General features: G+C 45.9%; 109 protein-coding genes, 1 tRNA gene, 1 pseudogene and 2 riboswitches (2 of these 113 running past the window's edge). Of the genes and pseudogenes, 73 read left to right on the plus strand and 38 right to left on the minus strand.

Annotated elements, in window-relative coordinates; genetic code table 11:
• The 14 genes from Q0785_RS03675 to Q0785_RS03740 all read left to right on the plus strand — a co-directional run.
• Positions 1–175, plus strand: the final stretch of a protein-coding gene (locus tag Q0785_RS03675) for a LutB/LldF family L-lactate oxidation iron-sulfur protein (protein WP_298825610.1). Its footprint begins 1262 nt before the window's first position; 175 of the gene's 1437 nt are visible here — the last part of the coding sequence; its start codon lies beyond the left edge, outside the window; its stop codon occupies positions 173–175.
• Positions 168–869 carry a lactate utilization protein C gene (locus tag Q0785_RS03680; RefSeq protein WP_298825613.1) on the plus strand — a complete coding sequence of 234 codons (702 nt, stop codon included), beginning with the start codon at positions 168–170 and terminating at the stop codon, positions 867–869. The genes Q0785_RS03675 and Q0785_RS03680 overlap by 8 nt, the downstream gene beginning before the upstream one ends.
• Positions 870–1032: 163 nt before the next feature.
• Positions 1033–1446 (plus strand): hypothetical protein, encoded by a 414-nt coding sequence (locus tag Q0785_RS03685; protein WP_298825616.1) that lies wholly within the window; start codon positions 1033–1035, stop codon positions 1444–1446.
• A gap of 134 nt (positions 1447–1580) precedes the next feature.
• A complete protein-coding gene (locus Q0785_RS03690; protein ID WP_298825619.1) occupies positions 1581–2774 on the plus strand; it encodes a M20 family metallopeptidase in 1194 nt (397 codons plus the stop codon).
• A 69-nt stretch (positions 2775–2843) separates the two neighbouring features.
• The gene (locus Q0785_RS03695; RefSeq protein WP_298825622.1) at positions 2844–3161 is read left to right on the plus strand and encodes a DUF3870 domain-containing protein; all 318 of its coding nucleotides are present in this window, start codon (positions 2844–2846) and stop codon (positions 3159–3161) included.
• A gap of 539 nt (positions 3162–3700) precedes the next feature.
• Entirely contained in the window at positions 3701–4864 is a 1164-nt protein-coding gene (locus tag Q0785_RS03700) for a CoA transferase (protein ID WP_298825625.1), read from the plus strand.
• A gap of 14 nt (positions 4865–4878) precedes the next feature.
• A complete protein-coding gene (locus tag Q0785_RS03705; RefSeq protein ID WP_298825628.1) occupies positions 4879–6093 on the plus strand; it encodes an acyl-CoA dehydrogenase family protein in 1215 nt (404 codons plus the stop codon).
• Between the two features lie 297 nt (positions 6094–6390).
• Entirely contained in the window at positions 6391–7107 is a 717-nt protein-coding gene (locus tag Q0785_RS03710) for a PspA/IM30 family protein (RefSeq protein ID WP_298825631.1), read from the plus strand.
• A gap of 48 nt (positions 7108–7155) precedes the next feature.
• Positions 7156–8184 carry a TFIIB-type zinc ribbon-containing protein gene (locus Q0785_RS03715; RefSeq protein ID WP_298825633.1) on the plus strand — a complete coding sequence of 343 codons (1029 nt, stop codon included), beginning with the start codon at positions 7156–7158 and terminating at the stop codon, positions 8182–8184.
• Positions 8181–8957: a TPM domain-containing protein gene (locus Q0785_RS03720; protein WP_298825635.1), complete on the plus strand. Its 777-nt coding sequence runs from the start codon at positions 8181–8183 to the stop codon at positions 8955–8957. The genes Q0785_RS03715 and Q0785_RS03720 overlap by 4 nt, the downstream gene beginning before the upstream one ends.
• 32 nt (positions 8958–8989) lie before the next feature.
• Positions 8990–9988 carry an SPFH domain-containing protein gene (locus Q0785_RS03725; RefSeq protein ID WP_298825638.1) on the plus strand — a complete coding sequence of 333 codons (999 nt, stop codon included), beginning with the start codon at positions 8990–8992 and terminating at the stop codon, positions 9986–9988.
• A gap of 203 nt (positions 9989–10191) precedes the next feature.
• Positions 10192–11802, plus strand: coding sequence for a DcuS/MalK family sensor histidine kinase (dcuS, locus tag Q0785_RS03730; protein WP_298825641.1), 1611 nt, complete (start codon positions 10192–10194; stop codon positions 11800–11802).
• A gap of 1 nt (position 11803) precedes the next feature.
• On the plus strand, positions 11804–12511 hold the full coding sequence (locus Q0785_RS03735) for a response regulator (RefSeq protein ID WP_317851912.1): 708 nt from the start codon (positions 11804–11806) through the stop codon (positions 12509–12511).
• Positions 12512–12605: 94 nt separating this feature from the next.
• Positions 12606–13988: a 2-hydroxycarboxylate transporter family protein gene (locus Q0785_RS03740; protein WP_366522819.1), complete on the plus strand. Its 1383-nt coding sequence runs from the start codon at positions 12606–12608 to the stop codon at positions 13986–13988.
• 76 nt (positions 13989–14064) lie between these two features.
• Here Q0785_RS03740 and Q0785_RS03745 read toward each other — a convergent pair whose 3' ends face one another.
• From Q0785_RS03745 to Q0785_RS03755, 3 genes are read right to left on the minus strand one after another with little or no spacing between them, the layout of a single operon-like run.
• Positions 14065–14550 carry a DUF2975 domain-containing protein gene (locus tag Q0785_RS03745; RefSeq protein ID WP_298825646.1) on the minus strand — a complete coding sequence of 162 codons (486 nt, stop codon included), beginning with the start codon at positions 14548–14550 and terminating at the stop codon, positions 14065–14067.
• Between the two features lie 46 nt (positions 14551–14596).
• Positions 14597–14821: a helix-turn-helix transcriptional regulator gene (locus Q0785_RS03750; RefSeq protein ID WP_223635580.1), complete on the minus strand. Its 225-nt coding sequence runs from the start codon at positions 14819–14821 to the stop codon at positions 14597–14599.
• A gap of 10 nt (positions 14822–14831) precedes the next feature.
• Positions 14832–15311: a DUF2975 domain-containing protein gene (locus Q0785_RS03755; protein ID WP_223635583.1), complete on the minus strand. Its 480-nt coding sequence runs from the start codon at positions 15309–15311 to the stop codon at positions 14832–14834.
• 524 nt (positions 15312–15835) lie between these two features.
• Here Q0785_RS03755 and Q0785_RS03760 point away from each other — a divergent pair.
• The 5 genes from Q0785_RS03760 to metE all read left to right on the plus strand — a co-directional run bounded on the left by Q0785_RS03760 (position 15836) and on the right by metE (position 22423).
• Positions 15836–16969 carry a betaine/proline/choline family ABC transporter ATP-binding protein gene (locus Q0785_RS03760; protein WP_298825651.1) on the plus strand — a complete coding sequence of 378 codons (1134 nt, stop codon included), beginning with the start codon at positions 15836–15838 and terminating at the stop codon, positions 16967–16969.
• A complete protein-coding gene (locus tag Q0785_RS03765; RefSeq protein WP_298825654.1) occupies positions 16962–17615 on the plus strand; it encodes an ABC transporter permease in 654 nt (217 codons plus the stop codon). The genes Q0785_RS03760 and Q0785_RS03765 overlap by 8 nt, the downstream gene beginning before the upstream one ends.
• A 10-nt stretch (positions 17616–17625) precedes the next feature.
• Positions 17626–18513 carry a glycine betaine ABC transporter substrate-binding protein gene (locus Q0785_RS03770; protein ID WP_298825657.1) on the plus strand — a complete coding sequence of 296 codons (888 nt, stop codon included), beginning with the start codon at positions 17626–17628 and terminating at the stop codon, positions 18511–18513.
• Between the two features lie 204 nt (positions 18514–18717).
• On the plus strand, positions 18718–19218 hold the full coding sequence (locus Q0785_RS03775; RefSeq protein ID WP_298826137.1) for a site-2 protease family protein: 501 nt from the start codon (positions 18718–18720) through the stop codon (positions 19216–19218).
• A 573-nt stretch (positions 19219–19791) separates the two neighbouring features.
• Positions 19792–19972, plus strand: a riboswitch (cobalamin riboswitch).
• 159 nt (positions 19973–20131) lie between these two features.
• Positions 20132–22423 carry a 5-methyltetrahydropteroyltriglutamate--homocysteine S-methyltransferase gene (gene metE, locus Q0785_RS03780; RefSeq protein WP_298825660.1) on the plus strand — a complete coding sequence of 764 codons (2292 nt, stop codon included), beginning with the start codon at positions 20132–20134 and terminating at the stop codon, positions 22421–22423.
• A 142-nt stretch (positions 22424–22565) separates the two neighbouring features.
• Here metE and Q0785_RS03785 read toward each other — a convergent pair whose 3' ends face one another.
• Together Q0785_RS03785 and Q0785_RS03790 are read right to left on the minus strand one after the other, a co-directional pair.
• The gene (locus Q0785_RS03785) at positions 22566–23930 is read right to left on the minus strand and encodes a YjiH family protein (RefSeq protein ID WP_298825663.1); all 1365 of its coding nucleotides are present in this window, start codon (positions 23928–23930) and stop codon (positions 22566–22568) included.
• Complete coding sequence (locus Q0785_RS03790; protein ID WP_298825666.1) at positions 23927–25258, minus strand: sigma 54-interacting transcriptional regulator; 1332 nt, start codon at positions 25256–25258, stop codon at positions 23927–23929. The genes Q0785_RS03785 and Q0785_RS03790 overlap by 4 nt, the downstream gene beginning before the upstream one ends.
• A gap of 335 nt (positions 25259–25593) precedes the next feature.
• Between Q0785_RS03790 and Q0785_RS03795 the strand changes: the two genes are divergently transcribed.
• The gene (locus Q0785_RS03795) at positions 25594–26094 is read left to right on the plus strand and encodes a pyridoxamine 5'-phosphate oxidase family protein (protein ID WP_298825669.1); all 501 of its coding nucleotides are present in this window, start codon (positions 25594–25596) and stop codon (positions 26092–26094) included.
• Positions 26095–26152: 58 nt separating this feature from the next.
• Here the strand turns inward: Q0785_RS03795 and Q0785_RS03800 are convergent, their stop codons facing one another.
• Together Q0785_RS03800 and Q0785_RS03805 are read right to left on the minus strand one after the other, a co-directional pair.
• Positions 26153–26686, minus strand: coding sequence for a DUF2798 domain-containing protein (locus Q0785_RS03800; protein ID WP_298825672.1), 534 nt, complete (start codon positions 26684–26686; stop codon positions 26153–26155).
• Positions 26687–27065: 379 nt separating this feature from the next.
• Positions 27066–28145 (minus strand): S-layer homology domain-containing protein, encoded by a 1080-nt coding sequence (locus tag Q0785_RS03805; protein WP_298825674.1) that lies wholly within the window; start codon positions 28143–28145, stop codon positions 27066–27068.
• A 444-nt stretch (positions 28146–28589) separates the two neighbouring features.
• Here Q0785_RS03805 and gdhA point away from each other — a divergent pair, with 444 nt between their 5' ends.
• The 4 genes from gdhA to Q0785_RS03825 all read left to right on the plus strand — a co-directional run bounded on the left by gdhA (position 28590) and on the right by Q0785_RS03825 (position 32989).
• Positions 28590–29972, plus strand: a complete 1383-nt coding sequence (gdhA, locus tag Q0785_RS03810) for an NADP-specific glutamate dehydrogenase (protein WP_298825676.1) — start codon at positions 28590–28592, stop codon at positions 29970–29972.
• Between the two features lie 215 nt (positions 29973–30187).
• A complete protein-coding gene (locus tag Q0785_RS03815; RefSeq protein WP_298825679.1) occupies positions 30188–31315 on the plus strand; it encodes a 5-methyltetrahydropteroyltriglutamate--homocysteine S-methyltransferase in 1128 nt (375 codons plus the stop codon).
• Positions 31316–31459: 144 nt separating this feature from the next.
• The gene (locus Q0785_RS03820; protein WP_298825682.1) at positions 31460–32419 is read left to right on the plus strand and encodes an Abi family protein; all 960 of its coding nucleotides are present in this window, start codon (positions 31460–31462) and stop codon (positions 32417–32419) included.
• Between the two features lie 30 nt (positions 32420–32449).
• On the plus strand, positions 32450–32989 hold the full coding sequence (locus Q0785_RS03825) for a DUF1697 domain-containing protein (protein ID WP_298825685.1): 540 nt from the start codon (positions 32450–32452) through the stop codon (positions 32987–32989).
• A 41-nt stretch (positions 32990–33030) separates the two neighbouring features.
• Here Q0785_RS03825 and mug read toward each other — a convergent pair whose 3' ends face one another.
• The gene (gene mug / locus Q0785_RS03830; RefSeq protein WP_298825688.1) at positions 33031–33537 is read right to left on the minus strand and encodes a G/U mismatch-specific DNA glycosylase; all 507 of its coding nucleotides are present in this window, start codon (positions 33535–33537) and stop codon (positions 33031–33033) included.
• Positions 33538–33579: 42 nt separating this feature from the next.
• The gene (locus Q0785_RS03835; RefSeq protein ID WP_223635617.1) at positions 33580–33786 is read right to left on the minus strand and encodes a TM2 domain-containing protein; all 207 of its coding nucleotides are present in this window, start codon (positions 33784–33786) and stop codon (positions 33580–33582) included.
• 584 nt (positions 33787–34370) lie between these two features.
• Between Q0785_RS03835 and Q0785_RS03840 the strand changes: the two genes are divergently transcribed.
• From Q0785_RS03840 to Q0785_RS03875, 8 genes are all read left to right on the plus strand, one after another.
• Positions 34371–35984, plus strand: coding sequence for an alpha-glucosidase (locus Q0785_RS03840; protein ID WP_298825694.1), 1614 nt, complete (start codon positions 34371–34373; stop codon positions 35982–35984).
• A gap of 595 nt (positions 35985–36579) precedes the next feature.
• Positions 36580–37257 (plus strand): serine/threonine protein kinase, encoded by a 678-nt coding sequence (locus tag Q0785_RS03845; RefSeq protein WP_298825697.1) that lies wholly within the window; start codon positions 36580–36582, stop codon positions 37255–37257.
• Between the two features lie 131 nt (positions 37258–37388).
• A complete protein-coding gene (locus tag Q0785_RS03850; protein ID WP_298825700.1) occupies positions 37389–38261 on the plus strand; it encodes an AraC family transcriptional regulator in 873 nt (290 codons plus the stop codon).
• A 283-nt stretch (positions 38262–38544) separates the two neighbouring features.
• A complete protein-coding gene (locus Q0785_RS03855) occupies positions 38545–38991 on the plus strand; it encodes an SRPBCC family protein (RefSeq protein WP_298825702.1) in 447 nt (148 codons plus the stop codon).
• 148 nt (positions 38992–39139) lie between these two features.
• Complete coding sequence (locus Q0785_RS03860) at positions 39140–40495, plus strand: VWA domain-containing protein (RefSeq protein WP_298825705.1); 1356 nt, start codon at positions 39140–39142, stop codon at positions 40493–40495.
• A 113-nt stretch (positions 40496–40608) separates the two neighbouring features.
• Positions 40609–40711: riboswitch (purine riboswitch) on the plus strand.
• Positions 40712–40879: 168 nt separating this feature from the next.
• Positions 40880–41782 (plus strand): 5'-methylthioadenosine/S-adenosylhomocysteine nucleosidase, encoded by a 903-nt coding sequence (locus Q0785_RS03865; protein WP_298825709.1) that lies wholly within the window; start codon positions 40880–40882, stop codon positions 41780–41782.
• Positions 41783–42047: 265 nt separating this feature from the next.
• Entirely contained in the window at positions 42048–44783 is a 2736-nt protein-coding gene (locus Q0785_RS03870; protein WP_298825712.1) for a M14 family zinc carboxypeptidase, read from the plus strand.
• A gap of 204 nt (positions 44784–44987) precedes the next feature.
• Positions 44988–45470: a DUF2975 domain-containing protein gene (locus Q0785_RS03875; RefSeq protein ID WP_298825715.1), complete on the plus strand. Its 483-nt coding sequence runs from the start codon at positions 44988–44990 to the stop codon at positions 45468–45470.
• 194 nt (positions 45471–45664) lie between these two features.
• Here Q0785_RS03875 and Q0785_RS03880 read toward each other — a convergent pair whose 3' ends face one another.
• A complete protein-coding gene (locus Q0785_RS03880; RefSeq protein ID WP_298825718.1) occupies positions 45665–46159 on the minus strand; it encodes a BsuPI-related putative proteinase inhibitor in 495 nt (164 codons plus the stop codon).
• A gap of 209 nt (positions 46160–46368) precedes the next feature.
• Here Q0785_RS03880 and Q0785_RS03885 point away from each other — a divergent pair, with 209 nt between their 5' ends.
• Together Q0785_RS03885 and Q0785_RS03890 are read left to right on the plus strand one after the other, a co-directional pair.
• Positions 46369–47589 (plus strand): PLP-dependent aminotransferase family protein, encoded by a 1221-nt coding sequence (locus tag Q0785_RS03885; protein ID WP_298825721.1) that lies wholly within the window; start codon positions 46369–46371, stop codon positions 47587–47589.
• A 300-nt stretch (positions 47590–47889) separates the two neighbouring features.
• On the plus strand, positions 47890–49446 hold the full coding sequence (locus tag Q0785_RS03890; protein ID WP_298825724.1) for a long-chain-fatty-acid--CoA ligase: 1557 nt from the start codon (positions 47890–47892) through the stop codon (positions 49444–49446).
• Between the two features lie 53 nt (positions 49447–49499).
• Here the strand turns inward: Q0785_RS03890 and Q0785_RS03895 are convergent, their stop codons facing one another.
• Complete coding sequence (locus Q0785_RS03895; protein ID WP_298825727.1) at positions 49500–50387, minus strand: fructose bisphosphate aldolase; 888 nt, start codon at positions 50385–50387, stop codon at positions 49500–49502.
• A gap of 155 nt (positions 50388–50542) precedes the next feature.
• Positions 50543–52015: a protein adenylyltransferase SelO gene (locus Q0785_RS03900; protein WP_298825729.1), complete on the minus strand. Its 1473-nt coding sequence runs from the start codon at positions 52013–52015 to the stop codon at positions 50543–50545.
• A gap of 144 nt (positions 52016–52159) precedes the next feature.
• Between Q0785_RS03900 and Q0785_RS03905 the strand changes: the two genes are divergently transcribed.
• The 6 genes from Q0785_RS03905 to Q0785_RS03930 all read left to right on the plus strand — a co-directional run bounded on the left by Q0785_RS03905 (position 52160) and on the right by Q0785_RS03930 (position 59280).
• Positions 52160–52771 carry a type 1 glutamine amidotransferase family protein gene (locus Q0785_RS03905; protein ID WP_298825732.1) on the plus strand — a complete coding sequence of 204 codons (612 nt, stop codon included), beginning with the start codon at positions 52160–52162 and terminating at the stop codon, positions 52769–52771.
• A gap of 607 nt (positions 52772–53378) precedes the next feature.
• Positions 53379–54068, plus strand: a complete 690-nt coding sequence (locus Q0785_RS03910) for a response regulator transcription factor (protein ID WP_298825736.1) — start codon at positions 53379–53381, stop codon at positions 54066–54068.
• Positions 54061–55077: a sensor histidine kinase gene (locus Q0785_RS03915; protein ID WP_298825739.1), complete on the plus strand. Its 1017-nt coding sequence runs from the start codon at positions 54061–54063 to the stop codon at positions 55075–55077. The genes Q0785_RS03910 and Q0785_RS03915 overlap by 8 nt, the downstream gene beginning before the upstream one ends.
• Positions 55078–55220: 143 nt before the next feature.
• Positions 55221–55988, plus strand: coding sequence for an ABC transporter ATP-binding protein (locus Q0785_RS03920; protein WP_298825742.1), 768 nt, complete (start codon positions 55221–55223; stop codon positions 55986–55988).
• Complete coding sequence (locus tag Q0785_RS03925) at positions 55981–57960, plus strand: ABC transporter permease (RefSeq protein WP_298825744.1); 1980 nt, start codon at positions 55981–55983, stop codon at positions 57958–57960. The genes Q0785_RS03920 and Q0785_RS03925 overlap by 8 nt, the downstream gene beginning before the upstream one ends.
• A 198-nt stretch (positions 57961–58158) precedes the next feature.
• Positions 58159–59280: an NADH-dependent flavin oxidoreductase gene (locus Q0785_RS03930; protein WP_298825747.1), complete on the plus strand. Its 1122-nt coding sequence runs from the start codon at positions 58159–58161 to the stop codon at positions 59278–59280.
• 73 nt (positions 59281–59353) lie between these two features.
• Here the strand turns inward: Q0785_RS03930 and Q0785_RS03935 are convergent, their stop codons facing one another.
• The 4 genes from Q0785_RS03935 to Q0785_RS03950 all read right to left on the minus strand — a co-directional run bounded on the left by Q0785_RS03935 (position 59354) and on the right by Q0785_RS03950 (position 63237).
• Positions 59354–60265, minus strand: coding sequence for a DMT family transporter (locus Q0785_RS03935; protein WP_298825750.1), 912 nt, complete (start codon positions 60263–60265; stop codon positions 59354–59356).
• 140 nt (positions 60266–60405) lie between these two features.
• Positions 60406–61419, minus strand: a complete 1014-nt coding sequence (locus Q0785_RS03940; protein ID WP_298825753.1) for an STAS domain-containing protein — start codon at positions 61417–61419, stop codon at positions 60406–60408.
• 154 nt (positions 61420–61573) lie between these two features.
• Positions 61574–62482: an oxidoreductase gene (locus Q0785_RS03945; RefSeq protein WP_298825756.1), complete on the minus strand. Its 909-nt coding sequence runs from the start codon at positions 62480–62482 to the stop codon at positions 61574–61576.
• A gap of 143 nt (positions 62483–62625) precedes the next feature.
• A complete protein-coding gene (locus tag Q0785_RS03950) occupies positions 62626–63237 on the minus strand; it encodes a hypothetical protein (RefSeq protein WP_298825759.1) in 612 nt (203 codons plus the stop codon).
• 289 nt (positions 63238–63526) lie between these two features.
• Here Q0785_RS03950 and Q0785_RS03955 point away from each other — a divergent pair, with 289 nt between their 5' ends.
• From Q0785_RS03955 to Q0785_RS03965, 3 genes are read left to right on the plus strand one after another with little or no spacing between them, the layout of a single operon-like run.
• Positions 63527–64255, plus strand: a complete 729-nt coding sequence (locus tag Q0785_RS03955) for an ABC transporter ATP-binding protein (protein WP_298825762.1) — start codon at positions 63527–63529, stop codon at positions 64253–64255.
• Positions 64252–64977, plus strand: coding sequence for an ABC transporter permease (locus Q0785_RS03960; RefSeq protein WP_298825765.1), 726 nt, complete (start codon positions 64252–64254; stop codon positions 64975–64977). The genes Q0785_RS03955 and Q0785_RS03960 overlap by 4 nt, the downstream gene beginning before the upstream one ends.
• A gap of 46 nt (positions 64978–65023) precedes the next feature.
• Positions 65024–65497, plus strand: a complete 474-nt coding sequence (locus Q0785_RS03965) for an NUDIX hydrolase (RefSeq protein ID WP_298825767.1) — start codon at positions 65024–65026, stop codon at positions 65495–65497.
• 57 nt (positions 65498–65554) lie between these two features.
• On the opposite strand, the gene Q0785_RS03970 is transcribed toward Q0785_RS03965, so the two are convergent.
• Positions 65555–66460 carry an oxidoreductase gene (locus Q0785_RS03970; RefSeq protein ID WP_298825770.1) on the minus strand — a complete coding sequence of 302 codons (906 nt, stop codon included), beginning with the start codon at positions 66458–66460 and terminating at the stop codon, positions 65555–65557.
• 156 nt (positions 66461–66616) lie between these two features.
• Here Q0785_RS03970 and Q0785_RS03975 point away from each other — a divergent pair, with 156 nt between their 5' ends.
• The 3 genes from Q0785_RS03975 (at position 66617) to cax (ending at position 69505) form a co-directional block, all read left to right on the plus strand.
• Entirely contained in the window at positions 66617–67366 is a 750-nt protein-coding gene (locus tag Q0785_RS03975; RefSeq protein WP_298825773.1) for a phosphatase PAP2 family protein, read from the plus strand.
• A 79-nt stretch (positions 67367–67445) separates the two neighbouring features.
• Positions 67446–68345: a 3-hydroxyacyl-CoA dehydrogenase gene (locus Q0785_RS03980; protein WP_298825776.1), complete on the plus strand. Its 900-nt coding sequence runs from the start codon at positions 67446–67448 to the stop codon at positions 68343–68345.
• A 104-nt stretch (positions 68346–68449) separates the two neighbouring features.
• On the plus strand, positions 68450–69505 hold the full coding sequence (gene cax / locus Q0785_RS03985; RefSeq protein ID WP_298825779.1) for a calcium/proton exchanger: 1056 nt from the start codon (positions 68450–68452) through the stop codon (positions 69503–69505).
• Positions 69506–69582: 77 nt separating this feature from the next.
• Here the strand turns inward: cax and Q0785_RS03990 are convergent, their stop codons facing one another.
• Together Q0785_RS03990 and Q0785_RS03995 are read right to left on the minus strand one after the other, a co-directional pair.
• Positions 69583–70113: a redoxin family protein gene (locus Q0785_RS03990; RefSeq protein ID WP_298825782.1), complete on the minus strand. Its 531-nt coding sequence runs from the start codon at positions 70111–70113 to the stop codon at positions 69583–69585.
• 137 nt (positions 70114–70250) lie between these two features.
• Complete coding sequence (locus tag Q0785_RS03995; protein WP_298825785.1) at positions 70251–72077, minus strand: LTA synthase family protein; 1827 nt, start codon at positions 72075–72077, stop codon at positions 70251–70253.
• 276 nt (positions 72078–72353) lie between these two features.
• Here Q0785_RS03995 and Q0785_RS04000 point away from each other — a divergent pair, with 276 nt between their 5' ends.
• A complete protein-coding gene (locus tag Q0785_RS04000) occupies positions 72354–72626 on the plus strand; it encodes a hypothetical protein (RefSeq protein ID WP_298825788.1) in 273 nt (90 codons plus the stop codon).
• A gap of 522 nt (positions 72627–73148) precedes the next feature.
• On the plus strand, positions 73149–74606 hold the full coding sequence (gene nhaC, locus Q0785_RS04005; RefSeq protein WP_298825791.1) for a Na+/H+ antiporter NhaC: 1458 nt from the start codon (positions 73149–73151) through the stop codon (positions 74604–74606).
• Positions 74607–74689: 83 nt separating this feature from the next.
• On the opposite strand, the gene Q0785_RS04010 is transcribed toward nhaC, so the two are convergent.
• Complete coding sequence (locus Q0785_RS04010; RefSeq protein WP_298825794.1) at positions 74690–75577, minus strand: GNAT family N-acetyltransferase; 888 nt, start codon at positions 75575–75577, stop codon at positions 74690–74692.
• Between the two features lie 185 nt (positions 75578–75762).
• On the opposite strand from Q0785_RS04010, the gene Q0785_RS04015 reads away from it, so the two are divergent.
• From Q0785_RS04015 to Q0785_RS04050, 8 genes are all read left to right on the plus strand, one after another.
• Complete coding sequence (locus tag Q0785_RS04015) at positions 75763–76563, plus strand: SDR family oxidoreductase (protein WP_298825797.1); 801 nt, start codon at positions 75763–75765, stop codon at positions 76561–76563.
• A gap of 132 nt (positions 76564–76695) precedes the next feature.
• Positions 76696–77262 carry an MEDS domain-containing protein gene (locus tag Q0785_RS04020; RefSeq protein ID WP_298825800.1) on the plus strand — a complete coding sequence of 189 codons (567 nt, stop codon included), beginning with the start codon at positions 76696–76698 and terminating at the stop codon, positions 77260–77262.
• A 240-nt stretch (positions 77263–77502) separates the two neighbouring features.
• The gene (locus tag Q0785_RS04025; RefSeq protein WP_298825802.1) at positions 77503–78951 is read left to right on the plus strand and encodes an aldehyde dehydrogenase family protein; all 1449 of its coding nucleotides are present in this window, start codon (positions 77503–77505) and stop codon (positions 78949–78951) included.
• A gap of 34 nt (positions 78952–78985) precedes the next feature.
• Positions 78986–80110: a zinc-dependent alcohol dehydrogenase family protein gene (locus tag Q0785_RS04030; RefSeq protein WP_298825805.1), complete on the plus strand. Its 1125-nt coding sequence runs from the start codon at positions 78986–78988 to the stop codon at positions 80108–80110.
• Positions 80111–80253: 143 nt separating this feature from the next.
• A complete protein-coding gene (locus Q0785_RS04035) occupies positions 80254–80754 on the plus strand; it encodes an SRPBCC domain-containing protein (RefSeq protein ID WP_298825808.1) in 501 nt (166 codons plus the stop codon).
• A 28-nt stretch (positions 80755–80782) separates the two neighbouring features.
• Entirely contained in the window at positions 80783–81217 is a 435-nt protein-coding gene (locus tag Q0785_RS04040; protein ID WP_298825811.1) for a VOC family protein, read from the plus strand.
• Positions 81218–81348: 131 nt separating this feature from the next.
• The gene (locus tag Q0785_RS04045; RefSeq protein WP_298825814.1) at positions 81349–82209 is read left to right on the plus strand and encodes a PPK2 family polyphosphate kinase; all 861 of its coding nucleotides are present in this window, start codon (positions 81349–81351) and stop codon (positions 82207–82209) included.
• 286 nt (positions 82210–82495) lie between these two features.
• Positions 82496–83338, plus strand: coding sequence for a YitT family protein (locus Q0785_RS04050; protein WP_298825817.1), 843 nt, complete (start codon positions 82496–82498; stop codon positions 83336–83338).
• Between the two features lie 40 nt (positions 83339–83378).
• Here Q0785_RS04050 and Q0785_RS04055 read toward each other — a convergent pair whose 3' ends face one another.
• The 5 genes from Q0785_RS04055 to Q0785_RS04075 all read right to left on the minus strand — a co-directional run bounded on the left by Q0785_RS04055 (position 83379) and on the right by Q0785_RS04075 (position 87434).
• Entirely contained in the window at positions 83379–84203 is an 825-nt protein-coding gene (locus Q0785_RS04055; protein ID WP_298825820.1) for an STAS domain-containing protein, read from the minus strand.
• 91 nt (positions 84204–84294) lie between these two features.
• Complete coding sequence (locus Q0785_RS04060) at positions 84295–85512, minus strand: EAL domain-containing protein (RefSeq protein WP_298825823.1); 1218 nt, start codon at positions 85510–85512, stop codon at positions 84295–84297.
• Positions 85513–85556: 44 nt separating this feature from the next.
• Entirely contained in the window at positions 85557–85934 is a 378-nt protein-coding gene (locus Q0785_RS04065) for a DUF202 domain-containing protein (protein ID WP_298825826.1), read from the minus strand.
• A gap of 396 nt (positions 85935–86330) precedes the next feature.
• Complete coding sequence (locus Q0785_RS04070) at positions 86331–87176, minus strand: DUF4097 family beta strand repeat-containing protein (protein WP_298825829.1); 846 nt, start codon at positions 87174–87176, stop codon at positions 86331–86333.
• A gap of 48 nt (positions 87177–87224) precedes the next feature.
• Positions 87225–87434: a DNA-binding protein gene (locus Q0785_RS04075; RefSeq protein WP_298825832.1), complete on the minus strand. Its 210-nt coding sequence runs from the start codon at positions 87432–87434 to the stop codon at positions 87225–87227.
• Positions 87435–87607: 173 nt separating this feature from the next.
• Here Q0785_RS04075 and Q0785_RS04080 point away from each other — a divergent pair, with 173 nt between their 5' ends.
• Positions 87608–88159 carry an alpha/beta fold hydrolase gene (locus Q0785_RS04080; RefSeq protein ID WP_298825836.1) on the plus strand — a complete coding sequence of 184 codons (552 nt, stop codon included), beginning with the start codon at positions 87608–87610 and terminating at the stop codon, positions 88157–88159.
• A gap of 319 nt (positions 88160–88478) precedes the next feature.
• Here Q0785_RS04080 and Q0785_RS04085 read toward each other — a convergent pair whose 3' ends face one another.
• The 4 genes from Q0785_RS04085 to Q0785_RS04100 form a co-directional block, all read right to left on the minus strand.
• Positions 88479–88934, minus strand: coding sequence for a GtrA family protein (locus Q0785_RS04085; protein ID WP_298825839.1), 456 nt, complete (start codon positions 88932–88934; stop codon positions 88479–88481).
• A 35-nt stretch (positions 88935–88969) separates the two neighbouring features.
• On the minus strand, positions 88970–90109 hold the full coding sequence (locus Q0785_RS04090; RefSeq protein ID WP_298825842.1) for a glycosyltransferase family 1 protein: 1140 nt from the start codon (positions 90107–90109) through the stop codon (positions 88970–88972).
• Between the two features lie 43 nt (positions 90110–90152).
• The gene (locus Q0785_RS04095) at positions 90153–91301 is read right to left on the minus strand and encodes an NAD-dependent epimerase/dehydratase family protein (RefSeq protein WP_298825844.1); all 1149 of its coding nucleotides are present in this window, start codon (positions 91299–91301) and stop codon (positions 90153–90155) included.
• Positions 91302–91485: 184 nt separating this feature from the next.
• Positions 91486–92223, minus strand: a complete 738-nt coding sequence (locus Q0785_RS04100) for a hypothetical protein (RefSeq protein WP_298825847.1) — start codon at positions 92221–92223, stop codon at positions 91486–91488.
• Positions 92224–92435: 212 nt separating this feature from the next.
• On the opposite strand from Q0785_RS04100, the gene Q0785_RS04105 reads away from it, so the two are divergent.
• The 11 genes and pseudogenes from Q0785_RS04105 (at position 92436) to rpiA (ending at position 101754) form a co-directional block, all read left to right on the plus strand.
• Entirely contained in the window at positions 92436–94469 is a 2034-nt protein-coding gene (locus Q0785_RS04105; RefSeq protein ID WP_298825851.1) for a Na+/H+ antiporter, read from the plus strand.
• A gap of 120 nt (positions 94470–94589) precedes the next feature.
• Positions 94590–95069: a DinB family protein gene (locus tag Q0785_RS04110; RefSeq protein WP_298825854.1), complete on the plus strand. Its 480-nt coding sequence runs from the start codon at positions 94590–94592 to the stop codon at positions 95067–95069.
• Between the two features lie 261 nt (positions 95070–95330).
• Entirely contained in the window at positions 95331–96332 is a 1002-nt protein-coding gene (locus Q0785_RS04115; protein WP_298825857.1) for a substrate-binding domain-containing protein, read from the plus strand.
• 32 nt (positions 96333–96364) lie between these two features.
• Positions 96365–97015 (plus strand): 3-hexulose-6-phosphate synthase, encoded by a 651-nt coding sequence (gene hxlA, locus Q0785_RS04120; RefSeq protein WP_298825860.1) that lies wholly within the window; start codon positions 96365–96367, stop codon positions 97013–97015.
• Positions 96987–97544: a 6-phospho-3-hexuloisomerase gene (gene hxlB, locus Q0785_RS04125; RefSeq protein ID WP_298825863.1), complete on the plus strand. Its 558-nt coding sequence runs from the start codon at positions 96987–96989 to the stop codon at positions 97542–97544. The genes hxlA and hxlB overlap by 29 nt, the downstream gene beginning before the upstream one ends.
• 67 nt (positions 97545–97611) lie before the next feature.
• Positions 97612–98643 carry a TRAP transporter substrate-binding protein gene (locus Q0785_RS04130; RefSeq protein WP_298825866.1) on the plus strand — a complete coding sequence of 344 codons (1032 nt, stop codon included), beginning with the start codon at positions 97612–97614 and terminating at the stop codon, positions 98641–98643.
• A 71-nt stretch (positions 98644–98714) separates the two neighbouring features.
• Positions 98715–99197 carry a TRAP transporter small permease gene (locus tag Q0785_RS04135; protein ID WP_298825869.1) on the plus strand — a complete coding sequence of 161 codons (483 nt, stop codon included), beginning with the start codon at positions 98715–98717 and terminating at the stop codon, positions 99195–99197.
• Positions 99194–100486 (plus strand): TRAP transporter large permease, encoded by a 1293-nt coding sequence (locus Q0785_RS04140; RefSeq protein WP_298825871.1) that lies wholly within the window; start codon positions 99194–99196, stop codon positions 100484–100486. The genes Q0785_RS04135 and Q0785_RS04140 overlap by 4 nt, the downstream gene beginning before the upstream one ends.
• Positions 100487–100515: 29 nt before the next feature.
• A complete protein-coding gene (locus tag Q0785_RS04145; protein WP_298825873.1) occupies positions 100516–100803 on the plus strand; it encodes a cupin domain-containing protein in 288 nt (95 codons plus the stop codon).
• 50 nt (positions 100804–100853) lie between these two features.
• Positions 100854–101015: pseudogene (locus Q0785_RS04150) on the plus strand (NADP-dependent phosphogluconate dehydrogenase); the annotation flags it as partial.
• A gap of 43 nt (positions 101016–101058) precedes the next feature.
• Positions 101059–101754: a ribose-5-phosphate isomerase RpiA gene (gene rpiA / locus Q0785_RS04155; RefSeq protein WP_298825875.1), complete on the plus strand. Its 696-nt coding sequence runs from the start codon at positions 101059–101061 to the stop codon at positions 101752–101754.
• A gap of 242 nt (positions 101755–101996) precedes the next feature.
• On the opposite strand, the gene Q0785_RS04160 is transcribed toward rpiA, so the two are convergent.
• The 7 genes from Q0785_RS04160 to Q0785_RS04190 all read right to left on the minus strand — a co-directional run bounded on the left by Q0785_RS04160 (position 101997) and on the right by Q0785_RS04190 (position 107990).
• On the minus strand, positions 101997–102602 hold the full coding sequence (locus Q0785_RS04160) for a polysaccharide deacetylase family protein (RefSeq protein ID WP_298825877.1): 606 nt from the start codon (positions 102600–102602) through the stop codon (positions 101997–101999).
• 60 nt (positions 102603–102662) lie between these two features.
• On the minus strand, positions 102663–103433 hold the full coding sequence (phnC, locus tag Q0785_RS04165; RefSeq protein ID WP_223635781.1) for a phosphonate ABC transporter ATP-binding protein: 771 nt from the start codon (positions 103431–103433) through the stop codon (positions 102663–102665).
• Between the two features lie 12 nt (positions 103434–103445).
• Complete coding sequence (gene phnE / locus Q0785_RS04170; protein ID WP_223635783.1) at positions 103446–104201, minus strand: phosphonate ABC transporter, permease protein PhnE; 756 nt, start codon at positions 104199–104201, stop codon at positions 103446–103448.
• A gap of 11 nt (positions 104202–104212) precedes the next feature.
• The gene (gene phnD, locus Q0785_RS04175; protein ID WP_298825888.1) at positions 104213–105115 is read right to left on the minus strand and encodes a phosphate/phosphite/phosphonate ABC transporter substrate-binding protein; all 903 of its coding nucleotides are present in this window, start codon (positions 105113–105115) and stop codon (positions 104213–104215) included.
• A gap of 122 nt (positions 105116–105237) precedes the next feature.
• Positions 105238–106287 (minus strand): selenide, water dikinase SelD, encoded by a 1050-nt coding sequence (gene selD, locus Q0785_RS04180; RefSeq protein ID WP_298825891.1) that lies wholly within the window; start codon positions 106285–106287, stop codon positions 105238–105240.
• Between the two features lie 50 nt (positions 106288–106337).
• The gene (locus Q0785_RS04185; RefSeq protein ID WP_298825894.1) at positions 106338–107333 is read right to left on the minus strand and encodes a glycosyltransferase; all 996 of its coding nucleotides are present in this window, start codon (positions 107331–107333) and stop codon (positions 106338–106340) included.
• 560 nt (positions 107334–107893) lie between these two features.
• Positions 107894–107990 (minus strand) — tRNA-Sec (locus Q0785_RS04190).
• A gap of 160 nt (positions 107991–108150) precedes the next feature.
• Between Q0785_RS04190 and selB the strand changes: the two genes are divergently transcribed.
• From selB to Q0785_RS04205, 3 genes are all read left to right on the plus strand, one after another.
• Positions 108151–110055, plus strand: a complete 1905-nt coding sequence (gene selB, locus Q0785_RS04195) for a selenocysteine-specific translation elongation factor (protein WP_298825897.1) — start codon at positions 108151–108153, stop codon at positions 110053–110055.
• The gene (gene selA / locus Q0785_RS04200) at positions 110052–111452 is read left to right on the plus strand and encodes an L-seryl-tRNA(Sec) selenium transferase (RefSeq protein WP_298825900.1); all 1401 of its coding nucleotides are present in this window, start codon (positions 110052–110054) and stop codon (positions 111450–111452) included. The genes selB and selA overlap by 4 nt, the downstream gene beginning before the upstream one ends.
• Positions 111453–111591: 139 nt before the next feature.
• Positions 111592–112734, plus strand: a complete 1143-nt coding sequence (locus tag Q0785_RS04205) for a glycerate kinase (protein WP_298825903.1) — start codon at positions 111592–111594, stop codon at positions 112732–112734.
• A gap of 52 nt (positions 112735–112786) precedes the next feature.
• Here the strand turns inward: Q0785_RS04205 and Q0785_RS04210 are convergent, their stop codons facing one another.
• Positions 112787–113320 (minus strand): hypothetical protein, encoded by a 534-nt coding sequence (locus Q0785_RS04210; RefSeq protein ID WP_298825906.1) that lies wholly within the window; start codon positions 113318–113320, stop codon positions 112787–112789.
• A gap of 353 nt (positions 113321–113673) precedes the next feature.
• Between Q0785_RS04210 and Q0785_RS04215 the strand changes: the two genes are divergently transcribed.
• Positions 113674–114969, plus strand: a complete 1296-nt coding sequence (locus Q0785_RS04215) for an MFS transporter (protein WP_298825908.1) — start codon at positions 113674–113676, stop codon at positions 114967–114969.
• 63 nt (positions 114970–115032) lie between these two features.
• Entirely contained in the window at positions 115033–115164 is a 132-nt protein-coding gene (locus tag Q0785_RS04220; protein WP_298825910.1) for a hypothetical protein, read from the plus strand.
• A gap of 64 nt (positions 115165–115228) precedes the next feature.
• Here Q0785_RS04220 and Q0785_RS04225 read toward each other — a convergent pair whose 3' ends face one another.
• Positions 115229–115343, minus strand: the final stretch of a protein-coding gene (locus Q0785_RS04225; protein ID WP_298825912.1) for a 3-ketoacyl-ACP reductase. 602 nt of this gene lie beyond the right edge of the window; only the last 115 of its 717 coding nucleotides appear in the window; its start codon lies beyond the right edge, outside the window; its stop codon occupies positions 115229–115231.

The raw sequence follows: 115343 nt of genomic DNA on the forward strand, positions 1-115343 counted from the left end.
GACAGTAAAAGGGATGCCGGCCATGATGAAGCCTTTTGTCAAAGACGACAGCATCTCGGGTGGTCCGGGGCCAATGAAGCTTTGGACAGCTGTACGGGATTTCCCGGCACCCGGAAACAGCAACTTCCGGAAATGGTTCGATAATCATAAAAAAGGGGGAGGAACAGATGGCTGAAGGGATGATCTACAATAAATCGGATTTTTTAGCCAATATTTCTACAAGGCTTGGACGAGAGCAAAGTAAACAGGTGACTAGACCCGATTGGAAGCATCGTCCTCAGCTGGAAATTTTGAAAGAGGCATCTCCTGAAGAATTGGCCGCTGTGTTCACTAAGAACAGCATGGAAAAAACAACCACCGTGATTCAAACAAATAGCGCGCGGCTTGGTGAAGTTCTGTTGGATACTTTCGCTAAGTATGAAGGTGGGCGGATTGTGGCTACAAAAGATGAACGTTTCAGTGGCTATGGACTGGATGTCGTATTGGCTGACAGCGGCGCCCATGTCTGGAATTCGGAATTGGGAGAAGAGAATATCGAAATAGCCAAACAAGCTGCCATCGGAGTGTTTTTCAGTGATGTCAGTTTAGCCGAGTCGGGTACGGTTGTGCAATTCAATGATAAGGATATTGCCCGTTCGGTCAGCTTGCTGCCCTTGGCTTATGTTGCCATCGTCCCGAAATCGACGATTGTGCCCCGCATGACGCAAGCTTCCCAGACAATCCATAAATCGATTGGTGAAGGCAAAGAACTTTCGACATGCATCAATTTCATTTCAGGGCCAAGCAATAGTGCGGATATTGAGATGAATATCGTCATTGGTGTGCATGGGCCGATAGAAGCGGTGCATATCGTAGTGGCCGATCGATGATTATTGTTTGCGTGTCTTCCGCCGCTGCGAGCCACCTAAACAACTTAAAGGATTGTTCGCCGGTGCTGCAGAATAATTAACAGGTATTCGAAATCGCAGCAGGCTAAATGCTTGAGGAAAAGTTAGAGAGAAAGGTGGAGGCATTATTGCAGTAACCGCATTCATGCTGCTGGCGATCAGCTCCATTTTTCTTTTGGATGAGGTTTCAGTTCGGATCTACAGTTTTTTGTTAGGGCTTTTACTGATCCCATTTTGCAAGAGGCATCGGGACGCAGCGTTAACGCCGCTGGCTTTTGTAGTGGAGCAATTGGTGGTCTATACAGAAATGGGAAATGACGCTATAGTTTGGGTGCTGTTTACCATGAACGGCCTCTTGGCGCTCGCCGGTGCATATTTTGGATTGAAATGGCTGAGACGTTGCTTTACTGTCCTGTTTGCCATGTCTGCTTTGCTATTGGTGTTCATAAACAGTTTCAATGAAGGCAAGCTGCTTCTTATTCTAGTTCTTGCAGCTATTGTTTTGGTTGTTTGTGGGATCTATAAATTTTCAAGGTCCGCAGTAGAACTAAAACAGTGAGGGGGGAAGTCAAACAAGCCGGACTTTCCATGGTATAGGTAAAGACGGTTTTTTATTATGAAATTATACAGCATGAAAGATGAAAAGCATTGTTTTTCCAAGAAAGTGTAGAATCTAGGAAGGGAGTGATTGCCATGCTTACTGCAGAATTGATGAAACGATTAGATGCCAAAGAACAGCGCATCATTGAGATAAGGCGGCATCTTCACGAGCATCCGGAGCTGTCGTTTGAAGAAGAACAGACTGCCGCATATATCGAGGATTTCTATAAAGACGTGCCGGTGGATACTGTGGAAACCGATGTCGGTGGCCATCGGGGCATCGTTGTAACGATTAAGGGAGAAAAGCCCGGAAAGACCATTGCGATCCGCGCAGATTTTGATGCCTTGCCGATCCAGGAGGAAACGGGACTGCCGTTCGCCTCCAAAACGGAAGGCATCATGCATGCCTGTGGGCATGATGGACATACAGCTTATATGCTGGTGCTTGCTGAAACCTTGGCCGAGCTGAAAGGTCAATTGACAGGGACGATCAAAGTCATTCACCAGCCGGCCGAGGAAATGCCGCCGGGAGGCGCAATCGGGATGGTCAAAGCTGGAGTTCTCGATGGCGTGGAGGCGGTCTTCGGAATCCATGTCATGTCGACGATGGAAACAGGCAAAATTTTTTACCGAAGCGGCAATACGCAAACCGGGAGAGCCCGCTTCAAGCTGCATATCCAAGGGAAAGGCGGCCATGGCTCTTCACCGCATATGGCAAATGACGCGATTGTGGCAGCCAGTTCCTTTGTGATGAACTGCCAGACCATCATCAGCCGGCGGATGGATCCATTCGATACCGCTGTGGTGACGATCGGTTCCTTCGACGGCAAGGGCCAGTTCAATGTCATTAAGGATTCTGTCGCGCTCGAAGGCGATGTAAGGACCATGTCGCATGAATCCCGGGAGTTGGTGGAAAAACAGGTTCGCCAATTTGCGGAAGGGTTGGAAACTTCTTTTGGTGTAGAGACCACTTTAGAATACGCCAATGATTACCCCGTTCTCTATAATGATCCGGGAGTCACCGAACAGGTTCGCCAAGCACTCGAAGAGGCAGCTATCCCCGAAGTGTCGGCTGTCACAGAAGTTGCACCGCAGCCGCCCTCGGAGGATTTCGCTTATTATCTGCAGGAAAAGCCGGGCTGCTTTTTCTATGTCGGTGCAAAGCCTGAAGGAAAAGAATCGTATCCGCATCATCATCCGAAATTCGAAATCGATGAAAAGAGCCTGTTGATCAGTGCGAAAGCCATGGCTGCAGTGGTAGGGGCTTATTGTGGAAGGGGAGAGTGACGATTGCTTCCAGCAAATCTTAAGTTTTGACGAACAAAGATTCAGAGAAATGCCGAGGAGGAAAAAATCATGAATACTGTTTTTATTGCGGGCCACGCTAGGCTGCCGGCTGGCATGGCGGCGCAGAATATGTATGAGACCTTGACCATCACCGCAGAAATCGACAAGAAATACAGTGTGATTGTAGCGGCCAGCTGCACCTTGGCGACTGTTCACGGACAGGAGTTTGTCCATCAATTATTGAGGGGGCACAGCTTGCAGGATGGCATCGAAAAACCGTTGGCCGCCATCAAAACCCATTACCTTGGAAAAGCGGGAAATGCATTGGCATCTGCTTTGAAGGATTTACATAAGCATTACGAAGCCCATAAAGAAACAACTATATAAGTTGAACTAATAATTTTTAATAACCGATATTCCGCAAAACAGCTTGCTTGCCTGGGGGCTCGCGCTGAGCTAACTCGGGCTCGTCGCCCGAGTGGATCTCAGCACTTCGCTTGGCCCCCTGGGCGTCTGCGCTGTTTTGCTCCATATCTCTAGAGCATTCTCTCAGCTCCGGTCGGTATACACGGATGGCGCACCTGTGCGTTGTCCATAGCGCCGAAGCGGTATAGAAATGATAATTCTTTAGTTCAACTTATAAAGTTTACGGAATATTAAAAATAAAAGACTTTTTGATATTTACAAACTCTGGTTTCTGTATTACAGTGACAATAAGAATCGTGCCAGAACGCGACAGCGCTCTTTCCGTACGATCAAGCTGAGCATGTAAAAGAAGAAATACCCATACTGCCTAGTCTGCCGAAATTTCTTTCCGGAAATTTCATACGTAGATAAAAGCCAGTTCATTCAGACAAGCAGTTTTGCTGTTGTCTTTTTGGATTGGCTTTTTTGTATGGGAACAGCATTGAAAGGAGCCGTGGAAAATGACCGGGGCATTGGAAGGCATAAAAATACTCGATTTATCGCGGGTTCTTGCAGGTCCATATTGCACGATGATTCTTGGGGATCTGGGAGCGGAAGTCATAAAAGTGGAGTCTCCCGGCGGCAGTGATGAAACACGAAAATGGGGACCACCTTTTCGAAATGATGTAAGCGCTTATTATTTAAGTGCCAACCGCAATAAAAAAGCAATTACGGTCGATTTGAAAACGGAGGAAGGCGTGGCGATCATCAAACAGCTTGCTGCAGAAAGTGATGTGATCGTCAGCAATTTTAAGACTGGCACCATGGAACGCTTCGGATTGGGCTACGATACCTTGTCGCATATCAATCCTCGTATCGTCTTCTGTTCCATCACCGGTTTCGGCGAAACAGGGCCGGATCGTGATGTGCCGGGCTATGATTTTATTATCCAAGCGATGAGCGGCTTGATGAGCATCACGGGAACCAAGGAATCAGGACCTCAGAAGTCAGGGGTTGCGATTGTGGATGTGTTGACGGGATTATATGCCTGCATCGGCATTCAGGCGGCACTGCTGGAACGCGTAAGTTCGGGCAAAGGGCAAAAGCTGGATATTTCCTTATACGATACAGCAGTCAGTGCGTTGATCAATATAGGCAGCAATTATTTGATGAATGAAAAAGTGCCGACGGCTTTAGGCAACGCACATGCCAATATTGTACCTTACCAAACATTTCAGACTGCTGATGGGGAAATGGTGCTCGCTGTTGGCAATGACCATCAATTCAAAGCATTATGTGCGGTGTTGGGAACACCGGAATACGCAGAGGATGAGCGCTACCGGACCAATCCAAAACGGGTGGAGAACCGGGAAAGGCTGGTGCCTTTGCTGCAGCAGGTTTTATTGACAGAAAAAACGGCCCATTGGCAGGCCTTGTGCAGGGAACACAAGATTCCGGCAGGCCCGATTCAGACCATGCAGGACGTGGTCAAGGATCCGCAGCTGCAGTCGCGCAATATGTTCATCGAGCATGATCATCCGACAGCTGGAAAAATCAAGATGATCGGCAGTCCGCTGAAATTGTCGCGAACACCCGTCAAAGTGAAACGGCATCCACCGAATCCGGGAGAACATAACGATGAGATTTTAGGACGATATACTACACGACAAACCACTAATTTATAAAGGGGAGATTTATCATGAATTTTTCATTCACAGAAGAACAGGAAATGCTGCGTCGCACGACACGAGGGTTCGTCGACAAGGAAATCATGCCATACATCGAGGAATGGGACCGTGAAGGCAAATCGGATCCGGAAATTTACGGCAAGCTGGCTGACCTCGGGCTGATGGGTGTCTGCATACCAGAAGCATACGGCGGCAGCGGCATGGATTATAATTCGCTGGCAATTGTTTGTGAGGAGTTGGAACGGGGCGATACGGCTTTCCGCACCGCCGTTTCTGTCCATACGGGCCTCAACAGCCTGACGATTCTCCAATGGGGGACGGAAGAACAGAAGCAGCAATATTTAGTGCCACAAGCCAAAGGCGAGAAGATCGGTGCATTCGGATTGACGGAACCGAGTGCCGGATCGGATGTAGCAGCGATGAAGACGACCGCCGTGAAACAAGGCGACCATTATGTATTGAATGGGCAAAAGACCTGGATTTCTCTAAGCGATGTGGCAGACCATTTCCTGGTTTTCGCCTATACGGGTGAGCAGTCGAAAAAGCATGGAGCGATCTCCGCTTTTATTGTGGAACGTACATGGCCAGGGTTTTCTTCCAAAGCTATCAAAGGCAAGCATGGCATACGGGCAGGCAACACGGGCGAATTGTTTTTTGAAGACGTCAAAGTCCCACAAGAGAATTTGCTGGGCGAAGAAGGTGAGGGCTTTAAGATTGCCATGGCGGCACTGGATAACGGCCGTTTCACAGTGGCAGCGGGAGCAGTCGGCCAGATCATGGCGTGTCTGGAAGCGAGCGTCAACTATTGCCATGAACGTCAGACATTCGGCAAGGAAATTGGCCGGCATCAATTGGTCCAGCAGATGATTGCGAAAATGGAAGCGGGTTTTCAGATGAGCCGCCTGCTTGTCTATCGCGCTGGCGAATTGAAGAACCAAGGGAAACGCAACACCCGGGAAACGTCATTGGCTAAATGGCAGGCTTGTGATTTTGCCAATCAGGCAGCAGACGATGCTTTCCAAATCCACGGCGCCTATGGCTACTCGGATGAATATCCGGTCAGCCGCTATCTGCGAAATTCAAAAGCGCCGGTCATCTACGAAGGAACACGTGAAATCCACACAATTATGCAGGCGGAATACGTGCTTGGTTATAAGGAAGACAAAGCCTTGTCGAAAACATTGCCGGCATGGGAACAGCAAAACGACCCAACAGCCATCCATTAAGAAATAGAATGCAGAGGAAACAAAAGCCGAAAGCACCCCGATGAACTGAAGCTAGGTTCAGGGGTGTTTAACGGCTTTTTTTTTTGATTTCATTTAATCGACTATTCTCTTTCCAGAGATTACCTGGAGGCGGCAATGCGATATACTGATAAGAAGAAATCTTTTCATCACGTACATGCATCAGCAGGCAGCCCGGACTGTTTGCAGGCTTAATCTTTACAGGTAAAGGGTAATCTTTCAGTAAGAAAGAGACTGCTCGGCAGTCCCGAAAAAAACCAGACAAAGAGGAGAATGATGATGGAAATTCTAAAACGGTTCAAAGACATTATGACAAGCAATATCAACGCTCTATTGGATAAGGCAGAGGATCCGGAAAAGATGATCGATCAGTATCTGCGTGATTTGAACAGCGACCTCGGGAAAGTGAAATCGGAGACGGCAGCAATCATGGCGGCTGAAAAGCGCGAGCGGCGTGAACTTGAAGAGCTGGAAAAAGAAATCGGCGACATGCAGCGCTATGCCGTAAAAGCATTGGAAGCCGGCAACGAAGACGACGCGCGGAAATTCCTGCAGCGCAAGGCGGAGCTTTCCGAAAAGGTGACAGACAAACAGACGGCTGTTGAGCTTGCAGCCGCCAATACGCAGCAGATGCGCCAAATGCATGACAAACTGGAATCGGATATCGGCGAACTGGAGTCCCGCCGCTCAGAACTGAAAGGAAAGGCATCGGTCGCGAAGACGCAAAAACGCATGAACGATTTTGCTTCTTCCGTGGACGGAGCAGGCGAACGGATTTCCGCCTTCGACAAGATGGAACAGAAAATCAACCAGGAGCTTGATGAAGCCATCGCCATGTCGGAATTGAACAAAGGTTCGGAGACAGACATCAAGGATCTTGCTTCGAAATACGACAGTGATACTTCTGTTGATGACGAACTGGAATCATTGAAAGCCGGCATCAATGTAGACGATGAACTGGAAGAGTTGAAGAGCCAGTTGGGCAAAAATGAATGATGGCTGCAGTACGGACAGTTTCCTTTAAGCTGAAAGGAGGCCGGCAGAATGGTCATTCAGTATAAATGTCCGAACTGCGGCTCGGATATGGCGTTCGACAGCGAGTCGGGCCACCTGTCCTGCCCGAGCTGCGGAAGGCAGGATAACATCGAAACATTCCCGGAAAACAACATCCTAAGGAAATTCGATCCGGAGGAAGCGAAGGAATACCATTGCGAAAACTGCGGAGCGGTCATCCTGACCGAAGCGGAAACCACCGCGACCCATTGCAGCTTTTGCGGGGCACCGGTGCTGTTGGCGGACCGATTGACGGGTGACTTGGCTCCTGCCAAAGTGATTCCTTTCACCATCAGCAAAGACGAGGCCGTCGCCGCTTTCCGGAAATGGACGAAGAATGGGCGATTGACGCCGCCGGGCTTTGCGAGCGGCGATCGGATCAAAAAGATGACGGGCATGTATGTGCCGTTTTGGCTGTACGATATCGATGGCAAAGCGGACGTGGTGGCACTGGCGACCAGAGTCCGCAATTATACGCGGGGCGATACCATCTATACGGAGACGGATTTCTATGATATCCGACGGGAAATGGACCTCAGCTACCTGAAAGTGCCTGCGGATGCGTCGGAGAAAATGGACGATGAATTGATGGACAAACTGGAGCCGTATGATTACGGGGAACTTAAGGATTTCAGAATGCCCTACCTGGCAGGCTATCTGGCCGAGAAGTACGATTACGATGATGAAGCGCTGTTTTCACGGGTCGAATCGAAGATCGTTCCTTATATCGACTCGTACATAAGCAGCACCATTGCCGGCTATTCCACCGTCAGTTACACCAATAAACAAATTCAGGCGCATAAAAAGAATGTCTACTATACGCTGTTTCCGGTATGGATGGTTTATTATGATTTTGAAAACAAGGAACATACTTTTGCGATGAACGGCCAGACCGGTAAAGTGGTCGGCAAGCCGCCCATCAGTGCGTTCAAAGTCGCAGCCTGGTTCACCGGCATTGCAGCTTCTGCTTTCGCCGTGTTGAAAGTGATCTCATTCGCTGTGGGAGGTGTTCTTTGGTGAGGAATTTTCAAGCCAAATGGCTGGTGACCCTGTGTTTCTTGTTGATTTTTATGGCTATCGGCGGAGTGTCGGCGTTTGCTGCAGTGGATCAGCGTGTTTACGATAACGCCAATCTGCTGAGTGAATCGGAGATAGCGGAATTGGAAGCTGTCGCAGCGGAACATAGCAGCAAGCACGGAACGGATTTTCTGTTCCTGACCTCTGAAGACCCGGAAGCGTTTGATGTCGTGGATTATATGGGCGATTTCTATGATGAATGGGCCGTAGAGAATGGCCAGGAAAATGCTGTACTGCTGACGATGAACATCGCCACACGCGATGTGTATCTGGCTGGTTTTGGAACAGCTGAAACGACGCTGGACAACCAGCGCGTCAATCTGGTGCTGGACCGGATCATTCCGGAAATGCAAAGAGGAGACTATGCAGGTGCGTTCCGTGAAACGGTGACGACTGCGAGCCGTTATATGGAATTCCGCCCCGGCGTCAATCCTGAAAATATCTTCTTTAAAAACTGGTTCCAGCTGGCGGTTGCGCTGTTGCTTGGCGGCGGCATCGTTGGTTTCATGGTCTACAATTCAGGTGGACGTGTGACAACCACGGCAAGCACCTATTTTGATGGGGACAATTCACGTGTGACCGGCAAGCTCGACCAGTTCCGCAACAAGACAATCTCACGCCGCAAAGTTCCGAAGAAAAGTGGCGGGGGCGGCGGTTTTGGCGGCGGAAGTACGGGCGGCGGGCGCTCTTTCAGTGGAGGCGGGCGTAAGTTCTAAAGCGGATCGAACGAGAGGAGGAGATGAATAGAATGGGTTTTTTCAGCAATCAATTTTCAGATGTAGTGGAATGGGAAGAATTCAGAGATGATATGATTTTTTGGAAATGGAATAATAACGAAGTCAAAAAAGGCAGCCGGCTCATTATTCGGCCCGGGCAGGATGCTATTTTCCTCAATAACGGCAAAATCGAGGGAATCTTCGAGGACGAAGGCGAGTACGACATCGAATCGGAGATCGTGCCGTTTCTATCGACTTTGAAAGGCTTCCGTTTCGGATTCAACAGCGGCATGCGTGTCGAAGTGCTGTTTGTGAATACCAAGGAGTTTACGGTCAGATGGGGGACGCAAAATCCGATCAATATTCCGGCGCCGCAGCTGCCAGGCGGCATGCCGATCCGGGCGAACGGTACCTTTCAGTTCAAGGTCAGCGATTATGTGGGCTTGATCGATAAGATCGCGGGTGTCCGGAACAGCTACCTGGTGGACGATGTGAAAATCCGCATCACGGCAATCCTGGATCAGCTTTTGATGAGATGGATCACAAAAGAAGGCAAGGACATGTTCAACCTGCAGGCCAATGCGCATGAAATCGGGCAGGGCATCCAGGACGACTTGAACATGCAGTTGATGGACGATGGCATGAAAGTCACCGGCTTCCAGGTCATGAGCTTCAATTATCCAAAGGAAATCCAGGACATGATCAACAAAAGCGCGTCGCACGGCATGGTCGGCGACGTCGGGAAATACCAGCAGATTTCAGTGGCCGATGCCATGGGCAAATCATCCGGATCCAATACGGCTTCCGATATGGCCGGCATGATGATGGGTATGAACATCGCCAAAGAAATGATGGACGGCCAAAAAGAGTCCGATTCCGGCAAGCAGCAGAACACAGCCGACGCAGGGTCGGACGATTCAGCCGCACAGCCGGAAACAAGCGGGCAAGCAGCTCCTAAATTCTGCCCGAACTGCGGCCAGAAAAATGAAGGCTCCAAATTCTGTCCGAATTGCGGGCAGAAGCTGGGGTAATGGATGAAAGCAAAAAACCGCTGCCAGGATGAAAATCCGGCAGCGGTTTTTTGCTTTCAAGATAGGTTCTTTGTTAAATATATATTCAAGGGATGCGGTTCCTAGTAGAATAACAGAAGAGTTCAGCTCAGCTTTATGTTCGGAGAAGGTTTACCATCCGGATAAACTGCGGGCAAGCAATAATAGGAACGGAGCGGCAATCCATGAATTCACCACGTTTTAAACTGAGTACCATCATCATCTTCTTTATTTGTCTTGTGGTACTGATTTCACTGTCGATTACGATCCTTCTCATCACCGACACGACAAGTGAAAATATAGAAAATCAACTGGAAGAAAAAGCTGTCAATATTTCGCGGACGGTCTCAGAATCGCAGGTCGTGCATGAGGGCCTGCAATCCGTTGAACTGGAAGCCGGGATTCAGGAATATACAGTCACCATACAGGAGGCGACGGATGTTCTGTTTATCGTCGTCATGGATATGGAAGGATTGCGGAAATCACATCCGGTGCCTGAACTGATCGGAAAACCATTTATCGGTGGGGATGAAGAGCGAGTGCTGATAGGAGAAGAATATACATCCCGTTCAGAAGGAACACTCGGGAAATCCCTGCGTTCATTTACGCCAATCATGGACAACGAGGAAAATCAAATCGGTGCGGTGGCTGTCGGAATTTCACTGGATAAAGTCGAGTCAGCCATTCAACAGAGCCAATTCAAAATTTTGACGGGTTCCGCTATCGGGCTATTGGTCGGCATCATCGGTGCCTTTTGGCTGGCCTGGTATATCAAAAAAAGCTTGTTTGGTTTGGAACCTTACGCAATCGCGCGTATTCATGAAGAGCGGAATCAAATGCTCCAATCTGTCCATGAAGGAATTATTGCGGTTGATGCGGATTCAAAGATTGTTTTGGTCAATAAATCGGCAAGGCAAATTTTTCACAAAGCCGGCTTAACGGATGAGGAACCGGTCGGCATGGACATCAATGAGTTTCTGCCAGGCGCAATGCTGCAACGGATGCTGGATGATCGCAAGCCTGATTTGGATGAAGAGCAGAATTTCAATGGGATTTCTGTGATTTCAAACCGGGCGCCTCTCATGGTCAATGATCAAGTGATTGGAGCAATCGCGACGTTTCGGGACAAAACAGAAGTGAATCTATTGGCTGAACAGCTGACAGGCGTCCAGCTCTATGCAGATTCGCTTCGGGCACAATCCCATGAATTCATGAATCAGCTGCATGTACTGCTTGGCATGATCAAGCTTGAAGAATATGGACAAGTAAAAGAGTTCATTGCCAAACTGGCGGATCACCAGGTTCACGAAGTCGGTGCTGTCACACAGCATATCAAAGACCCTGTTCTTTCAGGATTTCTGATCGGGAAAATCAGTTATGCGAGAGAAGCACATGTCGAACTCCTGATACGGTGCGAAACAGAAATTCCACAGCCAAAGGACGCGGCCATCACCCATGAGCTCATCACCATTCTTGGCAATGTCATTGATAATGCGATTGACAGTGTTCTGGACAGTGAACAGCAACTCATAACCGTGGAGTTCTCTTACGTCGACGATTTGCTGGAGATGACTATAACAGATTCAGGTCTTGGCATTCCTTCAGATATGCAGGAGACTATTTTTACGAAAGGCATCTCTTCTAAAGAAGGGAAGAATCGCGGATTTGGCCTTTATCTGACGAAAAATAGTGTGGAAAAACTGGAAGGTTCGATAGAGCTTCTGCCAGAGCAGGACCTTACTGTATTTTCTATCATTGTTCCATACGAAGCAGCAGGAGGTGAAAGCATTGATTAAAGTGATGATCATAGAAGACGATCCCATGGTAGCCGTTTTGAACCGCCAATACGTTGAACGGGTGGAGGGATTTACGGTGATCGGCCATGCGGCGGATACAGCTGAAGCGCACGCGCTTCTGGCTAAGGAAGAAGTGGATTTACTGTTGCTTGATATCCACATGCCTGGGATGAACGGCCTGGACTTTTTGCGGCAGCTTCGTGAAGAAAAAAAAGATCTGGACGTCATCCTGATTACAGCGGCATCTAAAATCAGTCAGATTCAGCAGGCATTGAGGCTGGGTGCCGTGGATTACTTAATCAAACCCTTTGAGTTCAGCCGATTCCAGGAAGCTTTGCTGCAATACCAAAACCATTATTATGGGATCGGTGACCGGAATAAGGTGGATCAGCAGGAGCTTGACCGGATGTTCCGGAAGAAGAGGGAAACGGTCCAAGAGACTTCGAGCTTTGGAACAGTGCCGAAAGGTCTGACGAAAACGACATTGAAAAAAATTATAGAAGTAATTATGCAGATAAAGGCAGATTCTTTTTCCACGGAGGACATTGCAGAAATCAGCCGGATTTCAAGAGTATCGGTAAGAAAGTATTTGAAGTTCCTAACGGAAATCGGTTACCTCGAAGAAAATCTCGTTTATGGTATCGGCCGGCCGATCTACCGTTACCTGATAAAAAATTCAAATCAACATCTCATTAAACCTTATGTGTAAAAGCAGCCAATCCGGCTGCTTTTTTTAATTACAATAAATCCAATACTTTCATAAGGTGTTCGTTTTCTGACAATTTAACTATGATGAGTATTAATTGATTGAAAGCGCTTTCCTTCATTTGGCTATCAATCATCATGAAATAGAAAACGGGATGGAGCTGACGAAAGTGGAAGAAACAAAACGAAAAGTGCCGGCAGAAGTGCCGATGAGAAAAAATTTAGGGACACTCTCTATTTTCAATATCCCGATTCTATGGTTTGGCTTCTTTGCGGCAATCGCCATTTATGCAATGTATACAGATAATCTGCCGGCAGGTATGATCGGGGCGCTGTTGATCATTATGGTCCTGGGCGAATTGCTTGGATGGATAGGGGACCATACCCCGATTATCCGCACATTCCTAGGTGGTGGTGCAATTGTGGCCATCTTTGGTTCTGCCTATATGGTCTACAGTGGCTTGATGCCTGAAACGACCTCCACCCTCATCTCGGAATTCATGAGAGATGGGGACTTCCTGAACTTCTATATTGCGGCGTTAATCACTGGTAGTATCTTAGGGATGGAGTCAAAAGTGTTGGTGAAAGCTGGTGTCCGTTATGCCTTGCCATTGCTTGCAGCAGTTACAGGAGCGGTGTTGCTGGCCGCTTTGGTCGGCATGGTGATTGGATTCAGCATTCAAGATGCGGTCCTGGTCATTGCAATGCCGATCATGGGTGGAGGCATGGGAGCAGGTGCAGTACCCATGTCCCAGGTCTATTCCGAAATGCTCGGTAATGAGCCCGGTTATTATTTATCGATTCTAGTGCCTGCACTGGCGCTGGGCAATGTGTTTGCCATTATTCTTGCCAGTGTATTGAACATTGTCGGTAAGAAGTATCCGAGTTTGACTGGCAACGGCCAATTGATCAAAGGTTTTCATTATGAGAAAAAAGAAGCGCCGGAATACAGCCTCGCTAAAATGGGCATTGGCGTTCTGGCTGCCGTATCGTTTTATCTATTAGGAAATCTATTAGGAGATTTGATACCGCTTCATCCTTATGCAATCATGATCATTTTGGTGGCAGGCTTCAAAGTGGCGAATGTCTTGCCGGAAATTATTGTCGAAGGCGCAAGCCAGTGGTATGAATTTGTCGCAAGAAACTGGACCAATGCGCTCTTGATCGGAATCGGTGTCGCTTACACAGATTTGGCTGCTGTATTGAATGCATTAAGTATTGAATATGTGCTGATTGTTCTTGCGGTGGTTCTGGGAGCGGTCATCGGTTCAGGCATCGTCGGGAAGTTCATGGGCTTCTATCCGATCGAAGCGGCCATTACAGCCGGACTTTGCATGGCGAACATGGGTGGAACAGGCGACGTAGCTGTATTATCTGCAGCACGGAGAATGGAATTGATGCCATTTGCGCAGATTTCCTCTCGTCTCGGCGGTGCGCTGATTTTGTTGCTGGCCAGTATATTCATTCCGTTTTTCATCTAGTAAGCAAAAAAATCCACTCGCAAAATCTTATGCGAGTGGATTTTTTTATTTCATTAGTCTACGGCGGCCAGCTATTTCAAACCGTCAAATCATTTTCTTCTTTCAACCGGATGGCTTGAACGGTTAGTTTTTCAAGAAGTGCTGCAAACGCGCAGACAGCCGCTGAAGCCACGATACAAATCATGCACAGCGTGAACAGTCCGGCGATATCGCCGCCGATAACGAAAATGAGGAATGCTAATCCGGCAATGAAGCAGAAGGCGATTGCGAGAGCGCAATACTTGATCGTCTTTAATGCATGAATCGATTCCTTGGAAAATGGTTGGTTCCGCCCGATAAAAGCCAGCAGTTTGAACGTTTTGTACAAGGCAATGAAAAACAGGCTGAATAACAGATAGGCAGATAACAGGAAAGGGTATTGCAGATAAGCTGTTTCCGGATGGGCCGCTGCGTCTCTGCTGGCCATTCCAGGAATGGCAAACAGGCAGAAGGCAAGCGCCAAAAGGGCGAGCAGTACGAGTACTGCCTTCAGAAAAAGCAGTGCAGCCGAATTTGTTTTCATCATGCACACCTCACTTGTCGGTCATTAGCTGAAGCGAAAAAACCAGTTAGGATGAGGGTTCCTCTTCTTCAGGGCGGTATTCCAGGACATCTCCCGGCTGACAATCCAATGCTTTGCAGATTGCCTCCAAGGTTGATAAGCGGACAGCTTTCGCCTTGCCGTTCTTCAGGATGGACAGGTTAGCCATCGTGATGCCGACCTTCTCCGAAAGCTCGGTTACACTCATTTTCCGTTTGGCCAGCATCACGTCAATATTGATTATAATTGCCATATTATTCACCTCAGACCGTCAGATCATTTTCTGATTTTATTTCAATTGCATTTTCCAGGAGTTTTTGAAGAACTGCTGCAAAGACAGCTATTACAATGGAACCGAATGTAATGACCATACCGAGACCACCAAGTCCCGGTGCATCATCGACCTGCGCCACGTACAGGATGATCGGCAAGCACAATAGATACAGAATGGTGATGGTGAAGGCACAGTATTTGATGTTCTTCAGTGCCTTAACGGATCTTTCAGAGAAAGCGATGTTCCGGTCAATATAACCCAACAGTTTCATCGCTTGATACAAGGCCACAAAATACGCAATGGCGGTACCGTACAGGGCAATCAGGAAGAAGTATTGCAAAAATGGCCATTCCGGTATGAGTTCCCCGACAAAACTTGAAAGTGGAGGTACGACAAAGATGCACACGGCCACGACCGGCAGGGCCATCAGGAAAAGAACGATTTTCAGGAACAGTGTTTCCCGTTTCATATTAAAGCACCTCGTTTGGTTAAGATTAAGTTTAGTATAAATTATTATTTATTGAATTACAATATATAAATATTGATTTACGAATTATTTTTTAATTTTCATTGGGGCGTTAGAAGCATCAATTTCAATAGTCAGGTTGTTAGAGTCTCGAAATAATGTTATGGTTAGTCAGTTGAATCAATTTAATAATTGGTTTTATTTTAAAAATTCAATCACTTCCGCTGGGTTTCATGAAGCTTTTTTATCGGTTGGGTAGAGTGGATTTGTCTAATGATTTACGCATATGAAATTGTTGTAAACTGAAAAAATCAGAGCAAATTGCTAAACAGTCTAACGACGAATGGGAAGATTTTTAATAAAATCGCTCTCTTTACATTAGCTGTATGTCTATACGAAGGCATAGAGGCGTCTCGCGCATCCATTTAAATGGAGACAGCGGGAAGTCCTTTTTTTTATGGAGAGAAAAGTAGAACGATCCGACAGAAAGTTGGAAATCGGTTCAACAACTACAGAAGGAGGTACTCATGCTCAAATTTGAAAATGTAAGCAAAGTGTTTAATGGCGGTTTTAAAGCGGTGGATTCAGTCAGTTTTGACATCCCAGAAGGGGAGTTCGTCGTGCTCATCGGTCCAAGTGGCTCAGGAAAATCAACGACGATGAAAATGATCAATCAGATGGTTTCCCATACAAGTGGAACGATTTCAATCAACGGAAAAGATATTATGAAGTTGAACGCTTCGGAACTCCGCCGGAATATCGGCTATGTGATTCAGCAGATCGGTCTCTTCCCCCACTATACGATTGAAAAAAACATCGCAATCGTTCCTGAACTAAAAGGTTGGTCAAAAGAAGATATCAAAGTCCGTGTCAAAGAATTGATGATTTTGGTTGGTCTGGACCCTGAGATTTTCAGTACGCGTTATCCGAAAGAACTGTCTGGCGGACAACAGCAGCGCGTAGGTGTTGCTAGAGCGCTTGCGTCAAATCCTGAAGTTATTTTAATGGATGAACCATTTGGTGCGCTGGATCCAATCACACGTGAACAGTTGCAGCTTGAGTTGATTTCACTGCAGCGGAAATTGAAGAAAACAATTGTTTTCGTAACGCATGATATGGACGAAGCATTAAAATTGGGCGATCGTATTGCAATTATGAAAGATGGAAAGTTACTTCAACTCGACACCCCGGAAAAATTACTGCACGAACCTTCCCATGGTTTTGTAGAAGAGTTTATCGGCAAGCACCGGATTACCCAAAATCCTGAACTGATGCCGGTATCCGCTGTTATGACTCAGAAAGTGATCACTGCACAAGTCGATTTTTCACCATCAAAAGCACTTTTGATGACACGCCGGCACCAAATCACCAGCTTGATCATCGTGGATGACCAAGGGGCTTTCATCGGACTGGTTTCTGCCTATAAATTAATTAAAAATATGGACAGCATCCAGACGATTGAAGAAATTATGGAAGCTCCAGAAACTATTCTACCTGTATCAGCTACCGCAAAAGATGCAATTGTCATGATGTCGAATGCGCACCACGGGATTATTCCTGTCTTGGATGAAGCGCAAAATGTAAAAGGACTCGTCACGCGCGGCACATTACTTTCTGCATTGTCCAGCCAATGGACAGAAATGGAGGAAGTAAATGAATAACTTAAATATTTTCGAGCAACTTATCGAACAAGCGCAAATGCGCTGGGAAGATGTGTTCCAAGCGACATCTGTCCATATTCAACTGGTATTCTTTTCGATGCTTATCGCCGTTGTCCTGGGTGTAACTCTTGGCATATTGATTACACGCGTTCCTTCACTTGCAACGATCGTATTGGGTGGCGCAGGCGTCATGCAGACCATTCCGAGTTTAGCTTTGCTGGGATTCATGATTCCGATTTTTGGGATTGGGGTCAATACGGCAATTGCAGCATTATTCTTATACTCGCTGCTGCCGATCATCCGCAATACGTATACTGGCATTAAAGATGTCAATAAAGCAACAGTCGAAGCGGCTAAAGGAATGGGCATGACCAGCTGGCAAATCCTGATTAAAGTTGAATTGCCTTTATCGGTTCCGATGATCATGGCCGGCATTCGAACAGCTGCTGTCATCAACGTCGGTACAGCAACACTCGCCGCCTTCATCGGAGCAGGCGGACTGGGCGATTTCATTTTCCTTGGGATTACACGGGGAATTGATGGATTGATCCTGCTTGGTGCGATTCCAGCTGCCTTACTGGCAATTGTTCTGGAGATTTTCTTCGGATCGATGGAACGCTGGTCGACACCAAAAGGCCTGAAATGAGGGAGTTACTATGACAAAACGAATAGTTTTGAAATTTTTATTGCTTTTAATGGTTACAGCACCGCTTACGGGCTGTATTTTTATAGAGGAAGACTCATTGATCGTTGGATCCAGAAATAATACGGAAAGTATTATCCTATCAAATATCATGGGTCAGTTAATTGAAGCGGAAGCGGATATTGAAGTGATTTATAAAGAAAACCTTGGTGGTTCAAATGTTGTTTGGACAGCTATGTTGAATGATAAGATTGATGTAATTCCGGATTATACCGGCACAATCGTCATCAATTACTATCAGGAAACTGCAGGAGATGCTGATGAAACATTAGCTTCCACAAAAGAGCTGGTAGCTGCAGATGGCATCATTGCACTGGAATCTTTCGGCTTCAACAATACGTATACGCTGGCTTTGGATGAAGACGAAGCGGAAAAATTGGATTTGGTAACCTTCAGTGACTTTGCTGCAGTATCCGAAGGTTTTATTCTGGGAGCGGTTTTTGAGTTCATCGATCGTCCTGATGGGCTGCCAGGTTTCCAAGACGAATACGCTTTGGAATTCCAGGATGTAAAAGGAATGGATCATGGCATGATGTACCGCTCGATCAATGCTGAAGAAGTGGATGTCATCAATTCCTATACGACAGACGGCCAATTGCAGATGTATAATCTGCGCGTCCTGGAAGATGATCAAAACTACTTCCCCCCTTACCATGCACTGCCGCTTGTGCGGACTGAGATTTTGAAGGAATACCCGGAACTTGAGGATGTTCTTCTTCAGTTAGCGGAGAAAATCGATGAACCAACCATGCAGGCAATGAATGCCAAAGTGGACAATGAAGGCCAGATGGTTGAAGTTGTAGCTGAAGAATTTTTACAGCAAGCTGGATTGATCGAGTGACCGATAAAATTGAAGAGAGAGAAGAAGCTGTTTACAGCATATCTTCTCTCTTTTTTTCTGTAAAAATGTACTTTTATGAAGGAGATTAAAGTGCTTATAGATTTTCCGAAAAACATTTTCAAGTTTTCTAATTATTGGTAATATGATAGCATACATAAAATTAATGTAGGTTACATTTACAGAAACGGAGGTAGCGTTTTGTTGATGCTCTTTGAAGTGCTTACAGTTTTACTTATGATCACAACGGCTCTTTTCATACATGAAATGGGCCATGCAATTGCAACAATTTCACAGAACAAAAAAGCCAAGGCAGAGATCTTTTTGGGTTCATCAAGTAAAGAGAAAAAACTGAAGTTGAATCTTGGTAGAATTACCTGTTATCTAACCATAGCGCTTTCAGGCTTCTGCCAGCCTTCGAATCGGGAAGAATTGCCGCCGAATACATTTAAACAAAGACTAATTTTCCTTGTTGGCGGACCGATTGCTTCATTGTTTGGGTTTGCGGCACTATACTTTGCTTCCCATTTTCTTTCCGGAGCAACTGGTACTATCATCATCAATCTTGCAGGCGCAAACTTTTTTATATGTGCAACTTCATTGATTCCCTTCACCTATCCACCATTTTTAGGCGGTGGTCCAAGTGATGGATTACAGATTTTAAACTTGATAAAAGAAAATAGAAAACAAAGTAAAGCAGTTTCATAAGAACATATATCATTAGTTTATCGATAGCTGATATAAAGAAAACAACCAGAATACGAAACCTTGCAAGCTTTTCATACAAGGGGCTAGGGCATACTTTAAATCCTACAAAAATATTGTAAGTTATTAGTTGGAATGAAAGTCAGTGAGAATAATTGCCACTGGCGGAAGACTAAAATTACTTATTCTCCTCAAATGAATTTTAGAATCAGCGATTTTACTGGAATGCAAACTCTGCAGGTTTTAAATAACTGAATAATCAATCTTTTTATTTTAAATTTTTGATGAAGCGGAGTATGATAAGGGTAAAAGGAGGAGGAGTTTAAATGGAACCTACTTTTGGTCTTGTGCCCATGCTCATCCTTTCGGTCATTGTCATCGTGCTCATCGCGTTCTATTTCTTCTTCCATCACTGGGCAAAATGAGCGCACCACAGGAAGCCGCATACTGATATGCGGCTTCCTGTGTAATTGTCTTTGGTTATCGCTTTTGTGAAGTCTCTTGAAAACCAAACCAATCTCTTTTATCGGAAAACTCTATATTTTCTGTGGTTGATATGCTATAGTTGTCAGAATTACATAACGTGTAAGAGTTGGTGCCAAGCTGCGGCTTGGCTTAAAAGGGAAGAACGGTGAAAATCCGTCGCTGTCCCGCAACTGTAAATCGGAGCGATTCACAAAAACCACTGTCTCAGACGGGAAGGTGTGATGAGCGTTGAAGATGAGCCAGGAGACCTGCCAATTTCTAGTGCGCGCCAAATACCTACGTGGAAATAGGTGGTGACATTCATTTTGCGACAACAAGTTTTTGCATGCTTTTTAAGCGTCTATTGAACTTGAATGTTAAGCCATTTCCCATAAGCGGAGATGGCTTTTTTGTATTTGGCATCTTGTAAATCCTAAAGGAGGAATAGCGGATGAAAACAGTGAGTACAGTCGTAGGCTACCCGTATATCGGAGAAAATCGGGAATGGAAGCGCAGTTTGGAATCGTTTTGGAAAGGTGGATTATCACAGGAGCAGTTCCTCGCAGAAATGAAAGAGATTCGCCTGAACAATCTGAAACGGCAGCAATCGCTTGGATTGGAGTTGTTGACTGTCGGGGATTTCACTCTTTATGACCGTATGCTTGATCACGCGGTCATGTTCGGCTTAGTGCCGGCCCGCTACAAATGGTCAGAGGACAAGGTCGATCTGGGCACTTATTTTGCGATGGCCCGTGGAGCGGATGAAGTAGTGGCTTGTGAAATGACTAAATGGTTCAATACAAATTACCATTACATTGTTCCTGAATACGAAGGACAGCTTTTGCAGTTGACGTATAATCATCTGGTTTCCTATTTCAATGAGGCGAAAGAAGAGTTAGGAATCATAACAAAACCTACGCTGATTGGACCCTTTACATTTCTCCAGCTGGTGAAAGGGTATGATGCTAAGTCGAAAGCTATGTTCTTGCTGCAGCTTTTGCCGCTTTATGCGAAAGTGCTTCAGCAGCTCGTCGATGCGGGAGCGGAATGGATTCAAGTGGAAGAGCCTGCATTAACGCTGTCCTTGGACGAAGAAGACGTCAAACTGGTCAAGGAAATCTACACGCAATTAGCAGACGATGTACCGGCTGCGAAAATTATGCTGCAAACTTATTTTGAAGCCCTTTCGGCATATGAAGAACTGTCGCAATTGCCCGTCTCGGGAATCGGCCTTGATTTTGTTCAGGGAGCAGAAGAAAATATGGCTGCAATCCGCAAATGCGGTTTTCCAAAAGACCGGGTATTGGGAATCGGGACTGTGAACGGACGGGATATTTGGCGTGCTAACCTAGCGGAAAAAGCAGTGAATCTTCAAGCCGTCTTAGCTGTATGTGATGTGGCAGAAGCATGGATTCAATCTTCCTGCAGCCTGCAGCATGTGCCGGTGACCACAAAAAAAGAGAAAGCCCTGCCGCATGTCCTGTTGGATGTCCTATCGTTTGCGGATGAAAAAATTGGAGAACTGACACAGCTGACTGCCTATGTGCGGGAAGGGTCATGGTCCGGCAATCGAAACGTATCCGAAAGCATTCGCGCGATTGAAGCGTTGACACAGCATGAAGTTAGAGAAAACATTCAGGTGAAAGAGCTTGTCTCGCAAGTGAAGCCGGAACATTTTACGCGTCCGCTGGTTTTCAAAGAACGCCAGAAACAGCAGCAGCAAGCTCTCGGGCTGCCGATTTTTCCGACTACGACCATTGGCAGTTTTCCACAATCCGGTGAAGTAAAGCGTACACGGAGTGCTTGGCGCAAAAAGGAGATCACGGATTCGGCGTATGCGGAATTTGTGAAGAATGAAACCGCACGCTGGATTGAGCTTCAAGATGAAATTGGATTGGATGTGTTGGTCCATGGGGAATTTGAGCGGACAGACATGGTGGAGTATTTCGGCGAGAAATTGACGGGCTTTGCCTTTACCCAAAAAGCTTGGGTGGTATCTTACGGTTCCCGCTGTGTGAAACCACCGATCATTTATGGGGACGTTGAATGGACTGCACCGATGACAGTCAAGGAAGTCGTGGAGGCGCAGCAATTGACTTCGAAATACGTGAAAGGAATGCTGACAGGGCCGGTGACGATCTTGAACTGGTCATTTGTCCGGGACGACATTTCGCATGAACAAACAGCCAACCAGCTTGCACTGGCATTGAGGAAAGAGATAGACGCCCTTGAAAAAGCCGGCATCCAAATTATTCAAGTTGATGAGCCGGCATTGCGTGAAGGTTTGCCGCTTCGCAAAGAAAATTGGCATGAATATTTGGATTGGGCGGTGAATGCCTTTAAACTGGCGACATCGGGTGTGGCGAATGAAACGCAGATCCATACCCATATGTGCTATTGCGAATTCAATGATTTCATTGAGCCAATACGCGCCCTTGATGCAGACGTCATTTCAATTGAGACGTCAAGAAGCCATGGAGAACTGATTGAGTCACTTAAAAAGAATCCATATGAACTGGGTGTTGGACTGGGCGTCTATGACATTCATAGCCCGCGTGTCCCAAGCGTAGAGGAAATGGAGGCGATTTTAACAGACAGTTTAGCGGTGATTTCCAAAGAGCAATTTTGGATCAATCCGGATTGCGGCTTGAAAACCAGGCAGGAAGCAGAAACCGTCGCTTCGCTGAAAAACATGGTGACAGCGGCACAAAAATTACGGAAGCTCCAGCACCAGCCTAGTTAACACAGTTTTATGCACATCCAGGAATTCACTTCTCCTGGACGTGCATTTTCTATTGGGACACCAATTTTGTTTAATAGGAGCGTATCTCAAGGACATTAAATGAAAAAAATCCACTTCCTCATCGGAAGTGGATTTTACGCTTCTATACGAATAGATGGCCGAACAACACAAGAATCGGCAAAGTGATGATGGTACGCAATACAAAGATTACAGCCAGTTCCCAGAATTTCACCGGGATATTCGAGCGCAGGATCAGGATGCCGATTTCAGACATATATATGATTTGCGTCAACGATACACCAGCAAGAACAAAACGGGTCAATTCGCTTTCGATGCCGCTTCCAAGTACAGCCGGCAGGAACATATCCGCGAATCCGACAAGGAAAGTAGGGGCTGCTTCAGCCGCTTCCGGTAATCCCATCAAGGTCAGTACAGGAATAAGCGGGTAGGAAATGATTCTGAAGAGCGGTGTGTATTCCGCTACGATCAGAGCGACTGTTCCAAGAGCCATAACCAATGGGATCAACGCCAGCCAGATATCAAGCACGGTCTCGATGCCGATTTGTGCCAGTTTTTTCGGGCTTGCGGCACCGCCTGCTTTGCGGCGGGCTTCATCATATCCCCATTTGACCAATGAGGTGCCTTCGGGAATGGCGTCATCGATCTGCTTGCCGACCGGCGCGTAATAGTCATCCTTTTTACGGGACAGTGGCGGAATGCGCGGCATGATGACAGCGGCTACCAGACAGGCAACCGATACAGCCAGGTAGAACGGTAAGAACAAGTGGCCGATGCCAACGACATTCGCGACAACCAAACTGAAAGCGACGGAAGCGATGGAAAAGGTCGTCGCAATGACGGAAGCTTCACGCTCCGTGTAATTGCCTTCATCGTATTGCTTCATGGTCACCAGGACACCAACCGGCGCGGCGCCCATCCAAGATGCCATTGCATCAATCGATGAACGGCCAGGCAAGGTAAAGACAGGTCGCATGAATTTATTGAGTAAAGTACCGACAAATTCCATCAAGCCGAATTCCACCAATAACGGCAGCAGGATTCCGGCGAACAGGAACCAGGTCAACAGGACCGGCGCCAGGTCGTAGAGAACAACGCCGCCCGTATTCCGTGAAGCGATCGCTTCAGGCCCGATTTCATAATAGGCCATGATGCCGAATGCAAAAGCCAGCACACGGACGATGAGGCCGAATGGTCCGTTTATGAAGGTGGCGCGTAAAAAAGGTGAGTTTTGGACGAATGCGGGTTTTAGCGCAGTCGCCGCTAAACTGGCGATTGCTGAGAAGCCGAGCAGGATGACGATGAATGGCGGAATCACTTCACCGAATGTCGTCAGCAGGAAAGAGGCCAGAATGCCGACACCGATGGTCACTTCGCCGTTATAAGATATCGGACATAGGAATAAGAGTGCGCCGATGATGGAAGGAATCAGGAATTTCCAGGTATCAGCCGGTTCGATCGTCTTTTTTTCGCTTTGAAGCATGGTCATGTCATTTTCCCCCCAGGTGGTGTACTTGTGTATTTTTTTAGTTTGCGGACAACGGATGGTTGGCTGATGCCCAGGATATTGGCCATCTCGGTAGTTGTCCGATAGCGCTTCTGTGCGTTCAGCAGGACTTTCTTTTCGACGGATTCCAGAATGTGCGGAAGCGTTTTGCCATCGAGCTCAAGTCCGATGCGTTCATCCGAGTCTGGCTGATAAGTGATGGGCAAATCATCGAGTCTGATCAGAGGCGACTCACTTTCGATAAAACTGCGTTCTAAGACATTGCGCAACTCACGGAAATTGCCTTTCCAGGACAGCTGCAGCAGATGGAAGTACAGGTCATCTGAAATTGCTTTTTGCTGGTTGTACGTATGATTCAGTTCCTCCAGAAAACGGCTGATGCCCTGGTCCAGGTCATCCGGCCGCTCTCTCAGCGGTTTCAGTTCAATTGAAGCCAGGTGCAGTGAATAGAACAGGTCTTCACGGAAATGCCCGCCAGTGACAGCTTCCTCGATGGAAGTGTGACTGATGGCGATGATACGGGCAGTGTGGGGCTGCTGCAAGAGTTTGAACAGCGCTGCCTGAGAAGAAAGGGAAAGCTGATCAATTTCATTGAGCACCAAGGTGCCTCCGGCTGCCAGTCCGATATAGCCTTCTCGATCCAACCCTGTAAAACTGATATCAAACACCGATTCCGGGATTGCGCTGCAATTGACTTCGATAAATGCAGCATTACGCCGGCTACTTTGTGAATGAATGAACTTCGCGAGAGCGGTTTTCCCGGTGCCCGGCTCACCATGGATAACGACCGGAACTTCCAGTTGCGCAATTTTGATGGCTGTCTGGAGTGCCCGGCTGGAAGTAGGACTTTCCATAACGCAGCCTTCGATATGAAGCTGCTGGCTGCGCAGATGGGCAAGCTCGCCCTTTACCTTGGACATCTCTGATTCCAGGTTCTCCAAGTACTCCTTCATGACCATCAGCTGTGACATGTCATAGGAATAGCTGACCACAAACTCAACGTCACCACGATCGTTGAATAAAGGAATACCGGTGATCAGAACTTTTCTTCCGGAAGGTGTATCCTGCCGCAGCACCACTTTCTTCTTTTTCCGCAGCACCAGCGGGGTGATGGCGGGAGAGAAGATTCCTGCTGCTTCCAAATCATAGACAGATTTTCCAAGCAGTTCTTCGGGCGCTACGCCATAGGTTTCGCCGCTTAGCGTGGAGGCTTTGATGATGCGTCCTTCTTTAGTGGTGACAATAATATCTTCATCATATGTATCGATAATTTCTTCATCAGTATTGGGAAGCAGAAATAAAGTATTCATTTATGGCCTCCGTTATTCATTCTTGTATAGACTATACATGATTGAATAATTACTTTACAAGGTAAATTTAAATTATTTTCAAATAACATTAATGAAATACTGATTTTATTAGGATTAAATAGACCGGAATTTATAATATGGTAAAACTGATTGTGTAATTCTTATAAGGTATTGGGTATTTTTATGAATTTTTGGATGGCGGTTGAAGAGGGGGAAGGAGAAAGGAAGGTAATCAGATTGTAAGATGAAAAGGACGTTTAAAGAGATGGGATCAGGGAATTCTAAAAACCATAGGCGTCTTACTTAAACCAACTTATATAGGAGGAAAAAATATTATGGTAAACAATACAACAAATAACCAGGAAGCAATCAAAACGGTCAATGACCTGATCAAGGACATCAAAGTAGCGATGTTCACAACCATCTCCACAGACAATAAAATCATTTCACGTCCAATGCAGACACAGGAAGTGGAATTTGATGGAGAGCTATGGTTCCTGACGATGAAAGATACGGAAAAGTACCAGGAAATCGCCAGCAACCCGAACGTCAATCTGGCATATGCAGGGAAATCCTACGTATCAATCAGCGGAAAGGCTGAATTCATTGAAGATACAGCGAAGAAAAAGGAATACTGGAATCCGGTTTTCGATAAAATGCTGGATACCAGCTATGATGACCCGAATGTGGTGCTGATTAAAGTCGATGTGGATTCAGCAGAATACTGGGATTCAGGGGATACCTTGAAATCAGTCAAGACCTTCGTCAAAAAGCTGACGAACAACGAAACGGAAAAAGATAAAAAAGAAATAAACGATACTGTGGAGTTCAATTAATAAACTTCCTGATATAAAGAAGCTCACAGACATGTTTGTCTGTGAGCTTTTTCGACTTTTAAAGAACTTCAGCTTTTAATGAAGGTTCGGTTTCAGGAACAATTCCTGCTTTTCGGTCTTGTGCTTCATGAAGCTTGACCATAACAAAACGGGCGATCGGCTGGATGACCAGGCTTTCAGCGATCAAGACAATGACGAAGTTGCGTGGCCAATTCGCGATCCAATTGCTGAACAGTTCGGAGTGGAGACCGTTGCCGACGACATCGCCGATCAAGGTCATGGCCGCGGACATACCGAGTACGGTGAACAGGATGCGGAAAAGGATCTTCGAATTGAAGCTGTCCGATGGGTGGGTGAGCCGGGCGGTTAAGGCTTCAGCGATCCGTCCGAAAATAACGGGTTCGATGATCATCACGATGATCCACATGATTGGCAGCATTTTGACGATGCTCCAAGCAATGTCTGCATTAAATTCTCCAGCAAAGTAAATGACGCTGAACGACGTCATAAAGAGGACAGTCAGCGTAGAAATGAGTCCGCCATAAAGAAGACCTTCTTTTCCGTTGTGTGGTAATCTTTTTTCTTGGTGCATGTTCTTCTTCCTTTCAACTTGCTGTTATTCGACTTTTTATACGTGAAGTACTTAAGTAGGCAGACGGGGATTGGCATGATAAAAGACAAGATCACGGGATGCCTGAACAATTGAACCATTTTAGGTTTCCGCATGTAAACGGCCTTGTAATCATGTCCATCCCTTTATTGCATACACGATGACGCGCCTTTGGTGGAGGTTATACTCATACGAAATACGGTACGTTTTCAGTCTGTTTGTAACTATAACAAGTCCGTCTTTTTAGATGTAAGTGTCGATTCTGTGTCTTTTTTAAAAGCGCTTTATCTCATTGCAGTTTTGGGGATTTCCATGAAAAATAGCCGGTAGCCCAGGCAACCGGCTTCTTCTATGACTTATTTCATTCCACATCAATCAATTCTTTTGTTACAGTCCCGTCGAGATTCACGGATTTCACTTCGCCGAATCCTTCGACCATGTAGTAGACATGGCCATCCTCCATAAATTCTGAATTGGTAGCTACGGTCACTTCCACAGCATTCGTGAAAGTCTGATGCGCCGTTTCGACAGTCACGCCGGTACCGGTGATTTCACGCGGAGCGGCATACAGTGTATCGGTGTACCAGGCTTGGCCCACTTCCACCGGATATTCCAATTCGGTATAGGATTCCGAGTAGGGAAGCCCGAAGGTATACTGTTCATGTGTTTCAAACTCGACTGAATCGGTCAATAGGGATCCGTCTTCTCTGTAGATGCTCCAGATAAAGCCCATCTCCAACCCGTTTCGCGAAGGTACATAATTATAGGTGTGGCGTTCGATGCCGAATTCCGTATCATAGACATAGGTTTTCGTTTTGTCTCTTAAAAAGGAATCTGCAATGGTAGCATCATTTTTAAATTCTGGTTCAAGGCCGCGTGCTAAAAATGCGGAAAACTGGCCACGGGTCACCGTTGCATTCGGACGGAAGGTTTTATCGGGATAGCCATTGGTGATGTTCGCTGCCAGTATTTTCTGTACCGGTTCATAGACCCGCATCTTTGGTGAAACGTCCGTAAAGCTGACATCTGCCCGGAATGGAACGATAAACAGCCTCGACAAAATAAACGCCATCTCGGCTCGTGTTATCGTATTTTCCGGGCGATAGGTACCATCTGGATACCCTTCAATCAACTGTGCTTCTGCTGCTGCTGCAATAAAGCCGCTCGCTTTATGGGAGGCAGGAACATCTGGAAAGCCGGTATCGCGCGGTGTATCATCAAACTCTTTCAGCCGGCCGACCATAATCGCCGCTTCTGCGCGTGTCACCCCTGCATCCGGACGCATGGTGCCATCAGGATAACCCTGCAACACATCACGATCCATCAAATAGGTGATTTCCTCATAAAATCCATGAGACTCAGGTAAATCGGAAGCTCCTTCAACAGGAAATGCTAAGCCGAGCATCAATACCATTATGGCCAGCAATGATAATTTCTTCAAAGCACTCACTCCTTATCCTGGATTTCACCGCCTATGCAACCTCAAGCTACCCTCCTGACTAATGCGTTTATTTCCCCATACCCCCTATAAGTGAATAATAACGATAAATGGGGAATTCTACGTTGCACTATTTTATAGAAGGAATATCATACAAATAGAATAAATAAGAAGAATAGCCGCAGAAAAGAAGAGCATCCTTCGCAAAACACATTATTATTTTTTAAAGAAATTAATTTGTCACAAAAAAATGAAAACACTGAATAGAAGGCAATGATAGCGTTTTCTTTTTTATGGAAAACAGGTTTTAGAAGATTTGAAGGGTGCTAAGTGGCAAATATTAGTTTGCACCGTGTTGCGCCAGTTTGTATAATGAGAGTTAAATATTAAAAGATGTGAATAATTATTCAAATATAATGCATGTTTACAAGAGGGGATTGAACGCAATTGACATCTGTACACCAGGAAAATCCGATTAAGAAGCAATCGTCTTATGAATATATACAATCCATCCATAAAAAGGTTAGAGACCGGAATCCTGGAGAAGCAGAGTTTTTGCAGGCGACCTGGGAAGTCTTCGATTCTTTGCAGCCAGTATTTGAACAGCATCCGGAATACGTGGAACAAGGCATTTTGGAACGCATTTCTGAGCCGGAACGATTTATCGCGTTTCGTGTGACTTGGGAAGACGATGCCGGCAACGTGCATGTCAATCGAGGTTACCGTGTGCAGTTCAACAGTACGCTTGGGCCGTTCAAAGGCGGTCTGCGTTTCCATCCGTCCCTGACAGCGAGTGTCGTGAAATTCCTCGGTTTCGAACAAATTTTCAAGAATGCCTTGACCGGGTTGCCGATCGGCGGCGGAAAAGGCGGATCTGACTTTGATCCGAAAGGGAAGTCGGACCGTGAAATCATGCGTTTCTGCCAAAGCTTCATGACAGAGCTGACCCGCCATATCGGTCCGGATATCGATGTTCCAGCAGGGGATATCGGCGTCGGCAAACGGGAAATCGGTTATATGTTCGGCCAATACAAACGTCTCCGGAATGCTTCTGAAGCAGGTGTCTTCACAGGTAAAAATCCGGATAATGGCGGCAGCCTGATCCGTAAGGAAGCAACAGGGTATGGAACTGTCTATTTTGTTGAAGAAATGCTGAAAGAACAAGGGCATTCATTCAAAGGCAGCAAAGTCATTGTTTCGGGTTCCGGAAACGTATCGATCTATGCAATGGAAAAAGCCATTGAATTCGGTGCAACCGTCGTTGCCTGCAGCGATTCGGAAGGCTATATCTACGATCCGGACGGCATTGATGTTGAAACCGTCAAACAGCTGAAAGAAGTCGATAGAAAACGGATTTACCATTACCTTGAAAGCCATCCGAATGCGCAATACGGCAAAGAAAAATCGGAAATCTGGAAAATTCCATGTGATATCGCCCTGCCTTGCGCGACGCAGAATGAAATCGACAGAGAAAGTGCACAAGCCATGGTCGAGAATTTGGTGAAGGCTGTAGGAGAAGGCGCAAATATGCCTTGCACGGAAGAAGCGGTCCGCGTACTGACACATAATAAGGTGCTATTCGCTCCGGCGAAAGCAGCGAATGCAGGCGGCGTTGCAGTTTCTGCGATGGAAATGTCCCAGAACAGCATGCGCTATTCCTGGACAGCAGAAGAAGTGGACGAAAAACTTCTGCAAGTCATGAAAACCATTTACAAGACCTGCACAGAAACTGCCGCACAATACGGTTCACCGGGCAACCTGATTATCGGTGCCAACATCGCCGGCTTCAAAAAAGTCGCCGACGCAATGGTCAGCCACGGCTTGAACTGATTGGGTCATCGGATATAGATTAAAAGCTGTCTGAAGAAATCACTCCAGACAGACGCTTTCAAAGAGATGGGCCAAAGGAATTTGGCCCATCTCTTTGCGACCAGGCCAGCAGAGCCGAGTTGAAAAATCTTTAATGTGGAAGAAACGAAGAATAAGGCTTTATTTTGCGAAGAGCAGTACTGATCACGACCTATACCTGCTATGGAAAGAGGGACATGACATTGACGAACTCGATAACGCAAACAAATCCGGCTTTAACTCCTTTCAGAGGGGACCATGTAGGCAGCTTCCTGCGTCCGGAGCGATTGAAAAAAGCACGTCTTCAACATGAAAACGGTGAGATTACGGACAAGGAGCTCCGTCTGATTGAAGATGAGGAAATCACCAAGCTTGTTGAACAGCAAAAGTCAGCAGGGTTGCAATCTGTAACAGACGGGGAATTGCGCCGGAAATGGTGGCATTTTGATTTTCTTGGCGGCTTTGATGGAGTGGAGTTCTACGAGACGGATAAAGGACTTCAATTCAAAGGCGTGGAAACGAGAGCACATGGCATCAAAGTGACCGGCAAGATCAAGTTCAATGGCCATTACATGGTTGAGCATTTCAAGTTTCTTCAAAGTGTTGCCGGTGATGCGGTAGCCAAGTTTACAATCCCAAGCCCGAATATGCTGCTTTTCCGTGCGTCATTTGAAGATGGCGTGTACGATACGGACGAAGAGTTGTTTACAGATCTGATTAAAGCCTATCAGGATATTATTACGGCCCTTTACGATGAAGGCTGCCGTTACCTGCAGATCGATGACACCTCTTGGGCGACGTTCTTTTCTGAAGAGGGACGGGAATCTCTTCGTGCCAAAGGCCAGGATCCGGATAAAATGGCTGTACAATGTGCACGCGCCATCAATGAAGCGATTGCCGGTAAACCAGCAGACTTGCTTGTCACCATGCACATCTGCCGCGGTAATTTCAAATCCACGTATACCTCAAGCGGAGGATACGAAGCTTTGTCTGAAACGATTTTTGGCGGACTGGATGTCGATGGTCTATTCTTGGAATTCGATGATGAACGTTCAGGCGGCTTTGAACCATTGCGCCATGTCAACCGAACGAATTTGACGGTTGTCCTTGGATTGATCACTTCGAAGTTCGGTGAGTTGGAAGATCCGGAGCAAGTCAAAAAACGCATTGGCGAAGCCGCTGCCTATGTGCCATTGGAACAGTTATGCCTGAGTCCTCAATGCGGATTTTCTTCGACGGAAGAAGGAAATCTGCTGACAGCGGAACAGCAATGGGAAAAAGTCCGCCATGTCGTGAAGATTGCGGATGATGTCTGGACTGCATAAAAGCACTCCTGCCAATTAAAGAGATTCAACCTGCCGTCCCCGGCAAGAGTATATGCCGGGGACGGCTTTTTTATTTTGGTGCGCAAGTAGTTTATTAATACAGCCGTTTCGCTTACAGTTGAAGATAAGAAGAATTTGTAAAGGATGAGACATGTGAAGGATTTTGCCTCCCACGCGGAACAACTGGAGATACTCGAGGATCGAGGGTTGAAAGTGCCTGACAAAGCGGCAGCAAAACGGATTTTGTCACGCGAGAATTATTATGCTTTAATCGATGGCTATAAGGAGCCATTCCTTCTGGATGATGAACGGCTCAATCCCTATGGCCTTGAACGCTATCAAGAGGGCACGGAGTTCGGTCATATCTATGCGTTGCACAGCTTTGACCGGAAGCTGCGGCTGCTTTTGTTGAATGAATTGCTGAAATTCGAAAAAAATATCAAGTCGAAAGTGGCATACCGCTTTTCCGAAAAGTTCAGGGAAGCGGGAAGCTTTTTGGGAGCTGGTAACTATAGTCCGGACAGCCGCCACCATCATGAGCGCGACCGCATCATTTCGACGCTTGGCAATCTGATCAAAAGCCATAAGAAAAGAGACAAAGTGAGGTACCCGGCTATCCGGGAATTTTACGATAAGCATAAGAACGTACCGCTTTGGGTGCTGGTCAATTTTCTGTCGCTTGGCCAAATCACGCATTTCTATACGGTCATCGACGAAGAGCTGAGGGAGCGCATTGCCCGGGACTTTGCAGAGGAGTATAGCGAAGAGTACGGGGAGATCCATTTGAAGCCGGTGGACTTGGATGCCATTTTGCGCATTGTATTCCCGTACCGCAATAAATCTGCGCACGAAGAAGTACTCTATCGCTTTCATCTCCCGCATCCGGTGGAGCTCGGTACGTTGGAGGGGATGCTGGATATGGGAAAAGGAAGTTTGAGCGGTGCGACCGTGTTTTCCGTGCTGAGCCTGCTGAAGCTGGTGCTGTCAAAAGATGATTACGACTGGTTTTCTATGGAACTGGAGAAGATGATCCGAGAGCTGGAGGAATCGATTCCGGCGCGTGCATTCGAAAAGATTGTGAAGGATGCTGGTTTTGTGAAATAAATCCATCAGTCAACGAAGGAGAGGATTTTCATGAAGTATGTGGCATTGCTGCGGGGAATCAATGTAGGCGGTAAGAACAAAGTGGACATGAAGAAATTGAAACTGGCATTCGAAGAAGCTGGAATGTCTTCAGTCACCACTTATATCAATTCGGGAAATATCATTTTTGCTGACGAGAGCAACCGAAAAGAACAATTGGCGCCGGTTTTGGAACGGGCGATCGATAGCCGCTTTAATCTGAAAATCAATGTACTGGTCTATGATGAAGGCGAATTTCAGAAAATCGTGGAGGCCATTCCGGAAAACTGGTCGAACGATCAGCAGATGAAAAGCGATGTATTGTTTCTATGGCAGGACGTCGATGAAGAAACAGTGCTGGACGGATTGGCCATCAAGCCGGACATCGACCAGGTCATCTACGTGCCAGGTGCGATTCTTTGGGCGGTCAGTAGAGACGTGGTCACCAAAAGCGGCATGGTGAAAATCGTTGAGTCTGCCTTTTATCAGCGCGTCACCATCCGCAATGTCAACACGGTCCGAAAAATTCAGGGATTGCTGCAGAAAATATGAAACAAAAATGCCAAGCTCTGAACAACAGAGCTTGGCATTTCCTATTTGTACTCATTCAATCCGCTGTAGATCTTCACAATGTCATCCAGCTTCATGCGCACCAATCCGCTCGAGGACGGAGCGACATATTCCGCAATGCCTGGGATGACCGGTTCTTTCTGGACGCCCCAGGAAACGGTTTTTCGTTTGCTGAATTGCTGGTAGACGCCTTTGCCGACAAAACAGACGGCTTTCGGATTCAGCTGTCTGATTTTCTGTTCCAGCAGCTTTGCGCCTTCGGCATATTCCTCTTTGGAAATTTCCGCGGCTTCTTTGGTCGGACGCGCAACGATATTCGTCAGTCCATATCCAAGCGCAAGCAAATCGCTGTTTTCCTCAGGCCGGTATTTTCGAGGCGTCAATCCAGCTTGGTGGAGAATTTTCCAGAACCGGTTGTTCGGATTGGCGTAATGAAAGCCGGTTTCCGAAGAACGGATGCTCGGATTGAACCCGACGAATAAAATCTTCAAGTCTTTCTGCAGGTGGTCGGAAATCGGTTCAAGCTGCAAAATTCATTGCCTCCTTATAAACTGTAGAAATAATCCAGTGGATCAGCCTCTGCCGTGTTTTCTCTGAAAGTCTTCTTCAGACTGCAACAAGTAGAGGATTCCTTCAATTATACCAATAACTGCAGGGATGCCTGTCCAAAAGAACAGCAGATACAGAATCCCCATGCCCGGTTTGCCTAAGTAAAATTTATGCGCACCGAAGTCACCAAGGAAAATCGCGAGCAGCGCGGCTGCCAATTTATTCTTCATTGTAGATCATCCTTTCCGTTTCTATAATCATGTATTCCCGAATTTCATAAAGTTAATGATGATATGAACCAGCAAAGAAATTATTCGTGGCAACTCAAAAGTACATGCCGTCCACCTCGGAATCTGTTCTTTTAAAACGGTGAGCAGCATGATTTTATTTTAGAGTTCCTCAGCCAACATTATTTAAATATCGCTCCTGATTTCCAGCGCGATTGATGTAAACGTGAAATAAGTCATAAATTAGACATGTGTCCACATGAAAACGGTATCATAAAAAATAATGTCAGAAAACTTCACAAATAAGGTTTTTTTCTTGGTATAGCGGTTATATAAAAAGATATTCACAAGGGGGAAGGTGATGTATCCAACTAACAATCCATAAAATAGTCGGTCTGGTGCCTTGGTAATTTTTTGTGAATTCTGCTACACTATCAACTTGTAATTAGTTTTTCTAAAAAAATGTTGCTGGATAATGGAAACGAATAAAAGTTGAAATAGGCGTTAGGACATCTTCGGAACAAATCAGGGGTTAAGGCCGATTGATTGATAGGGAGACGGGCCAAGGTCTTTGTGAGGGATCAGTTATGAACAAGAAATGGTGGAAAGAAGCAGTTGCATATCAGGTGTATCCGAGGAGTTTTAAGGATTCGAACAGTGACGGCGTTGGCGATATCAACGGCGTGACGAGTAAGTTGGATTATTTGAAAGACCTTGGGATTGATGTGATTTGGATTTGTCCAATGTATAAGTCACCCAATGATGACAATGGTTATGACATAAGCGACTATCAGGATATTATGGAAGAGTTCGGAACGATGGCGGATTTTGACCGCTTGCTCGAAGAAGTGCATGCGCGGGATATGAAGCTGATCATCGATTTGGTCATTAATCATACAAGCGATGAGCATCCGTGGTTCATGGAATCACGCGCTTCACTTGATAACGACAAACGTGATTGGTATATCTGGAGCGATGAGCCGACCAATTGGGAAAGTATTTTCGGCGGAACTGCCTGGGAATACGATCAGGAAACCAAACAATATTATCTGCATTTATTTTCTAAAAAACAGCCGGACTTGAACTGGGAGAACCCGGAAGTGCGGCAGTCTTTGTATGACATGGTCAATTGGTGGCTCGACAAAGGGATCGATGGATTCCGGGTAGATGCCATCAGCCATATCAAAAAAGAGTTGAGTGACATCGAGGACCCGGAACAGAATCTGTATGTGCCGGCATGGGAAAAGATGATGAATGTCAAAGGCATCCAACCGCTGCTTGCGGAACTGCGTGATCAGACATTTGCGAAACACGACATCATGACGGTCGGCGAAGCGAATGGCGTCCAGGCAGGTGACATCAAGGAATGGATTTCCGAGGATGACGGGAAATTCGATATGGTGTTCCAATTCGAAAGCATGGGCCTTTGGGATACCGATTCGACAACGGGAATCGACGTGCCGAAGCTGAAAGAAGTGCTGACCAAATGGCAGAAAGCTGTGGAAGGCCATGGTTGGAACGCATTGTTCGTGGAAAATCACGACAAGCCGCGCATTGTCTCTTCCTGGGGCGACGACCAGCAGTACTGGCGTGAAAGTGCCACGGCGATTGCCTGCATGTATTTCTTCATGCAGGGCACGCCGTTCATCTACCAGGGACAGGAAATCGGCATGACCAATGCGCCGTTTGAAGAACTGGCGCATTACAACGATATCCAAACGCATAACCTGTACCATTTCAACCGTTCGGAAGGCATGGAGCATGACGCCGTGATGACCATCATCAAAGCGCAGAGCCGTGACCATTCCCGCACGCCGATGCAATGGGATGCCAGCCCGAATGCCGGATTTTCAGACGGCGAGCCGTGGCTCCGCGTCAATCCGAATTACGAAGAGATCAATGTGGCAGCGCAGCTGCGGGATCCGCACTCCGTTCTCTGGTTTTACCGGAAAATGATCTGGCTGCGCAAGCAACAGGAGGTCCTCGTTTACGGAAATTACGAGCTACAGGATGTCGGCCACGAATCGATTTATGCCTATACCCGTACGAATGAAGAAAAGACCTTATTGGTCATCACCAATTTGACGGAATACGCCTGCTATTGGGACGAGCCAGAATCCGCACGCTGCTTGTTGAACAATTATCAGCAGCCGGATCCAAAACAATTGCAGCCTTTTGAAGCACGCGTTTACGAATTGTGAAGCTGAAAGCCCCTGCCCTCAAGCGAATTGCTTGAGGGCAGGGGCTTTTGTGTTGGGGACAGCGGCGGATGAGCGGAGAATTTGCTGTAGCGCAAACAAAGTCTACTATTCCGCAAACAAACCGGATATTGCGCAAACAAACATCGGTATTCCGCAAACAACGGTGTCGATTCCGCAAACAAATCCTCCACAGCGCATGTAATGCAAGAACTACGCCTGTTTTATTCCCCTTAATATGAATAAAATCTGTAAGTCAGATGAAATGATGGATTTTCGCCTATTATGTAGTTATAGTTGGGCTGCATACCAGACTTAAGGCAGGCATCCCAAACTTCATCCTTAAAAAGAAAAAAACACCTTGCCCGAGGGCAAGATGTTTTTCGATAGTTTGCGGCGTATCAAGCCACGCTCCACAACGTGTTTCCAAAAAGGAGTGCTTGTCCGTCTTACGCAAACGAGCTCATCGCGTAGTTAACAATAGAGCATGTGCATGAGTCTGTCAATGTTTTCGCCGAAATGGGATCTTAGCGTGGAGACATTCGTCAAATAATGACCAAGAATCGCTACGCAATTTTGGGGATAAGGGAGAGTTGTTATGGAGAAATCATGGCAAGAGATTGCGGAATTGCTGTCAGCAATCAAAATAGTAGCCAATCCGGATAATGAACCGGTTAGCATAGAAGGGATTGCAGAGGGATTCCGCTGCATCGGAGTCGGGACTGATGCAGCAGTGTTTCAATTTTTGGAGGCGCCAAAATATGCTTTCAAGATATATGCAGAAAACAAAAAGGACAAGCTGGAAGCCGAGGCGAAGGTTTATGCACAGATCGATTCGTCCTACTACTTCTCCAGCTGTTATGGTCTAACGGACCGATTGCTGGTGATCAAGTACGAAGAAGGCCTAACCCTGTTCGATTGTCTGCTGCAGGGAGTTCATGTTTCGAAACGAGTGATGGAGGATGTAGAAGAGGCCAGGAATTATATCCGGCAAATCGGGTTAAATCCACGGGATATCCATTTGAAGAATATTTTATTGCAGAACGGGCGGGCGAAGCTTCTGGATGTTTCCGAGTATATAAAACCCGGCAATGATTTTAGGTGGGAGCATTTGAAAAAAGCCTATGAGGAATATTATCCACTCATCGATGGCAAGCCGATGCCGTACTGGCTATTGGACACCATTAGGAAGTGGTACCATCATTGGAACCGATACTCGTCTTCTTTTGATGAGTTCATGAAGATCGTCTCGAAACAGATGAGTTACTGGAAATAGTAACGTCTTCAATGAGTTTCCGGCTGAGAAAACTATGCGGGAACAACAATGAAACGACCATTTCCGTACAGGAAAAATCGGATGCGCCGGTTTTATTCAGCTTAGAATTGAAAGGGAAAGGAGGGTTATGCATGGATATGCTGAAGGATATGAATGAAGCGCTGCGCTATATAGAGGGCCATCTGGATGAAGACATCGATTTCACTAAAGTAGCGGCAATTGCCGGCGTGTCGGAATTCCATTTCCGGAAAATGTTTTCGTATTTGTCGGGCATGGGATTGAGCAGCTACATCCGCAGCCGGAGATTGTCGGAAGCCGCGATCGATCTGCAGCGGGAACAAAGAGTGTTGGATGTAGCCGTCAAATACGGTTATGACTCGGCAGACGGCTTCAGCCGGGCGTTCCGTGAATGGTCTGGCATGAGTCCATCGGAAGTGAAGAACAGCGACCGCTTCAAAGCATTTCCACGCCTGACTTTCCAATTGACGATTCAAGGAGGGATGGATATGGAATACCGCATTGCAGAAAAAGATGCCTTTAAATTGGTGGGAATCAAAAAACGCGTGCCTATCGTTTTCGAAGGGCACAATCCGGAAATCATGAAGATGGCGCAGTCCATTACTGGCGAACAGCGCGAGCAATTGCAACAATGGCGCAACACGGATGTCCAGACTGTCGTTAACGCATCGCTTAACTTTGATGATGAGCGCTTGGAGGAAAAAGGCCAGCTGGATCATCTGGTGGGATCGATTACGACCTTAGAAGGCGATTTCGAAGGCTTTGATATCGTGGAAGTGCCTGCGGGAAGATGGGCGATTTTCAGTCTGGAAGGTCCGTTTCCGCAAAAGCTGCAGGACACCTGGGGAAAAATCTTTTCGGACTGGCTGCCATCTTCAAACTATGAATTGGTCCACGGACCGGAAATTTCCTTCAACGGGGATATGTCGGATCTGCAGAATGTCTATAGTGAAATCTGGATTCCGGTGAAGAAACGCCAGGAATGACAGTTGCTCTCCAGCGCATCAGCGGCTTCAGTGGCCGTTGATGCGCTGGAGAGTTTTTTGATGTGAATAAAAACGGGGTTCTTGTAAACACGAAAAAACTGATTTCCCACTATCATTTCTTGAAAGCAATGGTTTCGACCGGCACAAGTGCCTTTCTTTTACAATGTCCTAAAAGGATAATAAGATGAACCTACATAAAGAAAAGGGAAATTGTGTGCATTAACTGAAAAACAGTGGATATGGCCTAAATGGTGAAAATCAGTATACGGAGGAGGAAAAAAGCATGTGGGCGATTCGAAAAAGTATTGTGATCGATCGGTCGGTTGAGGAAGTTTTCAACTATGCGTCAAATCCTGTTTATTGGCACCAATGGTATACAGGTCTTTCGGAACTTGAGAATTTAAAAGGGGACGGTGAAGTAGGGACAACCATGGACATGAAATATACCTTGCTGGGGATGAACCTGCCCATATCACTTGAAGTGATGGAAAAATCACGTGCAGGCAATAGCCGTTTTTGGAACGGCCACATCAGTGGAGCCATCAATTCAAAGCAGTCTTGGACTTATCATACTGAAGGAACCGGAACAGAGGTCAAGTTTGAAATGGAATATGAATTGCCGGGCAGTGTCCTGGGGAAAGTCGCCAATAAGCTGATCGTGAAAAAGCTGATGGACAATTCGGCAGAACAGACCCTGAAAAATCTTAAAGATATTTGCGAAACAGACTGACGCCATGAGGCCGAAGAGCCATACCCCACCAGTGAACTGGATGGAAGGTATGGCTTTTTATTTATTGGAAATAACTCTGGAAAACGAAACTTCTTTATGGACAAAGCCGTAAACTGATTAAAGAAAGACGAATGGAGTGAAATGCTTTATGAAGAAGTTCAACGGATTGATGGTGGCTGGCTTTTTATCCACCGCAATACTTACGGGATGTTCCGGTAATGAAGGTGAGGCAACTAAGGTGCCGGCTGCTGGGCAAGAGAAAACAGCTGAAGAAGAAACGGTGGCAGAAACCGAAATTGCGGAAGCGGCTGTACATAATGTAGAAGAGATTGTGAAAGAGAAGGGCAAATACAATATCCAGCAAATGACGGATCAGCAAAAGGAGGAGCTGCAAGCAGAACTGGAAGCGGCACCTGAAGGAATGTCAGGAGAGGAGGCCTATTCCTTTGCAGTCTCACTGGTGGCAGTGGACATTGAGGAAGCCGCAGAGAAATTTGAAGCCATTGATCCCGTGATTACCATGGATTCCTCTACTACGGAAGACAGCATCACATTGCCTCAGGAAGAAACGGTGAATGTCGCAATTCTGCTCGATGCAAGTGGAAGCATGGCAGGACAGGTATCGGGTGGTGAAAAGATGAAACTGGCTAAAGAGGCAGTGCAGACATATGCAGCAGACTTGCCGGAAGGATCCAACGTCATGCTTCGGGTTTATGGACATGAAGGGACCGGCACCAATGCGGACAAGGATATGTCCTGTAACAGCAACGAAGTGGTCTATGATCTGGGTGTCTATGATGAGCAGGCATTCAGCAAATCCTTGGATCAGTTCGCTCCGACAGGTTGGACACCTTTAGCAGGGGCGATTGAAGCTGCGGAGGAAGATCTCAAAGAACAAAAAGGTGACAATGTCCGTAATGTGGTATATGTAGTCAGTGATGGAATTGAAACTTGTGGCGGTGATCCAGTGTCTGCTGCTGCTTCATTGACTGGATCCGCTATTCAGGCGGAAGTGAACATCATCGGCTTTGATGTTGACAATGAAGGCCAGGCACAGCTTGAAGCTGTAGCAAAAGCGGGAAATGGACAATATAAATCCGTCTATTCGGAGAGCGATTTAAATGAGTACCTCAAACAGGAACATAGTCGCCTTTACTGGGAATGGCTGGCGTGGGGAAATGACCGATATTTGGAAATCCTCCAGCAAAGCAACGATATTGCCGGAGACTTATTGATGTACAATAATGAAATCTACGGGAAATCCCTGGCTGAAAACAATAAAATGCATAGCCTGCAATATGAGCTGAAGGAGTTTGGGAAATTCAAAGACGAGGAAGCGGCCGACCAATACAATAAATTGGCAACTACGAGACATGAAACCCTTACTCAATACTTCAGGCAGGAAAAAGAGCGGAAAGATGCCATCCGCAAAGATATATATGAACAATTGGAAAAGAAGGTCAAAGAAAAAAGTGAGGAAAAAGAAGGGGATTACGCTTCTTAAAGAGTGAAAACCATCACTATATCCTGATTTAACGAACATTAAAATGTTACTTATGGTTTAATGTTCGTTATTTTGTTGACCAGCTATATTGTGTTTGCTATAGTTGCCAAGTGACAGACAAACAATATATCGCTCGTATAAACTCGGTAATACGGTCCGAGTGTTTCTACCAGGTTCCCCTTAAAGAACCGGACTACGAGCCGAAGTATCTGGTTAGCCGAGTTTTCGGCCAATCACTTTTTGAATGCGTGGCGTGTGGATCAGCTCTCCTTATTCAATTTAAACTTTGGCTCCCGAATGTCCAAAAGTTAGAGATTTGGACCGTTTTAGGGCCTTTTTCTTTGGCCGCATTGCTGTTGAGCAGACATCAAGGAGGAAATTCACATGAAAAAGAGTCAATCGAAGAAAAGGTTCAGCAAACATATTTTATTATCCATCATGGCCATGATCTTATTTACGATGCTGGCTGGGTGCAGTTCAGCGGATGAAGCTGAAGCAACAGAAGACAAAGAAGAAACCAAACGACCGATCCTGATTCAGGGACCCATGCCAATCGAAGCTGAAACCTTCGCGGAGCGCCTTGAAAACGTAAAGGTGGAAGAATCAGGTTCGACGTATGAATTTTATATCGGTACGGTTGATGGCTATCCAGTCATCGTATCGAAAACAGGCAAAGGCATGGAAAACGCGGCTGCCTCTACGGCAATCGCTATTGAAAAATACAATCCGGCAGCCATCATCAATCAGGGAACGTCAGGTGGGCACGATCCGGAACTGAATGTGTTTGATATCGTTCTTGGAGAACGTACGGTCAACATCGGCTCAATGAAGACCGGAGACCGTGCAGCAGGTGAAGGAATTGAACCGACTGAATGGAAGCCGATGGACGTCATGGCTTCTGAAGGAAGTGCAGGAGAAGATCCGAATGCGGAAAAGGCCCGCTATTATGAAGGGGATGCTGATCTATTGGCTGCAGCGAACGCAGTGAAGGACAGCTATACCAAAGGGAAAATCGTTGAAGGGACAATCGGTTCGGCTGACTTGTGGAACAACGAAGTGGACCGCATCAACTGGTTCCATGAAAACTATGGCACATCAGTTGAAGAAATGGAATCGGCATCTGTTGCGATGATTTCGAAAGCCTATGACGTACCTTTCCTCGCAATCCGAATTCTGTCGAACAATAAAACCAACGACGGCGCTTATAATGCAGACACGGCAGTAGCGAACCAGGAATATGTCTATGAGGTTGTTAAAGAGTATATTGCTTCTTTAGAAAGTGAATAAAGAAAAACTTCAATCATTGAGGCCCTGCACGAACTTTTGTTTCTTCTCAAAAGTTTGTGCTTTTTTTGTATAATGACTGAATGGTCCTATTTTCAGATTTTAACCAGGTGACTATCAAACTATAGTTGACAGAAGAAATGGATTGAAAAACTGGAAGAAAGTACTGACTTTGAAAAACAATTGATTTAGCTTTTCGGAATGCGAAATATTCTGTTATATTGGTGGGTGTAAGAACCAAATCAAATTGGAAGGGATGGGTGAATGGATGAAAAAAATGATTTCGAGTGTGGCAGCAGCCGTTTTGATGTTGTCGTTGTTTGTGCCGTCAATGGCCGCTGTTGAGACAGATCAGGCCACGGAATTGGAACTCAGCCAATCGGTATTTTCAATGACAGAAGTGCGTACTGTAGAACTCAGCGCTGATTTAGGAGAAGGTGTGGACCTGCAGAATCTGAAGTTTCAATTTGGAGGCAAACCATTGTCCGAATGGCAGACTTGGACCTCAGGAACTAATTACGACGGCGCTCCTTTCATTACCGTTATTGAAGGACCTGCCCTCGTGGAAGGTACCACTGAAATCGCAGCAACATTGGAGTTCGGTTTGCCTTACGGGACGGGAGATTTATCAAACCGTACAATCCGTACGCAATATCAGCAGTTCATCGGTGACTATGAATTGGCCATGATCGATTCAGAAAGCGGCGCTAAAGCGGCTGCAACTGTCGAGTGGAATGTCTATGACGAATTCAAAGTCTACGACGAATTGAAACCAGCGATCGATGAAATTTTCGAAGCTGCTGAAGAAGACGGTGATAATGACCGGTATCTTGAGTATCAAAAAGTAGGGGAAACCTCTCAAGGGCGCGACATTCATTTCGTCATTCTTGCGAGAGATGAAGAGGCAGTGGATACATATCTTCATGAAACACTGCCGACAGCTTTGGAAGATCCGGCAAGCCTGATCGAAAAGCTTGAAGATGGATCGATGGAAGATTACCAGGTTCCAATCTGGTTCAATAATATCCACCCGGATGAAGTGGAAGGTGTGGATGTTCAAGTTGAATTGCTGGAGAAGTTTGCACTCGAAGAAGAAATCATCTTCAATAATACAGAAGGTACAACGGAAATTAGCGAGACCCTGAATGTGGACGATGTTTTGGATGATGCGATTTTCCTGTACATGTTCACAAGTAACCCGGATGGCAGAGCGGCCAATACACGGGCAAATGGTGAGGGCTTTGACTTGAATCGGGATAATGCTTACCAAACGCAGTTAGAGACACAGCAGGTGAATGAAGTGGTGTCACAGTGGACCCCTTTATCTTTCATCGATTTTCATGGCTATGTCGATGGGTTCTTGATTGAACCGGCTACACCGCCGCATAACCCGAATTTCGAATATGACTTGTTGATCGGCAATATGATGGAACAAGCACATGCTTTAGGCAATGCGGGAATCGCCAATTCAGATCTGACCTCTTATTTTATTGCCAAAGAAGGCTACGAATCTGGTTGGGATGATATGACCCCGGCCTACACTGCGATGTATGGCATGCTCCATGGTGCGCTCAGCCACACAATCGAAGTGCCGACGCTCAGCCAGGATTCTTACAATGCCTTAGTGGGCAGTGGATTGGGTGCAGCAAAATATGTGCATGACAATAAAGATGATTTGTATAAAGAACAGTTGGAGATTTTCAAACGTGGAGTCAACGGAGAAGACAATCGTGCTGTCGATGAGCATCTGGTCAACGCAGCGGGTGAGTCCATCGGCCGGATCCGTGACGGCAATGAAAACTTCTTCCCGGATTATTATGTCATTCCGGCAGATTCCAAAACGCAAAAAAATGTATTGGAAGCTTATAAGATGGCGGAGTATTTGATCCGCAATGGTGTGGAAGTCGAGAAGACGACCAAGCCGACAGCCATTGACGGCATAACGTATCCGAAAGGAACATTCATCGTGCCGATGCATCAGGCGAAACGCGGATTGGCAAATGCCATGCTATATGAAGGAGACGATGTATCCGATTGGGATGCAATGTACGACCCGATCGTCGTCAACTTTTCCGATTTGAGAGGGTTCGACCTTGTGGAAGTTCGTGAGGAAGGACTGTTTGACGGCAAGACCAAGGAAGTATCTGAAGTAGTCATTCCAACAAGCGATATTCAAGGAAATCCGCCTAAACAAATTCTTGAAAACTCGACCAATGACGCAGTTCGTGTCGTTAATGCTTTGCTTGCTGAAGGCAAGACAGTGGAAGTGCTGACAGAGAGCATCGGACGAGCAGAAGCAGGCGATTATGTAGTAGCTACGAATGATTTGCGTCCGTATGCAGATGATTATTATTTTGAAGCGCAGTCTTTCGGCAACGATAAAAATGCCGCTGTTGAAGTTCTGGAGCAGCCAAGTGTTGCAGCAACCGGTTCTGCGCAATTGAACTTCTCCTTGCGCCAGCTCGGCTTCGAGTTGGTGGAGCCAGAGAATGCGGATGTCATCGTCAGTGATGCCAGCGCGTTTGATGCTCAACAAGTGAGCGGTAAAACCTATGTCGGCATCGGTACACCGGCATTGAAGGCAGTCAGTGATAGTGGATTGCTTCCAGGGTTTGCGTTCAGCAACACAGGCGCCAGACATGAAGGCCTCGTAAAAGCCACAGTTGCTGAAAATCTGTTGACTGCGGGTTATGAGCAGCAGGAAAACTTATATGTAACGACCGGTTCTTGGATTTCCAGTGTTCCGGAAAGTGCAGCAGTATTGGCCAGCTTCCAGGACAGCGATGATTTCTATATTGCCGGCTGGTGGCCGGAACACGAAAAAGCTCGCGGCCAAACGATGGCATTTACAGCAGATAGCGGCGAGACGACGTACACGCTGTTTGCCAATGATTTGGCTTTCCGTGCCCATACCGAACACTCTTACCGTTTGTTGGCCAACTCGATCTACGATGCAGTCCGCGTAGAGGTACCGGTTGAAACCAGCAAAGCTAAAAAACCATGAGCACTAGCAGTAAGTTTCTTTGATGAATAAAATAAGCAAAGAGCATTCCCGCCAATCTGACAAGAATGGTGGGAATTTTTTTGGTTTTTAAAAATTTGATGGCAACTAACAACAATTAAATAGTAGTAAACAACATTTATTTATTGTAATACGATAAATAATAAGTTATTATGAATGCAATAACAAATAAGCGAGGTGTTTTTCATGAGCCGAGGATCCACCCTTTTTCTCAAGACCGTCATTATTCTTATGGGATTGCCGGTGCTGGCTGTATGCATATATGGCTTGTCCAGGTTCGATCCTAATTCCCCCTATTGGGCACTGCCTGAGCTGGAAAAGTTGCAGTATCCATTATTGATCGGCATGTATTTGGCTATGATTCCCTTCTTTATCGCCTTGTATCAGACGTTAAAACTATTGAGTTATATTGACCGGAACGAGGCATTCTCGAAGCTGTCGGTCAAAGCTTTAAAAACCATCAAATATTGTGCGATCACCATCAGCGTCATCTATGTTTTGGAGCTGCCCTTTTTGTACCTGTTGACAAAAGCTGACGATGCGCCGGGCATCCTGATCGGCATCGTTGTTATTTTTGCTTCAATGGTGGTGGCCGTTTTTGCGGCTGTTCTTCAACGGCTGCTGCAGGACGCCATCGATATAAAAGCGGAAAACGATTTGATCGTCTGAGCTGAAGTGAAAGTAAAGGTGACCATCATTACTGTTGATGTGATGCTGGCTAAGTGAAAAGTAGGTGTCACCGAGCTTTCGGAAGTTGAAAAAAAAAAGACCATCCACTTGATGGTCTTTTTCATGTCTTCATCTTTAATCGTTCTGCTGGCAGTAGAGGAAGAAGGAAAGCTGCTTGGAATAGAGGTTCCGCCTTATTCCACAACGTGCTCGGTCGTCACTTCATAAGTCTCGCCTTGCCGAGGTGTCAGCCAGGCGGTCAGTTCATAGGTGCCCGGTTCCAGTTCAAGCGGCGGAATTTCAAACTCATAACTCAGTTCATCCCCCTGATCGACGGTTTCTTCACCCAATGCCTGCAAGTAGCTGCTGACGGATGAAAAAAGGAAAACTTCTTCACCGTTTTCATTAGCCAGTGAAAAGTCGTAGCGCTGGCTGCTGGTGAATTCAAATGTATGCGCTTCGTCTGTCTGGTTCACTAAACTGTAGCGATAGGTATCCTCTTGGAGTTGTTCGATAGTGGGTTCCATTTCACCTTCTGTACTGCCTCCAGTCGTTTCATCATTTGTATCGGGTTCTTCGGTCGTTGGGTTGTCAGAAGAATTTTCATTTCCCTGTCCGCTGCCGCAAGCTGCCAAAAGTAGTGCGGTTATCAGAATCAAAAAGGCTCCCAGCCAAAATTTATTTTTCATGGATATGCCTCCTCGTATGCTAAGAAATAAGTGAATCACTTTAGCATAAGAACGTTAAAGCGCCGAAAAAGTTACAGGGCTCGTATGAAAACAGGGGAATACGGCAGGTATTTTTATGACAGCCTACACATTGCAGGCCGCACCCTGTAGAATAAGAAATAAGAGATTTCACATTATTCCATCAGCCAGACGAAAGGGGAACGACCTACGTGAAAACAGACTTCCATTTTTCAAAAGATATTGAAATGGCTTTTAAAAATGACCCGCCCGGCCAGTGGCTCTCGGCATTGCCGCCGGGCTGCCTGCGCCTCAGTTCTGGGTATCCCGCACCCGCTTTAGTTCCTACTGAAGAAATCAAATTAGCGGTGGCCCGCTTGCTTGATGAGGAGCAAGACTTGCCGCTCCATTACCTGGGCAGTCCACGGGTTCCGCAGCTGAAGGAATTCCTTCGGGAACGCATGGGACAACGCGGCGTTGAAACAGCGGATGAAGAGCTTCTCGTGACTTCCGGTGCCTGCCAGGCCATTGATTTGATTGCGCGTGTTCTATTGGATGACGAAGCTGTCGTGGCAGTCGAATCGCCGACCTATATGGAAGCCCTGGAAATTTTCCAGAACTACACAGAGCATTACATGACGGTCCCAATTGATGAAAATGGGCTACAGACAGAGCAGCTTGCAGAAATGTTGGCAGACCGCAAAGAAAAAGGGCAGCCATTGCCAAGACTGCTGTATACGATACCGACTTACCAGAATCCGACAGGCACGACGCTGTCGCCGGAACGCAGACAGCATGTGCTGGAGCTTGCGGAACAATACGATTTCATCATTCTGGAAGATGACGCGTATGGAGAGCTGGGCTTTCATGAAGGCCCACAGCTGCTGAAGGCCATGGACACCAATAACCGTGTACTCTACGTGGGTTCATTATCAAAAGTGGTGGCTCCAGGCATGCGGATTGGCTGGGTTGTCGCGGATAGCCAAATCATCGATCCTTTGAACTGGTTCAAAAAAGACCTCAACCATCCATTCGATCAGGCGACGATGGCTTCGTTCCTGGAAGCCACCGATTTTGATGGACACCTGAAATTTTTGACGGATGCCTACGAGTCGAAGTGTGCTAGCATGCTGGCGGCTTTAGAAGAATTTTTGCCTCCTGCGGTTTCCTGGTTCGTTCCGAAAGGCGGATATTTTGTATGGATCAAAATTCCGGGTGTCGATACTTCGGAATTGCTTCCGGAAGCATTAGCTGCAGGGGTTTCCTTCGTCCCGGGCAAATACTTTTTCCTGAATCAGGAGGAAGGGCTCGAGTATCTTCGGTTGTCGTTCAGCTATGCCAATGAAGAAGAAATCGTTAAAGGCGTAGAATTGCTTGGACAGGTGGCTGGAGTGAATATTCCCCAGGCCAAAAATAGCCTCGATCAGCAGTAAAGTGAAACTTTACTCAGCAGCTGTTCCATCCCACAGCGGCTATTCCTTTCAATAAAATAGTTTTTTCGTTACGCGCTCATTGCCCTGGCAATAGAGCGCGTTTTTTGATCTTCCGGCTTTTCTTAGGAAGCGGTCATGGAAAGCTTGAATTGACTATATTTTCTGAATACGGTAAAGTTAAATATACTATTTAAGGAAATATGGAAATTTCTAACGGAATCCGAAACATCGGGAATTTCTAAGACGGGAGAAGTGGAGGACTGGCAGGTTAGACCCATTGATCAAGAAGGAGGAGATAAAATGAACATCACGGCATCACTCACACAAAACGCTAAACGTTTTCCGGATAAGATGGCCATCACCTGTGAAGGGCGAACGTATTCTTATCAGGAGCTGAACGAAGAAGTGAATCGTCTGGCGAATGGACTGATCGATACGGGGCTGCAAAAAGGAGATAAAGTTTCCTTGTTCATGAAAAACTCCGATTATTACGTTCTGGCTTTTTTGGCAGTATTGAAGGCTGGAGGCGTTGCTGTACCGGTCAACTATAGGCTGAGTCCCGATGAAAGCGGCTATATTTTCGGCCAATCCGAAAGCCGGTTCATCTTTTGCGATGCGGAGTTTGAGCACGTAATTACAGAAGGAAAGGAGCAGGCTGCTTCTCTTCAACAGGTCATTGTCCAGCCTGCGCCTGACAATGCCGACTATATCAGCTGGGAAAGCGTACTGAGTGATAATGCGTTGGAGCCTGCGATTGAGCTGTTGAGCACTGATGACGCTGAAATCCTTTACACTTCAGGTACTACAGGAAAACCGAAGGGTGCATTATTCGATCATCAGCGTCTGGCGAATGTCAGTGCTTCATTTGTTTTTGGGGTCGAACTTGGCGCCCGGGACCGTCTTCTTCATGCGGTGCCACTTTTCCACTCAGCTCAATTGAATTTATTTTTGGTGACGGGCATCCTGCTTGGAACATCCAATATCATCATGCATGACTTCCATCCTGAAAAAGCCATTGAGCTCATCAATGAATTCAAAATCACTGTTTTCTTTGGCTTGCCGGATATGTACAGCGGTTTGCTGCAAGTTCTGGATGCGGATGAAACGGGCTTGTCTTCCGTTGCCAAATGCATGTACGGTGCAGATCCGATCGACCCCGACCTCGTTAAGAAAGCGATGGACTTTTTCGGACATCAGCAATTCTATAATCTGTGCCTATTGACTGAAGGTGGACCGGGTGGTGTCTTCCTATTGCCCGAACAGCATGAAAACAAGGTGGGGTCAGGAGGCAAACCGATGTATTTCACCGAGGTGCGGGTAGTGGACGATGAATTTCTGGATGTCGAACCTGGCACAATCGGCGAGTTTGTTCTAAAAGGTGCAACAGTCATGAAGGAATATTACAATAAGCCAGAGGAAACTGAAGAAGCTTTTCAGAACGGATGGCTGCTGACGGGGGATTTGGCGACTATCGATGAAGACGGGTTTATCTCGCTGGTGGACCGAAAAGCGGACCGCATCATCTCGGCTGGAGAAAACATCTATTCGATCGAGGTGGAGCAGGTGATCAATAGCCACCCTCAAGTTGCGGAAGCTGCGACTGTCGGCTTGCCGGAAGAGGAATGGGGCGAAATTGTCGGTGTCATCATCGTACCGAAAGAAGGAGAAACCATCAACGAAGACCAATTGATGGATTACTTCCTTGAACAACTTCCGGGATATAAGGTTCCACGTAAATATATGATAGCCGAATCATTGCCGCGGAATGCCTCCGGAAAAATCATGAAATACCAATTGCGCGAGCTGCACATCAGTGAGTTCGAGTGGTTCCGGAAAATTCCGGAGAGCCGCTATTAAGTTCCTTTAAAAAAATATGCCCCGCCGCCAATTAAGGCAGCGGGGCATATTTTTTACGTGATGGAAGCTTCGTAAATGCCTTTGATGGAATTTTCCAGCATGGCGTTGAACTCCTCATCCGACTGGCCGGCGCTGACGCCTTCGGATAGTGCACGGGAGAAGCTGGCGATGAGCCCTTCATTGGCCGCCAATTTCTGGTTGGCGTCGTCTCGTTTGTATCCGCCGGAAAGTGCGACTACCCGAAGGACACGGGGATGGTCGATCAATTCTTTGTAGTAATTATCGACTGTTGGAATAGTGATTTTGATCATGACGTTCTGATCGTCACTCAACTGATCCAGGTGCTTCAGCATTTCTTCTTTGAGGATTTCTTCAGATTGTTCTTTGTCTTTGCTGTTGATATCAACTTCAGGCTCAAGAATTGGAACCAAGCCGGCTGCGAGAATCTGTTTGCCGATTTCAAATTGCTGCTCGACCACTTTCTTGATGCCTTCAGGATTGGCTTCCTTAATCACCGAACGCATTTTTGTTCCGAAGACATTTCGTTCATTGGCGCGCTTCAGCACGTCATCCAAATCTGAAATCAGCTTCATGACCTGAACGCCATTTTCTTCATCGGCAAGCCCTTTATCGACTTTCAGAAATGGCACGACGCCTTTTTGCTGCCATAAGTAATCAGGGGTATACTGGCCTTCCACTTTGCGGTCCATCGTCTGTTCGAAAAGAATTGCGCCGATTATCGAATCGGAATTGAAGGAAGGTGCCGTCATGACGCGTGTCCGCATTTCGTGGATCAAGTCATACATTTCCTCTTCAGTCGAATATTGGTCTTCCGATACGCCATAAAGCGCCAATGCTTTCGGTGTGCTTCCGCCACTTTGGTCAAGCGCAGCAATAAAGCCTTTTCCGTTTTTTACAAATTCCAATTGTTCCTGATTCATCGTCCCAGCTCCTTAGATAAATTTTTTGGTAAGTAATCACTTCGTTTTTTAAAAATTTAATGCAAAGAACCTCGTTCACTGAATATTGTAACAATATAAAGACGAAACTACAAAAAGAAATTTTTTACTGATTGAGATGCCTTTATATGGACAAATCATGTCCCGCAAAAAGTCTGGTAAGGGCCGCTTGTCGGCTCGGGTGGTTCAGCGTATGCCTCTTGTTCTGGAGAGTGGGCATAGGGGTCGGCGAGAACCGCAAGCAACCGGTGCAACACGCTGTAATCATCCTGGAATTCAGCCGCTGCCAAAGCTTCCTCTACCCGATGGTTGCGGGGGATGAGTGCCGGATTACTGCGGCGCATCAATTGATGGCTTTCTTCCGGCGATTCTTCCTGGCGATCCAGCCGTGCTTGCCAGGAGCGGTGCCATTCCTTAAATTCCTGTGCCTCGAACAGTTCGCCGCCCTGGAGCTTGTCGAATGTCAAAGCACGGAATGTGTTGGTGTAATCGGCATCGTGTGCATGCATCAAGTTGAGCAGCTCTTCCACTAGCGTAGAGTCTTCCGCTTCTTCATTGAAGAGTCCGAGTTTTCCGCGCATGCCCGCAAGCCAGTGGCTCTGGAATTGCTCAATATAATTGGTGAGTTCGTCTTGAGCGATGCTGACGGCTTCTTCCAGAGTCTCGTGCAATAAAGGCAACAAACTTTCTGCAAAACGGGCCAGATTCCATCCGGCAATCATCGGTTGATTGCCGTAAGCGTAGCGTCCCTGAGCATCAATTGAACTGAAGACCGTCTTCGGATCAAAATTGTCCATGAATGCACAAGGGCCGTAGTCAATCGTTTCTCCGCTTATGGCCATATTATCGGTATTCATGACGCCATGAATAAAACCGGCAAGCTGCCATTTGGCAAGCAGTGTGGCCTGCCGCTTAGTGACTTCCTGAAACAGTGCCAGATAAGGATTTGAATTGTTCTGGACATAGGGGAAATGGCGTTCCAATGCATAGTCAGCCAAGGCTTTCAACTCTTCTTTCGTTCCAAAGCGTGCAGCGTACTGGAACGTGCCGACGCGCAGGTGGCTGTCGGCGACGCGGGTCATGACAGCACCCGGAAGCGCAGTTTCGCGGCGGACCATCTCACCCGTTTCGACAACGGCAAGGCTGCGGGTAGTCGGGATGCCGAGACCGTGCATCGCTTCACTGATCAGGTATTCGCGGAGCATAGGCCGAAGCGCTGCACGGCCATCGCCGCCGCGGGAATAGGGCGTTCTGCCAGAACCCTTCAATTGGATATCAAACCGCTTGCCATTAGGCGTCAGTTGTTCGCCCAGCAATAAAGCGCGGCCGTCGCCCAACATTGTAAAATTGCCGAATTGATGTCCGGCATAAGCCTGGGCAAGCGGTAAGCTGCCTGTTGGAACCTGGTTGCCGGCAAGAATGGCAACGCCGTCTTCTTTCGTCAATTCGGCAGGGGCCAGTCCGAGTGTTTCCGCCAATGCTTCATTTAATACAACCAATTTAGGTGAACGCACCGGATTGACCGTGATGGTGCTGTGGAAAATATCTGGGAGGCGTGAATAGCTGTTATCCAACTGCCAACCGGTATGGGTTAATTCTTTTTTATGCATGATCGGATTCTCCTTTTTTCATTAGGATGTACTCTTATTATACCCTCTCTTTCGGGCAATCATGTCACAGCTGTTCGAGTGATTTGCTTGTGATATAATCCAGTTAACAGAAAAATGAGTATTCAAACGGGAGGAGAAAGGACGATGAGTAACCAAAAGGTTTTGTTCGTGCTTTTGGATGAGTTTGCGGATTGGGAAGCAGCTTCCTTGGCGGCTGCGCTGAACGAAGAACCGGAAGGGCAGGGGCAAAGGTTCGATGTCAAGACGGTGTCGTTGACGAAGGACCCGATCAAATCGATCGGCGGCTTTACGGTGCTGCCCGATTATGGCGTGGATGATGTACCTGATGAGTACGCTGGACTGATCCTGATTGGTGGAAATTCCTGGCGAAAAGAAGACGGCAAACGGATCATGGAGCTGGTCGGCAAAGCCATCGAAAAAGAAGCTGTAATCGGAGCGATTTGTGACGCGACGGTATTCCTAGGAAGAAATGGTCTGTTAAATGAAATACCGCATACCAGCAACCATCTTGAAGATTTGAAGGAAACAGCAGGTGATCAGTACAGCAACGAAGCCGGTTACCTCCACCAACAAGTCGTACGGAGTGGGCAAATCATCACAGCCAATGGTTCTGCATTTTTGGAGTTCGGAAAAAAAGTGTTGGAAGCGCTGAATGCCGCACCTCAGGAGGAAATTGACGAGTGGTATGGCTTCTTCAAAAAAGGCTTTCACGAATACATGAAAACCAAACAATAGCCCTACTGAGCAAACCACCTTCCGTTGTGAGACTGCATCCACAATCCAGGGTGGTTTGTTTTTGATGGTGGACTGGAAGAAACTTCGCTAAACTGAGAAGAGAGGTATAGACGGAGTAGTATAGAGAATTTCTAACTACATGAAACTAATCACCTATTAGTGATTGAACTCACCAATTTCTATTAGTTAAACTTAAGAATTTGCTTTTTTAATTTAATAAGAGTGAAGAAACGAAGAAAGCGCTCCAGGCAGACGCTTTCCGCGGACGAAGCGCTGAGCCTCCTCGTCGCAAGCTCCTGCGGGGTCTCATCACTCCGTTCTTCCGCAGGAGTCGCCGCCTTCCCCCCTTTCTTCTAATCGTCTTCGGAAAATTGATCAATAGGATATGGAGCAAACCAGCGGAGACTCCCGCGGGATAGCGACGTGCCGAAATCCACTCGGGCGTATAGCCCGAGTTAGTTCGGCGCAAGCCCGTAGGAAAGCGGAGCTGGTTTGTGGAATATCCATAGCAGAATCATTTCGTTATAAATTATTAGTTCAACTTATATCGGGTATAAAAAAGACGGAATCGATTATTCAATGCAGATTAAAAGATTGGAATGATAAGATGTTCAAAATTATGATTGTGGAAGATGACTTGACGATCGCCGGTATACTGAAAGAAGAGCTGGAAAAATGGAATTACGAAGCTGTTCTGGTCGATGATTTCAGCCGTGTGCTGGAAGAGTTCAAAGCCCGCGCTCCCCAGTTGGTGTTGCTGGATATCCAGCTGCCGTCTTTCAACGGCTATTACTGGTGCCAGGAAATCCGGAAAGTGTCACAGGTGCCGATCATTTTCATTTCTTCACGCAATGAAAATATGGACATCGTCATGGCCATCCAAATGGGGGCTGACGATTTTATTTCCAAGCCTTTCGATTTGACGGTAGCGGTCGCCAAAACGCAGGCGCTTCTCAGACGGACCTACGATTTCAAGGAATCGGATAATTTTCTGAGTTTTAACCAGACCCTCCTGAAGCCAGGTGAATCGAAGCTGTTTACCGGGGGACAGGAAGTGGACTTGACACGAACAGAGCTGAAGATCATGGAGCTCTTGTTCCTGCAAAAAGGAGACTATGTGACGAGGGAAGAAATCATGGTCAAACTGTGGGAAGACGAGTCATTCATCGATGACAATACATTGGCCGTCAATGTGGCGCGGTTGCGGAAAAAACTGGTGAAGGCAGGGCTTGTGGATTTTATCCTGACCAAGAAGAATATCGGCTATGCACTCAATAAGGAGGCAGCCCATGCGTAAAAGTGCAAGAGGCGCTTTGCTCAAGAGCTTTTTGGTGTCGGTCCGGCCGCAGCTGTTTCTATTCATAGGAATGAGTGTCATTTTTGGAGTGGTCTATGCCCTGGGCAGACTTCCGCTGAGTTTATTTTTCTATAGTCTGCAGGTGGCGGCATTTCTGCTGCTGCTGTATTTGATTGTCGATTATTTCAGGTATGCTAAACGCTATAAACTGATCAGTAACCTGGAGCTGGTGAATGCCTCAAGCCTCGAAGAGATTCAAGCGAGTTCCGATTCCTTAGACCGGCTCTACATAGAAAAGATGGAGTCTTTGCTTGGACAGCTGCGTGAATCCGAAAACCTGCATGCTGAACGGCAGACCGATCAGCTGGATTATTTCACATTGTGGCTTCATCAGATCAAGACGCCGATTTCCGCCATCAGCCTCCTGACGCAAAGTTCGCGGGCAAAAGAAGCAAAGCAGATTTCGCAGGAACTGGTGAGGCTCGAGGATTACACACATATGGCGCTCAATTACATCAAGCTGGAAGAACCCGGTGCGGCGATGGAATTATCCCTTGTCGATCTGGATGAGGTCGTCAAAAAAGCGATCAAGAAATATTCCATTCTGTTCATCTACAAAGGTATTCGGCTCGATTACCAGCCACTCGGAATGAACGTGCTGTCTGATAGCCAATGGCTGCAGAATTTGCTCGAGCAGATTTTGTCGAACAGCTTGAAGTACACACCGGAAGGCTCAATCTCCATTTACCGGGATCCGAACAGGGCAGAAACATTGATCATCGAAGACACTGGCATGGGCATCCATTCAGAAGACCTGCCGAAGATATTCAACAAAGGCTATTCCGGTATGAACGGCCGCCTTCACGAGAAATCCACAGGACTGGGTTTGTTTCTCAGCAAAAAGATCTGCCAGCGCCTCGGCCACCGATTGGCGATCGACTCAAAGCCCGGCGAAGGAACCCGCGTCGCCATCGACATGTCGCGTGAAGAGTTACAGGTCTTTGATTAAATAGGTTTTGAGCTGATCATCACGAAAAGCGACCTTTCCCAAGCAATCTTACGAAACCGTAAGATTGCCTTTCTGTTTGTAAGGATAGGTACAGGCAGCCCGCTCGATCCTGCCGTATGATTAAAAGCAAGGAGGGGTTGGCAATGACCTTATTAGAAATCAGGAACTTGAAGAAAGTATATACAGCAAAATTCTCAAATCAGCAGACAGAAGCACTGACAACCGTCAATTTTTCAATAGAGGCAGGCGAATTCGTTTCCATCATGGGGGAATCCGGGTCAGGCAAGACCACGCTGCTGAACATCATTTCCACTTTGGACGATGCGACATCGGGAGAAGTTTTCCTGGATGGCAAACCGCTATCGAAAATCAAGGATAAGGAGATTTCAGCATTCCGCAGAAACACCCTGGGTTTTGTTTTTCAGGATTTCAATCTTTTGGATAACTTTTCGATACGTGACAATATCCTGCTGCCGCTGGTGCTGTCGAAAACTCCGGTTGCAGAAATGGAAGCACGGCTGCTGCCAATTGTGAAGAATCTTGGGATTGAAGCCCACATCGATAAATTCCCTTATGAAGTATCAGGGGGACAGAAGCAGCGGGTTGCTGTAGCACGCGCCTTGATCACTCAGCCCAAAATCATTTTGGCTGATGAACCGACGGGCGCGCTGGATTCAAAAGCTTCACAGAACTTGATGGAAACCCTGACAGGCATCAACGAAACCGGACAGACCATTTTAATGGTGACCCATAGTGCCCGTGCGGCAAGTTTTTCAAACCGTATCCTGTTTATCCGCGATGGAGCGGTTTACCATGAAATCTACCGGGGCGATGCGCCCGCCGATCAGTTCATGGATCGCATTTCGAAGTCCCTGAAGGTCTTGTCCAGCCGGGGTGAGCAGGATGAATAACCGTTTTTTCTCTTCGCTGGCGCTGCGCAACATCAAATCGAACAGACAATTATACATTCCGTATCTATTGTCTTCGAGCACCATCATCATGATGTTTTACTTGATGGCCTCACTTTTGACCAATGAATTCGTACAGGAACGTTCAAGTTCCTTGTCCCCGCTGTTTATGATCGGTACGGTGGTGATCGGAATCTTTTCGATTATCTTCATTCTTTATACAAACAGTTTCCTGATTAAACGCAGAAAAAAGGAAATCGGCCTGTATGGCATTTTAGGGCTGGAGAAAAAGCATATAGCGAAGCTCCTGTTTTTTGAAACACTTTTTACAAGTTTTTTGAGCATTGCGGCAGGGCTGGTTGGAGGGCTGATTTTCGGAAGGCTGTTCTTTATGCTGCTGAATTATTTGGTCAGGTTGCCTGTGGAGATTGCGTATTCGACGTCAGGCTCTATCGTTTTGGCGACAACGGGGTTATTCCTGCTGATTTTCGGCATGACGTTTCTTTATAATGTCAGCCAATTCACTTTTGCCAATCCGATCAAATTGCTGAAAGGCAAGCAGGAAGGCGAAAAGGAACCGAAGGGTTCAATCATCCTGTTTATCTTGTCACTTGGTTTTCTGGCCTGGGGCTATGGGATATCCGTGACGATTCCGGATCCGCTTGAAGCCATGACGAAATTTTTTCTGGCAGTGCTGCTGGTCATCATCGGCACCTATCTATTATTCATCTCAGGATCGATTTTCATCCTGAAATCCTTAAAGCGGAACAAGCAAATCTACTACCGTCCAGGCGCTTTCATCTCCATCTCGGGAATGCTGTACCGCATGAAGCAGAATGCAGTGGGGCTTGCAAATATCTGCATCCTGGCGACCATGGTCATCATTTCAGTTTCAACGACGTTGACAATTTTTATCGGGGCAGAGGAAGCTTTGGAGAACCGCTACCCTTATGAAAATAATATGACCCTTTTTGGTAAAGTCGACGATATTGATGAAATGAATGAACGTTTTTTTGAGCTTCAGGATGAGATTAGGAAAAAAGAGAAATCAATGAATCTGGAAACGACGGAAATCAAGAGCTACCGTTATGAAGTTTTATTCGGTGCTTTAAACGGAAGCGAAATGATTCTTGATGAAAAGCTGTCCGAACCGGATGAAGTCATTCAACTGAATATACTGCCACTGGAGGATTTCAATCAGATGACCGGCAACTCCTATTCTTTGGCAGATGATCAGGCATTGTATTACCATTCAAAAGCTTATGAGGAAAGTGAGCTGACGATTGGTGAGAAGACGTACCGGCTCGCTGAAATCGAAAATGAATTTAGTGAGGACATGGATTTAATCGAATCGATGGCCATTGTAGTGCCAGACATCTCACACCTTGCGGATATCCATGCAAACTTTAACGAGCAGTTTCCGGAAAGGAATTACTTGACTATTGATGCAGTACTCGGTTGGAATACCAAAGGTACAGAGGATCAGAAAAAAGTGTTTGCAGAACAGTTAAATGAAGAATATGGCCTTGGGAGTGGCAGCCAAAACCTTTATGAATCCCGCATCCTCCAACGTGAAGAATGGTATAGCATGAACGGTGGGTTCCTGTTCCTTGGGATATTCCTGGGGCTCTTATTTACCATCGGCACCGTACTGATTACGTATTTCAAACAGGTATCTGAAGGATTTGACGATCGGGAGAAATTCCAGATCATGCAAAAGGTCGGATTGGACAAGGAAATGATCCAGGAATCCACACGTTCCCAGATTGTCTGGATGTTCTTCTTGCCGATTGGCATCGCCACAATCCATGTTATTTTCGCATATCCGATTGTCCGGAAGCTGCTGCTGATTTTCGGTGTGACAAACGAAACTACCTGGCTGTTGTCATTCGTCGGTGTGGTCATCGCATTTGCGGCCATTTACTGGCTGATCTATCGTCTCACCTCGCGCGTTTATTACAGCATCGTTAAATGAATGACATTCAAACAGCCGTCCGGCCAGACAGTCAGTCGCCGGACGGCTTTTACTTATCAGCCAAAAGGCTGAACTTTTATTGCTGCCAAGCAGATGCGTCTCCCTTTTGTTTATTTATCGGTTACGATGATAGTGATGGGAGCGTCAGGCTTGCCGGCGCCTTCTGATGGGTAAAGAGATAGTCAAGGAGGAATTTATATGACCCTTACAACACAAAATATATTTGAACCGTTCACATTCACATCTGGCCTGACTTTGAAAAATCGGGTTCTGATGGCCCCGATGACGACTTCGTCTTCAGACCCGAATGGCGATGTTACAGACGATGAATTGACTTATTACAAGCGCCGTGCCGAAAGCGGACTGGGTGCTGTCATTACAGCCTGTGCACATGTCGAACCGCTTGGTGTCGGATTTTCTGATCCTTTAGGTGCTGACAGCGATGAACGGATCGGCAGCCTGACCCGTTTGGCCTCATCCATTCAAGAAGGCGGCGCCAAAGCGATTCTGCAGCTCTACCATGCAGGCCGCATGTCGAATGAAGAGCTGCTGAAAGGCGGGCAGCCGGTTGCACCGAGTACTGTGCCGGCACCGCGCCCCAATGCAGCAACTCCACGTGAAATGACAGAAGAAGAAATCGAAGCAACGATTGCGGCATTCGGAGAAGCGACGAGACGTGCGATTCAGGCAGGTTTTGATGGCGTCGAAATCCACGGTGCCAATACTTATCTGGTCCAGCAATTCTTCTCGCCGCATTCCAATGTCCGCACTGATAAATGGGGAGGCGACGTCACAGCGCGCATGACGTTCCCGCTTGCGGTCATCCGATCCATACAGGAAGCGGTTGCTGAACATGCCGATAAACCATTTGTGGTCGGCTACCGCATCAGCCCGGAAGAACGTGAGGAACCCGGCATCACGATGGATGATACATTAGAGTTCCTGAGTGCCATCGCTGATCAGGGCATCGATTATATCCATGCATCTGTGGGCAGATTTTTCGGTGGATCGATCCGTGAAGAAGACAATCGGTCGCGCGTGGAAATGATTCAGCAGCATATCGGCGACCGTGTGCCGGTCATCGGAGTCGGCGGACTCCAGACGCTTAAGCAAGTGAAAGAGGCGTTGGAAATCACGCCGCTGGTATCACTCGGACATGCATTGATCATGGATCCGGATTGGCTGGCGAAAGTTAAACAGAGCCGGGACGAAGAAATCTTCCAGGCGATCCACTTGAGCAAAAAAGAACAGTTGGATATTCCAGAGAACCTGTGGAATATGGTGACCAATGCACCGGGCTGGTTCAAGGTAGAGGAATAATCAGGAAATTGCAGAACTTTTCTCTCAAAAAAAGCGTCACCTGAAGTAATTCCAGGTGACGCTTTTTTCATATTTATAAAGAAGATTCTGCAGCTTTTCCGGAAAGCACACGATGTTTTCTGCCCATTACATTGACGATCATCACTCCGGCGATGGCGATGACACCGCCGATGAGCGACAAGGGAGTCGGCAGTTCATGCAGCCACATCCAGGCAACGACAATTGCCACTGCCGGCTCCAGGTAAATCAAGCTCGAGACAGAGCTGGCATTGGCTAGCGACAAGGCGGTTGCCCATGTCACATAGGCAATTGCGGCCGGAAATACACCAACATACAGTGTCGCCAAATGAGCTTCCAAGGTCGCAGACTGCATCGCGCTGACCAGACCAGGAGAAAAGATGAGGAACGGCAAAGTACCGGCCCATGTAAAGTAGGCGGTCAGTTCGATTGCAGAGTAATGTGTCAACAGCGGCTTTTGGAAAACAAAGAAAAGAGCTGAAGCGAATGCAGCGACCAACACCAGCAAAGCACCGTTTGTCAGTGTCAACGAAGCACCTGCCGATCCGAAGGCGATAAAGAGAATGCCGATAAAACCGATGCCAAGACCCATCCAGCCAAGGCCGGTCATGCGTTCCTTCAAGAAAAATGCAGCGATCAGCGCTGTAAAGATCGGACCGGAACCGACGAGCATACCGGCTGTACCAGCAGAAATTGTCTCCATTCCAAAGGTGACGAAGATATGGTAGACACTGATGCCGATCCATCCCAGTATCAGGATCCGGGGAATGTCGCCTTTACGGGGCATGCGGAATTTCGTTCCCGGCCAAAGTGCATATATCAGGAACAAAGCCGAAGCTATCAGGAAGCGGACCAGTACGTTTTGCCCCGCATCATAGCCGCCCTGCAGCCCGACCCGAATGGCTGCGAAGGAAGACCCCCATATTAAAACAGAAAATAACGCGAGTGAAAAAGCTTTTGCGTTCAAGTGATCTCCTCCATTAACCATTGAGCGAAACAATGGCTATCCTATCCATGCTAATAAAACAGACAGGAATTAGTATATTCTTTTTTGGAGGAAATGTCTCTCAGAAGAAGCGCTATTTAGCTGGAACCCGAGCCGATGTTTCAGACAATCTTCCGCCCGCTTCGGCCGAGCGCATAATAGATTCCGTGCTGCAGGCTCTGCAAGGATTCAAAAGTCTTCAGACTATTTTGGGATTGCGCAATGATGATTGCTAGTTCAGGTGAAATGCCGACAAGGATGACTTCTGTTCCAAGAAGCCTGGCGGAAGCGCCCAGCTTATCGATCAAGGAAGCGGTATGTTCGGTAATGTGCTGGTTCAACCCGGTCAGATCAATCAGCAGGTAATTGGCTTTATGTTTTGGCAATTCGCTCAAGGTTTTAAAAATCAAATCCTCTGTCCGCTGTTCATCATAGCTTCCGATCATCGGTACCACGATAATGCCTTCGAGTACCGGGATGATTGGTGAGGAAAGTTCCTTTACTAAACTCTGCAGAGATTTTGTGTGTTCATCGACCAAAGCTTCCAACTTACGGATTTGGTCGCCTTCCTGCTTTCGGGACAGTTCATGGATATTTTGCTGGACCGTCACGTCGGAAGGGAAATACTCGACGATGCTGTAAGGAGTATCGTCTTTTTGATACTGGATGATTTTATACCAGAAATTGATGCCGAACAAACCCGTCAATACCCCTGCATAATGTGAAGGGACGAAGATGCCTTCTGTGTCCTTGTTTTTCAGCAGGTTCATTTTATATTCCCAGTCATTCTGTATATGCAGCGTAAAGGTGTTTTTTTCTGCATCCATTTTGATGATTTCAACTTTTCCCCATCCGGCAGGAGCGTATGTATTGGAGATCCACTCAACAACATTTGATGTATCAATCTGCTTCATGTCTTTGAAGCCTTCACCTACGATAACCCCTTGGCGAAATCCGGTGGTTTCCAACACAAGTTGCGTCGCTTCTATACCTGAAATATCTTTGATCGTGTCAAAGAAGGTTTCCATGGCGGTCGTCCAAAAAAGGACAACATCTCCACCTTCAAAAAGAGCTTCCCCTGTTTCCAAATCCCACTTGAGTTCTATTCCGCCAACATTAACGCTTTTTTTACTCATGCTAAAAATTCCTCCATTGATGAAAAGTGATGTAACGTGTGAAATTCATACTTGTCCCTTAAGTATTCCCTTAGGAATAAACAATATGTCTTGATGTGAATCTTTTTTGTTCAGCGGGATTCACAGGCAATTATCCGTAAACAAACCGTTGGTATTAGTTGGATCTTTGCTGTAAAGGAGATTCGAAGGGGTAAATGACAGCCGTCAAGCTTTCCGACACTTCCCAAAGCTGTCGGGAGATATTCTGGTCTATCGCATTGGCGTGTGGAGTGCCAAGTGCCGGAAAGCCTCTTCGCTGGAACTGGCCGAGAGGCCCGATATATTCGCCGCCTGTCAAATCCGGTTCGGTCGCAGCGTATAATGTCGACAACGCACCCATATCGGGCGGCTGAAGGAAAAGGTTGGCAATGCGTTTAAATGCGGCCGGAATTTCCCACTTGCCCAGTTTGAATATATTGGTGGCAGAAACGCCGGGATGACAGGCGATGCTGATAGTCTCAAGGCCATGCTCTTTCAACCGCTTGTCCAGTTCCAACGCAAAGAAGAGATTGGCAAGCTTGCTTTGATTATAGAATTTCTTCGCCTGATAACCCTTTGACCCATCGAGATTAGTGAAGTCGATGGAACCGCGGCTATGTGCCCGGCTGCTGATGGTCACGACCCGTGAATTCGGCGTATTTGCCAATACAGGCAGAAGCAGGCCGGTCAATGCAAAATGGCCAAGATGATTACTGCCGAACTGCAATTCAAAACCATCTTTCGTTTTAGAATAGGGCGGTGCCATGAGGCCGGCATTATTAATGAGGATGTCGAGCTTATCATAGGAATTTTTGAATCTTTCCGCGAAGGCTCTAATACTCTCAAGATCCGCCAAATCCAGTTGTATGATGCTAATCTGAGACGAGGGACAGAGGTTGAGCAATGCGGCACGTGCCGCTTCGCCTTTTTCCATATTGCGCACAGCCAGGATGATGTTTGTGTCCATCTGCAGCAAACCCTTTGCTGTTTCAAAGCCGATGCCGCTGTTGCCGCCCGTGATGATGGCTTTTTTTCCTGTAAGCAAAAAATCACTCCCTTCATTTCCATTATGCCAGTCTGTCTGGAATCTCTAAGGATTATTTTATCGTTTCTTTGGCTCGATTGGAATTTTGACAGATGAAAAGCGGACTTTTCATCAATTGCTTGATGGAAAGTCCGCTTTCTATTTTAATGGTGTTTTTTCCACTCGCCGTAAGTCACTTTGACGTCAATGACTTTTTTAGTTGTGGAAGTTTTGACATTTTCTTTGGAAACCTGTTTTTTAGTCGTCACTTTCACTTCCGGCTTGCCGTATTTTTTCTCAGTATGCACCTTGGTCTCATCACTGATCACTTTGCCATTGCTGCCGGGCGCTCCTCTGTGTTTGAGTGTATTGACAGTGGTTTTGATGATTTTGACAGGAGTGGTGATTGTTTTGATTTTTGTCGTTTTTGTCACTTCGTCCCATGTGGTGACTTTAATGACCTTATAAGTGGTTTCGGTTTTGACATCCCGATACAATTTATGATTTTTTGGATGTTTTTCTTTGGTCACTACCACATCGACTTTTTCAAAAACATCTTTCTTGGATTTCTTGACTGTTGAAGTATTGGTGGATTTTTTTACCTCTACCTCTTTATCATGGCTCACATCAACTGTTGTCGTTATGATGGTCGTGACGCCTTTTTCAAACGTAACCGTTTTCGTTACATGGCTGTCGTCTTTGCCGCCGGCCAATGAGCTGGAGGCAAAACCGAATACGAGTACAGCAGCAAATAAGATCATAAACAGCTTCTTCATCTTCTTTTTCTCCTTTTGATTGATAGATTTGTGTACGTCCCAGCAATTTCAAAAACAGCACAGACAAATCCAACAAAGCTATAAATGAACTTTTTTATGCGGCCGCATGAAATTTCAGCTCATTATTTATGATTAAATTATATTACTAATAACAAAAAAATACCACAAAATTTCGACAGTTTTTAAAATTTTTTATTCACTTTAAAATATGTCCGGGATGGCTTGTTGCTTTATTATCCATCAGCGGCAAATGGCGTTAGAATGGAGAAAAGGAGGCGTTGGAGGATTCATGGAAATAGCGATTAAAGAATTGACCAAAACATTCAAGGATCGGGTTGCCGTAGATCATCTATCGCTGACAATCGGACAAGGGGAGTTTTTTGCGCTCTTGGGTGAAAACGGAGCGGGAAAAACTACTACCATCAAATTACTTAGTTGTCTGATGGAGCCAACGAGTGGAGATGCCATCATGCTGGGCGACAGCATTGCCGAAAATCCTCAGGCGGTGAAAAAGAAGTTGAATATCTCGCCGCAGGAAACGGCAGTGGCGCGCAACCTTTCCGTTAAAGAAAACCTCGAGTTCATTGCCAGGATCTATGGCAGCGATAAAAAGGAAGCAGAACAGAAAGCGGAACAGCTGATGGATAAGTTTGGTCTGAAGGATCGGGCCAAAAGCAAAGGAAGGACGTTGTCAGGCGGATTGGAGCGCCGCTTAAGCATTGCGATGGCAATGATTTCAGAGCCGGAAATCATTTTTCTGGACGAGCCGACAGTCGGGCTGGATGTCCGTGCACGATTGGATTTGTGGCAGATTCTGCTGGATTTGAAAGGACAGATCACCATAATTCTGACGACGCATTATTTGGAGGAAGTGGAGGCGCTGGCAGACCGCATCGGCATTATGCATAAAGGTAGGTTGCGTGCTCTCGGTACGTTGGAAGAATTACGGAACCAGACCGGACAAGCCAAACTCCAGGATGTCTTTCTTCAGCTGACGGCAGAGGAGGGGACCGGATGAGGGCTCTGACATTCGCACAGCGCAACCGTAAAGAGATTTTACGGGATCCGATGACATTGTTATTCGGCATGATTCTGCCGCTGTTGATGCTGTGGCTGTTTTCGATGATGGCTGAGAATATGCCTTTTGATCTCTTTACGCTGCGGAAGCTTGCTCCTGCAATCATCGTGTTCAGTTTTTCGTTCATTACGCTGTTTACTGGCATGCTGATTGGCCGTGATAAAAGCAGTTCCTTTTTGATGAGGATTTTTTCTTCTCCGATGACTGCAATCGATTATCTGATCGGCTACGCGCTGCCGCTGCTGCCGGTGGCGTTCATCCAGATGGCTGCGTGTTATGGAATGGCATTGCTGCTCGGCCTGCCGATTACATATGATGCAATTCCGGCATTCGGCGTACTGGCGATCATCTCACTTCTCTATATCGCATTCGGCCTGTTCTTCGGAACCTTTTTCACGGACCGGCAAGTGGGGGCTATGTTTGCGATTTTCGTCAATATCACCACTTGGCTGAGCGGAACCTGGTTCGAACTCGATATGATTGGCGGCATTTTTGAGACAGTTGCTTATCTGCTGCCGTTTGCTCATGCTGTGGACGCTTCAAGAGCCGCTTTTGCGGGAGACTACAGCGCGGTTTTCACACCGATGGGATGGGTAATCGCCTATACAGCGGTTATCTTCGGGATTGCAGTATGGGGATTCCGGAAGAGGATGCGCGGTTAAAGCTTTACTTTACAATAAACGTTAAAAGATAAGGGGGGATGGAAAAATGGGTTATATAGAAGAGCTGAGGACAATTGTCGGCCATCGCCCGCTTATACTTGTCGGGGCGGTAGTGGTGATTGTCGGTGAAGATGGCCGCTTGCTGCTTGAAGAGCGGAAATTCCCAAAGGATTTGTGGGGACTTCCGGGCGGATTGATGGAGCTTGGGGAATCTACAGAAGATACAGCAAAACGCGAAGTCATGGAAGAGACAGGGTTGGCGATCGAGGAACTTAACCTGATCAATGTCTACTCTGGACCCAAACATTTTGTGGTGGCCGAAAACGGTGATGAATTTTATGTGGTGACGCTCGCTTATTATTCCACAGAATACAGCGGTGAACTGACCGTCGATAAAAAAGAATCGTTGAGCTTCAAGTTCTTTTCTCCAGACGATCTGCCGGAAAAGATGGTTGGAAGCCATCGTACAGTAGTTGAGGAGTTTCTCGACAAGCATTATTCAAGTGTGTTGCCGGAGTAACGGTACTGTGGTGAATAGGAAAAGCCGCTTTCATGGATGAACATGAAAGCGGCTTTCTTATTGGGCTGGGGCGTTGGTGAAATCAAATTTTACGCCGGTCAATTGTTCTGATACTTCCCAAAGCTTTCTGGATACTTCTTCATCACCCGCAGAAGCATGAGGCGTGTCTAGAGTCGGATAGCCTTTGCGCTGGCCTTTGCCGTCCGGGCCGATGTATTCGCCGCCTGTCAATTGCGGATCTGTTGCCGCATAGATGGTCGGCAAAGCACCCATATCAGGTGGCTGCAGGAAATTGTGCATCACTGTCTTAAGTAACCTGGGAGCATCCCGTTTACCGAACTTAAAGAGATTGGTCGCGGAAATCCCAGGGTGGCAGGCAAGGCTCAGTGACTGAAGTCCGTACTGCTTAAAACGCTTGTCCAATTCCTGGGCAAACAGCAGGTTGGCCAGTTTGCTTTGGCTATAGAACTTCATCGGCTTGTAGCCTTTTGTGCCATCCAGGTTATCAAAATCGATGGTTGCTCCTTTATGGGCCAGGCTGCTGAGGGACACGACACGTGAACCGCGTGTTTTTTTCAGCAGGGGCAGCAGATGGCCGGTCAATGCAAAATGGCCGAGGTGATTGCTGCCGAACTGCAGTTCAAATCCATCCTTGGTTTTTGAATAAGGCGGGGTCATGACACCGGCATTGTTGATCAGCAGGTCGAGTGAATCGTACTGGTTCTTATAGCTATCGGCGAATGCCTGAACGCTTGAAAGATCCGACAAATCCAGTTTCATCACATTTATCGAGGCATCATTATTAGTATTGAGTATTAACTCACGGGCTGCCTCGCCTTTTGCTGTATCGCGTACGGCCATGATGATCTGTGCACCGCGGTCGGCGAACACTTTAGCAGCTTCCAGGCCGATTCCACTGTTGGCTCCAGTAATGATGGCTATCTTTCCAGTTAGTTGGTCCAAAAAATCAGCTCCTGAGTTATTTACTTTTCTTCTAGTAAAAATACCACGATGCCGCGGGTCTAACAAATTATAGGATCCACATAATTGGTTTTTTTACATAATCTTTGAAAAGGAAGGGTAAAGAGATATTATCTGCAATAGGTGGGAGCGAGAGAGATGGAGAAAAATGAAAAAATGGCTGGTCTGGCATTTTTGCTATTGCTAGGCGGGCTGGGCATTGCGGCACTTTTTATTGTGTTGTTTGCAGAATTGGCAGAAGAAGTGATGGAAAAGGAATTCGGTCTGTTTGACCGCTTCATCATCAGCTTGCTTGAAGCAGGAGCTGGAGAGACGATGGATACGGTGATGTTCATATTCACCGAGATGGGTTCAGTCTGGTTTTTAACAGGCTTATCGATTATTGTTCTGGCAGTATTAGGAGTTAAAATGAAAGACAAATGGGGAATTCTTTTTTTCATTATTGCAGTGGGAGGAGGTTCGCTCTTAACGTTGCTGCTGAAGCATCTGTACTTAAGGGAACGTCCGAGCATCAATGCTGAAATTGATGCAATCGGCTACAGTTTTCCGAGCGGCCATTCGATGGGCTCATTGATTTTCTATGGTTTTGTGATTTATCTTGTTATCCGGACGCATCAGCGGGCATGGGTTCAAGGGCTGACTTTCACTGTTCTGAGCATCCTCATCTTTTTGATCGGCAGCAGCCGGATCTACTTGGGAGCCCATTTTCCAAGCGACGTTCTTGCCGGTTATATTGCAGGCTCCATCTGGCTGATTTTAAGCCTGATTGCATTGGAATGGATTCAATGGCATAGCAGAAGTCCCGTGCCGCCAGTCCGTGCACTCCGGAAGTTACTTGGGCCGTTGTATAGAACAGTGCGGACAAGAATACCTTTTTTCAATAAGTAAGGCGCACAGTTCCTTGACTGAGTTTTAGCGGAAGCTATTGTCAAAGCATGAAACTAATCGGATATAAAGGAGAATGATGATGGATTACAAGAAAATTACGGTTGCAGGCAGTGGGGTATTAGGAAGCCAGATTGCCTACCAGACAGCATATAAAGGATTTGATGTAACGATATATGATATCAACGATGAAGCGATTGAGAGCTCGAAAAAACGGTTGGCCAAATTGAAGAAAAACTACCACAATGACTTTGGCCTGAGCGAATCGGAAGTGGATGCTGCGTATAGCCGTCTGTCCTTCCATACCAATCTGGCCGAAGCAGTTGCCGATGCAGATTTGGTGATTGAAGCGATTCCTGAAGTAGCGGAACTTAAAACGGCTTTCTATACGGACTTGGGCAAAGCGGCTCCTGAAAAAACAGTCTTTGCGACTAATTCATCGACGCTGCTGCCAAGCCAGTTTGCAGAAGCGACAGGACGTCCGGAAAAATTCCTGGCCCTGCATTTTGCCAATACAATCCGTATCAACAATACCGCTGAAATTATGAAGCATCCAGGAACAGCTGACAATGTTTTTGAGGACATGATTAAATTTGCCGAAGCGATCGGTATGGTGCCATTGCCTCTACATAAGGAGCAGCCGGGCTATATCTTAAATTCACTGTTGGTGCCTTTCCTGGAAGCGGCTGAACTGCTGCTGGTTAAAGAGGTCGCGGACGTTGAGACAGTCGACAAGACCTGGATGATCGCAACAGGTGCACCGCTTGGCCCATTTGCTATTCTGGATGTGGTCGGCATCAATACAGCCCACAATATTGTCCAGGCGAAAGCGGCAGCCACCGGCAATTCACAGTTCGTGGAATTGGCCCATATGCTGAAATCGGAATACCTGGATAAAGGGAAGCGTGGGAGAGAAACCGGTGAAGGCTTCTACAGCTATCCGAACCCTTCTTTCATGAAAGAAGATTTTCTGAAAAATTGACCTGAAACACGCCCAGCCAACAAATGGTTGGGTGTTTTTTTGTCATGTTAAGAAATTCAAAAAACTGGGTATTCATTATTATCAAAATGAAAAGAAGGGGTTTTATGAATCGGGTATTTGGCATTTTAGTGGCAGTCGGTGTGCCTTTGACGGTAATCGGTTCTTTTATGGATTGGCCGAGCATTGCTATGTTCTTCATTTGTTCAGTAAGTGTAATCGCATTATCCAGTTTTATGGGGAGAGCGACAGAAAGTCTGGCAATTGTCAGCGGTCCGCGCATCGGTGGGCTGCTCAATGCCACCTTCGGGAACGCGGTGGAATTGATCATCTCCATCTTTGCTCTGCAGGCAGGGCTGATTGGGGTGGTATTGGCTTCCTTGACCGGTTCGGTATTGGGGAATTTGCTTCTGGTTGGAGGATTGTCGTTTTTCCTCGGCGGCATCAAATTCAAGCGGCAAATGTTCAATGTCCATGACGCCACCCATAATTCAGGCTTGTTGATTTTTGCGGTTGTCGTGGCGTTTGTGATTCCAGAAATCTTTTCGATGACCATGAATGAAACGGAGACCATCCAATTGAGTGTCGGCATCTCGATTATCCTGATTCTTTTGTATTTGGCAGGACTGTTCTTCAAGCTGGTTACACATCGGGGCGTCTATAGCCATGCAGACGCAGTGCAGGATACCGAACATGAGGAGCCGGAATGGCCGAAGAAGAAAGCGCTCATCATTCTGCTTCTTGCCACATTAATCGTGGCATATGTCTCTGAAAATCTGGTCCATACCTTTGAAGAAGTCGGGGAGCAGTTCGGCTGGTCAGAATTGTTCATCGGAGTCATTATCGTTGCAATCGTGGGGAATGCCGCTGAGCATGCTTCGGCACTTATCATGGCGATGAAAAACAAGATGGATGTAGCAGTTGAAATCGCCATCGGGTCGACTCTGCAGATCGCTATGTTCGTTGCGCCCATCCTGGTGCTGATTTCGCTTTTCATGCCGCAGCAGATGCCGCTGGTCTTCACGATTTCTGAACTGGTGGCGATGATTACGGCTGTGTTCCTGGCAATCAATGTTATGAATGACGGCGAGTCGAACTGGTTTGAGGGTCTGACCTTGCTCGCAGCCTACCTCATTATGGGAATAGGATTTTATTTATTGTAATGGGTTTGATTGCCTGAAATGAATCCTTATAAAAAAAGTGTTTTCTTGCGCCAAAAGGCGAAGGGAAACACGTTTTGTTATTTTATCGTTTCGAAACTTTCTTTGATTTCGGCATTGCTGAAATGGCCAGTCTGACTTTTTACGAGTGTTCCATCTGTCCCGATATAGACGGAAGTCGGATAGCCGATGATGCCGTATTCTTCGAAGAAAGTGCCGCCTTCATCCAATAGTACGGATATGTTTTCAGCATTCGGAAACCCTTCGAACCATTTTGTGAATGATTCGGTGTTTTTTTCAGCATTGGAACCGGGGGACACAATGGTCAAAACTGCAAAGTCCGTTTCTTCACCAGCTAATGTATTCAACTCTTCCATTCCTGACAAGCATATTGAACACCAGGAAGCCCAAAACTTCACATAGACTTTTTGGCCGGCATAATCCGCAAGATTCTGCTCATTGCCTTCCAGGTCCATCAACTCAAAGGCAGGAGCAGGTTCACCAGCGTTCAGCTGTCCGGCTGCAGCGCCGTTTTCCTGTGAATTGCCGGAACAGGCACTCAAAGCGACGAGAAGGACGAGGAGCAGTATATTTTTTGTCAGCGCTCTCATGGCCATCATCCTTTCCTTAAAAAGTGTGCTCAACTCTTAATAACTCCATCATATAGTGGGAATCTGAGAAAAGACATTGAAGCACCTCGGTTTTCCGCAAAAAACCATCTCCGTTTTTACGCGGAGATGGTTTTTTGTCACTTTTTGTTTTTATTGATTTGCTGCAGCGCATTTTTCTGGATGATCGCATCTGATATGCGGAGCTGATCGGCAGCCTTTTCAATACGTTCGCTGCATTGGTCGAGTTCAACTTCTGCGCCTGAAGCGGTATCATAACAAGTCCCGCTTCCACCGGGAGCAGTCAAATCAGGTTGGAAATAAAACTCCTCGTAACGGAAAGCCCCATTACGGAAAACGGTCAGGTTGCTGTCTTCATCGAGCAGGGATTGACCAAGCATATAGGGTGGGTTGATGTCCAACAGATCGAGAATGGTCGGAGCGATATCAATTTGGCCTCCCGGATTGTTGACGATGCTGCCTTCTTCCATCTTCGGTTCTTTAATGAAAAGTGGTACCTGCTGATCGAGTTCAACTAACTCGACTTCGGTTTCAGCACCCAATTCCTGTGCCATTTCGCTGTCAGGCTGTGTCAATCCGCTATCATGGTCGCCATAAAAGATGATAAGGGAATCATCCCACATATCCTTCTGTTTCAGCTCTTCAATCATTACGCCGACAGCCCCATCCACATAATGAATGTTTTCGTAATAGCCTTTCAACAGAGGATCTTCATAACCAGTCAAATCCAGCTGCTCCAGCTCTTCGGGGATTTCATAAGGCGTATGGCTTGAAAGTGCAACCAGAAAAGCGAAATAAGGCTCTTTCAGCTGCTCAGTGAGCTCAATGGAAGTGGTGAAGAAATCTTCATCATTCAAAGCCATGCCAATGTCCTGATTGTCCGGGAAATCTGTTTCACTGAAGAAATGATTAAAGCCTATATTTTTGTAGAAATCATCGCGATTCCAGAAATCCTTTTCGAAAGCATGCATGGCTGCCGTGTCGTAGCCAACGTTTTTCAGCAGTTCCGGCAAGGCTTCAAATTCATTTTCGGCATATTGTGTATATACTGAACCGGATTTCAAAGGATGCAGGGAAGTCAGTGTGATAAACTCGGCATCAGAGGTCCGGCCTTCATGTGTTTGATGATAGAACGACGGGAAAAAAATCGACTCTACTTTCAATGCATTTAAATGGGGGGTTAGCTCCTGCCCATTGACCTGCTGGCCAATGACAGAGGTTTGGAAAGACTCTAATTGAACGACAATGATATTGGGCTTTTCCGAGTCGGAAACAGCTGATGGCGTTTCAGGATTCAACTCCAGGATCCGTGATTCTTCTTCTGCTGTCAGGCTGTCGTTTTTAAAGAGAGCACCTACACCCTGGATAAAATCCAAGCCGTGATAGCCCCAAAATCCAAGCTGGTAGTATTCACGCATATTTGAAATCGGCTCATCGACCAGCCACTGTTCTTCATTTGCATAGCTGGTTGCGATGGGAATGATAACCAATGCCAGACCAAGGACAAAACCTGATCCGGCCATAATTCTTTTTTCCTTTTGGTTTATCGACTCGAGATTCTTACGAGTGGCAAAGAGGATGAGGGAAAAAATCAGCAGATCTGCGAAAAAGAAAAAGTCTTTCGCTTCGATCAAGGTCATGAATCCACCACCCACGTCACTCATCTGGGTAATGTCTGAAAGCAGAGCTATGGACAGTAAGTCATTAAAGTAGCGGTAATACCAAAGATCTGAAATAAGCAGGGTACTATGCAAAAACAGCAAGGACAATAAAATCCATCGGCGTTTCTTATAACTCAGCAATAAGGTCCAGCTCGACAAGACGACGATGGAAGCAAGGTTAAGGATAAAGAAACTGGCCTGAAATTCAGTGCCAGCATACATGCTGAACAGAAATATTTTGAAAATCGATAATAACAGGTAGACCCAATACTCCAGAAACTTCATGGCGCACCTCCAAACAAGTCATGGCGCTTTGCGGATCAATATAAATGAAGCACTTGTCAGTGAACCATTTTTTCTTGGTGCAAAACGTAGTTGTTCTTTTAAATACCACTTATTGGACAACAGGAAACCTGCGGTCATGTCTGTATTGTGTCAATTTGGGTTGTGAGATCAGGAGTTTGAATTTGTTCGGGGGTTGGGTATTTAAGGGAGAAAAGAGGCTGGCAGTAAAAGATCCGGAATTCCAAAGGGAGATAACCCTATAAAGGAGTGTTGAGTGTGGAAAAGTTCAATAAGACCCCAGGCAAAACGACATCAGCCAAAGTGGAATGCAAATACCCGGTATTGCCTGTGGGTCAAAATTTCCTTGTGGATTTTGGCAGTCAACAGGCACTTCATGGCAAATGGCAAGTCGTGGAAAACACGGAAGCTCCATTTTATCTATGCAGCCGAGTGTTTGATAATGGGGAATTGTCCAGAAGAAAATCAGCTGATCACCGCCGCAAGTTTTTCGAAGCTGAAATTTATCGCGCGTTGGATGAGAAGTCCTGAAGAAAGCCAATAAGATAGCAGAGCGGCTGCCCCTTTGTCAGAGGCGGCTATTTTTATTGTCTGCTGTTTTATTCTCAATAAGAGTGGAGAAACGAAGAAAGCGCTCCAGGCGGATGCTTTCCGCGGACGAAGCTAGCGCAGCGATGCAGGAGCATATCTCTGCCCTTCGCCGCCTTGCGCTCTTTCTTCTAATCATCTTCACTAACTGATCAACAGGATATGGAGCAAACCAGCGGAGACTCCCGCGGGCAAGCGAAGTGTCGAAATCCACTCGGGCGTTTAGCCCGAGTTAGTTCGGCGCAAGCCCGTAGGAAAGATACGGCCGAAAGGAATTCGGATCGTATCTTTGCGACGAAGCTAGCGCAGCGATGCAGGAGCACCGGGTTTTTAGGAGTTGGTTTGTGGAATATCCGTAATTGAAAAGTTTCCAATTATAGATCATTAGTTCAACTTATATAGATAGATTATTTTAAATTTTGCTGTAATATATAAGTAATACATAAAAGTAAGGGGTTACATAGGATGAAAACAAAACAACGAGAGATCGAAATACCTTTTTTATTGGCACTGATTCCACTGGTTACGATGATTGCCTCAATGGCGATCACGATTATCGTATTTGAAGGCAGCCCGCACGTACCACTGGCTTTAGGTGCTATAGTGGCTGGGTTTATCGCCTGGCGACTCGGCTATAAATGGGAAACAATCGAAGAAGGGGCCTATAAAGGAATCCGCTTGGCTCTTCCCGCTGTTCTGATCATCATTGTGGTCGGCATGATTATTGCTTCATGGATTGGCGGCGGCATTATAGCGACCATGATTTACTATGGCCTGCAGATCATTACGCCGTCACTATTTTTGATGACAATCTGCCTCATTTGCGGAATCGTTGCACTCGCAATCGGCAGTTCCTGGTCGACGATGGGAACAATCGGGGTAGCGGGCATGGGAATCGGCATGAGTATGGGAATCCCTGCTGCAATGGTAGCAGGTGCGGTGATATCTGGTTCTTATTTTGGTGATAAGATGTCTCCGTTATCCGATACTACCAACCTCGCGGCAGGTGTTACCGACACAAATCTATTTGAACACATCAGACATATGTTATATACAACTGTTCCAGGCCTGGTCATTGCTTTGATTGTCTACTTTTTCCTTGGCCGTCAATTTGGCGGATCGGCAATTGATGAAGGGAATATCCAAAGCATTTTAGCCGCATTAGATAGTAATTTTGTTATTTCGCCTTGGCTGTTGCTTGTACCTGCTGCCATCGTTGTATTGGTGGCAATGAAAGTGCCGGCTTTGCCCGCCCTGGTAATCGGGGTGTTCCTCGGCTTTATCTGCCAGATTTTTGTTCAAGGCGGCAATGTAGGGGATGCAGTCAATACGCTCCATGATGGTTTTGCAATTGTCTCCAATAATGAAATGGTCGATGAATTGTTTAACCGGGGTGGCATCGCTTCCATGATGTTCACGGTCTCGCTGACTATTTTTGCGATGGTGTTCGGAGGCGTACTGGAACATACCGGCATGCTGAAAGCCATCGTCAAACAAATTTTGAAAGTGGCGAAATCAGCCGGCAGCTTGATTGCCGCTACAATCGTCTCGGCGTTCTTCACAAACGCTACAGCTTCAGAGCAATACATATCCATCCTGCTTCCAGGAAGAATGTACGCCACGGCCTATCAGGAGAAAGGCTTGCATTCCAAAAACCTGTCACGTGCGCTTGAAGATGGAGGAACTCTGACTTCCCCTTTCATTCCATGGAATACCTGCGGTGTCTTCATACTGGCAACTTTAGCAGTCCATCCGTTTGCATACGCTCCTTATGCGGTGCTCAATTACGCAGTTCCGATCATCGGAATCATCATGGCATTGGTTGGCTACAAGATTCAATTTTTGACAGAAGATGAAATGGAGCAATTGAAAGTGAAGCAGCTGAGAATCGATCGTGAAAATGAATTGACGGAAGGCGTTTAAATTCTATACGCATTATGGATAAAATGAAAAGCGAGCCTCCTCTTGTGCATTTCAAAAGAGGGGCTCGCTTTTTGGTTTTGGAATTAACCAGAGAAGGCAGGGAGCTGCTTTCGATTATGGCGGTCAATACCATACAACAGCCAGGGAGAGGGCAGCTCAAAAGGGTGCCGGCCTGGTAATGTGTTGACTTGGTCAGGGCTTAAGTCGATCCAAAGCAGGGCTTGGTTATTTACTTTTTTGCTCAATTGATTTTGCGCCATTGAGATGGTTTCCCAGAAACCCGGCTGCTCCATGATGTCGTCCCATGGATAAATCGCATGCAGGTAATATTCCCGTTTATAGTCTTTTTTGGCGATCAGCACCCGGTCCTTACGTGGATTTTCAAAGAAAGACCACTGTGCGAGCTCGGCATCATCGAACAATGCCTCAGAAGCTGGGAATGTGTAATAACATTCGTAAGGAAAGACAGCTCCAGTTTGGATATACAAACGGTCGATCCATGCCTGCTTGTAAGGAATCTCCATGATTTCCTGCCAGACGGGGCTGCCAGCTCCAAGCGAAGAAATATCAGATGAAATAGCACTGTAAAGTTTGGATACTTCTGCAAGTCCCAGTTTATCCATAACGCGCCGAGCAGATAGATTCTTTTGCTGTGTATTTGCACCAATCCATTGAATGGTGGAAAGCTCAAAGGCTTGTTCCATAATATGGGCCATCAATTGCGTCGACAAATTTTTTCCGCGATAACGAAGATCGCTGCGCATTCTGCCGAGCATAATGTATTGCTTGGCAAAAATCGTATATCCTCCGATGCTTGCCAGTCGGCCATCCATGAAAAGGCCGTATAAACGGCTGGAGCCGGAGGAAATCCGCTTATATACCCGAAGAATGTAGTCATCCTCTATGCCGGTGTCCATTTCTTCCAAATGATGAAGGTCTTCCAGAGTTAGCTGACGAATAATTTTTTCCATAACTGGACACTCCTTGTTGATGATTAACTGACTACTTGTATTATATACAGGAAATGCATCGATTTGCATGCCTGCTCTATCCCGATCTTAAGCGCAGCTTATTGCTTAGGCAGTCAGATTCAGAAAATGTTTAGTGTGTAAAAGCAAGGGGGAAAGAGGAAGCATACTCTAAAGGAGGCTGCGGCATGACTATTTTTTCAACTGAAGCATTAGCTCATAAGCATGTATTGATTACTGGAGCCACTGGCGGCATCGGTATAGAGACAGCAAAGTTACTTGCTGGGATGGGTGCACGGATTACCATCACCGGACGCAATAAAGAAAAGTTGGAGAAATTGAAAGTAGATCTGCTTGAACAGATGCCAGAAGATAGACTCTGTATGCAGGAAGCCGATCTGACGAAATCCGAAGATCGAACGCGTCTTATTAAGCGGGCTGAAAATAAATTGGGCTTTATTAACGGGTTGGTGAATTCAGCCGGTATTTCAGGAGGGAAGCTGGTCGAGGAGCTAGATGAACCGTTCATCGAAGAGATGATGAACTTGAATTTTACGTCGGCCTTCCTGTTGACGCAGGAATTATACCGCAAAATGCTGGAGAAAAAAGAAGGAGACATCGTCAATCTGGCTTCTTTGTCAGGGTTGCGTGGAACCTACGGCAACACGGCTTACTCGGCCAGCAAGTTTGCTGTTGTCGGTTGGACCCAATCGATGGCGGTTGAGGCAATTGAACACGGCATACGTGTCAATGCTGTCTGCCCGGGCTATGTAGACACCGAAATGGCAAGAACCAGCTTGCGCAGAAAAGCGCAGAGAAACCAAACCAGTTTTGAAGAAGAGCTTGCAAATGCAGAAAAAGAAATTCCTTCAGGACGTTTGTCTACGGCTTCTGAAGTGGCGAATACCATTGCTTTTCTACTGACGGAAGCTGCCGGGAACATTGTTGGGGAATCGCTTAAGGTTTCAGGAGGCAGTGTTATGAGATAAAGCGCCATTTTGTCTGCTTGGCGGGGAAAGGGGCTTTGTATTATCCTTTAGCCTATTTGTTGTGTATAATAGATAGAGTGAAAAAGACGATTTGACTATTTTTAACTTGCCGGATAAAAGGGGAACGACCATTTGGAAAAAGAGATTACAGCTATTCAAGATATTTTACAGACTTCTGAAGGGGCCCATGTTTTTTATTATGTAGAGGAGCTCGAGCGTTATATCGGTAATGCAGTCTCTTATATTATTGAAGGCATCGAGAAAGGGGATCAAATCCTCTTCGTTGAGAGCGAGCGCCTTTATCCAAAGATCTTAAAGCGTGTAGAAGAACTTGTTACCCAAGAACAGCTGAAGAACATTCATTACATCAATAATTTCACGTTTTACTGGCGGAACGGAAATTTCCATCCGCCGACAATCCTGGCCTATTTCTCTGATTTGATCAGTCCATTCATGGAAGAGGAACAGAGCTTCCGCACATGGGGACATATTGAATGGCGGGACGAAGTGGAAATCATCAAAGACATCAAAGAATATGAATGCGGGATCGAACAGTTGATGCCTCATATCAAAGTACTTTCGGTATGTGCCTATGATGCAGCCCGTCTTTCAACTGAACTTAGGGAAGTGCTGATGAACTGCCACGGATTCCTGATGACAGACGAGGAAATTTCACCGATTTCCAAGCAGGATAATTAAATTGCAATACAACCAAAAGAATTTCTTCTCGGTATCCGTGAAGAAATTCTTTTTTTATGCGTTACTTGGAAGTTAGCTTAGAGAGCACGAAAAAAGTTAAGGATACCCCTATCTTTTATTGACAGAATATTGACAATTTTTGAAAAGGGCATACTATATTAAGTAACGAGTCCTTGAGGTAAAGCCGAAATTTCGAACAAGAACCGGGCTTTTGTAACTGAAGAAGGAGGAGAACCTGTAATGATTGAAATCGGGAAATACCATTTCGGTTCCATTATTGATGGCAAGGAATTGCCTAAAGATGGCCGGGATGAAATTGAAGTGATTAATCCTTATAACAATGAAGTAATCGGGAAGATTTCGTGTGCGACTGCTGAAGATGCGGCTGATGCAGTTGCCAGTGCCCATCGTGTTTATACCAAAACCATGAAAAGGATGCCGGCGCATAGACGTGCGGAGATTTTACGGAAAACGGCTGACCTGCTGGAAATCGATGCTGAAGAGTTTGCCCATCTACTGTCTTTGGAAGCAGGCAAACCCATCAAGGAAAGCCGTGTAGAAGTGGCGCGTGCGGTGCAGGTGCTGCGCTTTGCTTCAGAAGGCGCCAAATCGATTTATGGAGAAATGATTCCATTGGACAGTGCAATTGGCGGAGAAAATCAAATCGGCATGTCAAAGCGCGTTTCTTTGGGCGTAGTGGCAGCCATTACGCCTTTCAACTTCCCATTGAACCTGGTGCTCCATAAAATCGCCCCGGCGATTGCAGCCGGCAATACGGTGGTCTTAAAGCCTGCAGAGAAAACACCGCTGTCCCCGGTTCTTCTCTACCGGCTGTTTGAAAAAGCGGGATTGCCAAAAGGGATAATCAACATTGTCATGGGCCCGGGGCAGGAGCTGGCGGAAACCTTGGTGACCCACCCGAAAGTCAAACGGGTGACATTCACCGGCAGCAGTGCCGTCGGCTGGAAAATACACGAAATGGCCAAACGGAAAAAAGTTACCTTGGAGCTGGGTTCGAATGCTCCGAATATCGTCTTTGAAGATGCGGATCTGGACGTAGCCGTCAATGCCATTGTAATAGGCGGCTTCACATATGCCGGACAAGCCTGCGTTTCCGCCCAGCGGATTTATGTGCAGGAGTCCGTTTATCAGGCTTTTCTCGAGAAGCTAACGAAGAAAGTGAAAGCGCTTCAAACAGGCGATCCATTGGATGAATCAACCGATATGGGGCCAATGATTACGCAGGAAGCAGCTGAAAGGGCTGAATCATGGGTCACAGAAGCTGTCGAACAAGGCGCGACCTTATCGGCAGGCGGAAAACGCCAAGGGACGTTGATGGAGCCGACCATTGTCAGTGATGTCACACCTGATATGAAAGTGGTCTGTGCAGAAGTGTTTGCGCCGATTGTCAGTGTCATGTCGTTCAGTACGGAAGAAGAAGCAGTGCATCACGCTAATGATTCGGATTTCGGTCTGCAGGCGGCTGTTTTCACGGCTGATATCAACCGCGCGATGCGGATGGCGGATGCACTTGATACAGGAGGCGTCTGGATCAATGAGGTGTCGGTCCGCCGCTATGACCATATTCCATACGGTGGTGTGAAAAACAGCGGCACCGGAAAAGAAGGCGTCAAATATGCCATCGAAGAAATGACGGACGTGAAATTCATCGGCATCAAACTATACTGAGTCCTGAAAATTTGATTGAGGAGAGGGTGGGAATATGCAAGTGAGATCTGCGGTATTACGGGAAATTGGAGCTTCAACTCCCTACGAGGAAAGCCGGCCTATACAAATTGAAACATTGGAATTGGATTCGCCGGAAAAAGGGGAAGTACTGATCCAGATAAAAGCGGCGAGTTTATGCCATTCCGATTTATCGGTGATGAACGGCAGCCGTCCACGGCCGTTGCCGATGGCTTTAGGCCACGAGGCAGCGGGCGTAATCGTTGAAGTGGGGGAAGGTGTGACCGACTTGGAACCAGGGGATCACATCGCCTGTGTATTCGTTCCGAGCTGCGGCCAATGCGGTCCGTGCCGGGAAGGGCGCCCTGCTTTATGTGAACCTGGTGCGGCTTCCAATACGGCTGGCACCTTGCTGGGGGGAGGCAATCGTCTCAGCACGAAAACGGAAACCGTGCATCATCATGTTGGCGTATCGGCTTTTTCGGAATATGCCGTGGTCTCAAGAAATTCAGTCGTCAAAGTAAGCAAAGACATTCCATTTGAAAAAGCGGCACTGTTCGGCTGTGCGGTCATCACGGGAGTCGGCGCGGTAGTCAATACAGCCGGCATCAAACTCGGCAGCACAGTCGCTGTAGTGGGTCTCGGCGGAGTTGGTCTCAGCGCTTTGCTTGGCGCAATTGCAGCAGGCGCCAGCCGGATCGTTGCAGTGGACATCAATGAAACCAAGCTGAAACAGGCGAAGGAACTAGGGGCAACCGATGTATTTAATTCCAAAGATCCTGATGTCGTTGAACAAGTGCGGAAAGCGACAGGAGGCGGTTTGGACTATGCTTTTGAAACCGCTGGTGTCGTACCGGCGATGGAGGTCGCTTATGCCGTCACCAAGCGCGGAGGAACTACGGTCACGACAGGGCTGCCGCATCCGGAACATCAGTTTTCGTTTCCCTATTTATCGCTGACTGCTGAAGAACGGACCATTAAAGGATCTTATCTGGGCAGTTGTGTGCCAAGCCGTGACATACCGCGTTACATGAATCTATTCCAGGAAGACCGCTTGCCTGTCGATAAATTGATCACGGACTTCATCACATTGGATGAGGTCAATAAAGGATTCGATATTTTGGCGAAAGGCGAATCATCACGGATCATCATCAAATTTTAGCCGTAAAGATTAAATGGACATAGAGTACTTAAATTGATCATGTACTGTATGGGCTTATACAAAAAAGGAGGGAGGGGAAAACTGTATTTGTTTCTCAGGCAACTGGGCTGATTGTTTCAACTATAAGATAAGGAGGATTTAGCATGTCTGCAAACAAGGTTTCTTCAAAAGTCGAGGGATTGGAACTGATCTTGGAAAGGTCTTTTGAAGCATCGAGAGAGCGGATATTTTCCATGTTTACCGAACCGGATCATATTGCGCGCTGGTGGGGTCCAACTGGTTGGGACACGACTGTCTACAAAATGGAAGTGGAACCTGGAGGCATCTGGCATTACTGCATGCGCTCGCCGGAAGGCCAGGAAGCTTGGGGGAAAGCAGTTTATCGTGAAATTGAGCCGCCAAACCGCCTCGTTTACGTGGATACATTTTCCGATGAACAGGAAAATGAAGTCGAAGGGCTGCCGACCATGCTGATTACGACTGATTTTTTTGCGGAAGGCACTGGATGTAAAGTTGTTTCTGCTACGAAGTTCGATTCAGAAAAAGAGCTGGAGAGTGTAATCGAAATGGGTGCTGTTGAAGGTATGACCCAAACCTACGATCGCCTGGAGGAGTATTTGAAGGAACTGCAGCAAGAAAAATAAAACAAATTTTCGGAGAGAAGGGGCAATGATGATCACTAAATTGTTTCCTTATTTGAATTTTGATGGGGATGGTCAGGAAGCGGCACATTTTTATACAGACGTACTGGGTGGAGAATTGGTTGGCGTTATGACCTATGGAGAAGCGCCGGATGCGGAGGACATGCCTGAAAAAGTAAAGGATATGGTGATGAACGCACAAATCGATTTGAAAAACGGTGACACTTTGATGATTTCTGACGTTCCACCGGGAATGGGGATGCCAAATTTCCAAAAAGGCAATAATGTATCTGTAACTCTATTATTCGATGAGATCGAGGAGGCGCGAAGCATTTTCAACAAGCTGTCAGAAGGAGGCAAGGTCGGTATGGAGTTGCAGAAAACTTTCTGGAGCCCTTTGTACGGCAGTGTGACCGATCGCTTAGGAATCGAATGGCAGGTTTCAGTTGAAGGCGAAATGGAATAGCGAAGTTATAGAAAAACCGTGACCTGAAATGAGGATTACGGTTTTTTTGCGGTTAACTCTATTCCGTTAACGGGTATGGATGAAGTAGGCCAATCAATCCAACTTGTTGAAGGAGTTAAAGGAGGAGAATTATGAATATTGATGATTACTTAGTCAAAAAAGATGAAAAGATAAAACTCTCCAATTATCCTGCGAGTGTTAAAGATAAATACAATGAACAGGAACTGAAAGAAAAACTGATTCCAGAAAGTGTCAACAAGCTGAAGGAACTTCATATGAAACTGCATGCCCAAGAAGAAAAAGGAATCATCGTCGTATTACAGGCGATGGACGCAGCTGGAAAAGATGAAACGATTACATATATCTTTTCGAATTTAACGGCACAGGGACTCAAGGTGACATCATTTAAGAAGCCATCTGAAACGGAACTTGCCCATGACTACTTATGGCGATTCAGGGAAGGCATGCCTGCCAGAGGGCAAATTGGAATTTTGAATCGGTCCTATTATGAGGAAGTGATTGCTCCCAGAGTCCATGATCTCCTTGGAGGAACACCGCTTCCAGACGAATTGATCGATGAAAATATTTGGGACGTCCGTTATCGACAAATCAGTGATTATGAACGGTATCTGGTGGAAAACGGGTTTCCGGTCGTGAAGTTCTTTTTCAATATGTCTTTTGATGAACAGCGCCGCCGATTGCTTGAGCGCATGAAAAATCCCGAGAAAAACTGGGAGTTTTCATTTAATGATGTCAAAGAAAGACAGCATTGGGACGGGTATCAGGAAATTTTTGAAGACATATTAAACAATACTTCGACAGAATATGCCCCTTGGTATGCACTGCCTGCTGACGATGAATGGTATTCGCGTTACATCGTTTCGGAAGTCATGGTCAAAACGCTGCAGCGGCTGAATCCGCAATATCCGGAGATTAAAGGAGAAGAAAAAGAAGAGCTGGAAACAGCGATTCGGCGATTGGAAAAGGAATGAAAATAGAGGGATTCGGAATATGATTATTCCGGATCTCTTTTCTATTTGCGGACAGTACGTGAACAAAAGAAGAAACACTTGCTTTTCCTGCCCCTCAGCCACTATAATATGAAACATTGGTTAACTATAAAAAGAACAATTTATTCGCTTTCCCGTAGTTTTTATTGAAAAGTAAAAGATTACATTATGATAATTGCTCTTAAGGTGACGTGCAGCCGCACGGCCTTTTTTTGTGGTTCGAACAAAATAGAGTGACTAAGGTTTGTCTTAAGAATGGAGTTTGGTTATGAATAAATGGACGAGATTATTGATTATTTTTATTGCTTCAATTGTTCTTGGAGTTGCGTTTAATATGTTTTTATTGCCCCATGAAGTTTTGGCGGGCGGAGTTACCGGTATTGCGATGATGCTGGGATTGGTGACACCTTTGAATGCAGGGATCTGGATGATTGTCTTGAACATTCCAATCCTCATAATCGGCTGGATGAAGCTGGGTAAGACCTTCATTGTCAATAGCCTGTTTTCAGTTGTCGTGACATCCGTCTCAATGCTATACATTCCCGTCGTTAAACTGACAGAAGATGCGTTGCTTTCTTCGGTGTTCGGCGGAGTAATTTCCGGAGTGGCGATGGGGATCATCATCCGTTTCTACAGTTCGACCGGTGGCTTTGATGTTATTGGTCTCTTGATGTCGATGAAGCGGGATATTCCGCTTGGAGCCCTTGTTTTTGTACTTAACAGTGCGGTGGTCTTTGTAGCTGGATTTGTATTCTCTTGGGAACTGGCGATGTATACGATGGCTTCCATCTATATTACCGGTCTGGTGATTGACCGGGTCCATACGCGCCACATTAAGCTGAGCTTGATGGTGGTAACGAACCAAGGCGATGCAGTTAAAAATGAATTACTTGATAAACTATACCGAGGCATCACTGTCGTGGACGGTGAAGGTGCGTACTCTGCAGCAAAAGTGAAAGTTCTGTATAGCGTAATCAGCCGCCACGAACTGGCATTTGTACGGCCTTTGATCAAGAACATCGATCCGAATGCGTTCGTCAGCATCAGCGAAACAATGGAAGTCATGGGGAATTTCAGAAAAGATGATAACTTCATGAAAAATCCAGCTTAATAAAAACCTCTCCAGTTTGTCTGGAGAGGTTTTTTGCTGCTTAAACAATTAAGTATTCTTTTAAAGCTTGCTGCAGCGTGCCGAATGTTTTTGTTTTTTCGTCGAATTTCAAATGTGAGTGAATCATTTTGCGGACAACTTCTGCACGCAGGCCCGTAATGACCGTACTGCAGCCCATTAAGGCTGTGCCATCCATAATCTTCATCAGATGGTGGATGACTTCGGTTTCCATATGGGCGATTCCTGATAAGTCGATGATCAGCGTCTGAATATGCGCGGCACCGATTTCTACCAGTACTTTTTCTTCGATAATGGAAGCCCGCTTTGTATCGACGGCACCAATCAATGGCAAAATGCAGACGGAACTATTGATGGGAATGATCGGAACTGAAAGGTTTTCAACCAATTGACGGTGTGCCTTAAGCAAGGAATCCTTATATGTAGAATAGCTGAGGAAAAACGCGTTTAAAAACGAATCCACTCGTGTATTTACTTCTTTCTCCATACGGAAAAAGTCCATGGCTTTTTCTGGTGGAACGGCATGATTGAATTGTTCGATGAAATTCCAGAATGTACGGCGAATAGCTTGCACCCATTCCAGTTTGAATGAAAGTTCGATGGAATGGGTCGCCCAAGCGATTCCTTCCTGTTGGGCGAATAGCTCCAATTCCCTTTCCTGGCCATCGATAATGAAAATAACCAATTTATGGGCATTCGTCACAAGGTCAATATTGCCGACCGATAAAATTTCATCGATTTTGTCTTTAACGTTGACTGCCTCATTTAAAAGACTGTCTTCAAACTCAATGCTGTGTGTATCGAAAAAAATTTGCAGTTCCAAAGAGTTTTGCAGGGACTGTGCCATTTCTTTTCTCCTTCTTTCTTCAAATGTATTAACCGGTTAAGGCATTTTTCATATAGTCTTGACTCCAGCAGAGCAATATACGATTTATCGACTACTGAAACAGAAGATAATCTCTCTCAGAAATAAACTCATTACTGATATCGATAAACAGATAGCAGTCCTCTGATAAGGGATAGCTGAATGTACGAATCAGTTCACCGGTTTCAATATCTGAATAGATATCTGATAAAATCCCTTTATTCCATGTTTTCATAAGTATCGTATTTTCAAGGAAAAAAGGTCGGAATGCCCAATGTGAACCGATTTGATTCGGTTCTATTTCCCATTGGCTGCCATGTTTTCTAAAATTGGATGACACTTGTCGGCCATCGCTGTCGCAAATATATAAGCGGAAACTTTCTTCAGTGAAAGACTCAGCCACAGCTTCGATAAAATGGTCTGCTGTTTCCGGGCCATGCCATTTCGAAATTAATCTCTTCACTTTCTCTTCTCTTCTGGCCGTAAAAGCGTAACGTTCTTCTACCATCGATTTTTCCCGTTGGACAAAAGCCTTGATCTTTTCTCCCACATCACTCGGGATGCAGCCATTTACCGGCAGTCTGAAATCCGGTTCTGCCAAATAATATCCTTGGTAATAATGGCCGCCGTGCTTCCAAGCAAAATACAATTGGTAATTATCTTCGATATTTTCATAGGAAAGTTTGGCGCCGATACGGCGGGCCAGTCCGGACAAAGTTTGGATGACGTCCTGAAACACGTCAGGATTGGTATTCCGGACAAAACTGGTATCGATTTTTAAGATATGAGGTCTGAGTTGGCGGATTCGATCGATATTGGAGCTTTTTGCCCCCACATGATCGACGGCAATCTGAATGCCATAGGTCTTATAGTAAATCAGCAAATGTTCCAGCACATCGAAATCCTCGTCAAAATCATGTTCAGTAATTTCGAGCACAATCCGGTTCATGGAGAAGCCCTGTTCCGCATATACGAGCAAAGTCTCCAGAAAGTCTTCACCACTGTTGATCAGCAATTGCCGGGCATTTCGGTTAATGAACAGCAGACCATCATTGCCGGAGTCGAGCATTTGGCTGATTGCCAGTTTTAAGAGGTGCTGGTCGACTTCAACTTTGTATTCATCCGGCACATCATCATCATGAAAAAAATCCCCCAAACTGATCCATGCGCCTTCAAACTGGAAGCGGCCTAAAACTTCGTAGCCGATGACGGTATGTTTGACGGCGCTGATAATTGGTTGAAAAGCGGGTTTAACGTTATGTAAGTTCTCAAGTATATCCAATGGATCCATAATGTGCGCTCCTTTGCTGCAAATCTATAGGGGGCAGAGACAGCTTACATAATCATGAAAAAGTAAATAATGACCATGATGATCATGATGGCCAGCATAGAAGAAATCAATGTGATATGCATATTCGAAGGCGTAAAAGTTTCATTGATGATTTGCTGGCGTTTCTTTTTATAGTTTTGAGTTGCTGAGAAAATAACGGTTAAACCGAATATGCAGGCAAAGATACCGAGTGCAATAGTGAAGATGTCAACTAATGGATTGCGTGTGGCACCCATAGTGAAATGCAGACTGGTCGCTAAAAAACCGACGCCGACTATTGAAATGACGGTACGGATCCATGCCAGGTAGGTACGTTCGTTAGCGAGATGCTGCTGTGTATAGATCAATTGATTTTTTTCTTTTCGATAAGACTGGCGTGACATAACTATTCTCTCCTCCCAGCAGCAATCAGTTCTGGAATTTTCACAATCTGGAATCGAGAAAAATCTATTGTATTTCCAGTATAAATGAATCGGGAATAAAAAGACATTTCAAATAGTTTTATAGGCCATATGCCTCAAGTATAGAAAGAGAGAATATAGGAAGTTAAACTCAGGGGGGATGCTGTAGTTCGCGTTATTGATCAAAATTAAAAATGCATGAAAAACGAACAGACAAATAAGGGAATCGGAAATTATCAACTTAATAGAAAACCTTTCGCGAAATCATCACTGATTTTACGAAAGGCCTTTCGGGGATCAAACACAACAAAGCCCCACTGAAGCGAGTGAATGGTATCCAAAACAGAAATGTAAAGTTTTCATTCGTGTAATGCAGATTTATTCCACAAGGATATCACCGTTTACAGCGTCTACTATTAAACGAGGAAACGTCCCGTCGAATGTTATTCTTTCAGAATCATCTCCAAAAATATCGATAGTTCCATTTGATGCTGTGGCTTCAATAGAACCTTGCATCGGCTTATTTTCGGTTTGGATGGTAATGTCCCCGTTGCTTGCCTTAAATTCGAGGGAATAAGCCAAGTCACTAACCTGCATGTCAATATTGCCGTTCGAGGAAATTGCCATCAGATCAGTAAAGGCATGGACATTCTTCAAATGGATATTTCCATTCGCGGAGCTCAATTTCACCATTTGGGCATCGCTTTCTCTCACGCTGATATCGCCATTTCCTGTGTCAGCAGTGAAGTATTTGGCAGAAACATCCTGTATTTCAATCTTCCCGTTTGCGGTATAGGCTGAGAATTCGTAGGGCTCGATATCTGAGATTATGATATTTCCATTGCCGTTTTGAATATCCAGGGTTCTGGAATTCACCAGTGGAACATGGATAGTCAATCCGGAGGTATCCAGAAATCTTGAATTTAGAAAGCTGGAGGTTTCGCTGACTTCAACTGTGAGTTCTGTGCCTTCGAGCCTAGTTGATAAATTGAAATCATCGTTGCTTTCGGACAATTTGATGGTGGTGCTTTCGTTTTCAGAAGGGAGTATCTTCACATCCACGTTTTCAGCAGAAATAAGGATATCCCGTATTTCTTCCTCAAAGACCACATTTTCTGAATGCTCGTTTCCTGCGGTAAAGGCGTTGACGAATAAGGTAATTAATCCAACAGCTAAGAGTAAAAAGAAGACAATCAACAAGATGATTCGTCCAGGTTTCCTCATAAGCAATCTCTCCCTTATTAAAATCCTAAAAGCGGGAACTGGCGGTGATTAAGATTTAAAACGCATGCCTTGCTCAGCAAGTGTCTCACGCAGAATGCCCAATGCCTTTGGCCCAAAACCATGCAAGTTGAGCAATTCCTGTTCAGTGGCTGAAGTCAGCTCCTGAAGCTGCTGATAGCCGGCTGCCAGCAACGCTCGTTGTGCCGGCTTTCCGATGCTTCTTGGAAACTCATGCTCTATTTCGGTGTTGTCCATCATAGAATTCACCCCCTGTCTATAAAGTCACGATGTCTTTCGTTACCTGTAGTTTATCAGCATCAGAGCAAGAAAGGTATGTTTGAAAAACGAAATAACGGAGAAATAATAAATGAAAATAACTTTAGCGAGAAGTTGCTTTTGGATTCATGATGAACTAAAAGGAGGCGGCTACAATGGCGCAGCAAATTTTATTCATTCACAGTGCCGGCCCACAAGGAGAACAGCAGGGAAGCGCAGGGTTGGTTCAATATTTACAAGATGAGTTGGGGGCAGCTTATGAGGTGCTTGCTCCAAAAATGCCTGATCCGGAAGATCCGCAGTACGCGCAGTGGAAGGATGTCTTAAAAAAAGAAATCGCTGCTTTGGATGATGGAGCGGTATTGGTGGGGCATTCCATAGGAGGCTCGGCTCTATTGAAGTTTTTATCGGAAGAGGAGCTTGGAAAGTCATTTGCCAAAGCCATTACGATTGCGGCACCTTTTTGGGGGATCGATCCGGATTGGCAGTTGGAGGACTTTACGCTGGCAGAGGATTTTGTGTCCCGAAATTCACTTTTACCTGAAGTCGTTCTTTTCCACAGCATCGATGATGAAATCGTACCTTTCAAGCATCTTGAAAAGTATAAAGAAAATCTGCCGAGTGCGACAGTGAAGGAACTGTCAGGAAGCGATCACGTTTTTCAAAATGGATTGAAAGAATTGAAGGAAGAGATCCGGAAAGGATAAGAAGACACACCCGTTATCATTATTCGATAGCGGGTGTGTTATGGTCTCTAAAAAAATAGCAGATTCAGCAGAATCGTCAAGATAATTGAAAGAATGATTGAAATGAGCAGACTGCCCATACAGGAAATTCGCATAACCATCCCACCTTTTTGAAGATAATATCAATTACCCGAATCGCAAAGAAGTTTAAACCCTTTGGTGCAGGATAGGGATGCCTATATATACTAATGAGCCTTAGGAATTCTGTTTGATGACTGGATGTATAAGACATGAAAAAACCTCTCCAACAAAAAAAGCTTTGATGAAGAAGTTCATTATTCTACTTCCGCTGCTTACGGCGTTGATCGTCTTTGAATACGAGGTATTTGATCATGAGGAAACTGGCTGAAAATGAAGCGAACATTGCCAGTCCTTTTGCCAGGTTATGACGGATCCAAGCAGGCATGCCAAAGATTTGAAACAGCAAATTGAACCCCAAGAAAACACCATTATTGATGAACAGGCTGAACAGACCTTGCAGAAAAAAACCGAAACGCTGTTTGGAGGTGCCTCTAGCCGTATGGCGAAAAGTAATCATCGAATTCCATATATAACTATTGGCCACTGCCAGACAATAGGCGATGGTATTGAATAGAGTCAATGTAACGCTATAATCAGTCGGATGCAGCAGCAACAATAAATTGAGCGTCCCAATATCGACGGCCGCATTGGAGATGCCAATCACTGTAAATTGCAGAGTTTGAACAGGAGTCCGCCGTTTTTCGCTGTTCTCCATAGCATCCCTCTGTTCTCCGGAAATTCCGGATTTTCTTATTCAGCCGCCTGAAAAGATTCCGCTGTTTTTGCTTTGGCTATCTGGCTGTATAAATCCCCAATTTGTTCAGCCGCGGCCGCCCACCCCAATTCCGATACATCCGCGACTGCCTGCTGTGCGAGTTGTTGACGGAAACTGAAGTCCTCAAGCTGGCGGACAGTGTCTTTGAAGCTTGTGGGATCTTTTGAATCGTAAAGCAGACCATTTCTTCGATCTGTAAGCTGCTCTTTTGTGGGACCGCTTTCTGCCGCCACCACCGGCAAACCCGAAGCCATGGCCTCCATGATGACCAAGCCCAGCGTTTCAGTTGTGGAAGGAAAGACAAAGGCATCTGCTGACGCAAAAGCAGAAGCCAATTTCTCTCCGTGTATAAAGCCGGTAAACACTGTCTGTGTACCCTTGAAATGTTTTTCGAGTTCTTTTCGATGAGGGCCATCTCCCACTATTGCCAAACAAAATCGATTTGATTCCGTTAAAATCTCCCGAATTTTCTCGATTTCCTTTTCAGCGGCCAAACGTCCCACATAAAGAAGAAGGATTTTATCTTTTTGTCCGCCACTTAAGCGGGTCCGCATATCAGCTGTGTAATGTCTGGGGTGGAATTGCTCTGTATCAACGCCGCGCTTCCATACCAACATCCGCTTGAACCCTTTTTCTGTCAATTCCTCTAAAACAGTCTGCGAGGTGCATAAGTTGAGATCTGCTTTGTTATGCATTTTTTTCATGAACCACCACATCAGCCAATTTAACTTGCCAAGCTTGTAATAAGACATATATTGAGGGATATTCGTGTGGTAAGAAGCAATCAGCGGGATGCCCAGGCTTTTAGCGTAATTCACGCCTGAATAGCCGACAACCGCGGGGTTGACGACATGAACGATATCTGGCTCGAAGTCGGCCATATATTTCTTCACAATGCGATTCGGAAAAGCGAATTTCTTTGATCGGTAAAAAGGAAAAGCGTAAGCAGGCACACCTTGGACAATGGCTCCATCAAATTCCTTCACACCCAAGTCTGGAGCAACAATCCGAACTTCATATCCGTCCCGGTGAAGCCAGCGGATACAAGCTGTCAGTCTGGTAACGATGCCGTCGGTAGAAGGCAAAAAAGTCTCAGTGACGATCATGATCTTCATAGAAACAACTCCCTACGTCAAAGTTCAATGGATTAACCGCTACTTATTTCCACGTTACGGTTGGCAGGACGTTTTCTTTGATGACACGATCTTTATGCTTAATAACGGTTTTTAAAATTTCACGTATGACATTCTCCGTCAGAAAATGAGGTTTTAAACCCAGGTCCAGTAAATTCGTGTTTACAGCCTCGTAGAAATGCTCTTCTTTTTCGACTCTGGGATTTTCCAAGTGGGAAAGCCCGATAGTCAAGCCCTCGTCTGCCGCTGCTTTCTGGACCATATGCGCCAATTCCATCACTGAAAATTCTTCGGTAAACTGGTTGAATACACGAAACTCACCTGAATCAGCTGGATTTTCAACCGCAATTTCTATGCAGCGAACCGTGTCTTCAATATTCAGGAAGCCGCGTGTCTGGCCGCCTTTGCCGTACACGGTTAAATCATGTCCAATGGCAGACTGGATGATAAATCGGTTCAATGCAGTTCCAAATACGGAATCATAATCCAGTCGATTGGCTAAAATCGGATCCAGCTCGGTTTCTTTCGTTGACAGTCCGTAGACGATCCCTTGGTTTAAATCGGTTGCGCGAATTCCCCAAACCCTACAGGCAAACATAATGTTGTGGCTGTCATGGACTTTGGAAAGGTGATAATAGGAACCAGGTTGCTTGGGAAAGGGGAGCCGATCTTTACGGCCTTTATGTTCAATATCCAAATAGCCTTCTTCGATTGGAATATTGGGTGTCCCATATTCGCCCATGGTCCCGAGCTTAATCAAATGGCAATCCGGAACAATATCCTTTATGCCATAAAGAACATTTAATGTTCCGACCACATTATTGACCTGTGTATAGACCGCATGCTCACGGTCGATCATGGAATACGGAGCAGATCGCTGCTCTGCAAAATGGACGAACGCGTCAGGCCGTTCTTTTTCAAGGACGCTTTTCAGGAAGTCGAAATCCTGAAGATCGCCTTCATATGTACGTATTTCTTTGGCTGTCAGTTCATGCCATTTAGCTACCCGTTCTTCAAGGCTAGCGATGGGTGTGATTGAGTTTGACCCCAATTCTTCGTCAATATGCCTTCGGACCATGCTGTCGACGATGGACACGTCATGTCCTTTTTGAGATAAATGCAAGGCAGTTGGCCAACCGCAAAATCCGTCTCCACCCGCTACAATAATCTTCATCAGAATTCCCCCTATCCAGAGATTTTTCTCACTTTACCTATTTCTCTATTAGAACTAACTATACTATTCATTAATAACAGACTTTTTAGAATATTACATATATCTTTTGTACCACTTTAACACATAAAATAAACATGCAGCTGATATCACAGCAATTAGTCAGTAACGGGCAAGAGCCAGCTTTTTACAAAATTAGCTGCAGCAGGACAGTAATGACAAAAAGGCCCGCAAGGAAAGAAGGGTAGCTGCTGTTTTTTTCAACCGGCAGTTCATCATTTAAAATATTCAGGATGACGCCTCCTGTGAGGAAGGCGGAAAAGAAGGCGATACTCAGCTCGGTAGTTTCAGTGAAATTATAAAGCAACCAGCCCATCAGTACTGCAGCGGCCAATACCCAACGGCCGATGTTGGTATATAAATCTTCGTGGGTCAAGTGCAGTACGCGATTGTTGGCGATAAAATGAAAAGAAAAGACAATAAAATAGATGAAGTAATCGGCGAGCTTTTCACCGCTCAAATCAATCAGCAAGTAGCCAATGAGCATATTGTATAAAGAGAAGGAAGCGATCTCGAGTGCAAAAACCGGCTTGCTTGGCCGGGTGATGTCTTTTTCCTTTTCATTTTTCTCTTGGGATTTATCGTTTAGTTGGCTGATCCCATAGAAAAATGCAATGCCGGCCAGTGTCACTAAATAGGTGACGAAATCAAGGTTTTCCAGCCAAGAAGCCAATTGAGCTTCTTCAGCCACTTCCTGGTAATGCGTCAATTCTGGAACCAGGTGCAGAAAGACGTAAGCGATTGAACCTCCCGAGACAAATGACATCAGGCGGTTCTTAGGCTTCCGGTCCAAAAATTTGATGTAATTCGTAAATATATGAACAATCATGAATCCGATGATGAATGCCAGACTGAGATAGAACATGGTGGGACCTCCTGATATCAGTTAAAAAGAGTATACCCGAATCTCCTAATCCAACCTCTTTTTCTTGCAGAAAAAAGAGAGGAATATAGAATGTCCAAGGCGGGATCTTTAGAGAAATAAATCAGAAAAAGCGTAATCAGAAGATGAATTTGGGTATACATGAATTACTCAGATGGAGATAATTCATGCCAGGAGCAGAATGGAGAACAGCTATGGACTTATTGCTTACGATTTTTCTTTTATTGATTTGCCTATTGATATCCAATGTTGTGAGCCATTACATCCCTTTTATCCCGACTGCTTTAATCCAGATTGCACTCGGTATTGTCTTGGTTTTGCTTTATCAGGACATTTCTTTTGATATCGAAACGGAATGGTTCTTGCTGCTGTTCATCGCACCGCTGCTATTCAATGACGGAAGCCACTTTCCACGAGAAGAGCTGTGGCGGATGAAAGGCCCGATTCTTGGGAACGCCATCATTTTGGTGCTGTTGACGACTGTTGTGGGCGGCTACTTTATCCATTGGCTGATAGATGAAATTCCTCTTGCGGCTGCATTTGCTTTAGCTGCGATCCTGTCTCCGACAGATCCTGTGGCCGTCAATGGCATCGCGCAGCGCATCCGGATTCCGCAGAAGGTGTTGAGTCTGGTAAGGGGAGAGTCCCTGATTAATGATGCGTCAGGTCTTGTGGCGTTCAATTATGCTGTGGCCGCTGTGGTTACCGGTTACTTTTCCTTATCAGAAGCCGTATTGGATTTTTCATATAAATTCGTGGCGGGTGGACTGCTGGGGCTGACTTTGGGCTTATTGATCATCGGGATTCGTCTGGTCTTGCGAAAGCAGGGAATAAATGATGTTACCTTCCACACCTTATTGCAGATCATGACACCATTTTTGATTTTCATTGTTACAGAAGACATTCTGCACGCCTCCGGAGTTATTGCTGTAGTGGTCGCCGGAATCGTCCACGCGCTGGTACGGGAGCAGACAGAGACTTTAATTGCGGAAGAGCAGGTTGTAACAGAAAATCTTTGGACAATCATCATCTTTATATTGAATGGGATCGTCTTCTTATTGCTGGGTCTGAATATCCCGACTTCGATGAGCGGAGTTTTGGAAAATCCCAACACCAGCCTGTGGCTAATTTTCTCCTATGTTGCCGCTATTGGCATCATGATTCTGGGAATCCGGTTTGTTTGGGCATATCTGTTCTCTGTGTATGAATTCCGCTTCGGCAAAATGGAGGATGCAGCCAAGCCAAGCCTGAAATTGACTTTGTACGTCAGTTTGACGGGAGTACGCGGAACAGTAACGATGGTAGGGGTGCTGTCGCTGCCATTTCTTATGGACAATGGAGAAGCTTTTCCGAACCGGTCACTTATTCTTTTTCTGGCAGCCGGAACGATTCTCTTCACATTGATTGTGGCGACGATCTTCCTGCCGATGCTCAGTAAAGGACAATTGGCGGATGGTGAAGATACGTTGAAGATGGACTTGGAGGAAGCACGGAGGCGGATACTGCTGGCCTCAATTAAAAAAATCAAATCCGAAATTACGGAAGAGAATGAAGCCGCCGCTTATGAATTGATGGAAGAGTATAAATTACGTTTCCAACAAATTCAACCGGAAGAAGACACAACCGCCCAGGCGAATAAAAAATATCAGCGAAAAATGCGGGAGGTCCGGTTAAAGGCGTTAAGGCTTGAACGCAAATACATCCAGGAGCTTTATCGCAAAAAAGAAATGAAGCAAGAAATATACGAGGCATTCGAGAAATCTCTGGACCGGCGTGAAGAAGTGCTCGCCAACAATACACGTTCTACCATGCTTTATCTGCAAGGAAAAATGATCAGGGCATGGAGACGTTTCAGAGGGCAAAACCTAAAAGAAGAGGAAACACGTCTGATTGAATTTCAGGAAGGGCGTGAAATCCAGTTGGAAGCTCTGCAGTCAGCATTGCTGGGGCTCGAAAACTATGCAAAGAAATACGAGCCGAAAGAAATTGTGGAAGCCGTCGTTTCAGATTATAAGCAGATGGTTAGCCGACTGAAAAAGCCGGAATCCTTGTATGATGAAAAATACGAATTACAGAAAGAGGAATTGCGGGTCATTGTGATGGATATGGGACGATCTGAAATTTACAAGATGTATGTAGCAGGAGACGTCACGAGAGAGCAGTCGAAAGAGCTGAGGCGTTATATCCATTATATTGAAAGTGTCACTTTACACGAGACCAGCGAGTAAAGAAGATATCTGAATTTCAGTTTCCAAAACTGGAAAAATAAAAGAAATAGAGAAGGGTAGAAAAGGGTTTTAATGATCTTTGGTGAATTAAATAATTAATAAGGTGAGGAGGAATCGATGATGATCAATCGTTATTTACAGAATGGACTTCAGGGAAAGTATGCTCACTATCAGACAGATCTGCTGTTTAATGGCCTAAGTTGGGAAATGGCTGGAGAAAAGCCGGAGGGGAGCCCGCATTCCGTATGGGAACTTTTGTTTCACATGAATTACTGGCAGGAATTCATTTTGGCGGAGCTTCGTGAAGAGACACCGGAAAGCCCTCAGGACTTGTCAGAGTCTTGGCCAGGTTCTCCATACCCTTCAAACGAACAACAATATACAGAGACAGTGACTCAGTTTTTAAAAGGCTTGGGGCAAGCGACGCAGCAAGCATCAAAAGATTCTTTGGAAGAAGGTCTAGGCGGCAGAAAAAGAACAGCAGCAGATTTGCTGATGGTGCTGATCAATCACAACAGCTATCATGCGGGACAAGTTGTCTATGCACGCCGTTTGATTAGCGCATGGCCACCGCCTGATGGGGATGGTATATCAGAGTGAATGGAAGCTATTATTTTTAAACTAGATTAAACCATAATGAAGGCTTAGATAATTCTATTATCTAAGCCTTCATTATGGTTTGGAATCATTGTCATATCTTTTTTTAAAAGTTTTAAAAAAATCCCTCAGAAAAGAATGATTATAAAAAAATCAGATTATTTTATTAAATCTATTGTAAAGCGCTTACATCTTCTTTATACTAAGGTACATCGGTTTAGTAAACCGGTATACCTTTCTTAAACAAGTTTGGAGAAGATTCAAATGAAATCAATTACTATGGCGACAGTTGCTCAACATGCACAAGTTTCAAAAAGCACAGTTTCTCACTTTTTAAATGGCCGGTATGGGCATATGAGTGAGGAAACGAAACAAAGAGTTGAAAACTCGATTAAAGAATTGGATTACCGGCCGAATATTTTAGCAAGAAGCTTAAAGCAAAAAACTACAACGACAATTGGAGTTATTGTAGCTAATAGCTTGCACACTTTTTCGGCACAAGTAATCAGATCGATTGAAGATATTTGTAATCAGACAGATTTTCATCTAATTGTCTGTAATGCGGATAACGATTGCATCAAAGAAAGAAAATACATTGACATGCTGCGTGCCAAGCAAGTTGATGGCATGGTCATTATCCCTACCGGCCATAATGAAGATATTTATAATGATATGGTCCAAAGCAATTATCCGGTGGTCTTTGTGGATCGCATATTACCCAATGTTTCCATTCCTTCAGTCATGGTGAACAATGAGATGGCTTCGAGATTAGCAGTCCAACATTTTATCGATATGGGTTATCAGAGAATCAGTATTATCACGAATGAAATTGATGCTGTAATCCCTCGAATTGAGAGGATTGTAGGATATCGAAAAACCTTGAAAAGCAATGGATTAACTATAGAAGAAGATTATATTAAGGCATTAGAAATCAAGCAGGTTCAACAAGGTGTCAAAGAATTATTGGCGCTTGACGATCCACCTCAAGCAATTTTAGCTGGAAACGATCTAACCTTGATTGAAATTCTAAAGTATTTAAAAAACCAAAATTTGCAAATCCCAAAAGATATAGCGGTAATTGGAATTGATGACGTTTCGTTTGCCTCTTTTTTTGAACCAGCATTGACCATCGTAGAGCAGCCCGCAGCTGAAATCGGAAAAAAAGCTGCAGAACTCTTAATGGAAAAAATTCAAAAAGAAGATAAAGTTGATCAGGATAAAATTCATCGTTTTGAGCCTAAATTAGTCATCAGAAACTCCTGTTGAGATATAACCTATTTTGAAGAAAGGATGATTAGATGAAATTCCAGTTGGCTCTAGATCGTTTGACGAGAGAAGAATCCTTTGCGATTCTGCATGAAACAGCTCCTTATATTGACTGGATTGAAGTAGGGACAGGTGTTATTAAGCAATATGGCATGGCAATTGTCCGAGAGATTAAAGAAGCCTATCCAGATAAGATTTTGGTGGCAGACATGAAAACATGCGATGCCGGTAAACACGAAGCACTCCAAGCTTTTGAGGCAGGAGCGGATATTACAACGGTTATGGCTTTTTCAGCTAACAAGACAATTTCGGATGCCTTGGGAGTAGCTAAAGAATTAAATAAGCGCGTCATGATCGATTTATTGGGAGTGACTGATTCGGACCGCCTTAAGGAATTGCAAAGTATGGGAGTCGAGCTTGTCGGTTTGCATCATGGAAAGGATATGCAGCTCGAAAAGGAAATGAGTGGAGACCTGTTAAAGCTGGCGCAAGGATTAACGGGAATGGAAATAGCAATAGCAGGAGGAATTAATAAAGAATCACTCCCTTCTTTATTGGATAAAAAGCTTACTGCTGTAATTATCGGCAGTGCCATTACAAAGGCTGCAAATCCAGCACAGGAAGCAAAAGAGATGAAGGAGGCGGCAGAGCATTTTGAAACCAATCATACAAAAAGTAGCTGATGAAATTTCAATGGTTTTATCGAATGTCGAAGAAGAAGAAGCGGTTCAACTTTCGACTCAGCTAAAAGAGGCAAAGCGGATTTTCGTTTATGGAGAAGGACGATCAGGGTTGATGGGCAAAGCCTTCGCAATGCGGCTGATGCACGGTGGGTTCCAGGTTTTTGTAGTTGGCGAGACGATCACTCCAAGTATTGAAGAGGGAGATTTGCTGGTCGCTATTTCGGGATCGGGATCGACAGAAGCTATCCTTCAATTTGCTGCAAAGGCTAAAGAGTCAGGAGCAAAGGTTTCCCTGGTGACAACCAACAAAGAATCCAAAATCGCAGCGATTTGTGACTGCGTATTGAATATTCCAGCCGCCACTAAACATCGTCGGCCGGAAGAGCCTGCAACAATCCAACCACTCGGAAATCAATTTGATCAATCTGTCCATCTTGTACTGGATGCCATTATAATCGGAACATTAGAGGGAAATAGAAATAAAGATATGCATGAGGAAATGACCAGACGGCATACAAACTTTGAATAACAGGTAATCTATGGCTATGTAACAGGACATGGGAGATTTAAGTACTTCAAAATAAGGGGGAAAAGATATGAACAAGAAGATGAAAAAGTTTTTAGTTTTACCATTGGTTTTAGCAGCAGCATTAACAGGATGCGGAAGTGAAGAATCAGCAGGTGGAGACGGTGGGGCACCAGAGAAAATTAAACTGATTGCAGCGCATAACCAAACATCACCGGATAATCCATATCAGGTCGGGTTATTAAAATTCAAAGAAGTGGTGGAAAGCGAATCTGATGGAAATATTGAAGTGGAAGTACATGCCGGGACAATCGGGACAGAAGAATCCGAATTAGTGGAAAAACTGAAATTAGGGGCAGCAGATGTTGTTTTGGTATCTCCAGGATTTATGACTCAAACAGGTATTAAAGAGGTCGATCTATTCGCTCTTCCTTATCTATTTGACAGCTACGAGCATTGGGAACAAGTGGTTGATGGTGAAGTTGGAGAAGAAATGGCGACTATCGTCAATGAAAAATCGAACAATGATTTTAAAATCGTAGGATATTGGTCTGCCGGTGTAAGACATTTCTATGGCAAAAAACCGCTTGAATCCATGGATGAATTAAACGGAATGACAATCAGAACTCAGACTTCTGGTGTGGTTTCTGATTACTGGAAACAAGCAGGAGCAGTACCTACTTCTGTGGCTTGGGGCGAATTGTATCAGGCTCTGCAACAAAACGTAGTTGATTCATCAGAAAACTCGTATCCTTATTTCGTTCAGCAAAACCACCATAAAACGGACAATGGGAAATACGTGACAGAAACAGCGCATGATTACACAACAAGATTTTTATTGGTAAACGGAAATGAATTTGATTCTTATACGCCTGAACAGCAAGAAATTATTACAAAAGCAGTTGAAGAGTCTGTTCAAGCTGAACGGGAAGCTTTGCTTGCACAAGAAGATGAATACAAAGAAATCGCAATCACTGATGGTGCCGAAATCGGAGAAATTGATACAGCACCATTTGCTGAATTAGCGAAGCCGCTTCAGGAACAGGCAGCCAAAGACATCGGGGCAGAAGAAATGTATCAAAAGATTGTAGAGCAAAAATAATTCTATGATTGTTAAAAGGGAGAAACAGCTTGTCTATTCTCCCTTTTAATTTTTTATGAAAGGATGGTTCCATGATAAAGGTCTTAGAGAAGGCGCAAATGACGTTTGGGGTAATTACCTTATCGATATTTTTTATTGCTATCATCATTCAAATTGTTTCCAGACACATGGGTGTTGCCATTATATGGACTGAAGAAGTGGCGAACTATTCATTTATTTGGTCTATCTTTATGGGAGCAGCCGTCATGGTCAACCAACGAGAACATTTCAGCTTTGATTTTTTAACAATTAAGTTGAAAGGCAGAAAAAGGACGGTATTGGTATTGGTGATTGACACAATCATTTTACTTTTTGCGCTGGCTATTTTATATTTCGGGATTGAAGCGGCACAAACTTTTTGGGATTATAATTGGGTCGCCCTGCCGGAAATGAAAATGGGCTATGTTTGGATTTCATTGCCGATTATGGGCTTCACCATGGCCGTTTATACGCTTGGCCATCTCTTCAACGGCTTTAAAGACCTCAGAAATCTGAAAAGGGGGGCTGATGCATGATTGGCATTTTACTTGTTCTGATCTTTCTGGTCCTTATGTTCATCGGTGTCCCCATCGCTTTTGTTATTGGAATTGTTTCATTTATCGGTGTCTTGAGTATTGAAACCCTTCCTGAAGTAACCGTGCCGATAAGAATGCTGAACGGCATCGATTCTTTTGTGCTGTTGGCTGTACCGTTATTTATCTTAGCCGCAAATTTAATGAATCACGGGAAAATTTCACAAAAACTGATTGATTTATCTCTTTCTGTAGTTGGTCATATAAGAGGTGGATTGGCTCATTCCAATATTCTGGTATCCATGATTTTTGCTGGGGTCTCTGGTGCAGCACAAGCCGATACAGCAGGAGTCGGAAAAATACTGATTCCGAATATGAAAAAGCAGGGCTATGACACAGAAACTGCAGTGGCGGTTACAGCAGCCTCTTCTACAATCGGCGTCATCATCCCTCCGAGTATTCCGATGATCATCTTTGCGGGATTAACAAATGCTTCAATTGGTGCATTGTTCTTGGGCGGTATTGTCCCGGGTATCTTGATTGGTGTTGGAATGATGACGTTCATTTACATCATGGCTCTGAAAAGAGGCTATCCACGATCTGAAAGAGCTTCTATGGGAACATTCTTAAAACTGGTTTTCGAAACACTGCCAGCCTTGTTGACGCCGGTAATCATTATCGGCGGTATTATTACAGGTTTCTTTACTGCAACAGAAGCTGCAGCAGTAGCCTCTCTTTATACATTGGTAATCAGTATGTTTTATTATAAAACCTTAAAGGTAGCTGATTTACCGGGAATCTTGAAAGACACTTTGGCGTTGAGTTCGTTATCGCTATTTGCCTTAGCGGCAGCAAGTGCTCTTGGTGAATTAATGAGCTATTACCAATTATCAGTTGTAGCTCAGCAATTCTTTGTCGATAATGTAGGAACTAAATGGCTGTTCATTTTGATCATCATCGCTTTTTTCCTGTTTATCGGCACCTTCATGGATGCCATCCCAGCGATGATTTTGTTTGTTCCCATCATTTTACCGACAGCTACCTTATTCGAAATGGATCCAGTCCATTTAGGGTTAATCGTCGTTATGACTTTAGCGATCGGTTTAATCACCCCACCCTATGGGTTATGTCTGTTGCTGGCTGCAAAAATTGGTGGTTTGAGCATAGAACGATCTTTAGTGGCGGTATTGCCTTACATCTTGATTGTTATAGTGGTACTGCTATTCGTGGCTTTCTTCCCGGATATTGCATTTTTTATACCGAAAATGATTAACCCGGGTCTATTCTTATAAAATACACTCAATAAAGAAAGGACGATTTTATGGTTTCAAGAGAAGTATTATCGAGCACCGGTTCACTTATGCTTGTAAGAGTCCACTTGGCAGAAGGTTTTAGAGGAGACGTGGATCAGCACCCGCAAGAGCAGATCAGTTATATCGAAAAAGGCATTGTAGAGTTTGGAGTAGACGGTAAGAAAAAAATCCTGCGCAAAGGGGATACCCAATATATTCCGTCTAATATAAAACATCAAGTAAAGGTGATTGAGGAATGTGTCATCTTGGATGTTTTTACTCCTGTGCGTCAAGATATTCTTGACCAGCAGAAATAAGCATAAAAAGGAGAGAGAGCATTCTCTCCTTTTTTCCAATTTAGGCCAATTACGAACGAAATCTCCAGCTGAAGAATCTGTTATTGGATCCGTATTTCGATAATTATCGAGCAGCTAATATACCAGCAGTTCTATGGCAGATACAAAGAGATTACTTTGGTGCCGATACTTACAGAAAAACTGATGAAGAAGGTTCTTTCCATACAAATTAGTCTGAAATGGATCAATAGCAAATTCAAAAGAGGGGTGGAAATCATGGCAGGCATGATAGATGAAAAGAAAAAAGAAGTCGGAGAAAAAGCGGTTGAATACATTAAAGACGGCATGGTATTGGGGTTGGGATCTGGCTCCACCGTTTATTGGATGTTGAAGAAACTGGGGGAACGCGTAAAGGAAGGTATGACTGTCAAAGGGGTATCCTCCTCTTTAAGAACTGAAGAATGGGCGAAAGAATTCGGCATTCCCTTAACTACGCTTTCAAAAGCTCGTCGCCTGAATTTGGCTATTGATGGAGCAGATGAGGTGGATCCTTCCTTTAATTTAACTAAAGGAGGAGGAGGGTCATTGCTTCGGGAAAAATTGGTGAATGATGCAGCTGAAAAATTGATCATCGTTGTGGATGACAGTAAATTGGTTAATCAACTTGGAGTATTTCCATTGCCAGTTGAAATCGTTCCATTTGGTTGGGAAAATACTGCAGAAAAAATAGCCGGCTTGCAATGTCAGCCGAAGCTCAGAAGAGAAAACGATGAAATCTTTGTCACTAATAACGGCAATTATATTGTGGACTGCCAATTCGATGAAATATTTGATCCAACTGCACTTCATCAAAATTTAAAACTGATTTTAGGAGTGGTTGAAACGGGCTTATTCATCAAGATGACGGATATCGTCCTGGTAGGTGGAGAGAGTGGAGTGCGAATACTCGAAAAGAAGGAACAGCGTGAGTGAGATAGATGTATTTACTTTAGGGGAAAACGATGGCTGTCTATCAAGTTGAACTAACGTAATCGTTTGAATATGTACAATTTTCGAAGCATATTGGTCAGTAGAAAGTATGTAGCGATTGGCTTAAGTCGTTTAAGTTATAAAGTCGGTTGGATCAGTAAATAAATAGAAGACGAAAAAAAGTTGATTGCCTACAAGCATTGTTAATAAAAAATCAGCACCAGTTTTTTACCGGTGCTGATTTTTTATTTATTTTCAGAAGGCAACAGAGAAAAACTATAGCCTTGTTCTTTAATGGCTTTAATCAGTTCAGGCAGTACGGCAACAGTCTGCTCTAATTCATGCAGCAGAATGATGGCACCGTCCTCCAGGTTTTCTGTAGCATACCGAATGATTTGGCCGGGGTCGTCTTTCAGTTCCCAGTCCATTGAAGCAATGCGCCACATAACAGTCCTTAAGCCCAGCGCCTGCGCTGCCTTTAAAGTGTTGCTGTTGAAGCGCCCATAAGGAGGACGGAAATGAACAACCGGTGTGCCGGTAGTCTTTTCGATATGTGCAACGCTGTTTCGGATATCCCGGTACTGCTCTTCGTAGGAAAGTTGCACCAGATTGCGATGTTTCATGGAATGTGTTCCGATGATATGGCCTTCATCGAGCACGCGCTGCCACGGTCTAGCCGGGTAGAGCAGACGCGATTGCCAAAAGAACATGGCTTGCACATTTTCCTGTTTCAGGATATCCAGAATTTGCGGCAGTACTTTGCTTGGGCCGTCATCAAAACTGAGAACGACGGATTTGTTGCTGTGCAGTCGATTGGACGTAATGATTTGCGGGTGAGTAGAGTCGTACACGACCCTGGATTGATCAACTGCTCATGGACTTTTAATCATGCGAATCATCTCCTTTCGCTGCTAAATGCCAGGATCGAAAAAAGCGGGTTGCGGATCAGCTGTATAGGTTTGACGGTATTCTGCATCGGAGAATTTTTCAGGTGGACCATCAAAAATAAGCTTTCCGTCTTTCAAGGCCAGAATGCGAGTAGCATAGCGCTTTGCCAACTCAATATCGTGAACATTGATGATTGTCAGCAAGTCCAAACGTTCATGCATTTCCGTCAGTAAAGTAAAGATATGGTTGGAAGTGCCGGGATCGAGGCTGGCGACCGGTTCATCCCCAAGCAGGACTTTGGGCTGTTGGGCAAGCGCACGGGCAATGCCGACACGCTGTTTTTGGCCGCCGCTCAGCTGTTCCACTTTCCGGTAAGCCATTTCCGTAAGGCCGACATCTGCAATGACACGCTTAGCCAAGGCCAACTCGTCTGCAGTGAACCAGCCGATCAAATTTTTAAAAGAAGAACGGTAGCCGAACATGCCGGTCAGCACATTCTGCATGACGCTCAAACGCGGAATCAGGCTGAAATGCTGGAAGATCATCCCGGTTTCACGACGTACTTTTCGCAGGTTTTCTTCAGTATGGATAGAGATATCCTCACCGTCAAAGTAAATTTTTCCGCCGGTCGGTTTTTGCAATCCATTGAGACAGCGGATGAACGTCGATTTTCCTGCACCGCTTTTACCCAGTACACAGACGAAATCGCCTTTTTCAAGTGAGAGGCTGATATCAGTCAGTGCTTCTACTTTTGTATCCGGATAATGTACAGACAGGTCTTTCACTTGTATCATATAGCCACTCCTTTAAATGACGCGATTTCGAATGGTGCTGGCTAAAAAGTCGATGGCGATCACCATGATCATAATAATCAGGACGTCCAGCGAAACGGAAGAGTATTGGAAAGTTTTAAAGTCATTGAACAGGCGTTGGCCGATTCCACCGCCGCCTATAAAGCCCAGGATAAGCGATGTACGGATGGCGACTTCAAAACGATAGAAAAATTGGGACAGGACGTTCGGCCAGATTTGCGGAAGAATGCTGAACAGATTAGCCAGCCATTTCTTCGCGCCCACTGCCCGCATAGCTTCCTGAGGGCCGGGGTCGGCAGCTTCAATCAATTCAGAGACCAGTTTTCCAAAGACACCAACATTATGGAACATGATGGCGATAACTGCTGGAAAAGGTCCAAGTCCCAGGGTCGTCAATAGAATCAGACCAAATACGATTTCAGGGATCGAACGCACAAAACTGAGTGCCACACGGGTGAAATGGAAGAGGGACTTGGATGGCGCCGTATTGCGCGCCGCAATGAAACTGATCGGCAATGCGATCAATAAACCAAAAACACTGCCAAGAAAAGCCATTGCTAAAGTCTCGAGTGTATCTTCCACCATACCTGGAAGCTTGGAAAAGTCCATCGGCCACCATTGAGACAGAAAATCGATCATGTTGCGGAAATCCCTGAACTTGGACAAGTCGAATTCCGTAATCCGCATACTGAAATAAACCAGCACAAGGACGATTATTACTGTGATGAAATTACTTTTTTTAAACCACAAGCTGATCAACTCTATTCTTCAATGATACCTTGCTTTATAGCGGCTTGTTTGATGCTTTCGTAATCGGCATTAGTAGCTTCAGTAAAACCGGTAGCGCCAAATGCATCAAGGATTTCAGGATCTTCTATTGCTAAAAATGCTTCGCGAAGTTTTGCGACAGTTTCGTCATCTGTGCTTTCAAGAACGGCCCATGGATACTGGAACAAAGGCTCTGATTTCCAGATGATCTTTAGTTGTTCTCCATCAATTTTGCCTGATTCCAGCAGCTGATTGTAAATAGCGCTGTCAATGGCACCCGCATCGACTTGCTTGTTTTGAACAGCAAGCGCAGTTGCATCATGCGAACCGGTAAAGCGAACAGTCTCAAATTGATTTTCCTGTTCAGACTCGTATACTCCGCGGTCCTGCAATTCAATTGAAGGAATCAATGAACCGGAAGTGGAATTCGGGTCACCGAAAGCGAACTGGACTTCACCCGGATTCTCCAATAATTCATCTAGTGAAGTAGCAGGATTGTCGGTGTGGGTGATGACATACGCATTGTAGAATGGCTCGCCGTCCACCAACTGAGTGATGATTGCCTTGGCATTGCTGTTTGCTTCTGCAATGACGTACGTTAAAGGCCCAAGGTAAGCCATATCGATCTGGTCGTAATTCATTGATTCTACGACACCATTATAGTCTGGGTAAACTTCAATTTCGACTTCGCGGTCCAATTCTTCGCTCAGGATGGTTTGCAGTTTATCCATGGCCGTTTGCATTTCGCCCTCTGTCTGGGCAGGGATTACGCCGATTGTAAAGGGCTCTTCGTTGGTGGACCCTGTTGAACTTTCAGTATCAGTTGAATCGTCTCCACATGCTGACAGGAATAATGCCAGCAAAAGTACAGAAATCGTTAAAATCCATTTTTTCAATACAAGCACCTCTTCATGTTTTGGTATGTAGCTGAGCGTAATAAAACAAGGACCCCCATAGAGTCCTTGTCCAAAGCTTAACTATTGCTACTTTTAAGCTTTTCTTCTTTAAACAGCAGTTCTTATTTTACGTGAATCCGACCAGCATTTTCACTTGTCACATTCCCGATGATGGCGGATTGGACATTGTTTTTCTGCAGATCACGCTGCAATGCGTCTGCTTCCGCTTCCGGTACTGAAATCAGCAGGCCGCCTGAAGTGACTGCGTCGCATAGAATCAATTGATCGATTTCGCTGATGTTCTCTGCGTAATCGATGTCATCTGCAAGCCATTGGCGGTTTTTGCGTGTGCCGCCAGGAATGACGTTTTGTTCCGCAAGCTCTTTGGCACGTGAAAGGACAGGGACATCTTGGTTATACACTGTAACGCCGACCTTGCCGCCTTTGGCGATTTCCATCGTGTGTCCGAGCAGCCCAAAGCCAGTAACATCTGTACAGGCATTGACGGTGTATTTTTCCATCACTTCTGCCGCAGTTTTGTTTAAGGTGGCCATGACATTCATCACTTCATCCAGGTCTTCTTTTTCCAGAATCCCTTGTTTGATGGCAGTGGTCAAAATACCGACGCCAATAGGTTTGGTCAAAATGAGGCGATCACCCGGCTTTGCACCTGCATTGGAGCGGATGCGGTCGGGGTGGATGGTACCTGTGACGGAAAGTCCGAATTTAGGCTCCTGATCGTCAATCGAATGGCCGCCCACCAAGGTGGCGCCAGATTCTTTGACCTTATCGGAAGCACCGGCCAGGATGTCGGCTAAGATGCTTTTATCCAAGGTGTTGATCGGAAACGCGACGATGTTCATGACAGTCAAAGGCTTGCCGCCCATGGCATAAACATCACTCAAAGCATTGGCCGCACCAATTTGGCCGAACATATAAGCATCGTCTACAATTGGAGTAAAGAAATCCAAAGTTTGGACCAATGCGGTTTCATCATTAATTTTATAAACTCCTGCATCGTCAGCTGTTTCCAGACCGACCAGCAAGTTTGGATCATCTACATTTTTCGGTAAGTGACGCAGAACCTGCGCCAGGTCCTCAGGACCAATTTTGCAGCCTCAACCGCCTTTTGTAGATAAAGAAGTTAATCTCACTGTTTCTTTTTCAACCATGTCAATCTCTCCTTTTCAAATTCCTATTCTATTATACAGGGTAATTTTTTTTAGTTTACAATCCCTTGATAAACTTTCAGCAAAGTCTCGGCTTCGCGTTCGCTTGAATGATGCTGTCTCACATAAGCTTTAGCGGCTTGGCCAATACTTTCCCTTATTTTGTTATTATTCATGAGCTTTTCAGCATAATCAAGGAATTCGTTTCGGGTTTTGTATAAAAACCCTGTTTCCCCATTGGAAATGATGCTGCTGTTGCCGGGAATGTCTGAAGCCAGCACTGGAAGAGCATAGCCCATCGCCTCTAAAATGGTGGCCGGCTGACCTTCCGACAGCGAGGTATTCAATACAACATCCGTCTCCCGATAAACAGAACCCATGTCTTCATGTGGTACTTGTCCAAGGTAACGGATCCACTCTTTGTGGCGTTCGACAAGTTCAAGTACAACTTGGCCTTCCTTTTCTTCAAGCACAGGTCCGACAAGCCAAAGTCGAAGCTGCGGATAATGCTGGCGAAGGTCATGGAGCATCGAAATTGCTGCGGGTATATTCTTCACTTTCCGGATACCGGCAGGCAGGAAAAATAAAAAGCTATCGGGTTCTTTCTTGAAAAGTGAAACTCCCGAAAGAGAAGCCTGATTTCCCTGGGGCATGATGAAGATTTTGCCGGCAATCCCGGAAACTTCCTTTACCAGGAGTGCTCTGGCTTTCTCATCAAATACATGGATGGCTTTTGCTCCGTTTAAGGAAGCCAGAACATCCTCCCGTTTATCCGGATTAAATAGGTCTTGGTTCAAATCGGTTCCTGTGATGGTCACCATGTAATGAGGCGGCTGGCGATCCAACTTTTGCAGAAATTTATAGAAATTATAGGCATGGAATCCATGAACGATATCAGCAGCAGGGAATGTATGGATGGCGTTCTCGTCTGTTGTCGAAATGATTTCCGTCTCCACACCCAGTATTTCGAGTTTGTCTGCTATGCGTTGAACCGTTATGGTATTTCCACGCAGTTGTGGGTAATTCGGTGAAGCTAAAACAATTTTCATCTTCTTCATCCTTTAATCCAACAATTTGGCGTTTGAACACTTCCGCTCCATTGAATTATCCTAAAACAAAGTAAGTTTGTCACTTAAGTCGTCTTTCGTTTCATTAAAAAAAGATTGCCGGCAGGGCAATCTTTTTAACCTTGTTTTTTGTGGTTCTACTGTACGGGCGCTTCAGCATTTCTGTTGTCTAGCTTCAGCGCCCAGTCCCTCGGGGTCTTAAGCCAAACCGGCAGTGTGGCAAAGAAACGCCACACAACCGATTCGACTTAAGCCTGTCGGGGCTCGACAGGCGCTTCAGCTTTTCTGTATGTCCAGCTTCGGCACCCAGATTCTTGGGCATAAGCCACTCTGGCTGTGCGGCTGAAAACATGCCGCTTCGCCAGCGCGTCTTATGCCCGTCGAATCTACACGGGTGCCTCAGCATTTCTATTGTCCAGCTTCAGCGCCTAGTCCCTCGGGGTCTTAAGCCAAACCGGCAGTGTGGCAAAGAAACGCCACACAACCGATTCGTCTTAAGCCTGTCGGGTCTGGACAGGCGCTTCCGCTTTTCTGTATGTAATTGGCGGGATTGTGTGGGAATCGAACCCACCGAGCCTGGCACGCAGGCCCCTCAGGGTTTTGAAGACCCAGGAGGACACCAGTCACCCATTCAACCCCAGGATATTGTCGGCCGACCTGTACAAGTTTATACCGAAAAAAAGATCTGCGCAAGAACAGCGCTCGGGTAAAACGGTGAAGAGCGGAGTTCAGGCTTGAAACAGCCTTTGCTGAAGACTAAAGTAAAGGGAGAAGCGATTAGAGAAGGCGTGTGAAAAAGATGGAAGAACGATATTTTACAATCGGCATGGCCGGCCATATTGATCATGGCAAAACCAGTTTGACGAAAGCTTTGACGAATGTCGACACGGATCGATTGAAAGAAGAGAAGGAACGGGGCATTTCCATTGAATTGGGGTATGCGCCGTTGCAGCTGGAAGATGACGTCTTTGTATCGATTGTCGATGTGCCGGGACATGAACGGTTTATTCGCCAGATGATTGCAGGTGTTGCGGGAATCGATTTGGTGGTTCTGGTGGTGGCGGCGGACGAAGGCATCATGCCGCAGACTGAAGAGCATCTGGAGATCCTGCAGTTTTTAGGTGTGGAACGCTGCATCGTAGCCATATCGAAAATGGACCGGGTCGATGAAGTAATGCTTGAATTGGTGACGGATGATATTAAGGAAAGGTTAGCGGGAACCGTGTTTCATGAGGCGCCCTATATTGCACTTGATAGTCTTTCGGGTACAGGAATCGATGAATTGAAGCAATTGATTTTGAAGGAATTGAAATCAACTGAATTCCGTGACGCCTATGGTTCATTCCGTTTGCCGATCGACCAGGTGTTTACGGTCCAGGGACAAGGGACGGTGGTCAGAGGCACCGTTTACGAGGGTGTTGTCCGGAAAGCGGCTCAGCTGATGGTGTTGCCGGCCGGGATTCCAGTGAAAGCGAGGCAAATTCAAGTGCACCATGAGGAACGCGAGCAGGCAAGAGCCGGGCAGCGGACGGCCATCAACCTTGGCGGCATTGAACGGACAGCTGTAAAGCGGGGGGATGTGCTGGTGGATTCGGAGCATTTTCTAGTGACGGATACCATTGATGTTGCTTTGCAGGTGATTGGCCGGAAGTTTGCGCCTCTTAAACAGCGGACGGCTGTCAGGCTTCATATCGGTACGTCTGAAGTGATGGGCAAAATTGTCTTTTTCGACCGCAATGAGCTGGCGAGCACACAGGACGAAGTGTTATGCCAAATCCGCTTGGATGAAAAGATTGTGGTACGCAGGGAGGACCGGTTTATTTTGCGGCGCCCCAGTCCGATGGAGACGATTGGCGGGGGCTGGGTCATTCAGCCGAACGGGGGCAAGTACAGGTTCGGCCAGGAGACCATCGCTATGCTCCGGCATCATCAGGAGGGAACACCAGAGGATCTAGTGGCTGATGCGCTCAGCAAATTCCTTCTGCTCGACCAGCAGCAGCTCATGCAGCAGACTTCCCTGGATGACGGCATCTTGAATGAGACTTTGGCGGAAGGCTTGGCTTCTGGTGTCTGGCTGGAGATACCGCGCCAAGGCTATAGCTTGACCAAAACTTTCATTAAAATAAAAGACGAGTTACTGGCAAGGCTGCGGCAGTTTCACGAAGACTTTCCGATGCGAAAAGGCATAGGCAAAGCTGAACTGATCCAAACAATTGGTGCCGCTTATCCGAAACCCTTGCTTGAGTTCAGTCTGGATTTATTGATGGAGCAAAATGAACTGCAGCGATCCGGCCAGTTTGTGGCACTTACTCTTTTCGACCCGCATCTTCCGAAAAAATGGCGTGCGCGAATGGAGCAGGTAATCGGCTCCCTGGAAAAGGATGGCTTCCAGGCTGACAAATGGGAAGCGTATTTTGCAGGCAGTCCATTGCCAAAACCGGAAATTGCAGAACTGACAGCTTATTTGCTTGAAAGCGGCCAGGCTTATCGCTTGAGGGAAGATACACTTATCCACCGTACGGCTTTTGAACAAGCTTTAAACCAGCTGCGAACGAATACAGGAGCTTCCTTTGATTTGAAGCAGGCGAAAGAGATCCTTAATTTGTCGAGGAAATACATGATTCCGTTTCTCGAGTTGCTGGATGAACTGAAATTTACAAGGCGGTCAGAAGATCAGCGTTACTGGATGGAGGAAAAGCTATGAAACAGTATTTGCGGCAGCTGCCGGCAATCCATGAATTGCAGAAAGATCCGCGCTTTGAAGACATGAAAAAAGAATTCGGATTGAACGATGCGCAGCTGACTGACTTTCTGCAGCGGGAAGTCGGCAGGCTGCGGCAAAGTCTGCTGGCAGAAGAATCAGAGGTCGAAGGGCTTGCTCCTGATTTTACAGGCCAGCTTTTCAAGTCAGTTGAAACCCGCGTAAGCATGTGGCAGGCAGATCGGTTGTCACGGGTGATCAATGGCACGGGAACAGTGCTGCATACGAATTTGGGGCGGTCCCGCTTAAGTGATGCGGCAATTGCCCATGTAGCAAAAACGGCAGCGAATTACTCCAATCTTGAATATCGTTTAATGGAAGGAAGCCGCGGATCGCGCCACGACATCATCGAAGATTTATTGCTGGAAGCAACAGGCGCAGAGGCGGCAATGGTGGTGAACAATAATGCGGCAGCTGTATTTCTGATTTTAAGTGCCTTGGCGAAAAAGCGGGAAGTCATCGTTTCCCGCGGTCAATTGGTTGAAATCGGCGGCTCTTTCCGAGTGTCCTCCATCATGGAAGAAAGCGGGGCAGAGCTTGTTGAAGTGGGGACGACCAATAAGACGCATCTATTCGATTACGAAAATGCAGTGGGTGAAGAAACCGTTATGATCATGAAAGTGCATACCAGCAATTTCAAAATGATCGGCTTTACGGAAACAGTGGGGACATCCGAATTGACTGAACTGGCGGGAAAACATCCGAATCTCATTTTTTATGAAGATTTGGGGAGCGGCGCGCTTTATGATTTTAAAAAACATGGCATTGGCGAGGAGCCGCTTGTCCGTGAAGTGATCCAGAGCGGTGTGGACCTTGTTTCGTTCAGTGGCGATAAGCTGCTCGGCGGTCCGCAGGCCGGATTGATCGCCGGCAGGAAACAACTGATCGATCAATTGAAGAAGCATCAATTGGCGCGTGTTTTGCGGGTGGATAAAATGACGCTGGCAGCACTGGAAGAAACCTTGAAAAGTTATTTGTCGGGCCCGGAGAAAATTATTGAACTGCCCACTGTCCGGGATATCATCCGTCCGGCTGAAGACATTAAGATTCAAGCACAGTCGTTTATAAGCAGTTTGTGCTCGGATTCCCGTAATTATGTCGGTGAGCTTCAGGAAAGCACCTCCCAAGTAGGAGGGGGCACCATGCCGGGAGTGGAAATCCCTACCTATATTGCAGCGATTAAACACAGGTCTTTAAGTGCTGAACAATTAGCAGCCCAATTAAGGCAGGCAAAGCCGGCAATTGTAGCGCGAATCCAGGAAGAACGGGTATGCATTGACTTTCGGACCATTCATCATTCGGAGATGGAAGAGTTACTTGCAGGGTTTCTCGCCTTGTGACGGATTGGCTATCAGCTTCTGTTAAGAGGTAAGGCGGCTGTCGCAGATTTTGCGATAGTCGCTTTTTGCTGTGGAGTGAATTTTAGAGGGATTAGTTCTATAATCTACAATATAGAGCGTTGCATAGGAGGCAGATCCAGTGAAGATTTTGATAGCACCTGATTCATTTAAAGGGAGCATGACAGCGATAGAAGCAGCCAGAGCAATGGCTGAAGGGGTTCAGGAGGCATCTCCAGAAGCAGAGGTGGTTTTATTGCCGGCAGCTGATGGCGGAGAAGGCACCTTGGCTACACTGGTCGCTTCAACTGGTGGAAAAACGATTGAAACAGTGGTGGAAGACCCACTTGGACGGAAAATTACAGCGCAGTATGGCGTACTCGGAGACCAGGAAACCTGCGTGGTGGAGTTGGCAGAGGCATCTGGACTGACTCTTCTGGCCGTGGAGGAACGAAACCCGTTGCTTGCTTCAACCTATGGTACCGGTGAACTGATTGCTCACGCACTGGATGCCGGCTACCGGAAGTTCATCATCGGCCTTGGCGGCAGCGCAACCAATGATGCAGGAATCGGCATGCTTCAGGCATTGGGCATGAAGTTTATAGATGTCAATGGCGTGGAATTGGGTCCTGGAACTGTGGCGCTGAATGGTTTATCGAAGATTGACCCACATGGATTTGATCAACGCATCATGGAAAGCCGTTTTTTGATTGCCAGTGATGTCGAAAATCCTTTGATCGGACCTAAAGGTGCATCAGCCGTCTTTGGGCCGCAAAAAGGGGCAACGTCTGAAATGGTGCAGACGCTCGACGCAATCTTAACGAATTTCGCGGATATCGTTGAGCGCTTTACCGGTACAGCGCTGCACCATAAAAAAGGAGCAGGTGCTGCCGGCGGTGCAGGAGGGGCTTTCCAGGCATTCTTTTTAGGAGAGTTGAGACGGGGAATCGATGTGGTGCTTGAAGCGATGAATTTTGAAGAGCAGTTGCTTGATGCTGATCTGGTACTGACAGGAGAAGGAAAAACCGATGTCCAGAGCTTGTCTGGGAAAACGCCGATTGGCATTGCGGAATTGGCCAATCGCCACGGGAAACCGGTCGTCCTAATTTCGGGAATGATCGACGAAACAGAGAGAGACCAGCTATCTCCTTATTTTGCAGAAGTCCATGCTGTAGCGGATGACGGAATTTCACCGGAAGAATCTATGGCGAATGCCTATGACTATATGAAAATGAAAACAAGGAATGTGATGGAGAGCTACTATAAGAAAATCAAACTCCAGTAATCTTAAAAGGTGAATCGGTAAATAACCGATTCACCTTTTTGGATGGTTGCGGTCATTGGTTCAGAACAGGGTGTTCCGTGTAGTCGAAAACGATGTCGGGGAGGATGGAAGGCTCGACATTGTCCCAAATTAATTGGTCGCGCGTTGCTTTGTCCATCCGAAAAGACATGATGCTTTCATCCTTTACATCGTTTTGGGATTCTTTAACAGGATAAATCCACGAAATGGAGATATCGTTCAATTGGCTGATGCCTGACAAGGGAGCCAGTATATCTATGGCTTGCTGCCACATAGCCTTTTTTGTTGAAACCATCGTAAATCCTTTATCGGCATTTAAGGCAAGTTCCACATTCCAGCCCTCCGAAACTCGGGAAACCGAAATTCCGTCAATGCGTTTTTTGTCCATGTTGCTCTTCTCTCCAAGCTGTTGGGTGATGATAGCCTGCAAATCAGCTTTTAGGTTTTTTGCTTCTTGGGATTCGGGTTTCAACAGCCAGCCGCCTATAGCAATCAAAACGATGAATGCCAAGAGTAACCACATCCAACTGGCAGAGCGCTGCAGTTTCTTTTTATTTGCCTCAGTCATTATTCCAGCCACTCCATTCCGGTCATTGCTGATTTCATTATAAAGAGAAACTTCAATCAGTGGGGGGGTTTCTTCATCCCCCGCTGATTGTTAGTTGATCCAATCGGACTTTAACGGGCAGTAAGACTCCCGCTTATAGAAGCGGGAGTCTTACTGCCCGTTAAAGCGGGATAAAGGTAAATGCGGATATGGAAAAACAGCTTTTAGTGTTCGTTAGCTTCTTTTTTTAAAAAAAGTTCATGGTGACCATCTTGAAAACCGTTATACTGAAAAAAGAATATGGATTTATTTTTAGAACCAATTTTGAAAATATACAGAAGATAAACGTATTTACCATGAAATGAGGGAACACCATGAGGCAATCTGACAAGCAGCAGGAAATGCTGCAAGGCTTTATTGAATCACCTGAAAAAGTCAGGGGGCTTTACCGCCGCACCTTATGGATCGTGGTTCTATCACAAATTTTCGGAGGGGCAGGGCTGGCAGCAGGAGTGACGGTCGGCGCCCTTCTCGCACAGGATATGCTTGGCACGGACCGCTTTGCCGGTGCTCCGGTCGCTTTATTTACACTGGGATCGGCAGCGGCGGCGCTCCTCATTGGCCGGCTGTCCCAACGCTTCAGCCGGCGTACCGGTTTGGCTTCAGGCTTTCTGGCCGGAGGAATCGGTGCGATTGGAGTGGTGGCCGCAGCTTTATCCGATAATGTATTTCTGTTGTTTGCGTCCCTGTTGATCTACGGGGCAGGAACCGCCACCAATCTGCAGGCGCGTTATGCGGGCACAGACCTGGCAACTGTAAAACAGCGGGGAACCGCCATCAGCATTGCGCTGGTTTCAACGACTTTTGGTGCGTTTGCCGGGCCGAACCTGATCGGTGTTATGGGCAGGTTTGCTGAGTCCATCGGCATTCCGGCTTTAGCGGGCCCTTTTATCTTAGCGGCAGCAGCGTATAGTCTGGCGGGAGTGGTCTTGCTGATATTCCTGCGTCCGGATCCATTGCTGGTTTCAAAAGCGATAACGGAGCATCAGCAAAGTCTTGAAGTGAACACGCCAGACATGGAACCGCTGGCTGCGGCTTCCATCAATAAAAAAGGCGTCGTGCTTGGGGCAACGGTTATGGTGCTGACCCAATTGATCATGTTTGCGATTATGACGATGACGCCAATTCATATGGGGCATTATGGGCATGATCTTGGAGATGTGGGGCTAGTCATCAGCATCCATATAGCGGCGATGTACCTGCCTTCGATCGTCACAGGCGTCCTTGTCGACAAGCTTGGACGGATTGTCATGTCGATAGCAGCCGGTGTGACATTCATGGCTGCTGGAATTGTGGCTGCGCTGGCGCCGAGTGATTCCTTGTTTGTATTGATTGTCGCTCTTGCTCTTCTTGGGCTTGGCTGGAATTTCGGGTTGATCAGCGGTACCACACTCCTTGTCGATTCGACTCATCCATCTACCCGTGCCAAAACGCAAGGCACTGTTGATGTATTAGTTGCGCTCGCAGGAGCCACAGGCGGCGGGATTTCGGGAATGGTCATGGCACAGTCCAGTTACGCCGTGATGTCTTTGGGCGGCGGATTTCTTGCACTGATTCTGATACCGGTCGTTCTTTGGTCTACAAAAAAGACGGTAAAGATGGATGCTTGAATAAGCTGAAATACAGCTTTTTTGTTCTTTTATTACCTAAACTGCAAAGGAGTTCGTCTATCCATGGGGTTTCTTGTTACAGCCATCTTGCTGGTCTTTCTTTTCGATTTTGTAAAACTGCACAAACAAAATGACAGGTTAATCGAGCAAAATGAACAAGTGATTGAACTGTTGAAAGAAATGAAGGATAAATAAGCTAATGCACTGAAAAAAAGCTCAGGCCACTTATGTGGTCTGAGCTTTTTTCGGAAATAATCGCTTATGGATTTGTCGACCAAAGACCAGCAGATTTCAATAGAACGCGAGGGTGCAACTTCAATTGTGCAACCATCATTTCAGCAAGGTCTTCCGGCTGTATGACTTTATCGGGATTG

It is taken from the genome of uncultured Planococcus sp. (assembly GCF_947501725.1).
GTDB classification, from domain to species: domain Bacteria; phylum Bacillota; class Bacilli; order Bacillales_A; family Planococcaceae; genus Planococcus; species Planococcus donghaensis_C.

Excerpts from the sequence above, each read along its gene's own strand:
- Q0785_RS03680 (WP_298825613.1), top strand. The coding sequence starts at position 168 with ATGGCTGAAGGGATGATCTACAATAAATCGGATTTTTTAGCCAATATT.
- Q0785_RS03685 (WP_298825616.1), top strand. The coding sequence starts at position 1,033 with ATGCTGCTGGCGATCAGCTCCATTTTTCTTTTGGATGAGGTTTCAGTT.
- Q0785_RS03690 (WP_298825619.1), top strand. The coding sequence starts at position 1,581 with ATGCTTACTGCAGAATTGATGAAACGATTAGATGCCAAAGAACAGCGC.
- Q0785_RS03695 (WP_298825622.1), top strand. The coding sequence starts at position 2,844 with ATGAATACTGTTTTTATTGCGGGCCACGCTAGGCTGCCGGCTGGCATG.
- Q0785_RS03700 (WP_298825625.1), top strand. The coding sequence starts at position 3,701 with ATGACCGGGGCATTGGAAGGCATAAAAATACTCGATTTATCGCGGGTT.
- Q0785_RS03705 (WP_298825628.1), top strand. The coding sequence starts at position 4,879 with ATGAATTTTTCATTCACAGAAGAACAGGAAATGCTGCGTCGCACGACA.
- Q0785_RS03710 (WP_298825631.1), top strand. The coding sequence starts at position 6,391 with ATGGAAATTCTAAAACGGTTCAAAGACATTATGACAAGCAATATCAAC.
- Q0785_RS03715 (WP_298825633.1), top strand. The coding sequence starts at position 7,156 with ATGGTCATTCAGTATAAATGTCCGAACTGCGGCTCGGATATGGCGTTC.
- Q0785_RS03725 (WP_298825638.1), top strand. The coding sequence starts at position 8,990 with ATGGGTTTTTTCAGCAATCAATTTTCAGATGTAGTGGAATGGGAAGAA.
- dcuS (WP_298825641.1), top strand. The coding sequence starts at position 10,192 with ATGAATTCACCACGTTTTAAACTGAGTACCATCATCATCTTCTTTATT.
- Q0785_RS03745 (WP_298825646.1), bottom strand. The coding sequence starts at position 14,550 with ATGAAAACAAATTCGGCTGCACTGCTTTTTCTGAAGGCAGTACTCGTA.
- Q0785_RS03750 (WP_223635580.1), bottom strand. The coding sequence starts at position 14,821 with ATGGCAATTATAATCAATATTGACGTGATGCTGGCCAAACGGAAAATG.
- Q0785_RS03755 (WP_223635583.1), bottom strand. The coding sequence starts at position 15,311 with ATGAAACGGGAAACACTGTTCCTGAAAATCGTTCTTTTCCTGATGGCC.
- Q0785_RS03760 (WP_298825651.1), top strand. The coding sequence starts at position 15,836 with ATGCTCAAATTTGAAAATGTAAGCAAAGTGTTTAATGGCGGTTTTAAA.
- Q0785_RS03765 (WP_298825654.1), top strand. The coding sequence starts at position 16,962 with ATGAATAACTTAAATATTTTCGAGCAACTTATCGAACAAGCGCAAATG.
- Q0785_RS03770 (WP_298825657.1), top strand. The coding sequence starts at position 17,626 with ATGACAAAACGAATAGTTTTGAAATTTTTATTGCTTTTAATGGTTACA.
- Q0785_RS03775 (WP_298826137.1), top strand. The coding sequence starts at position 18,718 with ATGCTCTTTGAAGTGCTTACAGTTTTACTTATGATCACAACGGCTCTT.
- metE (WP_298825660.1), top strand. The coding sequence starts at position 20,132 with ATGAAAACAGTGAGTACAGTCGTAGGCTACCCGTATATCGGAGAAAAT.
- Q0785_RS03785 (WP_298825663.1), bottom strand. The coding sequence starts at position 23,930 with ATGACCATGCTTCAAAGCGAAAAAAAGACGATCGAACCGGCTGATACC.
- Q0785_RS03790 (WP_298825666.1), bottom strand. The coding sequence starts at position 25,258 with ATGAATACTTTATTTCTGCTTCCCAATACTGATGAAGAAATTATCGAT.
- Q0785_RS03795 (WP_298825669.1), top strand. The coding sequence starts at position 25,594 with ATGGTAAACAATACAACAAATAACCAGGAAGCAATCAAAACGGTCAAT.
- Q0785_RS03800 (WP_298825672.1), bottom strand. The coding sequence starts at position 26,686 with ATGCACCAAGAAAAAAGATTACCACACAACGGAAAAGAAGGTCTTCTT.
- Q0785_RS03815 (WP_298825679.1), top strand. The coding sequence starts at position 30,188 with ATGACATTGACGAACTCGATAACGCAAACAAATCCGGCTTTAACTCCT.
- Q0785_RS03820 (WP_298825682.1), top strand. The coding sequence starts at position 31,460 with ATGAGACATGTGAAGGATTTTGCCTCCCACGCGGAACAACTGGAGATA.
- Q0785_RS03825 (WP_298825685.1), top strand. The coding sequence starts at position 32,450 with ATGAAGTATGTGGCATTGCTGCGGGGAATCAATGTAGGCGGTAAGAAC.
- Q0785_RS03835 (WP_223635617.1), bottom strand. The coding sequence starts at position 33,786 with ATGAAGAATAAATTGGCAGCCGCGCTGCTCGCGATTTTCCTTGGTGAC.
- Q0785_RS03840 (WP_298825694.1), top strand. The coding sequence starts at position 34,371 with ATGAACAAGAAATGGTGGAAAGAAGCAGTTGCATATCAGGTGTATCCG.
- Q0785_RS03845 (WP_298825697.1), top strand. The coding sequence starts at position 36,580 with ATGGAGAAATCATGGCAAGAGATTGCGGAATTGCTGTCAGCAATCAAA.
- Q0785_RS03850 (WP_298825700.1), top strand. The coding sequence starts at position 37,389 with ATGGATATGCTGAAGGATATGAATGAAGCGCTGCGCTATATAGAGGGC.
- Q0785_RS03855 (WP_298825702.1), top strand. The coding sequence starts at position 38,545 with ATGTGGGCGATTCGAAAAAGTATTGTGATCGATCGGTCGGTTGAGGAA.
- Q0785_RS03860 (WP_298825705.1), top strand. The coding sequence starts at position 39,140 with ATGAAGAAGTTCAACGGATTGATGGTGGCTGGCTTTTTATCCACCGCA.
- Q0785_RS03865 (WP_298825709.1), top strand. The coding sequence starts at position 40,880 with ATGAAAAAGAGTCAATCGAAGAAAAGGTTCAGCAAACATATTTTATTA.
- Q0785_RS03870 (WP_298825712.1), top strand. The coding sequence starts at position 42,048 with ATGAAAAAAATGATTTCGAGTGTGGCAGCAGCCGTTTTGATGTTGTCG.
- Q0785_RS03875 (WP_298825715.1), top strand. The coding sequence starts at position 44,988 with ATGAGCCGAGGATCCACCCTTTTTCTCAAGACCGTCATTATTCTTATG.
- Q0785_RS03880 (WP_298825718.1), bottom strand. The coding sequence starts at position 46,159 with ATGAAAAATAAATTTTGGCTGGGAGCCTTTTTGATTCTGATAACCGCA.
- Q0785_RS03890 (WP_298825724.1), top strand. The coding sequence starts at position 47,890 with ATGAACATCACGGCATCACTCACACAAAACGCTAAACGTTTTCCGGAT.
- Q0785_RS03895 (WP_298825727.1), bottom strand. The coding sequence starts at position 50,387 with ATGAATCAGGAACAATTGGAATTTGTAAAAAACGGAAAAGGCTTTATT.
- Q0785_RS03900 (WP_298825729.1), bottom strand. The coding sequence starts at position 52,015 with ATGCATAAAAAAGAATTAACCCATACCGGTTGGCAGTTGGATAACAGC.
- Q0785_RS03905 (WP_298825732.1), top strand. The coding sequence starts at position 52,160 with ATGAGTAACCAAAAGGTTTTGTTCGTGCTTTTGGATGAGTTTGCGGAT.
- Q0785_RS03910 (WP_298825736.1), top strand. The coding sequence starts at position 53,379 with ATGTTCAAAATTATGATTGTGGAAGATGACTTGACGATCGCCGGTATA.
- Q0785_RS03915 (WP_298825739.1), top strand. The coding sequence starts at position 54,061 with ATGCGTAAAAGTGCAAGAGGCGCTTTGCTCAAGAGCTTTTTGGTGTCG.
- Q0785_RS03920 (WP_298825742.1), top strand. The coding sequence starts at position 55,221 with ATGACCTTATTAGAAATCAGGAACTTGAAGAAAGTATATACAGCAAAA.
- Q0785_RS03925 (WP_298825744.1), top strand. The coding sequence starts at position 55,981 with ATGAATAACCGTTTTTTCTCTTCGCTGGCGCTGCGCAACATCAAATCG.
- Q0785_RS03930 (WP_298825747.1), top strand. The coding sequence starts at position 58,159 with ATGACCCTTACAACACAAAATATATTTGAACCGTTCACATTCACATCT.
- Q0785_RS03940 (WP_298825753.1), bottom strand. The coding sequence starts at position 61,419 with ATGAGTAAAAAAAGCGTTAATGTTGGCGGAATAGAACTCAAGTGGGAT.
- Q0785_RS03950 (WP_298825759.1), bottom strand. The coding sequence starts at position 63,237 with ATGAAGAAGCTGTTTATGATCTTATTTGCTGCTGTACTCGTATTCGGT.
- Q0785_RS03955 (WP_298825762.1), top strand. The coding sequence starts at position 63,527 with ATGGAAATAGCGATTAAAGAATTGACCAAAACATTCAAGGATCGGGTT.
- Q0785_RS03960 (WP_298825765.1), top strand. The coding sequence starts at position 64,252 with ATGAGGGCTCTGACATTCGCACAGCGCAACCGTAAAGAGATTTTACGG.
- Q0785_RS03965 (WP_298825767.1), top strand. The coding sequence starts at position 65,024 with ATGGGTTATATAGAAGAGCTGAGGACAATTGTCGGCCATCGCCCGCTT.
- Q0785_RS03975 (WP_298825773.1), top strand. The coding sequence starts at position 66,617 with ATGGAGAAAAATGAAAAAATGGCTGGTCTGGCATTTTTGCTATTGCTA.
- Q0785_RS03980 (WP_298825776.1), top strand. The coding sequence starts at position 67,446 with ATGGATTACAAGAAAATTACGGTTGCAGGCAGTGGGGTATTAGGAAGC.
- cax (WP_298825779.1), top strand. The coding sequence starts at position 68,450 with ATGAATCGGGTATTTGGCATTTTAGTGGCAGTCGGTGTGCCTTTGACG.
- Q0785_RS03990 (WP_298825782.1), bottom strand. The coding sequence starts at position 70,113 with ATGAGAGCGCTGACAAAAAATATACTGCTCCTCGTCCTTCTCGTCGCT.
- Q0785_RS03995 (WP_298825785.1), bottom strand. The coding sequence starts at position 72,077 with ATGAAGTTTCTGGAGTATTGGGTCTACCTGTTATTATCGATTTTCAAA.
- nhaC (WP_298825791.1), top strand. The coding sequence starts at position 73,149 with ATGAAAACAAAACAACGAGAGATCGAAATACCTTTTTTATTGGCACTG.
- Q0785_RS04010 (WP_298825794.1), bottom strand. The coding sequence starts at position 75,577 with ATGGAAAAAATTATTCGTCAGCTAACTCTGGAAGACCTTCATCATTTG.
- Q0785_RS04015 (WP_298825797.1), top strand. The coding sequence starts at position 75,763 with ATGACTATTTTTTCAACTGAAGCATTAGCTCATAAGCATGTATTGATT.
- Q0785_RS04025 (WP_298825802.1), top strand. The coding sequence starts at position 77,503 with ATGATTGAAATCGGGAAATACCATTTCGGTTCCATTATTGATGGCAAG.
- Q0785_RS04030 (WP_298825805.1), top strand. The coding sequence starts at position 78,986 with ATGCAAGTGAGATCTGCGGTATTACGGGAAATTGGAGCTTCAACTCCC.
- Q0785_RS04035 (WP_298825808.1), top strand. The coding sequence starts at position 80,254 with ATGTCTGCAAACAAGGTTTCTTCAAAAGTCGAGGGATTGGAACTGATC.
- Q0785_RS04040 (WP_298825811.1), top strand. The coding sequence starts at position 80,783 with ATGATCACTAAATTGTTTCCTTATTTGAATTTTGATGGGGATGGTCAG.
- Q0785_RS04045 (WP_298825814.1), top strand. The coding sequence starts at position 81,349 with ATGAATATTGATGATTACTTAGTCAAAAAAGATGAAAAGATAAAACTC.
- Q0785_RS04050 (WP_298825817.1), top strand. The coding sequence starts at position 82,496 with ATGAATAAATGGACGAGATTATTGATTATTTTTATTGCTTCAATTGTT.
- Q0785_RS04055 (WP_298825820.1), bottom strand. The coding sequence starts at position 84,203 with ATGGCACAGTCCCTGCAAAACTCTTTGGAACTGCAAATTTTTTTCGAT.
- Q0785_RS04060 (WP_298825823.1), bottom strand. The coding sequence starts at position 85,512 with ATGGATCCATTGGATATACTTGAGAACTTACATAACGTTAAACCCGCT.
- Q0785_RS04065 (WP_298825826.1), bottom strand. The coding sequence starts at position 85,934 with ATGTCACGCCAGTCTTATCGAAAAGAAAAAAATCAATTGATCTATACA.
- Q0785_RS04070 (WP_298825829.1), bottom strand. The coding sequence starts at position 87,176 with ATGAGGAAACCTGGACGAATCATCTTGTTGATTGTCTTCTTTTTACTC.
- Q0785_RS04075 (WP_298825832.1), bottom strand. The coding sequence starts at position 87,434 with ATGATGGACAACACCGAAATAGAGCATGAGTTTCCAAGAAGCATCGGA.
- Q0785_RS04080 (WP_298825836.1), top strand. The coding sequence starts at position 87,608 with ATGGCGCAGCAAATTTTATTCATTCACAGTGCCGGCCCACAAGGAGAA.
- Q0785_RS04085 (WP_298825839.1), bottom strand. The coding sequence starts at position 88,934 with ATGGAGAACAGCGAAAAACGGCGGACTCCTGTTCAAACTCTGCAATTT.
- Q0785_RS04090 (WP_298825842.1), bottom strand. The coding sequence starts at position 90,109 with ATGAAGATCATGATCGTCACTGAGACTTTTTTGCCTTCTACCGACGGC.
- Q0785_RS04095 (WP_298825844.1), bottom strand. The coding sequence starts at position 91,301 with ATGAAGATTATTGTAGCGGGTGGAGACGGATTTTGCGGTTGGCCAACT.
- Q0785_RS04100 (WP_298825847.1), bottom strand. The coding sequence starts at position 92,223 with ATGTTCTATCTCAGTCTGGCATTCATCATCGGATTCATGATTGTTCAT.
- Q0785_RS04105 (WP_298825851.1), top strand. The coding sequence starts at position 92,436 with ATGGACTTATTGCTTACGATTTTTCTTTTATTGATTTGCCTATTGATA.
- Q0785_RS04110 (WP_298825854.1), top strand. The coding sequence starts at position 94,590 with ATGATCAATCGTTATTTACAGAATGGACTTCAGGGAAAGTATGCTCAC.
- Q0785_RS04115 (WP_298825857.1), top strand. The coding sequence starts at position 95,331 with ATGAAATCAATTACTATGGCGACAGTTGCTCAACATGCACAAGTTTCA.
- hxlA (WP_298825860.1), top strand. The coding sequence starts at position 96,365 with ATGAAATTCCAGTTGGCTCTAGATCGTTTGACGAGAGAAGAATCCTTT.
- Q0785_RS04130 (WP_298825866.1), top strand. The coding sequence starts at position 97,612 with ATGAACAAGAAGATGAAAAAGTTTTTAGTTTTACCATTGGTTTTAGCA.
- Q0785_RS04135 (WP_298825869.1), top strand. The coding sequence starts at position 98,715 with ATGATAAAGGTCTTAGAGAAGGCGCAAATGACGTTTGGGGTAATTACC.
- Q0785_RS04140 (WP_298825871.1), top strand. The coding sequence starts at position 99,194 with ATGATTGGCATTTTACTTGTTCTGATCTTTCTGGTCCTTATGTTCATC.
- Q0785_RS04145 (WP_298825873.1), top strand. The coding sequence starts at position 100,516 with ATGGTTTCAAGAGAAGTATTATCGAGCACCGGTTCACTTATGCTTGTA.
- rpiA (WP_298825875.1), top strand. The coding sequence starts at position 101,059 with ATGGCAGGCATGATAGATGAAAAGAAAAAAGAAGTCGGAGAAAAAGCG.
- phnC (WP_223635781.1), bottom strand. The coding sequence starts at position 103,433 with ATGATACAAGTGAAAGACCTGTCTGTACATTATCCGGATACAAAAGTA.
- Q0785_RS04185 (WP_298825894.1), bottom strand. The coding sequence starts at position 107,333 with ATGAAAATTGTTTTAGCTTCACCGAATTACCCACAACTGCGTGGAAAT.
- selB (WP_298825897.1), top strand. The coding sequence starts at position 108,151 with ATGGAAGAACGATATTTTACAATCGGCATGGCCGGCCATATTGATCAT.
- selA (WP_298825900.1), top strand. The coding sequence starts at position 110,052 with ATGAAACAGTATTTGCGGCAGCTGCCGGCAATCCATGAATTGCAGAAA.
- Q0785_RS04210 (WP_298825906.1), bottom strand. The coding sequence starts at position 113,320 with ATGACTGAGGCAAATAAAAAGAAACTGCAGCGCTCTGCCAGTTGGATG.
- Q0785_RS04215 (WP_298825908.1), top strand. The coding sequence starts at position 113,674 with ATGAGGCAATCTGACAAGCAGCAGGAAATGCTGCAAGGCTTTATTGAA.
- Q0785_RS04220 (WP_298825910.1), top strand. The coding sequence starts at position 115,033 with ATGGGGTTTCTTGTTACAGCCATCTTGCTGGTCTTTCTTTTCGATTTT.